The sequence below is a fragment of the Giesbergeria sinuosa genome (assembly GCF_042652905.1).
In the GTDB taxonomy this organism is placed as follows: Bacteria; Pseudomonadota; Gammaproteobacteria; order Burkholderiales; family Burkholderiaceae_C; genus Simplicispira; species Simplicispira sinuosa.
The window spans coordinates 1-98,368 of record NZ_JBHSHJ010000014.1 but is presented as its reverse complement, the minus strand read 5'-3'; the positions used below and the strand labels follow the sequence as shown (position 1 = coordinate 98,368).

The 98,368-nt window shown below is 59.0% G+C and carries 95 protein-coding genes and 2 pseudogenes; 67 read left to right on the top strand and 30 right to left on the bottom strand.

Translation table 11 applies throughout. The features are described 5' to 3' along the window. Window positions 1-205 (bottom strand): annotated as a pseudogene (locus ACFO6X_RS14500) (RNA-guided endonuclease InsQ/TnpB family protein); the annotation flags it as partial. Window positions 206-450: 245 nt separating this feature from the next. Between ACFO6X_RS14500 and ACFO6X_RS14495 the strand changes: the two are divergent. Continuing rightward, a complete protein-coding gene (locus tag ACFO6X_RS14495) occupies window positions 451-1,290 on the top strand; it encodes an SPFH domain-containing protein (RefSeq protein ID WP_382434381.1) in 840 nt (279 codons plus the stop codon). Window positions 1,291-1,321: 31 nt separating this feature from the next. Here ACFO6X_RS14495 and ACFO6X_RS14490 read toward each other — a convergent pair whose 3' ends face one another. Then, window positions 1,322-2,107 carry a GntR family transcriptional regulator gene (locus ACFO6X_RS14490; RefSeq protein ID WP_382434378.1) on the bottom strand — a complete coding sequence of 262 codons (786 nt, stop codon included), beginning with the start codon at window positions 2,105-2,107 and terminating at the stop codon, window positions 1,322-1,324. 17 nt (window positions 2,108-2,124) lie between these two features. Next, window positions 2,125-3,822 carry a sigma 54-interacting transcriptional regulator gene (locus ACFO6X_RS14485; RefSeq protein WP_382434376.1) on the bottom strand — a complete coding sequence of 566 codons (1,698 nt, stop codon included), beginning with the start codon at window positions 3,820-3,822 and terminating at the stop codon, window positions 2,125-2,127. Between the two features lie 296 nt (window positions 3,823-4,118). Here ACFO6X_RS14485 and ACFO6X_RS14480 point away from each other — a divergent pair, with 296 nt between their 5' ends. The 10 genes from ACFO6X_RS14480 to ACFO6X_RS14435 all read left to right on the top strand — a co-directional run bounded on the left by ACFO6X_RS14480 (window position 4,119) and on the right by ACFO6X_RS14435 (window position 12,064). Continuing rightward, on the top strand, window positions 4,119-4,355 hold the full coding sequence (locus ACFO6X_RS14480) for a phenol hydroxylase subunit (protein ID WP_382434374.1): 237 nt from the start codon (window positions 4,119-4,121) through the stop codon (window positions 4,353-4,355). A 14-nt stretch (window positions 4,356-4,369) separates the two neighbouring features. Continuing rightward, window positions 4,370-5,365, top strand: a complete 996-nt coding sequence (locus ACFO6X_RS14475) for a ferritin family protein (protein ID WP_382434372.1) — start codon at window positions 4,370-4,372, stop codon at window positions 5,363-5,365. An 11-nt stretch (window positions 5,366-5,376) separates the two neighbouring features. Next, entirely contained in the window at window positions 5,377-5,658 is a 282-nt protein-coding gene (locus ACFO6X_RS14470) for an MmoB/DmpM family protein (protein WP_382434370.1), read from the top strand. Between the two features lie 45 nt (window positions 5,659-5,703). Then, complete coding sequence (locus tag ACFO6X_RS14465; protein ID WP_382434368.1) at window positions 5,704-7,275, top strand: aromatic/alkene/methane monooxygenase hydroxylase/oxygenase subunit alpha; 1,572 nt, start codon at window positions 5,704-5,706, stop codon at window positions 7,273-7,275. Beyond that, entirely contained in the window at window positions 7,276-7,632 is a 357-nt protein-coding gene (locus ACFO6X_RS14460) for a phenol hydroxylase subunit P4 (protein WP_382434366.1), read from the top strand. 59 nt (window positions 7,633-7,691) lie between these two features. Further along, the gene (locus ACFO6X_RS14455; RefSeq protein WP_382434364.1) at window positions 7,692-8,756 is read left to right on the top strand and encodes an NADH:ubiquinone reductase (Na(+)-transporting) subunit F; all 1,065 of its coding nucleotides are present in this window, start codon (window positions 7,692-7,694) and stop codon (window positions 8,754-8,756) included. Between the two features lie 15 nt (window positions 8,757-8,771). Then, window positions 8,772-9,125, top strand: a complete 354-nt coding sequence (locus ACFO6X_RS14450; RefSeq protein WP_382434362.1) for a 2Fe-2S iron-sulfur cluster binding domain-containing protein — start codon at window positions 8,772-8,774, stop codon at window positions 9,123-9,125. A gap of 69 nt (window positions 9,126-9,194) precedes the next feature. Continuing rightward, window positions 9,195-10,139: a catechol 2,3-dioxygenase gene (locus tag ACFO6X_RS14445; RefSeq protein WP_382434359.1), complete on the top strand. Its 945-nt coding sequence runs from the start codon at window positions 9,195-9,197 to the stop codon at window positions 10,137-10,139. A 91-nt stretch (window positions 10,140-10,230) separates the two neighbouring features. After that, entirely contained in the window at window positions 10,231-11,121 is an 891-nt protein-coding gene (locus ACFO6X_RS14440) for a SphA family protein (protein ID WP_382434357.1), read from the top strand. A 91-nt stretch (window positions 11,122-11,212) separates the two neighbouring features. Continuing rightward, window positions 11,213-12,064, top strand: coding sequence for an HpcH/HpaI aldolase family protein (locus ACFO6X_RS14435; RefSeq protein WP_382434356.1), 852 nt, complete (start codon window positions 11,213-11,215; stop codon window positions 12,062-12,064). A 45-nt stretch (window positions 12,065-12,109) separates the two neighbouring features. Here the strand turns inward: ACFO6X_RS14435 and ACFO6X_RS14430 are convergent, their stop codons facing one another. Continuing rightward, complete coding sequence (locus ACFO6X_RS14430) at window positions 12,110-12,871, bottom strand: GntR family transcriptional regulator (RefSeq protein ID WP_382434354.1); 762 nt, start codon at window positions 12,869-12,871, stop codon at window positions 12,110-12,112. A gap of 285 nt (window positions 12,872-13,156) precedes the next feature. Between ACFO6X_RS14430 and ACFO6X_RS14425 the strand changes: the two genes are divergently transcribed. From ACFO6X_RS14425 to ACFO6X_RS14375, 11 genes are all read left to right on the top strand, one after another. Next, on the top strand, window positions 13,157-13,501 hold the full coding sequence (locus ACFO6X_RS14425; protein WP_382434352.1) for a 2Fe-2S iron-sulfur cluster binding domain-containing protein: 345 nt from the start codon (window positions 13,157-13,159) through the stop codon (window positions 13,499-13,501). Between the two features lie 18 nt (window positions 13,502-13,519). Then, complete coding sequence (locus ACFO6X_RS14420) at window positions 13,520-14,446, top strand: catechol 2,3-dioxygenase (RefSeq protein ID WP_382434350.1); 927 nt, start codon at window positions 13,520-13,522, stop codon at window positions 14,444-14,446. Window positions 14,447-14,456: 10 nt separating this feature from the next. After that, window positions 14,457-14,897, top strand: coding sequence for a GlcG/HbpS family heme-binding protein (locus ACFO6X_RS14415; protein ID WP_382434348.1), 441 nt, complete (start codon window positions 14,457-14,459; stop codon window positions 14,895-14,897). Window positions 14,898-14,924: 27 nt separating this feature from the next. Next, on the top strand, window positions 14,925-16,379 hold the full coding sequence (locus ACFO6X_RS14410; RefSeq protein WP_382434346.1) for a 2-hydroxymuconic semialdehyde dehydrogenase: 1,455 nt from the start codon (window positions 14,925-14,927) through the stop codon (window positions 16,377-16,379). Between the two features lie 11 nt (window positions 16,380-16,390). Then, entirely contained in the window at window positions 16,391-17,242 is an 852-nt protein-coding gene (locus ACFO6X_RS14405; protein WP_382434344.1) for an alpha/beta fold hydrolase, read from the top strand. 7 nt (window positions 17,243-17,249) lie between these two features. Next, window positions 17,250-18,032 carry a 2-oxopent-4-enoate hydratase gene (gene dmpE / locus ACFO6X_RS14400; protein WP_382434340.1) on the top strand — a complete coding sequence of 261 codons (783 nt, stop codon included), beginning with the start codon at window positions 17,250-17,252 and terminating at the stop codon, window positions 18,030-18,032. A gap of 19 nt (window positions 18,033-18,051) precedes the next feature. Continuing rightward, entirely contained in the window at window positions 18,052-18,963 is a 912-nt protein-coding gene (locus ACFO6X_RS14395) for an acetaldehyde dehydrogenase (acetylating) (RefSeq protein ID WP_382434338.1), read from the top strand. Between the two features lie 12 nt (window positions 18,964-18,975). Next, a complete protein-coding gene (gene dmpG, locus ACFO6X_RS14390) occupies window positions 18,976-20,016 on the top strand; it encodes a 4-hydroxy-2-oxovalerate aldolase (RefSeq protein WP_382434336.1) in 1,041 nt (346 codons plus the stop codon). A 9-nt stretch (window positions 20,017-20,025) separates the two neighbouring features. After that, window positions 20,026-20,814: a 2-oxo-3-hexenedioate decarboxylase gene (gene dmpH / locus ACFO6X_RS14385; protein WP_382434334.1), complete on the top strand. Its 789-nt coding sequence runs from the start codon at window positions 20,026-20,028 to the stop codon at window positions 20,812-20,814. A gap of 97 nt (window positions 20,815-20,911) precedes the next feature. Continuing rightward, complete coding sequence (locus ACFO6X_RS14380) at window positions 20,912-21,910, top strand: Bug family tripartite tricarboxylate transporter substrate binding protein (RefSeq protein ID WP_382434332.1); 999 nt, start codon at window positions 20,912-20,914, stop codon at window positions 21,908-21,910. 40 nt (window positions 21,911-21,950) lie between these two features. Then, on the top strand, window positions 21,951-22,142 hold the full coding sequence (locus ACFO6X_RS14375; protein WP_382434330.1) for a 2-hydroxymuconate tautomerase: 192 nt from the start codon (window positions 21,951-21,953) through the stop codon (window positions 22,140-22,142). Between the two features lie 30 nt (window positions 22,143-22,172). On the opposite strand, the gene ACFO6X_RS14370 is transcribed toward ACFO6X_RS14375, so the two are convergent. Together ACFO6X_RS14370 and ACFO6X_RS14365 are read right to left on the bottom strand one after the other, a co-directional pair. Then, window positions 22,173-24,119: a GspE/PulE family protein gene (locus ACFO6X_RS14370; RefSeq protein ID WP_382434329.1), complete on the bottom strand. Its 1,947-nt coding sequence runs from the start codon at window positions 24,117-24,119 to the stop codon at window positions 22,173-22,175. Window positions 24,120-24,208: 89 nt separating this feature from the next. Next, entirely contained in the window at window positions 24,209-24,481 is a 273-nt protein-coding gene (locus ACFO6X_RS14365) for a DUF2917 domain-containing protein (RefSeq protein WP_382434328.1), read from the bottom strand. A gap of 186 nt (window positions 24,482-24,667) precedes the next feature. Between ACFO6X_RS14365 and ACFO6X_RS14360 the strand changes: the two genes are divergently transcribed. Then, a complete protein-coding gene (locus ACFO6X_RS14360; protein ID WP_382434326.1) occupies window positions 24,668-26,137 on the top strand; it encodes an aminotransferase-like domain-containing protein in 1,470 nt (489 codons plus the stop codon). Window positions 26,138-26,182: 45 nt separating this feature from the next. Here ACFO6X_RS14360 and ACFO6X_RS14355 read toward each other — a convergent pair whose 3' ends face one another. The 5 genes from ACFO6X_RS14355 to ACFO6X_RS14335 form a co-directional block, all read right to left on the bottom strand. After that, window positions 26,183-27,088, bottom strand: a complete 906-nt coding sequence (locus ACFO6X_RS14355; RefSeq protein WP_382434324.1) for an AEC family transporter — start codon at window positions 27,086-27,088, stop codon at window positions 26,183-26,185. A 95-nt stretch (window positions 27,089-27,183) separates the two neighbouring features. After that, window positions 27,184-27,762: a peroxidase-related enzyme gene (locus tag ACFO6X_RS14350; protein WP_382434322.1), complete on the bottom strand. Its 579-nt coding sequence runs from the start codon at window positions 27,760-27,762 to the stop codon at window positions 27,184-27,186. Between the two features lie 47 nt (window positions 27,763-27,809). Next, on the bottom strand, window positions 27,810-28,793 hold the full coding sequence (gene acuI, locus ACFO6X_RS14345) for an acrylyl-CoA reductase (NADPH) (RefSeq protein WP_382434320.1): 984 nt from the start codon (window positions 28,791-28,793) through the stop codon (window positions 27,810-27,812). A 49-nt stretch (window positions 28,794-28,842) separates the two neighbouring features. After that, window positions 28,843-29,481 carry an acrylate utilization transcriptional regulator AcuR gene (gene acuR / locus ACFO6X_RS14340; protein ID WP_382434318.1) on the bottom strand — a complete coding sequence of 213 codons (639 nt, stop codon included), beginning with the start codon at window positions 29,479-29,481 and terminating at the stop codon, window positions 28,843-28,845. A 64-nt stretch (window positions 29,482-29,545) separates the two neighbouring features. After that, window positions 29,546-30,349 carry an exodeoxyribonuclease III gene (locus ACFO6X_RS14335; protein WP_382434315.1) on the bottom strand — a complete coding sequence of 268 codons (804 nt, stop codon included), beginning with the start codon at window positions 30,347-30,349 and terminating at the stop codon, window positions 29,546-29,548. On the opposite strand from ACFO6X_RS14335, the gene pyrE reads away from it, so the two are divergent. Together pyrE and ACFO6X_RS14325 are read left to right on the top strand one after the other, a co-directional pair. Continuing rightward, window positions 30,348-31,055: an orotate phosphoribosyltransferase gene (pyrE, locus tag ACFO6X_RS14330; RefSeq protein ID WP_382434312.1), complete on the top strand. Its 708-nt coding sequence runs from the start codon at window positions 30,348-30,350 to the stop codon at window positions 31,053-31,055. The two genes, ACFO6X_RS14335 and pyrE, sit on opposite strands and share 2 nt — an antisense overlap. Before the next feature lie 56 nt (window positions 31,056-31,111). After that, a complete protein-coding gene (locus ACFO6X_RS14325; RefSeq protein ID WP_382434387.1) occupies window positions 31,112-31,825 on the top strand; it encodes a DUF4124 domain-containing protein in 714 nt (237 codons plus the stop codon). Between the two features lie 30 nt (window positions 31,826-31,855). Here the strand turns inward: ACFO6X_RS14325 and gatB are convergent, their stop codons facing one another. The 3 genes from gatB to gatC are packed head-to-tail and all read right to left on the bottom strand — an operon-like array spanning window position 31,856 to window position 35,107. After that, entirely contained in the window at window positions 31,856-33,301 is a 1,446-nt protein-coding gene (gene gatB, locus ACFO6X_RS14320; RefSeq protein ID WP_382434310.1) for an Asp-tRNA(Asn)/Glu-tRNA(Gln) amidotransferase subunit GatB, read from the bottom strand. Window positions 33,302-33,303: 2 nt separating this feature from the next. Next, window positions 33,304-34,803, bottom strand: a complete 1,500-nt coding sequence (gatA, locus tag ACFO6X_RS14315; RefSeq protein WP_382434308.1) for an Asp-tRNA(Asn)/Glu-tRNA(Gln) amidotransferase subunit GatA — start codon at window positions 34,801-34,803, stop codon at window positions 33,304-33,306. 4 nt (window positions 34,804-34,807) lie between these two features. Then, window positions 34,808-35,107 (bottom strand): Asp-tRNA(Asn)/Glu-tRNA(Gln) amidotransferase subunit GatC, encoded by a 300-nt coding sequence (gatC, locus tag ACFO6X_RS14310; protein ID WP_382434306.1) that lies wholly within the window; start codon window positions 35,105-35,107, stop codon window positions 34,808-34,810. Window positions 35,108-35,325: 218 nt separating this feature from the next. Here gatC and ACFO6X_RS14305 point away from each other — a divergent pair, with 218 nt between their 5' ends. The 4 genes from ACFO6X_RS14305 to mrdA all read left to right on the top strand — a co-directional run bounded on the left by ACFO6X_RS14305 (window position 35,326) and on the right by mrdA (window position 39,900). Then, entirely contained in the window at window positions 35,326-36,369 is a 1,044-nt protein-coding gene (locus tag ACFO6X_RS14305) for a rod shape-determining protein (protein WP_382434304.1), read from the top strand. Window positions 36,370-36,487: 118 nt separating this feature from the next. Then, entirely contained in the window at window positions 36,488-37,405 is a 918-nt protein-coding gene (gene mreC, locus ACFO6X_RS14300; RefSeq protein ID WP_382434302.1) for a rod shape-determining protein MreC, read from the top strand. Beyond that, entirely contained in the window at window positions 37,402-37,920 is a 519-nt protein-coding gene (gene mreD / locus ACFO6X_RS14295) for a rod shape-determining protein MreD (RefSeq protein WP_382434300.1), read from the top strand. The genes mreC and mreD overlap by 4 nt, the downstream gene beginning before the upstream one ends. A gap of 36 nt (window positions 37,921-37,956) precedes the next feature. Next, window positions 37,957-39,900: a penicillin-binding protein 2 gene (gene mrdA, locus ACFO6X_RS14290; protein ID WP_382434298.1), complete on the top strand. Its 1,944-nt coding sequence runs from the start codon at window positions 37,957-37,959 to the stop codon at window positions 39,898-39,900. Between the two features lie 15 nt (window positions 39,901-39,915). Here the strand turns inward: mrdA and ACFO6X_RS14285 are convergent, their stop codons facing one another. After that, entirely contained in the window at window positions 39,916-40,674 is a 759-nt protein-coding gene (locus tag ACFO6X_RS14285) for a sulfite exporter TauE/SafE family protein (RefSeq protein WP_382434296.1), read from the bottom strand. A gap of 375 nt (window positions 40,675-41,049) precedes the next feature. On the opposite strand from ACFO6X_RS14285, the gene ACFO6X_RS14280 reads away from it, so the two are divergent. The 6 genes from ACFO6X_RS14280 to ACFO6X_RS14255 all read left to right on the top strand — a co-directional run bounded on the left by ACFO6X_RS14280 (window position 41,050) and on the right by ACFO6X_RS14255 (window position 46,425). Beyond that, complete coding sequence (locus tag ACFO6X_RS14280) at window positions 41,050-42,342, top strand: ammonium transporter (protein WP_382434385.1); 1,293 nt, start codon at window positions 41,050-41,052, stop codon at window positions 42,340-42,342. Between the two features lie 16 nt (window positions 42,343-42,358). Beyond that, a complete protein-coding gene (locus ACFO6X_RS14275; RefSeq protein ID WP_382434294.1) occupies window positions 42,359-42,691 on the top strand; it encodes a hypothetical protein in 333 nt (110 codons plus the stop codon). A 121-nt stretch (window positions 42,692-42,812) separates the two neighbouring features. Continuing rightward, window positions 42,813-43,940, top strand: a complete 1,128-nt coding sequence (locus ACFO6X_RS14270; protein WP_382434291.1) for an MlaE family ABC transporter permease — start codon at window positions 42,813-42,815, stop codon at window positions 43,938-43,940. 8 nt (window positions 43,941-43,948) lie between these two features. After that, a complete protein-coding gene (locus tag ACFO6X_RS14265; RefSeq protein WP_382434289.1) occupies window positions 43,949-44,746 on the top strand; it encodes an ABC transporter ATP-binding protein in 798 nt (265 codons plus the stop codon). Beyond that, complete coding sequence (locus ACFO6X_RS14260) at window positions 44,746-45,741, top strand: MlaD family protein (protein WP_382434287.1); 996 nt, start codon at window positions 44,746-44,748, stop codon at window positions 45,739-45,741. Before ACFO6X_RS14265 ends, ACFO6X_RS14260 begins: the two co-directional genes overlap by 1 nt. A 15-nt stretch (window positions 45,742-45,756) precedes the next feature. Continuing rightward, on the top strand, window positions 45,757-46,425 hold the full coding sequence (locus ACFO6X_RS14255; protein WP_382434285.1) for an ABC-type transport auxiliary lipoprotein family protein: 669 nt from the start codon (window positions 45,757-45,759) through the stop codon (window positions 46,423-46,425). Between the two features lie 3 nt (window positions 46,426-46,428). On the opposite strand, the gene ACFO6X_RS14250 is transcribed toward ACFO6X_RS14255, so the two are convergent. From ACFO6X_RS14250 to ACFO6X_RS14240, 3 genes are read right to left on the bottom strand one after another with little or no spacing between them, the layout of a single operon-like run. Beyond that, window positions 46,429-48,258, bottom strand: coding sequence for a diguanylate cyclase domain-containing protein (locus ACFO6X_RS14250; protein WP_382434282.1), 1,830 nt, complete (start codon window positions 48,256-48,258; stop codon window positions 46,429-46,431). Between the two features lie 23 nt (window positions 48,259-48,281). Next, the gene (locus tag ACFO6X_RS14245) at window positions 48,282-49,703 is read right to left on the bottom strand and encodes an aminopeptidase P N-terminal domain-containing protein (protein WP_382434280.1); all 1,422 of its coding nucleotides are present in this window, start codon (window positions 49,701-49,703) and stop codon (window positions 48,282-48,284) included. A gap of 44 nt (window positions 49,704-49,747) precedes the next feature. After that, window positions 49,748-50,527: a nucleotidyltransferase family protein gene (locus ACFO6X_RS14240; RefSeq protein WP_382434278.1), complete on the bottom strand. Its 780-nt coding sequence runs from the start codon at window positions 50,525-50,527 to the stop codon at window positions 49,748-49,750. Between the two features lie 69 nt (window positions 50,528-50,596). Here ACFO6X_RS14240 and tkt point away from each other — a divergent pair. From tkt to ACFO6X_RS14175, 13 genes and pseudogenes are all read left to right on the top strand, one after another. Further along, a pseudogene (tkt, locus tag ACFO6X_RS14235) lies at window positions 50,597-52,663 on the top strand (transketolase); the annotation flags it as partial. A gap of 38 nt (window positions 52,664-52,701) precedes the next feature. Further along, the gene (gene gap, locus ACFO6X_RS14230) at window positions 52,702-53,700 is read left to right on the top strand and encodes a type I glyceraldehyde-3-phosphate dehydrogenase (RefSeq protein ID WP_382434276.1); all 999 of its coding nucleotides are present in this window, start codon (window positions 52,702-52,704) and stop codon (window positions 53,698-53,700) included. Window positions 53,701-53,932: 232 nt separating this feature from the next. Further along, window positions 53,933-54,250: a DUF485 domain-containing protein gene (locus ACFO6X_RS14225; RefSeq protein ID WP_382434274.1), complete on the top strand. Its 318-nt coding sequence runs from the start codon at window positions 53,933-53,935 to the stop codon at window positions 54,248-54,250. Further along, a complete protein-coding gene (locus tag ACFO6X_RS14220; protein ID WP_382434272.1) occupies window positions 54,247-55,935 on the top strand; it encodes a cation acetate symporter in 1,689 nt (562 codons plus the stop codon). Before ACFO6X_RS14225 ends, ACFO6X_RS14220 begins: the two co-directional genes overlap by 4 nt. A gap of 235 nt (window positions 55,936-56,170) precedes the next feature. Continuing rightward, a complete protein-coding gene (locus ACFO6X_RS14215) occupies window positions 56,171-58,333 on the top strand; it encodes a TonB-dependent receptor (protein WP_382434270.1) in 2,163 nt (720 codons plus the stop codon). Between the two features lie 2 nt (window positions 58,334-58,335). Then, on the top strand, window positions 58,336-58,890 hold the full coding sequence (locus tag ACFO6X_RS14210; protein ID WP_382434268.1) for a hypothetical protein: 555 nt from the start codon (window positions 58,336-58,338) through the stop codon (window positions 58,888-58,890). Then, a complete protein-coding gene (locus tag ACFO6X_RS14205; RefSeq protein WP_382434264.1) occupies window positions 58,875-59,999 on the top strand; it encodes an ABC transporter substrate-binding protein in 1,125 nt (374 codons plus the stop codon). Before ACFO6X_RS14210 ends, ACFO6X_RS14205 begins: the two co-directional genes overlap by 16 nt. Then, the gene (locus ACFO6X_RS14200; protein WP_382434258.1) at window positions 59,996-61,036 is read left to right on the top strand and encodes a FecCD family ABC transporter permease; all 1,041 of its coding nucleotides are present in this window, start codon (window positions 59,996-59,998) and stop codon (window positions 61,034-61,036) included. The genes ACFO6X_RS14205 and ACFO6X_RS14200 overlap by 4 nt, the downstream gene beginning before the upstream one ends. After that, window positions 61,033-61,818, top strand: coding sequence for an ABC transporter ATP-binding protein (locus ACFO6X_RS14195; RefSeq protein WP_382434256.1), 786 nt, complete (start codon window positions 61,033-61,035; stop codon window positions 61,816-61,818). The genes ACFO6X_RS14200 and ACFO6X_RS14195 overlap by 4 nt, the downstream gene beginning before the upstream one ends. Window positions 61,819-61,827: 9 nt before the next feature. Beyond that, the gene (locus ACFO6X_RS14190) at window positions 61,828-62,439 is read left to right on the top strand and encodes a hypothetical protein (protein ID WP_382434254.1); all 612 of its coding nucleotides are present in this window, start codon (window positions 61,828-61,830) and stop codon (window positions 62,437-62,439) included. Further along, window positions 62,436-63,053 (top strand): hypothetical protein, encoded by a 618-nt coding sequence (locus ACFO6X_RS14185; protein WP_382434252.1) that lies wholly within the window; start codon window positions 62,436-62,438, stop codon window positions 63,051-63,053. The genes ACFO6X_RS14190 and ACFO6X_RS14185 overlap by 4 nt, the downstream gene beginning before the upstream one ends. Before the next feature lie 77 nt (window positions 63,054-63,130). Further along, on the top strand, window positions 63,131-63,850 hold the full coding sequence (locus ACFO6X_RS14180) for a hypothetical protein (RefSeq protein WP_382434250.1): 720 nt from the start codon (window positions 63,131-63,133) through the stop codon (window positions 63,848-63,850). Between the two features lie 152 nt (window positions 63,851-64,002). Continuing rightward, the gene (locus ACFO6X_RS14175) at window positions 64,003-65,802 is read left to right on the top strand and encodes a methyl-accepting chemotaxis protein (RefSeq protein WP_382434248.1); all 1,800 of its coding nucleotides are present in this window, start codon (window positions 64,003-64,005) and stop codon (window positions 65,800-65,802) included. Window positions 65,803-65,825: 23 nt separating this feature from the next. Here the strand turns inward: ACFO6X_RS14175 and ACFO6X_RS14170 are convergent, their stop codons facing one another. The 4 genes from ACFO6X_RS14170 to ACFO6X_RS14155 are packed head-to-tail and all read right to left on the bottom strand — an operon-like array spanning window position 65,826 to window position 68,799. After that, window positions 65,826-66,608, bottom strand: a complete 783-nt coding sequence (locus tag ACFO6X_RS14170; RefSeq protein ID WP_382434246.1) for a uracil-DNA glycosylase family protein — start codon at window positions 66,606-66,608, stop codon at window positions 65,826-65,828. Then, the gene (rimI, locus tag ACFO6X_RS14165) at window positions 66,605-67,084 is read right to left on the bottom strand and encodes a ribosomal protein S18-alanine N-acetyltransferase (protein ID WP_382434244.1); all 480 of its coding nucleotides are present in this window, start codon (window positions 67,082-67,084) and stop codon (window positions 66,605-66,607) included. Before rimI ends, ACFO6X_RS14170 begins: the two co-directional genes overlap by 4 nt. Continuing rightward, on the bottom strand, window positions 67,081-67,803 hold the full coding sequence (gene tsaB / locus ACFO6X_RS14160; RefSeq protein ID WP_382434242.1) for a tRNA (adenosine(37)-N6)-threonylcarbamoyltransferase complex dimerization subunit type 1 TsaB: 723 nt from the start codon (window positions 67,801-67,803) through the stop codon (window positions 67,081-67,083). Before tsaB ends, rimI begins: the two co-directional genes overlap by 4 nt. A 12-nt stretch (window positions 67,804-67,815) precedes the next feature. Further along, the gene (locus tag ACFO6X_RS14155; RefSeq protein ID WP_382434240.1) at window positions 67,816-68,799 is read right to left on the bottom strand and encodes a DMT family transporter; all 984 of its coding nucleotides are present in this window, start codon (window positions 68,797-68,799) and stop codon (window positions 67,816-67,818) included. Between the two features lie 85 nt (window positions 68,800-68,884). On the opposite strand from ACFO6X_RS14155, the gene dacB reads away from it, so the two are divergent. Beyond that, window positions 68,885-70,348 (top strand): D-alanyl-D-alanine carboxypeptidase/D-alanyl-D-alanine endopeptidase, encoded by a 1,464-nt coding sequence (gene dacB / locus ACFO6X_RS14150; protein WP_382434236.1) that lies wholly within the window; start codon window positions 68,885-68,887, stop codon window positions 70,346-70,348. Window positions 70,349-70,423: 75 nt separating this feature from the next. After that, window positions 70,424-71,587 carry an SGNH/GDSL hydrolase family protein gene (locus ACFO6X_RS14145; protein ID WP_382434229.1) on the top strand — a complete coding sequence of 388 codons (1,164 nt, stop codon included), beginning with the start codon at window positions 70,424-70,426 and terminating at the stop codon, window positions 71,585-71,587. Between the two features lie 16 nt (window positions 71,588-71,603). Here ACFO6X_RS14145 and ACFO6X_RS14140 read toward each other — a convergent pair whose 3' ends face one another. The 4 genes from ACFO6X_RS14140 to purE are packed head-to-tail and all read right to left on the bottom strand — an operon-like array spanning window position 71,604 to window position 75,259. Then, window positions 71,604-72,548, bottom strand: a complete 945-nt coding sequence (locus tag ACFO6X_RS14140) for an SGNH/GDSL hydrolase family protein (protein WP_382434219.1) — start codon at window positions 72,546-72,548, stop codon at window positions 71,604-71,606. A 49-nt stretch (window positions 72,549-72,597) separates the two neighbouring features. Further along, window positions 72,598-73,584 (bottom strand): L-threonylcarbamoyladenylate synthase, encoded by a 987-nt coding sequence (locus ACFO6X_RS14135; protein ID WP_382434214.1) that lies wholly within the window; start codon window positions 73,582-73,584, stop codon window positions 72,598-72,600. An 11-nt stretch (window positions 73,585-73,595) separates the two neighbouring features. Beyond that, window positions 73,596-74,765 (bottom strand): 5-(carboxyamino)imidazole ribonucleotide synthase, encoded by a 1,170-nt coding sequence (locus tag ACFO6X_RS14130; RefSeq protein WP_382434211.1) that lies wholly within the window; start codon window positions 74,763-74,765, stop codon window positions 73,596-73,598. Next, on the bottom strand, window positions 74,762-75,259 hold the full coding sequence (purE, locus tag ACFO6X_RS14125) for a 5-(carboxyamino)imidazole ribonucleotide mutase (protein ID WP_382434209.1): 498 nt from the start codon (window positions 75,257-75,259) through the stop codon (window positions 74,762-74,764). Before purE ends, ACFO6X_RS14130 begins: the two co-directional genes overlap by 4 nt. 95 nt (window positions 75,260-75,354) lie before the next feature. Between purE and ACFO6X_RS14120 the strand changes: the two genes are divergently transcribed. Beyond that, the gene (locus tag ACFO6X_RS14120; protein ID WP_382434207.1) at window positions 75,355-76,323 is read left to right on the top strand and encodes a tetratricopeptide repeat protein; all 969 of its coding nucleotides are present in this window, start codon (window positions 75,355-75,357) and stop codon (window positions 76,321-76,323) included. 8 nt (window positions 76,324-76,331) lie between these two features. On the opposite strand, the gene ACFO6X_RS14115 is transcribed toward ACFO6X_RS14120, so the two are convergent. Beyond that, complete coding sequence (locus tag ACFO6X_RS14115; protein WP_382434204.1) at window positions 76,332-76,994, bottom strand: DsbA family oxidoreductase; 663 nt, start codon at window positions 76,992-76,994, stop codon at window positions 76,332-76,334. Window positions 76,995-77,009: 15 nt separating this feature from the next. Then, window positions 77,010-77,930, bottom strand: coding sequence for a phosphoribosylaminoimidazolesuccinocarboxamide synthase (locus ACFO6X_RS14110; RefSeq protein ID WP_382434201.1), 921 nt, complete (start codon window positions 77,928-77,930; stop codon window positions 77,010-77,012). 312 nt (window positions 77,931-78,242) lie between these two features. On the opposite strand from ACFO6X_RS14110, the gene hpf reads away from it, so the two are divergent. From hpf to hprK, 3 genes are all read left to right on the top strand, one after another. Next, complete coding sequence (hpf, locus tag ACFO6X_RS14105) at window positions 78,243-78,575, top strand: ribosome hibernation-promoting factor, HPF/YfiA family (protein WP_382434199.1); 333 nt, start codon at window positions 78,243-78,245, stop codon at window positions 78,573-78,575. A gap of 127 nt (window positions 78,576-78,702) precedes the next feature. After that, window positions 78,703-79,170, top strand: a complete 468-nt coding sequence (locus ACFO6X_RS14100; protein ID WP_382434197.1) for a PTS sugar transporter subunit IIA — start codon at window positions 78,703-78,705, stop codon at window positions 79,168-79,170. Window positions 79,171-79,188: 18 nt separating this feature from the next. Beyond that, window positions 79,189-80,139 carry an HPr(Ser) kinase/phosphatase gene (gene hprK, locus ACFO6X_RS14095; RefSeq protein WP_382434194.1) on the top strand — a complete coding sequence of 317 codons (951 nt, stop codon included), beginning with the start codon at window positions 79,189-79,191 and terminating at the stop codon, window positions 80,137-80,139. Window positions 80,140-80,150: 11 nt separating this feature from the next. Here hprK and fur read toward each other — a convergent pair whose 3' ends face one another. Further along, entirely contained in the window at window positions 80,151-80,597 is a 447-nt protein-coding gene (gene fur, locus ACFO6X_RS14090) for a ferric iron uptake transcriptional regulator (RefSeq protein WP_382434192.1), read from the bottom strand. A 103-nt stretch (window positions 80,598-80,700) separates the two neighbouring features. Here fur and ACFO6X_RS14085 point away from each other — a divergent pair, with 103 nt between their 5' ends. The 7 genes from ACFO6X_RS14085 to holA all read left to right on the top strand — a co-directional run bounded on the left by ACFO6X_RS14085 (window position 80,701) and on the right by holA (window position 87,749). Then, entirely contained in the window at window positions 80,701-81,243 is a 543-nt protein-coding gene (locus tag ACFO6X_RS14085) for an outer membrane protein assembly factor BamE (RefSeq protein WP_382434383.1), read from the top strand. Window positions 81,244-81,325: 82 nt separating this feature from the next. Beyond that, window positions 81,326-82,156, top strand: a complete 831-nt coding sequence (gene dapB / locus ACFO6X_RS14080) for a 4-hydroxy-tetrahydrodipicolinate reductase (protein ID WP_382434190.1) — start codon at window positions 81,326-81,328, stop codon at window positions 82,154-82,156. Window positions 82,157-82,169: 13 nt separating this feature from the next. Further along, window positions 82,170-82,916 carry a MotA/TolQ/ExbB proton channel family protein gene (locus ACFO6X_RS14075; RefSeq protein ID WP_382434188.1) on the top strand — a complete coding sequence of 249 codons (747 nt, stop codon included), beginning with the start codon at window positions 82,170-82,172 and terminating at the stop codon, window positions 82,914-82,916. A gap of 23 nt (window positions 82,917-82,939) precedes the next feature. Continuing rightward, window positions 82,940-83,362 carry an ExbD/TolR family protein gene (locus ACFO6X_RS14070; RefSeq protein WP_382434186.1) on the top strand — a complete coding sequence of 141 codons (423 nt, stop codon included), beginning with the start codon at window positions 82,940-82,942 and terminating at the stop codon, window positions 83,360-83,362. Window positions 83,363-83,453: 91 nt separating this feature from the next. Then, window positions 83,454-86,138 carry a leucine--tRNA ligase gene (leuS, locus tag ACFO6X_RS14065; RefSeq protein ID WP_382434180.1) on the top strand — a complete coding sequence of 895 codons (2,685 nt, stop codon included), beginning with the start codon at window positions 83,454-83,456 and terminating at the stop codon, window positions 86,136-86,138. A 3-nt stretch (window positions 86,139-86,141) separates the two neighbouring features. Then, window positions 86,142-86,678 (top strand): LPS-assembly lipoprotein LptE, encoded by a 537-nt coding sequence (locus ACFO6X_RS14060; protein WP_382434177.1) that lies wholly within the window; start codon window positions 86,142-86,144, stop codon window positions 86,676-86,678. 15 nt (window positions 86,679-86,693) lie between these two features. Beyond that, window positions 86,694-87,749 carry a DNA polymerase III subunit delta gene (gene holA / locus ACFO6X_RS14055; RefSeq protein ID WP_382434174.1) on the top strand — a complete coding sequence of 352 codons (1,056 nt, stop codon included), beginning with the start codon at window positions 86,694-86,696 and terminating at the stop codon, window positions 87,747-87,749. 29 nt (window positions 87,750-87,778) lie between these two features. On the opposite strand, the gene bchE is transcribed toward holA, so the two are convergent. Next, window positions 87,779-89,320: a magnesium-protoporphyrin IX monomethyl ester anaerobic oxidative cyclase gene (gene bchE / locus ACFO6X_RS14050; protein ID WP_382434172.1), complete on the bottom strand. Its 1,542-nt coding sequence runs from the start codon at window positions 89,318-89,320 to the stop codon at window positions 87,779-87,781. Between the two features lie 327 nt (window positions 89,321-89,647). Between bchE and ACFO6X_RS14045 the strand changes: the two genes are divergently transcribed. The 6 genes from ACFO6X_RS14045 (at window position 89,648) to gshB (ending at window position 98,206) form a co-directional block, all read left to right on the top strand. Then, window positions 89,648-90,928 (top strand): glutamate-5-semialdehyde dehydrogenase, encoded by a 1,281-nt coding sequence (locus ACFO6X_RS14045; protein WP_382434163.1) that lies wholly within the window; start codon window positions 89,648-89,650, stop codon window positions 90,926-90,928. 16 nt (window positions 90,929-90,944) lie between these two features. Beyond that, the gene (gene trkA / locus ACFO6X_RS14040) at window positions 90,945-92,393 is read left to right on the top strand and encodes a Trk system potassium transporter TrkA (protein ID WP_382434161.1); all 1,449 of its coding nucleotides are present in this window, start codon (window positions 90,945-90,947) and stop codon (window positions 92,391-92,393) included. A gap of 24 nt (window positions 92,394-92,417) precedes the next feature. Further along, window positions 92,418-93,884, top strand: a complete 1,467-nt coding sequence (locus ACFO6X_RS14035; protein ID WP_382434158.1) for a TrkH family potassium uptake protein — start codon at window positions 92,418-92,420, stop codon at window positions 93,882-93,884. Between the two features lie 63 nt (window positions 93,885-93,947). Continuing rightward, a complete protein-coding gene (gene gshA / locus ACFO6X_RS14030) occupies window positions 93,948-95,243 on the top strand; it encodes a glutamate--cysteine ligase (protein ID WP_382434152.1) in 1,296 nt (431 codons plus the stop codon). Window positions 95,244-95,377: 134 nt separating this feature from the next. Further along, a complete protein-coding gene (locus tag ACFO6X_RS14025; protein ID WP_382434149.1) occupies window positions 95,378-97,246 on the top strand; it encodes a potassium transporter Kup in 1,869 nt (622 codons plus the stop codon). Between the two features lie 12 nt (window positions 97,247-97,258). Then, on the top strand, window positions 97,259-98,206 hold the full coding sequence (gshB, locus tag ACFO6X_RS14020) for a glutathione synthase (RefSeq protein WP_382434146.1): 948 nt from the start codon (window positions 97,259-97,261) through the stop codon (window positions 98,204-98,206). Window positions 98,207-98,368 lie beyond the last annotated feature (162 nt).

The window sequence follows — 98,368 nt, the reverse complement described above, 5'->3', positions numbered from 1 at the left end:
CGATGTGTATGCCATCGCACTGGCTGAAACCGTTGGTCAGCTTTTGCAGGTCGTAGCCCGAGAGCCATTGGTGGCGCTCGCGGATGGCGCGGTGGCTGGTTTCGTTGCAAAAATTCCAGACCTGATTGACCTCACGCGCCATCAACACCAGCACTTTGGCGTGCTTGTCTTTGATGCGCAGACGCAGGGTTTTGGTGCAGTCCATGACGTAGATTATGGATTGCTCTCAACCCCGGACTGAACTCCGGGGCTTCCCGCGCACCGGGTGATGAATGTTTTGCAGTGCGGACGTGTTTTTTCTCTAGGGTGAGGACACGGGGCGCGCTAAAGTCTCCAGACCCCAGCGCATAGTGAGCCCACCGGGGTGCGCAGCCACAAGCACCATGCTTGTGGCTGGTGCGCTAGGGGTTTTCTGCCTTGAGGCGGGTGAAAATTTGAAGGAGATCAAACATGCAGCCTACGCAAGCCATCAAATCCATGCGCAACAAAATCATCCCTATTTTGCTTCTGGTTCCTGTGGCGATCTTCGGGTTCAACAGTTTTACGCGCATTAAAACGGGCGAGGTGGGAGTCAGGGTTAATTTTTCTAGAGAGGTGCAACCCGGAGAATTGCTGCCGGGTAGTTGGAATCAAAATCTGATTGGTACGATTTTGACATTTCCGGTGCGTGATATTACGATTTCACTCGACAATAAAACCCCTCTCACGGCAGATAACAGTGCTTTGGCAGATTTTGATATGTCGGTGGTTTATGAGATTAACCCCGGTTCGGTGGCAGAGCTTTATTCAAAAAAAGCCAAATCATTTCACCAAATTAGCGATGGTGATTGGTTGCTGATGTATAACTATGTGGGTACGCTGGTAAATAATGCAGCCTACAAAGCCATACGCCAATACAAAGCGTTAGAAGTGGCTGACAATCGATCTAAGTTGGAACAAGAAATACGCCAGCATGTGGCAGAACAGTTGGCTTCTGAAAAGTTAGAAAACGCTATTCATATTACTGTGGTGCAGATTCGTAATGTGCAGCCCAATGCTGATATTTTGCGATCGGCCACGGAGTATGTACGGGCTCAAAACGAATTGCGTGTCAAAGAGACAGAAGTAGAAATTGCAAAGAAGGAGTCTGAGCGCATGGCTGCGTTGGCTGTGAATAGTGCGCAAAGCATTGCTTATATGCAGGCACAGGCCCAATTGAAAATTGCCGAGGGTATCGCCGCAGGCAAAGTCAACACCATTGTGGTGCCGATGGATTTCCGTGGCATGGTCAATGTGGGGGCTAAAAATTAAGGGGATTGAGGGGCTGGCCCCACGCAGTTGTTCATTCTGCCAGTGGCGGGTGTAGCGGTTCTGGCATAAGAGCCACTTCATCGTGCGCGTTGGGCAGCACCAATCGGCCATCGCGCAAGGCTTGCAGGAGCAGGTGGGGGGTGGTGCAAATATGCGCTTCCAGTGCCAGCGCCGCTCGGGCTTCCTGCCCAGCCAAGGCGAGCTCGTAGATTTCGCGGTGTTCGGCATGAACATCGCGCAGCAAGCCCGGCAGGCCCATCGCGTAGCGTCGGTAGCGTTCGCTGTGGCGTGAGAGCAGGCGCAATACCTTTTGCGTCCAGGCCGATGGGCGGCCATTGAGCAGTGCTTCATGAAAACGCACATTCAGTGCCTCCCAGTGGGGGCGCTGCTCGGCGCGAATGGGGTAATCAACGGCACTCAGGGCGGCATAGCTGCTGTGCAAGGCTTGCCGCCAAGCCTCACCACCATAGCGCATGGACTGGCGCAAGCCCTCGGTTTCAATCAACACGCGCAGGCGTGTCAGTTCTTCCAAGTCTTCCATCGCAATGGGGGTGACGCGAAACCCGCGTTGCCCTTCGGCAGTGACCAAGGCATCGCTGACCAAGCGGGTGACGGCTTCGCGCAGCGTGCCTGCGCCCACGCCATACTGCTGGCGCAGGTGTTCGATGCGCAGTTTGCTGCCGGGGGGCAGTTGGCCCTCGATGATGGCTTGGCGCAGTCGGTTGTAGGTTTGCTCGGTCAGGGTGCGCGAAGGGTCGCTGCCATCGTCGGGCAGTTCGTGGGAGATATCGGGAAGGAAAAATGCACGTTTGGCCATCAGCACATCCAGAAGTATCAGGACGGGGCGCGTTCGTTCAGGCGCGACAGCCGGTAGCTCAGTTGGGGCCGTGTCAGGCCCAAGGTGCGTGCAGCGGCAGACAGGTTGCCCCCGGCGCGGGCCACGGCCTCGCGGATCAGGGTGTCTTCTAGCACTTCTAAAGACAGGCCGCTGTGCAGCAGGGTATCGTAAAGTTGGGCCGATTGGGCCGCTGGTGCTGCCACAGTGCGCTCCAAAGCGCCGCGTGCATTCACGGTGGCCCCGGCTTGCACGGTAATGTGTGGAAACAGCACGTCGGCATCTACGCTTTCGTCTGAGGGCGTGAGAATCACGCCGCGCTCGATCAGGTTTTCGAGCTCGCGTACATTGCCCGGCCAGCGGTGGGCGCGCATAGCCAGTAGCGCCCGGTCGGTAAAACCGGCCAAGCGTTTGCCGTGGCGCACCGCGTATTTTTGCAGCAGGTACAGGGCAATGAGTTCGATGTCGTCGCCCCGTTCACGCAACGATGGGATGCGAATCGGATAGACATTGAGCCGGTAGAGCAAGTCGCGCCGAAAGCGGCCTTCTTCTACCGCTTTTTCCAAATCCACATTGGTCGCGGCCACCACGCGCACATCCACGCGCCGGGCCTCATGGCCGCCCAGGCGTTCTATCTCGCCGGTTTGTAACACGCGCAGCAGTTTGGCTTGCACAGGCAGGGGCATTTCGCCCAGTTCGTCCAGCAGCAGCGTGCCGCCGTGGGCACGTTCAAAGCGGCCAATGCGCAAGGCCGAAGCGCCGGTGTAAGCGCCTTTTTCTGCACCAAACAGTTCGCTCTCTATCAGTTCGGCGGGCAAGGCGGCGCAGTTGACAGCCACAAACGGTTTATCGGCCCGTGCCCCCATCGCGTGCAACGCGCGCGCAAAGCGTTCTTTGCCCACGCCCGTCTCGCCCGTGAGCAGCACCGTCACATCGGTGGCGGCGGCTTTGCGCAGCAGGGCCACGGTTTGCTCAAAAGCGCGCGAACGCCCAATGATGCGCCCCAAGTCGTCGGCGGGTTGCTCTAGTTGTGTGCGCAGGTTGTGGACTTGGGATTGCAATTCGTCCAGTTGCAACAGCACTGAGTCGGGGTTGTAATCGCGCGCCATCACTTCGGCATCGGGCCACTCTTCGGCAAAACGGCCTTCGATGCGGCAATGCGGGTGGCCGCAGGCGGCGCATTGCACCTCTTTGAACAGCACCGAACGCTTAAAAAACGCGCTGGTATAGCCCGAAGCGTAGCCGAGCAGCATCCAACAGGTGGGTTCTTCTTGTGGGCCGAAGTCGCGCAATTGGGCCTCGACCTCCCAACTGTGTTCCCAACGGAATTGACCCAGAAAATGCCCACCGGCCTCGTCGATTTCAAAGGTTTCGGTGGTGACTTGCACCGCCCCTTCCAGCATGTGCAGTTGCAGGCCCACGGCAAACATCTCAAACACACTGGCACCGGTGCGCACTTGATGGGCCAACAGGGCATCGCGCTCGCCCGAGGCGTAACCAGCCCGCAACAGTAGGCGACGGGTTTGCGCTGGCCCCAAGGTGTTGATCAATTCGCGCCGTAGGGCGTGCAGCGCAGCGGCATGCACCAGCACCATGCGTTGGCCCGACAGCCAAATGCGGCCATCCCCCGCCGAAAAATGCACCAACCGACGCAGGTCGGCATCCGAGGGAAGAGCAAGGTTTTGGGGGGCGGGCATGGACAAACTATCGATAAATTGGCAACGAAGCAGAACCGGGTAAACCCTGAAAGAAATGCCAATTCATCAAATAAGCAACCGGAATAAGCTTATTTTCACCAAATCATCATACTGCAGCGCAACATTTTTCATGTGGTGAATAGGGGGCTCGCACCGCCCCCCAACCGTGCCAGAAAACTATCGATTTTTCTAAGGACAAACCCTCGTTTTATCGAGATTTTTTGGTTTTTGGCATGGCGTGGCATGGCTTCTGCAATAGCAAGAGCAGACAGCCCAACACCCCAAGGAGTCCGTACATGACCACCCCCGAGCCAGCCACCTCCGATGCCATCGCTTGCGATGTCTCGCGCCGGTTTGTGCGTGTGCTGCAAACCCGTAGCAACGGTTTGGTGGAGTTTGAGTTTTCTATCGGTTGGCCCGAATTGGCGGTTGAGCTGATGCTGCCCCGGCCGGCCTTTGAGGCTTTTTGCCGTGCCAACCAAGTGCATCGCTTGGACGATGGCGCGGCCACCCCGGTTTCCACCCCTGTTTGAGGAGACAAAGCAAGATGAACATCGACCTGCAAGCGCGAGAGATCAAGCCGCTGCGTAACACCTTTGCCCGCGTGGCCGCCTACACCGGCGACAACAAGCCAGCCTCGCGCTACCAAGAGGCGACGCTGGGGGTGCAACCCACGGCCAACTTCCACTACCGTCCTACGTGGGAGCCAGAGTTTGAGTTGTTTGACAAAGGCCGCACTGCGGTGCAAATGGCTGATTGGGATGCCCTGCGCGACCCGCGCCAGTATTACTACGCCAACTGGACGATGGCCCGCGCACGCCAGCAAGAGGCGATGGAATCGAACTACCAGTTTGTCGAATCGCGCAACCTGATCGCCAAAACGAGCGATGCCCTGCGGGCCAAAACGGTAGAAGTGCTGATGCCCCTGCGCCATGTGGCTTGGGGGGCCAACATGAACAACTGCACCATCTGCTCGCGGGGTTATGGCACGGCCTTTACTGCTCCGGCCATGTTCCAAGCCATGGATCAGTTGGGTGTGGCCCAGTACCTGACCCGCTTGGGGTTGGCGCTGGGCGAGCCCGGTGCGCTAGAGGCAGGCAAAAACGCCTGGCTGCAAGACCCACGCTGGCAAGTGCTGCGCCGCTTGGTCGAAGACACCTTGGTAATTAACGACCCGTTTGAGCTGTTTGTGGCACAAAACTTGGCCCTCGATGGCATGGTGTTCCCGCTGATTTACAGCCATTTTGTCGATGACCACTTGGCCGTGCAAGGTGGCACCGCCGTGGCCATGCTCACTGCCTTTATGCCCGAGTGGCATGCCGAAGCCAACCGTTGGGTGGATGCCGTGGTCAAGGTGGCTGCCGCCGAAAACGCCGACAACCAATCGCTGATCAGTGGCTGGTTCCAACGCTACGCCGACCAAGCCCAAGCCGCACTGGCCCCGGTGGCCGAGATGGCCTTGGGTGCTGCCGGGGCCGAGGCCTTGTTGGCTGTGCGCGAAACCCTCAATGCCCGTGCCCGCAAGGCTGGTCTGACTCTGTAAGAAAGTTTGCGATGACCGAAACCGTTTCTAAAGTCTTTATTGCCTTCCAAGACAACGAAGAGTCGCGCCCGATTGTCGATGCCATCTTGGCCGACAACCCCGAAGCCACCGCCGTGCATTCGCCCGGCTTGGTCAAGATCGATGCTCCCGGCCGCTTGGTGGTGCGCCGCGAGACCATTGAAGAGCAAACTGGCCAGCGTTTTGACCTGCAACAGATTCACGTCAATCTGGTGACGCTGTCGGGCCACATCAACGAAGACGACGATGAGCTGTCGCTGAGCTGGCTGCGCTAAAGCAGCTGCCATCCCCCTATTGCCGCACCCCCAGGAGACAACACCGTGGACGCACCCGTTACCAAAAAGAAACTCGGCCTGAAAGAACGCTATATCGCCATGACGCGCGATTTGGCTTGGGACACCAGCTACCAGCCGATGGACAAAGTGTTCCCCTTCGACAAGTACGAAGGCATCAAAATCCATGATTGGGACAAGTGGGAAGACCCCTTCCGCCTGACCATGGATGCCTACTGGAAGTACCAAGGCGAAAAAGAGAAAAAGCTCTATGCCGTGATTGAGGCTTTTGCCCAAAACAACGGCCAGTTGAGCATCTCGGATGCCCGCTATGTGAACGCGCTCAAGCTGTTCATTCAAGGCGTGGTGCCGCTGGAGTATTACGCGCACCGGGGCTTTGCCCATGTGGGCCGCCACTTTACCGGCGCAGGGGCCCGGGTGGCCTCGCAAATGCAGGCGGTGGACGAGCTGCGCCACTTCCAAACCGAAACCCATGCCCTGTCGCACTACAACAAGTACTTCAACGGCATGCACAAGTCGAACCACTGGTTTGACCGCGTCTGGTACCTGTCAGTGCCCAAGTCGTTCTTTGAAGATGCCCTGAGCGGCGGCCCGTTCGAGTTCCTCACCGCTGTGAGCTTCTCGTTTGAGTATGTGCTGACCAACCTGCTGTTTGTGCCCTTCATGAGCGGTGCAGCGCACAACGGCGATATGTCCACCGTGACTTTTGGTTTCTCGGCCCAGTCGGACGAATCGCGCCACATGACCTTGGGCATTGAGTGCATCAAGTTCATGCTGGAGCAAGACCCCGACAACGTGCCGATTGTGCAGCGTTGGATTGATAAATGGTTCTGGCGCGGCTACCGCGTGCTGACGCTGGTGGCGATGATGCAAGACTACATGCTGCCCAAGCGCGTGATGAGCTGGAAAGAAGCCTGGGAGATGTACGCCGAGCAAAACGGCGGCGCACTGTTCCGCGACTTGGCCCGCTATGGCATCCGTCCACCCAAGGGTTGGGAACAAGCCTGCGAAGGCAAAGACCATATCAGCCACCAAGCGTGGAACACCTTCTACAACTACTGCGCTGCCGCACCCTTCCACACTTGGATTCCCAAGGAAGAGGAAATGCAGTGGCTGTCGGAGAAGTACCCCGACACCTTCGACAAATACTACCGTCCCCGTCTGGAGCACCTGCGCGAGCAGCAAGAGCAAGGCAACCGCTTCTACAACAAGACGCTGCCCATGCTGTGTACCACTTGCCAAATCCCGATGGTGTTTACCGAGCCGGGCGACCCGACCAAGATTTGCTACCGCGAGACCGAGTACCAAGGCGACAAGTACCACTTCTGTAGCGATGGCTGTAAGGATGTGTTTGAGCACGAGCCAGAAAAGTACATCCAGTCGTGGCTGCCAGTACACCAAATCTACCAAGGCAACTGCTTCCCTGAAGGCACCGACCCGACTGCCGAAGGCTTTGACCCGCTGATGGCCGTGTTGCAGTGGTACCAACTGAATGTGGGCCGGGATAACTTCGATTTTGAAGGGTCGGAAGACCAGAAGAACTTTGCAGCGTGGCGCGGTGAAGAACTGCCCGGTGCAGCAGACCAAGGAGCCAAATAAATGAGCGTCGTTGCGGTTAAACCCTACAACTTTCCAGCCAAGGACGTGCGCGAGAACTTTCCTGCGCCCCTGCTCTATATCGGTTGGGAAGACCACCTGTTGATTTGTGCCCCCGTGGCCCTGCCCCTGCCGCCCGAGACCCCGTTTGGTGCGCTGGCCCAAGCGGTGCTGCCCGGTGTTTATGGCTACCACCCTGACTTTGCCAAGATCGACTGGACGCAAGTGCAGTGGTTCAAGTCGGGCCAGCCTTGGACACCCGACCCGGCCAAGTCCTTGCAAGAGAACGGACTGAAACACAAAGACGTGATTCGTTTCCGTACCCCCGGTCTGACCGGTATTGCAGGCACTTGCAGCTGACCTTTGACCCCTGAATGGCTGCCGGGCGCGTTGCTGCGCCCGGCAGCGGAGATACTGTTATGAGCTACCAACTCACCATCGAACCCTTGGGCACCACCATTGAGGTGGAAGAAGGCCAAACCTTGCTCGATGCCGCCCTGCGCCAAGGCATCTACATTCCCCATGCCTGTGGGCATGGCCTGTGTGGCACCTGCAAGGTGCAAGTGACCGATGGCGAGGTAGACCACGGTGCAGCCAACCCCTTTGCACTGATGGAGATGGAGCGCGATGATGGCAAAACGTTGGCCTGTTGCGCCACTTTGCAGTCCGATGCCACCATCGAGGCCGATATTGAAGATGAACCCGATGCCCAAGTGATTCCGGTGCGCGACTTTACCGCCACTGTGGCCCGGATTGAGCAGCTCACCCCCACCATCAAGGCACTGCATTTGCGCCTGAACCAGCCGATTCGCTTTCAGGCCGGGCAGTATGTGCAGGTGCAAATTCCGGGTGTGGAAGGCGGACGCGCCTTCTCGATTGCCAACGCCCCTGATGCGAATGGCCAAAGCAGCGAGATTGAACTCAATGTGCGCTTGGTGCCCGGCGGTGCGGGTACGACGTGGTTGCATCAATCGCTGCACGAAGGCGACAAGGTGCAAATCACCGGCCCCTATGGTCGCTTCTTTGTGCGCCAGTCGGCCCAATTGCCGATGGTGTTTATGGCTGGTGGCTCTGGCTTGTCCAGCCCGCGCTCCATGATTTTGGAATTGCTGGCCCAAGGCTGCACCCAACCCATCACGCTGGTGTATGGACAACGCTCGTTAGAAGAACTCTATTACGACGCAGAGTTTCGGGCGCTGGCGGCACAACACCCCCACTTTACCTATGTGCCCGTGCTGTCGGAAGTGCCCGAAGGCACAGAATGGCCCGGCGCACGCGGCTACGTACACGATGCCGCCAAAGCGCATTTCAATGGCAACTTCTCTGGGCTCAAAGCCTACCTGTGTGGCCCGCCGCCCATGATTGAAGCCTGCATTGGCACGCTGATGCAAGGGCGCTTGTTTGAGCGCGACATTTATACCGAGAAGTTCCTCTCGGCGGCGGATGCGCAAAAAACGCGCAGTCCGCTGTTTCGCAGCATCTAAACAGGCGATGTATCCATGACTGCGCCAGCTTCCCCCTTGCGTATCACGGTCGCGCAAACCGAAGACAGCTTTGACTGTTTTCCACACGAGAACCTGCTCACGGGCATGTTGCGCCTAGGGCGCAAGGGTATTCCGGTGGGTTGTGTCAATGGCGGCTGTGGTGTCTGCAAAGTCCGCATTCTGGAGGGGGCGGTGCGGCCACTGGGGCCGATCAGCCGCGCCCATGTCAGCCAAGCCGAAGAGGCCCAAGGCTACACCTTGGCCTGCCGTGTGGCCCCCCTAGAGCCGGTGCGCCTAGAAGTGACACCGCTACTGCGCAAGCCCTTTTTGCGCCGCGCACTGGGTGCGCCTGCGGCAGCAGCAGCCTGAGTGCCACCGTCTTGATTTCCCCACGATAGATAAGCAACGATTTCATCACTAACCACAAGGAGACATGCAATGGGTGTTCTACGAATTGGGCATATCAGTATTCGCGTCATGGACGTGGATGCCGCCGTCAAGCATTACGAAGAAGTGTTGGGCCTGAAAACCATGATGAAGGACAACGCGGGCAACGTCTATTTGAAGTGCTGGGACGAGTGGGACAAATACTCCCTGATCCTGACCCCGAGCGACCGCGCCGGTATCAACCATGTGGCCTTCAAAGTGCAAGACGATGCCGATCTGGACGCGTTGAAAACCCGCATTGAGGCTTGGGGCACTAAAACCCAATGGCTGGAAGAAGGTGCGTTGCCTTCTACCGGGCGCATGTTGCAGTTCAACCTGCCCAGCGGCCACGAGATGCGCCTGTATGCCATGAAAGAATACGTCGGCACGGATGTGGGTACGCTCAACCCCGACCCGTGGCCCGATGGCATCCGCGGTGCTGGCGCACACTGGCTAGACCACTGCCTGCTGATGTGTGAGATGAACCCCGAAGCGGGCATCAACAAGGTAGAAGAAAACACCCGTTTCATGAAGGAGTGCTTGGACTTCTTCCTGACCGAGCAAATTCTGGTCGGCCCCGAAGGCAATATGCAGGCAGCCACTTGGATGGCGCGCACCAGCACGCCGCACGACATCGCCTTTGTGGGTGGCCCGGTCAATGGCCTGCACCACATCGCCTTCTTCTTGGATTCTTGGCACGATGTGCTCAAGGCGGCGGATGTGATGGCGAAGAAGAAAGTGAAAATTGACGTGGCCCCAACCCGCCACGGCATTACACGCGGCGAGACCATCTACTTCTTTGACCCCAGCGGCAACCGCAACGAAACCTTTGCCGGTTTGGGCTACTTGGCCCAGCCCGACCGCCCCGTGACAACGTGGAGCGAAGACCGCCTTGGGAGCGGGATTTTTTACCACACGGGCGAGTTGGTGGCTTCGTTCACCGACGTCTACACCTGAGCTCTACCGTTCCCCTGCACTTGCCTTGGTGGGGGACGTTTCCTGCGATGCGGGTCGTCCCCCGCATGACTGCTCCAAAGAAAGACAAAGAATGAAGAAGAATGCAATTGCCAGCGCCGCGCTGGTGCTGTTGGCTGGTTTATCGTCTTTGGCCGCACAGGCTGAAGGCCACTATGTGCCTGGCGTGGAAGGCACCCAAGCAGCCAGCGTGCCGCCCCCCGGTTTTTATTATTTGGGCTATCTGGTCAACTACAACATCAATAGCTTTCGCGCTCCTGGCAGCAGCGACAACCTGCCGGGCCACAACGGTGGCACCGTCACGGCGCTGGCCAACCGCTTTGTCTGGATGACCGGCCATAAAGTGCTGGGGGCCGACTATGGCGTAGAAGCCATCGTGCCACTGATGCGCACCTCCCTGACCATCAACGCCGCTGGCATCTCCGACAGCCGTTCGGGTGTGGGTGATATTTATGTGGGGCCGTTGGTGTTGGGCTGGCATGGTGCGCAATGGGATGCCGTGGCCGCTGCTGGGGTTTGGATGGATTCGGCCAGCACAACCTTCCCAGCCTCTCCGGGCAAAGGCTTCAAGAGCACCATGCTCACAGGTGGCCTGACCTACTATTTTGATGCTGCCAAGACGATTTCTGGTGCTGCACTGATGCGTTTTGAGCGCAATGGCAAGAACGATGCGGGCTTCCGCAACGGCAATCAGGTGACGGTGGAGTGGGCACTGGCCAAGGCTTTTGGCCCCATGCAAGCCGGTCTGGTGGGCTATAGCCAGTGGCAAACCAGCAATGACAGTGGCGTGGGGGCCAGCCTGAATAAGTCTTCGCGCCATGCCTTGGGGGGAGAACTGGTATACCCCGTGGCACCGGGGCTGGCGCTCAAAGGGGCCGTGTACAAAGAGTTGAGTGCTGAAGCAGGCAGCACTCCTTTGCCCAAGGGTTCTTTGGTACGTCTGAGCTTGGTCAAGGCGTTCTGAGGCCCATCGGGCGGCGGAATGTGTTCACAGAGTGCACATTCCGCCACTTGGTGTTGGTGTGTGTGTGTGCTTCGTGGATGATGGGCGTGATATGAGCTTACCCGACCTGACTTCTCCCCTTCCCCGCAATGCTTTCAAGCATGCCATTGCGGCAGGTCAGCAGCAGATTGGTCTTTGGCTGGCTACGGCAGACGGTTATTTGGCTGAAATGCTGGCGGGTACCGGCTTTGATTGGCTGCTGATCGATGGCGAACATGCTCCCAATGACCTGCGGGCCGTGCTGGCGCAGTTGCAGGCTATTGCCAGTGCCGCTAGCACGTTACCGGTGGGGGTGGCTTTGCCACACCCGGTGGTGCGTTTGCCCTCGGGCGATCCGGTATTGGTCAAGCAATTCATGGAGTTGGGTGCGCAAACCTTGCTCGTACCAATGGTCGATACGCCCGAGCAAGCCCTGACGCTGGCCCGTGCTATGCGTTACCCGCCCAGCGGTACAAGGGGCATGGGCAGTGGTTTGGCCCGCTCCTCGCGCTGGAACCGTTACCGCGATTACATCCACGAGGCCAACGACCAAGCCTGCTTGCTGGTGCAGGTAGAAACCGTAGAGGGCTTGGGCCATATCGATGCCATTGCGGCCACGCCGGGTGTGGATGGTGTGTTTATCGGCCCGGTGGATTTGTCTACCTCTATGGGTTATCCCGGCCAAGTAGACCACCCCGAAGTGGTGGCCGCCATTGCACATGGTATTGCCCGTGTTCGGCATGCAGGCAAGGCCGCTGGCATTTTGTCCACCCAAGAAGACCAGGCCCAACATTGGCTCGATGCGGGGGCGCTGTTTGTGGCAGTGGGGGTTGATATCAATTTGTTGGCGCTGGCCGCACAGTCTTTGGCAGCGCGTTTTCGGCAGGGCATGGCGGCACCGCGGCCCTCCAGCGGCGGTTACTGAGCCGCGATGGAGTGGGGTGCTGTTCGGACGCTGCTGCCGTGGTGCTCATTCGGGTGCCATGTGGGCATGGTGGCCCGCATCGGTGCCGCTGGGCAGGGTGATTTGGCCGCTGCGCAGTGCCTGAGCCAACAAGTCGGGCGTGGCTCTGATATGGGCTTCCAGCGCCAAGGCGGCACGGGCTTCGTGCCCGGCCATCGCCGACTCAAAAATAGCCGTGTGCTCGCTGTGCACATCGCGCGCAGCACCGGGCAGGCCCATCGTATAGCGGCGGTAGCGTTCGCTGTGGCGCGACAGCAAGCGCAACACCTTTTGCGTCCACGGCGATTGCTGGCCCGACAGCAGTGCCTCATGAAAACGCATGTTCAGGGCTTCCCACTGGGGCCGGTGTTCACGCCGAATGGGCTGCTCCAGGGCCGACATGGCTTCATAACTGTGGCGCAGCGCCTCGCGCCATGCAGCACCACCGTGGCGAATCGATTGGCGCAGCGCCTCCAGCTCAATGTGCAGGCGCAGCCGGGTAATGTCTTCCAGCTCCTCCAGCGTGATGGGCGTGACGCGAAAGCCTCGCTGGCCCTCGGCCGTGACCAGCGCATCGCTCACCAGTCGGGTAATGGCTTCGCGCAGCGTGCCCGCACCCACGCCGTAATGCAGCTTCAGGTGCTCGACGCGCAATTTGTCGCCGGGCAGGTGCCGCCCTTCAATGATGTCATTGCGCAACTGGGCATAGGCACGCTCGATCAAGGTGCGCGACGCACCGGCATCGCTATCGGTAGCGACAGGGCTATCCATCTCTAAGGATGATTTCATGATAATTCTCGATATTTTTGCTGTGAACATACCCCAAAAGAAAGAAAGTCATACCTTGCAAGATGGTACAGACAAGCAAAGCCTCTCTCATTGATGATTTTTAGGGGTATTTCTGGGTTGGTGCAGGGTCATATTATGAAAAATGGCATGAAATTCTTGCTGTTGCCATACTAGGTGTTTTCCCTTAAATCTCGAGATTTTTTCTCCATCCACGCCAGAATCTGGCATATTTCAGGCCTTACCGCTGCATCTTGCATCAAAACCTGTACCCGAAAGCCTGCGCTCATGGCCAGTTACACCATCACCATCGAAGAAACCGGGCAAAGCTACCGCTGCTCCGACGAGTTGTCGTTGCTGGTCGGCATGGAAGCCTTGGGTAAGAAGGGGATTCCGGTGGGCTGCCGCAATGGGGGCTGTGGGGTCTGCAAGGTGCAAATCGTTCAGGGGCAGTATGTGTCGCGTGTCATGAGCCGTGACCATGTGAGCGCCGAAGACGAAGCGCAGGGCCGGGTGTTGTCGTGCCGGGTGCGCCCGGCCAGTGACATCACCTTGCGCGTGCTTGGAACCATGAAAAAGAACGTCTGCCGTCTGGTTGGGGCCGCAGACGCCTCTGTTGTTCCCTCAACCTGAAAAATCTGGAGAAACCCCATGGCAATCACTGGTGTTTTGCGCCCTGGTCACGCTGTTTTGCGTGTGTTGGACTTGGACGAATCGGTTCACTTTTATACCGAAGTGTTGGGTCTGAAAGAAACGGGCCGCGACAAATCGGGCCGTGTCTATTTCAAGTGCTGGGACGAGCGCGACCACAACAGCTTTGTCATTCGTAAGGCCGACCGTGCCGGTATGGACTGCTTTGGCTTCAAGGTGCAAAACGCCGCCGTGCTCAACACCTTGGAAGGCCGTCTGCGTGAGTATGGTGTCGTGACCGAGCGTGTGCTTGCCGGTGAAATGCTGGAAACGGGCGAGCGCGTGCGCTTCCACCTGCCCACCGGCCACCTGATTGAACTGTATGCCGAGAAAACCTCGGTGGGCAATGGCTTGGGCGATATGAACCCCGAAGCCTGGCTGCCCGACCAAAAAGGTATTTCGCCCATCCGCATGGACCACGCCCTGATTTACGGTGGCGATATCGATGGCAACCGCAAGCTGTTTGAAGAGGTGCTGGACTTCACCTTGGTCGAGCGCGTCAAACTCGAAGACGGCGTGACCGATTTGGCCACTTGGCTGACCTGCTCCAACAAGGCGCACGACATTGCCATGGTGCGCCACTCTGAAGACAACAAACTGCACCATGTTTCCTTCTTGCTGGAAACATGGGAGCAAGTGCTGCGCGCCGCTGACATCATGTCGATGAACCGGGTCTCGATTGACATTGGCCCGACCCGCCACGGCATTACCCGCGGCACCACGATTTACTTCTTTGACCCCTCGGGCAACCGCTTGGAAACCTTCAGCGGTGGCTACCAGTGGTATCCCGACCACACCCCCATCACTTGGACATGGGACCAAGTGGGTCGTGGCATTTTCTACCATGACCGCAAACTGAACGAAGCCTTCTTGAGCGTATTGACCTGAGATGAGCAGCATGGCACCCGAACTTGTTGTCAGCGTGGTGCAGCACAACCTGTCTTGGCAAGCAGCGCACGCTGCTGCCGGGGCAGCCGCCGAGGCGGCTGCCGAAATGGGGGTGCTGGTCAACATCGCGGTAGTCGATTGCAGCGGCTTGCCCGCTGCTTTTGTGCGTCTGCCCGGCGCACCTTTGCACTCCATTGATATTGCCAAAGACAAGGCTTACACCGCCGTGGGTTTTGGTCTGCCCACCAGCCGCTGGCATAAGGCGCTGGAGTCGCACTCCGAGGCGGTGCGCCAAGGCATCCCACTGCGTCCGCGCTTTGTGGGTTTTGGCGGCGGTTTGCCCATTGTCATCAACGGCCACCGGGTCGGTGGCATTGGTGTCTCGGGCGGCAGTGAGGAAGAAGACGAAATGATTGCCCGGGCCGGTTTGCGCGCGCTGGGCTTGGCGTAATTGGCCATCAAGACAAAAGGATTTTCTATGAAACAGGTACTGAACTTCATCAATGGCCAGCACGAGGCCAGCGACAAAACTTTTCCTAAGCACTCGCCGTTGAACAACACGGTGATTGCCGATGTGCATGAAGCCAGCCGCACCCAAGTGGACGCTGCGGTGGCTGCTGCCCGTGCTGCTTTGGATGGCCCTTGGGGCAAGATGAGCGTGGCCGAGCGTGTTGAGCGCCTGTACGCTGTGGCCGATGGCATCAACAAGCGGTTTGACGAGTTTTTGGCCGCTGAGTGCGCCGACACCGGCAAGCCCCGCAGCTTGGCCAGCCATATCGACATCCCCCGTGGTGCGGCCAACTTCAAGGTCTTTGCCGATGTGGTGAAGAATGTGGCCACCGAATTTTTCGAGACCGCCACCCCCGATGGCAAGAGCGCCATCAACTACGGCTACCGCACCCCGGTGGGCGTGGTGGGCGTGATTTGCCCTTGGAACCTGCCGTTGCTGCTCATGACTTGGAAGGTCGGCCCGGCGCTGGCTTGTGGCAACACCGTGGTGGTCAAGCCCTCGGAAGAAACCCCCCAAACCGCCGCCCTGCTGGGCGAGGTGATGAACGAAGCGGGTATTCCTCCCGGTGTCTATAACGTGGTGCATGGCTTTGGCCCCGATTCGGCGGGTGAGTTTGTCACCACCCACCCCGGCGTGGATGCCATCACCTTCACTGGTGAAACCCGCACCGGCGAAATCATCATGAAGGCCGCGGCCAAGGGTTCGCGCCCCGTGAGCTTGGAAATGGGTGGCAAGAACGCCGCCATCATTTTTGAAGATGCCGACTTTGACGCTGCTATCGAAGGCACGCTGCGTTCGGCTTTTGTCAACAGCGGCCAAGTGTGCTTGGGCACCGAGCGTGTCTATGTGCAGCGCCCGATTTTTGACAAATTCGTGGCCGAGCTGAAAAAGCAAGTTGAAGGCTGGAAGATTGGTCTGCCCGAAGAGGCCGATACCAAACTCGGCCCCGTCATCAGCAAAGAACACCAAGCCAAGGTGCTGTCGTACTACAAGCTGGCGGTAGAAGAAGGCGCAACCGTGGTCACTGGCGGTGGCGTGCCCAATATGGGCGCTGGCTTTTCGGATGGCGCTTGGGTGCAACCCACCATCTGGACGGGCCTGCCCGAAACCGCCCGCGTGATCAAAGAAGAAATCTTTGGCCCCTGCTGCCACATTGCCCCCTTCGACACCGAAGAGGAAGTGCTGGCCAAAGCCAACGACAACGTCTATGGCTTGGCCACGGCCATCTGGACACGCGATGTCTCGCGCGCCCACCGCGTGGCGCAAAAGATGAAGGTCGGCCTGTCGTGGGTCAATAGCTGGTTCCTGCGCGACCTGCGTACCCCCTTTGGTGGTGCCAAGCAATCCGGCATTGGCCGTGAAGGCGGTGTGCATTCGCTGGAGTTCTACACCGAACTCAAGAACGTCTGTATCAAACTCTAAGGAGCAAGGCCATGAGCAACCCGGAAATTGCCGGTTCTGTCATGGCCGCTGGCATCCGCACCAATGTGCACGATGTTGGCAGCGGCCATCCCGTTTTACTCATCCACGGCTCTGGCCCCGGCGTTTCCGCCTGGGCCAATTGGCGTTTGGTGATGCCCGAATTGGCGCAGCAAGCCCGCGTGATCGCCCCCGACATGGTGGGCTTTGGTTTTACCGAGCGCCCTGAAGGCCAGCCCTACAACATGGATGCCTGGGTTGCGCAGGCGGTGGGGGTATTGGATGCGCTGGGCATAGCAAAAACCGACTTGGTGGGCAACTCCTTTGGTGGTGCGCTGGCGCTGGCCTTGACCATTCGCCACCCCGAGCGCGTGCGCCGTTTGGTGCTCATGGGCAGCGTGGGTGTGCCCTTCCCCATCACCAAGGGGCTGGACGATGTCTGGGGCTATACCCCCTCGTTTGAGAACATGCGCCGCATCATGGACGTGTTTGCCTACGACCGCAATTTGGTCAATGACGAGCTGGCCCGCCTGCGCTATGAGGCCAGCATCCGCCCCGGCTTTCAAGAATCGTTCTCGGCCATGTTCCCGGCCCCGCGCCAGCGTTGGGTCGATGCCATGTGCAGCGCCGAGGCCGACATCCGCGCCTTGCCGCACCAAGTGCTGATTGTGCATGGCCGCGATGACCAAGTGATTCCGCTGTCCACTTCGCTGACGCTGTCGCAGTGGATTCCCCGCTCGCAACTGCATGTTTTTGGCCAGTGCGGCCACTGGACACAAATCGAGCATTCGGCTCGTTTTGCCCGTCTGGTGCGCGACTTCTTGGCCGAGGCCAGCCCTGCCGAGCCCACCCCCCTGAACCCCTGAGGACTGTATGACCCCTGAACTGATCCAAGAGTTGGGCGATGAGCTGTTCGAGGCGCTCCAAGGCCGCAAGACCTTGGCACCGCTCACCAGCCGCCACCCTGAGATCACCATTGCCGATGCCTATGCCGTGCAACAACGCATGACAGCCCGTCGCCTGAGTGCAGGCGAGCGCGTGATTGGCAAAAAAATTGGTGTCACCAGCAAAGCCGTGATGAACATGTTGGGCGTGTACCAGCCCGATTTTGGCTGGCTGACCGACGGCATGGTCTACAACGAAGGCGAAGCCATTCCGGCCGACACCCTGATCCAGCCCAAAGCCGAAGGCGAAATCGCTTTCATGCTGAAAAAGACCCTCAAAGGCCCCGGTATCACCGCGGCCGATGTGCTGGCCGCCACCGATGGCGTGATGGCCTGCTTTGAGATTGTCGACTCGCGCATCCAAGACTGGAAGATCAAGATCCAAGACACCGTGGCCGACAACGCCTCCTGCGGTGTGTTTGTGCTGGGCGACCGTTTGGTCGATCCGCGCGATGTCGATTTGGCCACCTGCGGCATGGTGCTGGAAAAGAACGGCGAAATCGTCGCCACCGGCGCGGGCGCAGCCGCCTTGGGCCACCCGGCCAACGCCGTGGCTTGGTTGGCCAATACCTTGGGCCAGCACGGCATTGCGCTGGAAGCCGGCGAGGTGGTGTTGTCGGGTTCGCTGGGCATCATGGTGCCCGTGACGGCTGGCGACAACCTGCGTGTGACCATTGGCGGCATCGGCGGTTGCTCGGTGCGCTTTGTCTGATTTTTTGGAAAGAACTGCAATGGCAAAAATCAAATGTGCCCTGATTGGGCCTGGCAACATTGGTACGGATTTGCTGGCCAAGCTGCAACGCAGCCCGGTGCTGGAGCCGGTCTGGATGGTTGGTATTGATCCTGAATCCGATGGCCTCAAGCGCGCCAAAGAAATGGGCCTCAAAACCACCGCCGAAGGCGTGGATGGCCTGATTCCCCACATGAAGGCCGACGGCATCCAAATCGTGTTCGATGCCACCAGCGCTTACGTCCATGCGGAAAACAGCCGCAAAGTGAACGAGCAAGGCGCGCTGATGATCGACTTGACTCCTGCCGCCATCGGCCCCTACTGCGTGCCCCCGGTCAACCTGAAAGACCACGTCGGCAAGGGCGAGATGAACGTCAACATGGTCACCTGCGGCGGCCAAGCCACCATCCCGATGGTGGCTGCTGTGTCGCGCGTGCAGCCCGTGGCCTATGGCGAAATCGTGGCCACCGTGTCCAGCCGTTCTGTCGGCCCCGGCACACGCAAAAATATCGATGAATTCACCCGCACCACCGCTGGCGCAGTGGAAAAGGTCGGTGGCGCTAAAAAAGGCAAGGCCATCATCATCATCAACCCCGCCGAGCCACCGCTGATCATGCGCGACACCGTGCATTGCCTGACCGAAGGCGAGCCGGATCAAGCCGCCATCACCCAATCCATCCACGACATGATCAAGGAAGTGCAAAAGTACGTTCCTGGCTACCGTCTGGTCAATGGCCCCGTGTTTGATGGCAACCGCGTCTCGGTCTTCTTGGAAGTGGAAGGCTTGGGCGACTACCTGCCCAAATACGCTGGCAACCTCGACATCATGACCGCTGCGGCTGCCCGCACCGCCGAGATGTTTGCCGAAGAAATGATTGCAGGCCGCCTGACCCTCAACCCCGTGGCCGCCTAAGGAGATACCAAGATGAGCAGTTCCCTCAAAGGCAAAAAAGTCCGTCTGCACGACATGACCCTGCGCGACGGCATGCACCCCAAGCGCCACCTGATGTCGCTGGAGCAAATGAAGTCCATCGCCACCGGCTTGGACGAGGCTGGCATTCCGCTGATTGAAGTTACCCACGGCGACGGCTTGGGCGGCTCTTCCGTCAACTACGGCTTCCCGGCCCACACCGACGAAGAATACCTGGGCACCGTGATTCCATTGATGAAGCAGGCCAAGGTCTCGGCGCTCTTGCTGCCCGGCATTGGCACGGTCGATCACCTGAAAATGGCGCATGAGTTGGGCGTGAGCACCATCCGTGTGGCAACCCACTGCACCGAGGCCGATGTGTCGGAACAGCACATCACCTTGGCGCGCAAGATGGGCATGGACACCGTGGGCTTCTTGATGATGGCACACATGAACAGCGCCGAAGGGCTGGTCAAGCAAGCCAAGCTGATGGAGAGCTATGGCGCTAACTGCATCTACGTCACCGACTCGGCTGGTCACCTGCTGCCCGACGGCGTGAAAGAGCGCCTGAGCGCCGTGCGTGCCGCCCTGAACCCCGAAACTGAATTGGGCTTCCACGGCCACCACAATTTGGCCATGGGCGTGGCCAACAGCTTGGCCGCGATTGAAGTGGGGGCTACCCGCATCGATGCCGCTGCCGCAGGTTTGGGTGCTGGCGCTGGCAACACCCCGATGGAAGTGCTGGTGGCGGTGTGCGACCTGATGGGCATTGAAACCGGTGTGGACGTGTTCAAGATCCAAGACGTGGCCGAAGACTTGGTGTTCCCGATCATGGACTTCCCAATTCGCATCGACCGCGATGCCCTGACGCTGGGCTACGCTGGTGTGTACGGCTCGTTCTTGCTGTTTGCCAAGCGTGCCAGTGCCAAGTACGGCATCTCGGCGCGTGAAATTCTGGTCGAAATGGGCCGCCGTGGCATGGTCGGTGGTCAAGAAGACATGATCGAAGACACCGCCCTGACCTTGGCCAAGGCCCGTGGCTTGAAAGTTTCCTAAGGAATTGACATGGCATTGAACGCCTCTACCCTAGACCAACTGGCCCAGCACTTGGAAAACTGCCAGTTGCAGGCCCAAGATACCCTGAAAATCACCGAAGCCCATCCCGATATGGATTGGGACGATGCCTACGCCATCCAAGACCGCATCTTGGCCAGCAAGCTCTCCAAAGGCGCACGCATCGTGGGCTACAAGGCCGGTTTGACCTCGCACGCCAAAATGAAGCAAATGGGCGTGACCGACCCGGTGTTTGGCTTCTTGGTGGATGAATATGTCGTGCCCGAAGGCGGCGAAGTCAAGGTAAGCGAGCTGATCCACCCCAAGGTGGAGCCAGAAATCTGCTTCATTACCCGCACCGAACTCAAAGGCCCAGGCTGCCATATCGGCGCGGTGCTGGCGGCCAGCGATGTGGTGTTGCCCGGCATTGAAGTGATTGACAGCCGTTACCGCGATTTCAAGTTCGACTTGAAGAGCGTGATTGCCGACAACACCTCGGCCTCGCGCTTTATCGTGGGTGGCCGCATTGCCCCAGCCCGTGATGTCGATTTGCGTACGCTGGGCGTGGTGCTGGAAAAGAATGGCGAACCCGTGGCTTTGGGCGCTGGTGCCGCCGTGCTGGGCCACCCCGCTGCGGCTGTGGCCATGCTGGTGAACCACTTGGGCCGCCGTGGCCAGTCTTTGCCTGCCGGTAGCTTGATTTTGTCGGGCGGCATTACCGAAGCCGTGCCGGTGCAGGCCGGTGACAACGTCACGTTGCGCATTCAAGACCTGGGCAGCGTCTCGGTGCGTTTCGTCTAAGCACAGCGCGATTCCAGCGGCTACACCACAGCCGCACTGCGGGGCTGCGCACTGCGTTGGCCCCGTTTTTTCATGACCTTTGGGAGGAGACAAACCCATGCATTCTGAATTTCAAGTGCGCCGCCGTGCGGCCCTGCGCTGGACAGCTGCCGCCGCAGCAGCTGCCGTGGCACCTGCTTGGGCACAGGCCAGCGATTGGCCCAACAAACCCATCAAATTGATCGTGCCTTTTCCTCCCGGTGGCCCGGCAGATGTGATGGGGCGTTTGGTCGCACAGGTGCTGGGCACCGCCCTGAAGGCCACCGTTGTGGTAGAGAACAAGGCCGGTGCTGGGGGCAATTTGGGCACCGAGCAAATGGCCAAGGCAGCCCCAGACGGCTATACCTTGGGCCTGTCGGCTATTAGCAGTTTGGCCATTGCCCCTACTTTGCAACCCAAGTTGGGCTATAGCGTAGAACGCGACTTGCTGCCGATCTCTTTGGTGGGTGTGGCACGTGGGGCATTGGTGGCACATCCGTCAGCACCGTTCAATGACCTCAAAGGTTTGATTGCCTATGCCAAGGCCAATCCCGGCAAGCTGGCTTATGGCAGCTCGGGTGTCGGCACCTCCAACCATTTGCAGGGTGAATACCTGGCGATGCGTGCGGGCATTGAGTTGTTGCATATCCCCTACAAAGGTACAGCACCGCTGGCACAAGACTTGTTGGGCGGAGCGATCCCGATGGCCTTTGAAAGCTCTTTGGTCACAGCAGGCCCGAATGTGCAAACCGGAAAGCTCAAGGCGATTGCCATCACGGCCCATGGCCGTGCGCCTTTGCTGCCCCAAGTGCCCACTATGGAAGAGCAAGGGGTCACTCCGTTTGATATGCCCACTTGGTTTGGCGTGGTGGCACCGGCCGGTTTGCCCCGTGCCATAGCCACGCAGCTAGAGCGGGTGTTGGGCGAGGGGCTGAAAACCCCAGCCATACAAGAGCGTTTTGCAGCCATTGGGGCCGACCCCCGCCCCGGCACCTCGGCGGCTTTTGCCAGCTATATCCGCGAGGAGACCCAACGCTATGCCAAGATCATTCAGCAAGCCAAAGTCACGCTCGATTGATCTTCTGTGAATTTTTAACCCCCCATTTGGAGATAGAACTATGCCCTTTGCCCAGATTTACATGCTTGAAGGCCGCACCGAAGAACAAAAGCGCGCCGTGATCGAAAAAGTAACCCAAGCCCTGAACGAGGCTGTGGGCGCACCCAAAGAAAACATCCGTGTTTGGATTCAGGACGTGCCCAAAGAAAACTGGGGCATTGCTGGCGTGAGTGCCAAAGACCTGGGCCGCTGAACACTGCTGCCTCTGCCGCCACCAGCCGTTTTATTGGTTGGTGGCCGCCAGCACTTCGGTCATGCTGGTCAGGCCCTGCAGCACTTTTTCAATACCGTCTTGGCGCAGGGTGCGCATGCCCGCGTGTAAAGCGGCTTGGCGGATTTCAATCGCTGGGGCACGATGGCGGATATGTTCGCGGATCGTGTCGTCGCTGACCATCAGCTCATGGATTCCCAACCGCCCCCGATAACCATGGTGGTCGCATTGGCTGCAACCTTGCGCACGCCATAGTCGAATCTCGCCTCGCGTTGACGAACCATACTCCTGGTGCCAGCGTTCAATCAGGCGGCTGCGTGCTTCGGGTGTGTTTTGCAATGGTGAGCCGCTGTGTAAGTATTGCGATGCCAGGCGCTCGAGCGGTTCTGGGCTTAGTACCAAGGGGGTTGCGCATTCAGCGCACAGGCGCCTTACAAGGCGTTGCGCCAAAATGCCCAACAGCGAGTCAGAAAAGTTAAACGGGTCTAGGCCAATTTCCAGCAGGCGGTTAATGCTCTCTGGGGCAGAATTGGTGTGTAAGGTGGACAGCACCAAATGCCCGGTCAAAGAGGCCTCTACCGCAATGCGTGCGGTTTCTTCATCGCGCATTTCCCCAATCATGATGACATCGGGGTCGGCCCGTAAAAAGGTACGCATGGCGGCAGCAAATGTCCAGCCAATGCGTGGATTGATTTGCACTTGGCGCAACCCCGACTGGCTGATTTCAATCGGATCTTCGGCGGTCCAAATCTTCCGGCCTTCGGTGTTGATGTCTCGGATCACCGAATGCAGCGTGGTGGTCTTGCCACAGCCGGTAGGCCCACAGACCAAGAGCAGGCCATAGGTCTTTTTCACTATTTCGCGCAGCACCGTCAGATGCTGTTTGTTCAGCCCAATTTGCTCCAGTGGCAAGGGCTTGGCACTGGCAAGCAAACGCAGCACCACATCCTCTAGGCCGTGGGAGGTAGGCACTGTCACCACGCGCAACTCCAGTGCAGAACCACCGAAGCGGGCAAAATCAATTTTGCCGTCTTGGGGTTTGCGGTGTTCCGAAATGTCCATGTTGGCCATGATCTTGATGCGTGCCACCAGCGCATAACGAAACCGCGCAGGCAGTTCCAAGTAGCTCATCAGTTGGCCGTCTACACGCAGCCGAATGCGCACGTTTTGGGGGGCAGGTTCGGTCTCAATATGGATGTCAGAGGCGCGGTGGGCAATGGCTTCTTCAATCACCGTATTAATCAACCGCACCAAGGTGTTGTCCGATTCACTGACAACATCGGTCTCTACCGTGTCTGCCTCGGCTGATGCACTGGACAGGTTACTGACCAACTCGCGCGAACTGGCCCGTGGGGCGTTGGCTGGGGAGCGGGCCTCACCAGCCGTGGTGGTCAAAGCCGCCTTGGGTGTGGCGGTAGGGTAGGTGCGGTAGGCGTTGGCAATCGCTGGCAGCAGGGTGCCAGGGGCTGCCTGCAAGGCAATGGGGCGGCGTTGGGTTAAAAAGCGCAACTCATCCAGCAAAGCGCGCTCGGACGGGTCAGACACCAGCACCACCAAGGCATCTTCGCGTGCCAACAGCGGCAGCACCGATTCCCGTTCAGCCACATTGCGCGGCACCAAGGCCAGAGCCACCGGATCGGGCTGGAGGTGGCTAGGGTCTACCAAGTGTTTGCCCAACCAAGAGGCAATCACTTCTTGTAGCTGTGCGGCACTGACATGGCCGCATTCGACCAAAATTTGACCGATAGGGCGTTCGTGCCCCTGTTCCCGTTCGGTTTGCTGTAGCTTGAGGCTTTCCGCCAAGGTGTTGGTATCCAACACCTTGGCGTGGATCAGGGCTTCGCCCAGATGCCGTGCCTGCCCTAAGGTGGGATGGGGATTGGTTGCCAAGGCCCACAATTCATCCGCATGGCATGGCGTGAAATAGGGTGCGGCCGCAGCATCAGGGGTCAGAGGCATGATCGGAAAAGGAAAAATCCCAGCAGGCAGCGAAGTGCAACCTCCTTCCCTGAATATATAGTAGCCGCAGTACAGATAGCTACAGACAATCAACGGGTGGCAAGCACCCACGGCGCGGGGTAGCGCCACAGAGTGGGCCGCTGCGGCGGCTCTAGCCGATAGCGGGCGCAGCAGCCCGGTTCTGCTTCCAGCACGACACGACCAGACTTTAAAGGCAGAGATTGCCCCGCCTTGAGCACATGGTCTTGGGCATCGTGGGTTTGCGTTAGCCACAGCGTGCCTTGCTCTACAACCAAGACGGTGTTGCGGGTGGCAGCGAAGGCTTGGATGGCGCCAGACGAGAGGATGGTGGTGGTGTGCATTGCAAAAACTCCTGATAAGTGTTCTGCACTGTCCGCTGTCTGGTGTTGCAACAACAGATACAGCCGCCAAGAATCCGGAGCCACCCAATAGGGATGGCAGGGCCATCTGTGTGGTCACGAACAGCCAGCATCTGTACTGGTTTGTTTGTGCCGAGCAGTATTTGTATCAAGCACAATCATGGGGCCATGGCGTCAGCACCAGAACTCACCCCCTCTTCCACATCACCGTTGTATGCGCAAATTGCGCAGCGCATGGCTTTGTTGATTGATCACCGCGCCTTCAAGCCAGGGCAGCGATTGCCCTCGGTGCGGGACTTGGCCGCCACCAATGGTGTCTCTATTTCCACGGCTGTGCAGGCACTGCGGTGGTTGGAAGAGCGCAACTTGGTCGAGGCACGGCCCAAATCGGGCTACTTTGTGGCCCAGTCCGGGCGTGCGTTGGCCCTGCCTGCTACCAGTCGTCCACCCCGGCGCAGCATGGTGGTGGAGCGGCAAAGCCGGGCCGAAGTGCTGATGGCTTTGGCCGAAACCAGCCATGTCGTCAGCTTTGGTGGTGCCTGCCCCAAAGACCCGCTGTTTTTTGATGAAACACGGGTGCGCACGGCCCTCAATCGGGCCACAAGGGCACACCGATTTTCTTTGGTGGAGTACAGCGATTCCCCAGGTTCTCAGGCGTTGCGGACGGCGGCAGTGCAGCGTGCCTTGCATCTGGGCTGCCAGTTAGAGGCCGACAACATCGTGGTGACGGCCAGTTGTATCCATGCGGTGGGGTTGTGTTTGCGTGCGGTCAGCAAGCCGGGCGACATCGTGGCGTTGGAGTCACCCACCCACTTTGGTTTTTTGGATCTGTTGGAGTCCTTGAACCTGCGGGTGCTGGAGATTCCCACCCATCCCAAAGAAGGCATCTCCTTGGCAGCGTTGCAACTGGCGCTGGATACCCAGCCCGTTAAGGCCGTGCTGACAGTGCCCACGCTGTCCAATCCTTTGGGGGCGGTGATGCGTCACCAAAACAAAAAAGCCTTGGTCAAAATGCTGGCCGACCGGCAGATTCCGCTGATCGAAGATGTGGTGTTCAATGACCTGATGGCCTCCGATGAGCGGCGCAAAGCGGCCAAGGCTTTTGATGTCGATGGTGGCGTGATGGTCTGTGGCTCTTTTTCCAAAACGGTGGCACCGGGCATCCGCTTGGGCTGGGTGGAGGCAGGCCGTTGGCACGATACTGTCAGGCGCCTCAAACGCACCCAAGGCGTGCCCACCAATGCCGTCTTAGAAAACGCGCTGGCCGATTTGGTCACCCAGGTCGGTTATGAATCCCGCCTGCGACGCCTGAGCCAATACATGAAGGAACGCTTGTCTGAGGCCCGGGATTTGATCGCCCAGAGTTTTCCGAAAGGCACACGGGTCAGTGCGCCCCCATCAGGCTACACCCTGTGGCTGGAGTTGCCAGAGCAGTTTGATGCCATGCAACTGTTTCGCCAATGCCAACGGGAAGACATCATCTTTGGCCCAGGTGGCTTGTTTTCTGCCACCGACCGTTTTGACCATTGTTTGCGCCTGAGCTTTGCCGGGCCGTGGACTCACGTGGAAAAGCGGGCGTTGGTGCGGATGGGGGAGTTGGCCCGGCAACAAATGGGCGTGGTGGTGGCCCCAGGGTAGTGGCGTGCATCAGAAGACGTAGCCCTGCGCCGATGGCATCACCCGTTAAACCACCAGCGCCAGCACTAGCAGCAAACTCAACGCAGAAAACAGGGTTTGGAACGTAATGATGCTGGCCATCAAATCACTGTTGCCCCCCATTTGTTGGCTGAGCACATAGGCGGTGGGGGCGGTGGGCAGGGCAAAGAACAGCACCAAAATAGTGGTTTCGATGCTGGGCAGTTGCATAAGCCGTGCAACGATGAACGTGATGAGGGGGGCCATCAGCAGCCTGGCCGAACTGTTGAGCACCAGTGTGGTGAGCTGGCCCCGTATGTGATGGAGCTGGAGGGCGGAGCCCACACTCAAGAGCCCCAACGGCAAGCTGGTGTTGGCCAGCAGCGTTAAAAAACGGTCCGTGCCCCATTGCAACTCTGCACCTGAGAGATTGAAAAAAATGCCCGCTAAGCAAGAAAGAATCAGGGGGTTTTTGGCAATCGGGGCAAGCAGTGCTCGGACGCTGGTGTGTTGTCCTGCGGAAAAGGCCAACACCGAGATGAAATTGACGATAGGCACCAAGATGGCAATCATCAAAAGGGCCATTGATAGGCCTTCTCGGTGGTACAGGCTGCCAATGACGGCAATGCCCAAATAGGTGTTAAATCGCAAAACTCCTTGCAACAAAACCCCAAAGTGCGATGCGGGCCACTTTCTAACGTAGCGTAGCACCACCAAGCCTAGCCCCAAAACCGATAACACCAGAATGATTGCCACCAACAAACGTGGCAGGGCAGGGTTGTTCAACGGTGCAGTGCTAAGACTGCTAAAGAGCAGGGCCGGAAAGAGAATGAAATAATTCAGCCGTTCTGCCCCGTACCAAAACCCGTCGCTCGGAAAGTTCAGGCGCTTCATTCCATAGCCAGCCAAAATCAAAACAAAGATCGGCCAGATGGATGCCAAGATGTGGTGCATCGAAAGAGAGAGGGTGGTTGGGTTTTGAACACTGGCCGGATGGGGCAAAACCGGCCAGTCGGACTGGGCTGTGGATCAGTCAGGGTGTGAGCGGCTCAACGGCCCAAGGCATAAAACTCGGCATTGGGGCGCATGCTGGTGACGTTGGCCAAGCGGTTGGACATGCCAAAAAAGGCAGAAATACCGGCAATGTCCCACATATCCTCTTCGGTAAAGCCGTGGGTCTTGAGGGCGTCAAAGTCTGCCTCACCCACCAAGTGGGCGGTTTGCGACACCTTCATGGCAAAATCAATCATCGCTTTTTGGCGCTCGGTGATGTCTGCCTTGCGGTAGTTGGTCGCTACTTGGTCGGCAATCAGCGGGTTTTTGGCCCGAATGCGAAGAATAGCGCCATGGGCCACCACACAGTATTGGCATTGGTTCACGCTGCTGGTGGCAACCACAATCATTTCCCGCTCGGCCTTGGTCAGGTTGCCAGGCTTTTCCATCAAGGCGTCGTGGTAGGCAAAGAAGGCCCGAAACTCATCGGGGCGATAAGCCAGCGTGAGAAATACATTGGGCACGAAGCCGGACTTTTCTTGCACCGCCACAATGCGTTGCCGAATGTCTTCGGGCATGTCGTGCAGTTCAGGCACTGGGAAGCGGCTGATGGGGGCTGGATGGGATGCGCTCAAGAGGTTCTCCTACGAGGGTGAAAAAATGTGGATGAGGGGGTGGTGGTTTATTGATGAACATCCACCACAATGCGGCCCCGGATTTGGCCGTTCAACAAGTGCTGGGCCAGAGGAATGGCCTCGTCCAGCCCCACGGTGGTGCTGATGTGGCCGAGCTTGTCAAAATCCAGGTCGGTGCTGAGGCGTTGCCAAGCCAACAGCCGATCGGCACGGGGGCACATCACACTGTCTATGCCCACCAACGTGACCCCACGCAGGATGAACGGGGCCACCGTGGCCGGAAAATCCATACCAGCGGCCAAGCCACAGGCTGTGACGACACCCCGGTATTGGGTGGTAGCACAAATATTGGCTAACACATGGCTGCCCACCACATCCACGGCCCCGGCCCAACGTTCTTTGCCCAAGGGCTTGCCGGGAGTGGCAAATTGCGCCCGTTCGAGCACTTCTGTGGCCCCAAGTTGTTGGAGGTAGGGTGCGTCTTGGGGGCGTCCCGTCACGGCCACCACTGAATAGCCAAGCTGGGCCAGCAGCGCCACAGCCACACTGCCCACGCCGCCCGCAGCACCAGTGACCACAATGTCGCCGTCTTGGGGTTGAACGCCATGACGCTCCAGCGCCAAGACGCACAACATGGCGGTATAGCCTGCGGTACCAATGGCCATGGCTTGTTGGGGCGAGAATTGACGCGGCAATGGAATCAGCCAATCGCCATTGAGGCGGGCTTTTTGGGCCAGTCCGCCCCAATGGCCTTCTCCCACCCCCCAGCCATTGAGCAGCACCTGGTCTCCCACTTGGTGTGCAGGGTGGGTGCTGGCCTCTACCGTGCCAACCAAATCAATGCCAGGCACCATCGGAAACTTCCGTACCACTGGCCCTTTGCCAGTGATAGCCAAGGCGTCTTTGTAGTTGAGTGTAGAGTGGCTCACACGCACCGTCACATTGCCTTCGGGCAGTTGGGCCTCGTCTATTGCCTTGACGGTGGCACGGTAGCCTGCATCGTCTTTCTCCACCAAAATTCCCTCGAACATACGGCTCTCCTTTGAATTTAGACCGATCGTCTAATTTAATGCAAAAAAATCAACCCGGTGGCAAACTGGCAAAGAAAAATTCTGCAAATACGTCCAGTGGCGCAGCCGTTTGCTCCAACTTGGCCCGCAGCACGGCGCCCTCCCAACCAATCCAGAAAAAGGCCGCCCATTGTGGCGCACTGGCACCAAGGGCCAACTCACCCATCTGTTGGGCCTCTACCAAACAGGCGCAGAAACGGGCTTGCCAATCTTCCAACGTGCCCTTGAGTTGGGCCCGAAAACTTTCAGGCAACGATCCCATCTCCTGCCCCAGATTGCCGATCAGGCAGCCTCGGCGGTATTGGTGGCGGGCCATTCCTGCCTTGGCATCTTCGACAAAGGAGCGCAAACGAGCCAAGGGCGTCAGCGATAGATTGCGCAGGTGGCGATCGAGTTTGTGGGCAAAGAACGCACCATAACGCTCAATCAGCCGGAGACCGAAGGCCTCTTTGCTCTCAAAGTAGTGGTAGAACGACCCTTTGGGCACACCAACACGGCCCAAAATTTCCTCTATGCCGGTGGCAGAAAAACCCTTCTCGGTCAGGACTTGCAGGCCCGCACGCAACAGCAATTCTCGCGTGTCGGTTAGGTCGTCACGCTGCTTGGGTGGTCTGCCACGACGGCGAGGTGGGGCGAGTGGGGCTTCCATCGCTCGATTTTAGACTGATTGTCTAAGAATAAAAGAAGGCCGCATAAAAAACCACGCACCCTTGTTAGAGGCTCCAGTCATAGTCGATGGTCAGCGGCGCATGGTCACTAAAACGCTGCTCTTTGTAGATGCTGGCGCTGTGTGCCTGTGCTGCTAGTGCAGGCGAGGCCAATTGGTAATCAATGCGCCAACCCACATTGTTGGCCCAAGCCTGTCCTCGATTGCTCCACCAGGTGTAGGCCTCGCCGGTGGTGTCTGGATGCAAGCGACGGTACACATCCACCAGCCCCTCTTGTGACAAGAGTTGGGTCATCCACGCACGTTCTTCGGGCAAAAATCCGCTGTTTTTCAGGTTGCCTTTCCAGTTTTTCAGATCGATGGCTTGGTGGGCAATGTTGATGTCACCGCACAAAATGAACTCGCGTTCGGCCTGCAATTGCATCAGGTGCGGGTGAAAGCTGGCCAGAAAACGGAATTTGGCTTGTTGGCGCTCCTCGCCGCTGGAGCCACTGGGAAAATACACGCTCAGAATAGACAGCTTGCGCGTGGGTGTGTCAAAGCGCAGTTCAATGCAGCGGCCTTCGGCGTCAAACTCTGGGTCGCCGTAGCCCGTGCGCACTTCGCTGGGTTCGTGTCGGGTGTAGATGCCCACGCCAGAGTAGCCTTTTTTCTCGGCATAGTGAAAATAGCCCTGTAATCCGGCCAGAACATCAAGCTCGCCCTGCACATCAGCAGCTTGTGCCTTGAGTTCCTGCACACAAATACAATCAGCGCGTAGTGAAGCCATCCAGGCTTGCAGACCCTTACGGTTGGCCGAACGCAGGCCATTCAGATTGAGGCTGGTTAACTTGAACAAGGAATTTCCCATGGTGGTTGGTAGCGCCCAGGCGCAAGACAAAGGCCTGCTGGCCCAAGATTTTGTGGGCTTTGCAGTGGAGTCGGGCGTTTTACGCTTTGGCGAGTTCAAGACCAAGGCTGGACGCCTAAGCCCGTACTTCTTTAATGCCGGGTTGTTTGACGATGGCGCCAAAATGGGCCGTCTGGCTGAATTTTATGCAAAGGCCATTTTGGCCAGCGGTATCGAGTTCGACATGGTGTTTGGCCCCGCCTACAAGGGCATTCCACTGGCTGCTACTGTGGCGGTAGAGTTAGCCCGCCAAGGCCGTAACGTGCCTTTTGCTTACAACCGCAAAGAAGCCAAAGACCACGGCGAGGGAGGCACTTTGGTGGGAGCACCCTTGCGCGGCAGGGTGTTGATTGTGGATGATGTGATGTCGGCAGGCACGGCGGTGCGTGAGTCCATCGCCCTGATCCAATCCGCTGGCGCCATTCCCTATGCGGTGGCCATTGCCTTGGATCGCCAAGAAAAAGCCACAGAGAATGGGCATGATGTAGATCACAGTGCAGTGCAGTATGTGCGCGATCAGCTCGGTTTGCAGGTCTGTGCCATTGCCCAGTTGGCCGACTTGCTGCAATATCTGCAAGCTGCTGGTGGCTCCGAGTTGGGCAGCCATCATGAGCGGGTGCTGGCTTACCGTCAGCGTTATGGCGTCAACGAAGGAGCGTCCGATTGAATTTGCGCACACACTTGCCCAGAGGTACCCCTGTGTTGCGTGTAGCACTATGGGCGATGTTGGCAAGTGGCTGCGTCCAATGGGCATGGGCGCAAGCGCCTGCGCCCACGGCTGCTGGTATTTATACCTGTGTGGATGCCCAGGGGCGGCGTCTCACAGCCGACCGGCCCATTCCCCAATGTGTAGATCGTGAGCAGCGTGAATTAAGCCCCCAAGGCACTGTGCGCCGGGTGATTGGCCCCACCTTGACTGAGCACGAGCGGACAGCATTGGAGGCCCAGCGGCGCAAAGAGCAGGAAGAGCGTGCCCAACAGGCTGAGGAGCGCCGCAGAGAGCGCGCCCTGTTGGCCCGCTATCCTAACCAACTGGCCCACGATGCCGAGCGAGCCGAGGCCATTGTGCAGATTGATTTGGTCAGTGGTGCCGCCGTCAAGCGCATTGAGGAGTTGCAAGAGCAGCGCAAGACCTTGGATCTGGAAATGGAGTTCTATCGCAAAGATCCAGCCAAGGCACCGATGTCACTGCGCCGTATGTTGGCAGAGAACGAAGCCAACGTGCTGGAGCAGCAACGTTTTATTGCTAACCAAGACCGAGAAAAGCGCCGTGTTCACCAACGCTTTGATCTGGAGTTGGCCCAGTTGCGCCAACTATGGGCCACCCAACGCGCGCCGTTGGTGCCCCTGCCTACCCAAGCAGGCGTGTTGCCACTGGTGCCCACGGTGCCCGCAGGCACTTACATGACGCCCCGCCCCCCAGCGGGCGCACCGTAGTAGCCTTGGCGCACAGGCCAAGGCTTGGGGTTAGGCCAGTTTGGCCTTGAGCAAATCGTTTACCTGCTGCGGATTGGCCTTGCCTTTGCTGGCCTTCATCACTTGACCAACCAAGGCATTAAAGGCTTTGTCTTTGCCAGCACGGTATTGCTCCACATTGGCGGCATTGGCAGCAATCACCTCATCAATGATTTTTTCTAATGCGCCAGAGTCATTCATTTGCTTGAGACCTTTGGCCTCAATCACCGCATCCACCTCGGTGGCTTCACCGTTCCACAGAGCATCGAACACTTGTTTGGCGGCATTGTTGCTGATGGTGCCGTCGCTGATGCGGCCAATCAGTGCAGCCAATTGGGCGCTGCTGACCTTGGTTGCATCGATACCAATTTCTTCCAGATTCAGGCGGCGCGAGAGCTCGCCCATCACCCAGTTGGAAACCAGCTTGGGCTGGCCACAGGCTTGGGCCGCAGCTTCAAAGTAGGCCGCCATGCCTTGGCTTTGCGTCAGCGTGGTGGCGTCGTACTCGGGCAGGCCATAGTCAGCCACAAAGCGGGCTGCCATCACGCGGGGCAGTTCGGCCATGTCGGCACGCACTTGTTCTACCCATTCCGGGGCCACCACCAGCGGTGGCAGATCGGGGTCGGGGAAGTAGCGGTAATCGGCCGCATCTTCTTTGGTGCGCATGGCACGGGTTTCGCCCGTGTCGGGGTTGAACAGCACCGTGGCTTGCTGGATGGCGTGACCGTCTTCAATCTGTTCAATTTGCCAGCGGATTTCGTAATCGATGGCCTGCTGCATGAACTTGAACGAGTTCAGGTTCTTGATCTCGCGGCGCGTGCCAAGGGGCTGGCCCGGTTTGCGCACCGAGACATTGGCATCACAGCGGAACGAGCCCTCTTGCATGTTGCCATCGCAAATGCCAATCCAGGTGACGATTTTGTGCAGCTCTTTGGCGTAGGCCACGGCTTCTTCGGTGCTGCGGATGTCGGGTTCGGTCACGATTTCCAGCAGCGGCGTACCGGCGCGGTTGAGGTCAATGCCCGACTGGCCGATAAAGTCTTCGTGTAGTGATTTGCCCGCATCTTCTTCCAAGTGGGCGCGCACCAGCCGTACGGTTTTTTTCTCGTCGCCCAAGAAGAACGACACTTCGCCCCCTTGCACCACCGGAATCTCAAACTGGCTGATTTGGTAGCCCTTGGGCAGATCCGGGTAGAAATAGTTTTTGCGCGCAAAAATGCTGCGTGGCGCAATCGTGGAGCCTAGCGCCAAGCCCAGCTGGATGGCGCATTCCACGGCCTTGCGGTTCATCACCGGCAGTGTGCCGGGCAAGGCCAAATCGACGGCGCAGGCTTGGGTGTTGGCTTCAGCGCCAAAGGCGGTGCTGGCGCGGCTGAAAATCTTGCTCTGGGTGGCAAGTTGGGCATGGGTCTCGAAGCCGATCACGACTTCGTAGCCTTGGATGAGTTTGGCAGTCACGGTCAGAAACCCTCGGGCTGGCGCAGATGGAAATCAGTGGCTTGTTGCAGGCGGTGCGCCGCATTGAGCAGGCGTGCCTCTTGGAAGTAGTTGCCAATCAGTTGCAGGCCCACCGGCATACCCTGTGCGCCAAAACCAGCTGGCACGCTCATGCCGGGCAGCCCAGCCAGTGAGGCAGGCAGGGTAAAGATGTCGGCCAGATAGTCGGCCAACGGGTCGCTGCTGTGTTCGCCCAGCTTCCAGGCCACGCTAGGGGCCACCGGCCCGGCAATCAGATCGCACTGTTGGAAGGCTTGCTGAAAGTCGTCCGCAATCATGCGGCGGATTTTTTGCGCTTGCAGGTAGTAGGCATCGTAATAGCCGTGGCTGAGCACATAAGCCCCGGTCATGATGCGGCGCTTGACCTCATCGCCAAAGCCTTCGGCGCGGGTCTTTTTGTACATATCTTCCAAGTCGGTGAAGTTTTGTGCGCGGTGGCCAAACTTCACCCCATCAAAGCGGCTCAGATTCGAGCTGGCCTCTGCCGGGGCAATGATGTAATAAACCGGAATGGATAACTCAGTGCGCGGCAGGCTGATAGGCACCAGTTTGGCCCCGAGTTTTTCATATTCTTGCAGCGCGGCATCCACAGCCGCACGCACATCAGCGGCCAAGCCTTCGCCAAAGAATTCTTTGGGAATGCCAATGCGCAGGCCTTCGAGGCTGTCATTCAGGCGGGCGCTAAAGTCTTCGGCTGGCACATCCAAGCTGGTGGAGTCGCGGTCGGGGTCAGGGCCGCACATGGCCGAGAGCAGCAGGGCGCAGTCTTCGGCGCTGCGCGCCATCGGGCCGGCTTGGTCTAAGCTGGAGGCATAGGCAATCATGCCGTAGCGGCTGGCGCGACCATAGGTGGGTTTGATGCCAGTAATGCCACAGAACGAAGCCGGTTGGCGAATCGAGCCACCGGTATCCGTGCCGGTCACGGCCGGGGCCAGCCGTGCGGCCACGGCCACGGCACTACCGCCGGAGGAGCCACCGGGCACGCGCGTGGTGTCCCAAGGGTTGCGTACTGGAGCCGGGGCATCAAAGCCTACCGGGGCCACGGCAGAGTTCTCGTTGGCCGAACCCATCGCAAACTCATCGCAGTTGAGCTTACCCAGCGTCACAGCCCCAGCTTGGGCCAAACGGCTCACCACCGTGGCATCAAAAGGCGATTGGTAGCCCACCAGCATTTTGGAGCCAGCGGTGGTAGGAAAGTCCCGCGTGACAAAGATATCTTTGTGCGCGATGGGCACGCCCTCCAAGGGGCCAGCCGTGCCAACGGCCAAACGGGCATCGGCAGCGCGGGCTTGGGCCAGTGTGGCTTCTTCATTCAGCGCCACATAGGCACCCAAATGCTGATGTGCGCGTGCACGGGCCAGAAAATGTTGTGCCACTTCTGTGGCACTGACGCGCTGCTGGCGCAGTTCGGCAGCCAGTGCCGTGACACTCAGGTCGTGCAAGGGAGTATGGGAGAGGGACATGGGCTTACTCAATCACTTTGGGCACCAAGAACAGGCCGTTTTCTACTGCGGGGGCGCTGCGCTGGTTGGCTTGGCGCTGGTTGCTCTCAGACACTACATCGGCCCGCAGGCGCAGGGCGATGTCTTGCACCACGGCCACCGGGTGGGCCAGCGGCTCAATGCCAGTGGTGTCCACAGAACGCATTTGCTCGACAATGTCAAAAAAGCCGTTGAGCCGGGTGAGCATGCGCTCGCTCTCTTGCGGGCTGAGTTCCAGCCGGGCCAGATGGGCGATGCGGCCGATGTCTTGGGGGGTCAGTGCCATAGCGAAGACGTGATCAGAAACCGGATGTAAAGCTGTGCTTGCTACCGTGTGGGTAACAGGGTATTCACAGGGGATGCGGTATTATCCCGCCTTTGCCGCAATACCCTGCCCATCACCGGTCATTGTGCGAAAAAGAGCCACTTTAGACCCCATATACACCCCGTAAACACCCGGCGACTGCAAGCCGAAGCGCATGCCGTGCCCGAGAGGATTTTTGAATGTTCGGAGCTTTCCGTCGGTATTTCTCCACCGACTTGGCCATTGATCTTGGCACTGCCAACACCCTGATTTTTGCCCGCGACAAGGGCATCGTGCTCGATGAGCCTTCTGTCGTTGCTATTCGCCACGAAGGTGGCCCCCACGGCAAGAAGGTCATTCAGGCCGTTGGCCGTGAGGCCAAGGCCATGCTGGGCAAGGTGCCCGGCAACATTGAAGCCATCCGCCCGATGAAAGACGGCGTGATTGCCGACTTCGTGATCACCGAGCAGATGATCAAGCAGTTCATCAAGATGGTGCATCCGCGCACGCTGCTCACGCCCAGCCCGCGCATCATCATCTGTGTGCCCTGTGGTTCTACCCAAGTGGAGCGCCGTGCCATTAAGGATGCTGCCGAGGCTGCTGGAGCCACAGCGGTCTATCTGATTGAAGAGCCGATGGCCGCTGGCATTGGTGCTGGTCTGCCGGTGTCTGAGGCTTCAGGCTCGATGGTGGCGGATATTGGTGGCGGCACCACCGAAGTGGGCGTAATCAGCTTGGGCGGCATGGTCTACAAGGGCAGCGTGCGCGTCGGTGGTGATAAGTTTGACGAAGCCATCATCAGTTACATCCGGCGCAACTACGGCATGTTGATTGGTGAGCCTACGGCAGAATCCATCAAAAAAACCATCGGTTCTGCCTTCCCCGGCTCCGAAGTCAAAGAGATGGAAGTGCGTGGGCGCAATCTGTCCGAAGGTGTGCCGCGCAGCTTCACCATCTCTAGCAACGAGGTACTCGAAGCCTTGACTGAGCCCCTCAACCAGATTGTTTCTGCCGTCAAAAATGCGCTGGAGCAAACCCCGCCAGAGCTGGGTGCCGACATAGCCGAGCGCGGCATGATGCTCACGGGCGGTGGTGCGTTGCTGCGCGATTTGGATCGCCTGCTGGCCGAAGAGACGGGTCTACCGGTGCTGGTGGCCGAAGATCCGCTGACTTGTGTGGTGCGCGGCTGTGGCATTGCGCTGGAGCGCATGGGCCGCACCGGCAGCATTTTCACCAGCGAGTGAAAGCCCGGTCTGCGTTGCGGGCCAAGCCCTTTGCAGTAGCATGATGGCCATTGTCCTGGCCTCTTTGGTGCATGTGTTTGCCCGCAACGGCAGGCCCGGCACCTGAACGGATGTCCCCATGCCCCTTGGCACCCTGGATCGCCGCGCGCCCTCCTTGATGCGGCAGGGCCCATCGGCCTTTTCGCAGATTATTCTCTATAGCGCCTTGGCACTGTTTCTGATGGTGGCTGATGCGCGCTGGCGCATTACCGATCCTCTGCGCCAATCGGTAGCGGTGGTGCTCTACCCCATTCAATGGTTGCTGTTGCAGCCCAAAGATTGGGCCAGCCGTGGAGAAGGGTATTTTGAGACCCTAGAGCAAGCACAAGCGGCTGCGGATGCAGCACGGCAGGAGCTGGTGCGTTTGTCGGTGCGTGCCAATCAGGCGCAAGAACTCCTAGAGGAAAATGAGCGCCTGCGCAAGTTGCTCGACTTACAAGAGCGTCTAGACCTTCCGGCCCATGCGGCCCAGATTCTTTACGACACTACCGACCCCTATACCCGCCGTGTGGTGGTCAATCGGGGCCAGATGCAGGGTGTGGTGCAGGGCTCGCCGGTGGTCGATGCCGCAGGTGTTTTGGGGCAGGTCACCCGTGTCTATCCTTTTTTGAGCGAAGTGACCCTGTTGGTCGATCGTGAACAGGCTATTCCGGTGCTCAATACCCGCACTGGTGCCCGTGGCGTTGCCTATGGCGACCCAGTAGCCAGCCATGGTGGTGGGTTGGAGTTGCGTTTTGTAGCGGCCAATGCCGATGTGCAAGAGGGCGATCTGCTTTCAACCAGTGGTATGGACGGTGTTTACCCAGCAGGGCTGCCGGTGGCTAAGGTGGTGCGCGTAGAGCGCCGAGCCGATTCGGCCTTTGCCCGCATCTACTGCAAACCCCAGGCCCAGGTAGAGGGGGCGCGCCATGTCATGTTGATCACGCCAGTCGATGATGTGCCGCCCCGTCCGCAGCCCGAACCAGCGGCTGCCCCCAAATTGGGAGCCCACCGATGATCATGCCGCGTGGGCAGCCATTGCTGCTGCCAGCCAATCCCGTATTCATGACCGTCAGTTTGCTGGTGGGCTTGGTGTTAAACATGCTGCCATTGGGGCAAGTGCTCTGGGTGCCAGATGTGCTGCTGATTTTGTTGGCCTTTTGGGGCATCCACCAACCCGACCGCATTGGCATGGGGGTGGCCTTCATGCTGGGGTTGTGCATGGATGTCCAGCAGTCTTCCCTGTTGGGCCAACATGCCTTGGCGTATGCCGCGTTGATGTTTGGCACCAGTCTGGGGCATCGGCGTTTGTTGTGGTTCAAGCCTTGGGTGCAGGCACCACAAATGTTGGGTTTATTTGCCGGAGTGCATGCGCTGCAACTGCTGATTCGTCTGCTCTCTGGTGGTGGTTTTCCGGGGGTAGAGGTGGCAATCGCTCCTTTGCTAGAGGCGCTGCTGTGGCCTCTGGCCAGTTGGGTGCTACAGGCGCCACAGCGCCGCCCCCCCGACAGGGATGCGAACCGCCCTTTATGACCCGGGTTGTCTGTCTGTGTACCAAGGCGGGTCGTCATGACTGAATTGCGCAATGCCCAGATGGATACTGCGCGTTTCCGTGCGCGGGTGGTGGTGGTGGGGCTGACGGTATTGTTGGCCTTTGCCTTGGTGGTTGCCCGTCTGGTGTTTTTGCAGGTGGTGCGCCATGCGGATCTGGCCGAGCAGGCCGAAAGCAATCGCACCGCGGTGCTGCCAGTGGTGCCCAATCGGGGTTTGATTCTGGATCGCAATGGCGTGGTGTTGGCTACCAACTATGCCGCCTATACCCTGGAAATCACCCCATCCAAGGCAGGTAATTTGGACAAGACCATTGAGGCGCTGTCTGAAGTGGTGGAAATCCATCCGCGCGATAAGCGCCGCTTTAAGCGGCTGCGCGAGGAGTCACGCAGTTTTGACTCTTTGCCTATCCGCACCCGATTGACCGATGAGGAGGTGGCCCGTTTTGTGGCCCAACGTTACCGTTTTCCGGGCGTGGATGTGAAGGCGCGGTTGTTTCGCAACTACCCGTTGGGGGATGTGGCCAGCCACGCCATTGGCTACATTGGCCGTATCAACCAAAAAGAAAAAGAACGCATTGAAGAGTCTGAGGAACAGTCTAATTACCGGGGCACCGAATACATTGGTAAGTTGGGCATAGAACAGAGTTTTGAGCCCCAACTGCATGGGGTGACGGGCGTGGATCAAATGGAGACTTCTGCTGGGGGGCGGGCAGTGCGCCGACTCAACAGCTTTCCGGCCACACCGGGCCACACCGTGGCGCTGACACTGGACATCAAGTTGCAGATGATGATCGAAGAGTTGTTTGGCGAACGCCGTGGTGCCTTGGTGGCGATAGATCCGCGCAATGGTGAGGTGCTGGCCTTGGTAAGCAAGCCGACCTTCGACCCCAATCTGTTTGTAGAGGGGATTGACCAAGAAAACTGGACGGCATTGAATGAATCGATTGACCGGCCCTTGCTCAACCGCGCCCTGCGTGGCACCTATCCACCGGGGTCTACCTACAAGCCCTTTATGGGCTTGGCGGCCCTAGAGACGGGCAAGCGCACACCGGGCACCATTGTTCATGACGGTGGTTCTTGGACTTTTGGGGGGCACACCTTCCGTAGCCACGGCGACCACGGGTTAGGGGCCGTAGATCTGCACCGCAGCATTGTGCAGTCCAGTAACGTCTACTACTACCAATTGGCCAATGACATGGGGGTCGATGCCATGCACGACTTCATGAAGCCCTTGGGTTTTGGGCAGCTCACTGGCATTGATTTGAATGGCGAGTTGCGCGGGGTGCTGCCCAGCCAAGAGTGGAAGCGCAAAACCTACCGCCGCCCCGAGCATAAAAAATGGTATGCCGGTGAGACCATCTCCTTAGGTATTGGGCAGGGGTATAACAATTTCACCATGCTGCAACTGGCCCACGCTACAGCCACACTGGCCAATGGGGGCACCCAGCACCGACCGCATCTGGGCATGGCCACCATTGATGCAGTAACCCGTGAGCGTCGCCCACTGCCGCAGCCGCCCTCGGTGCCATTGGGCTACAAGCCTGCCCATATCGATGTGATCCGACGGGCTATGGTGGGCGTTACGCAGGGTGGCACCTCTACCAAGGTCTTTGCTGGAGCCCGTTATTTGTCGGCAGGCAAAACGGGCACAGCACAGGCCGTGACGATTGGTCAGAAAGACAAATACAACGCGGCCCGTTTGCAGGAGCGCCAGCGTGACCATGCCCTCTATATTGCTTTTGCGCCTGCCGACAACCCTCAGATTGCCTTGGCCGTGATTGTGGAGAATGCTGGCTTTGGTGGTGCCCAGGCAGCGCCCATTGCCCGCCGGGTGTTCGATTACTGGCTGCTGGGCGAATACCCCAGTGAGCAAGATATTGCTGCTGTGCGCAAAGGGCAAGCAATGGCACCACTGGGTGAGCCTCGTTCTGTGGCGGACATCAGCCTGCCCGAGCGTTGAGCCGCCAAGCCCACCTTAGCGTATGAAGGCGTCGTAGCCTGTCTTGAGGATGAGGGCGCTGACCACGGCCATGAAAATGCCGCGCACAAACCCTGCACCGTGGCGCAAAGCCATCCAAGTGCCTAGCAGGCTGCCCAGCACATTGGCCACGGCCAGTGGCACGGCCAGATGCCACCAGACATGGCCTTTGACTGAGAACAGGATCAACGCGGCCACATTGGTCGCCACGTTGAGCACCTTGGCCGAGACCGAGGCATTCAAAAAGTCATAACCCAGCACACGCACAAACAAAAAAACAAAGAAGCTGCCAGTGCCTGGCCCAAAAAAGCCATCGTAGAAGCCTATGCCCGCACCAATCAGACTGGCAGCCCAGCATTCACGCTGGGCTGCTAGCCGAGGTGCATGGTGGCGGCCCAAATCTTTCTTCATCAGGGTGTATGCCAGCACAGCCAGCAAGATCAGTGGCAGCAACTTGCGCAGAAAATCGGGCGATAGCACCGTGACCGCCCAAGCACCAGCAAAGGCACCGACAAATCCGGCCAATGAGGCTGGCAGCAGGGCTGACCAGCGCACCTGTACCCGTCGGCTGTATTGCCAGCTGGCAATCGCCGTCCCCCAGACAGCCGCCGCCTTGTTGGTGCCCATCAGCGTGGCTGGTGCAGTGGTGGCAAAGGTGGCAAACAGGGCAGGCAGCAACACCAAGCCGCCACCCCCCACGATGGCATCTACAAACCCAGCCAGTAACGAGGCCAGCGTAACAACAAACCATTCCATGCCCAGATTGTCCCACCAGGACAAAAAAAAGGCGCTGACATGGAGTCAGCGCCTCGGAAGGGGGGTGCATCTCATAACGGATGCTTGAAAAATATGGTTGTGGCTTTGTGGTTTGTCTCCTCAGCCCCTCGTTGGGCGCATTGCAATGCGCCGTCGAGTGCCGTTAATGTAGCCGCCCGCACCGCTGCGGTGCATTGGGGGTTTCCCTGCCCCTGTTCTGGGGCGCAAGAGCGCCCATTTTCTTGGATACCCCCCTGCTTGGGCCTGGCATGGCTTGTGCAGTACCCACGGTACTACTACATCCACACAGGGAGAACGATGGTCATGCAAACAAGACGATACAAGGCCGGGTCGATCATGCTGTGGGCGCTGGGGATGCTGCTGGCCTGGGAGCCTGCCAGCGCACAAATGGCCTCTGCCCCAGTCCGCCCGATGTTGGTGGTGCAAGATACTTTGCACGATGCCGATACGGTTTGGGTACTGGTTTCGACGGCACTGGTGTTGTTGATGGCTTTGCCTGGGATTGCCTTGTTCTATGCGGGCATGGTGCGGCGCAAAAATGTGCTGAACACAATGGCCAGTGTGCTGGGCATTGCTTGTTTGGTGAGCCTGCTCTGGTTTGCGGTGGGCTATTCTTGGGCCTTTACACCCGGTTCCCCTTGGCTGGGGGGTGATGCACGCTTATGGTTTGCTGGTCTGGATTACCAGATGGGGACGGGCCAAGTGGCCGTCAGTCATGTGGCCCCCCATATTCCAGAGTCGGTATATGCGATGTTCCAACTCGCCTTTGCCATCATCACCGCCACACTGGTGGTGGGCGCCTTGGTAGAGCGCATGCGGTTTTCTGCCCTGTTGCTGTTCATGTCGTTGTGGACGTTGTTGGTCTATGCACCAATTGCCCATTGGGTTTGGGAGCCAGGAGGCTGGTTGGCCCGTATGGGGGCACTGGACTTTGCGGGGGGTGCGGTGGTGCATATCAACGCCGGTGTGGCCGGGCTGGTGTGTGCGTGGTTTCTGGGGCCGCGCAAGGGTTATGGCCGCGAAGCTTTCGAGCCCTACAACTTGGGCTTGACGATGGTGGGGGCCAGCCTGCTGTGGGTGGGTTGGTTTGGCTTTAATGCAGGCTCGGCGCTGTCGGCGGGGGGGCGTGCCGGTTTGGCGCTGGCAGTCACCCACATTGCAGCAGCCGCTGGTGCTGTGGCCTGGATGTTGGGCGAGGCTGTGGTGCGCGGCCGCGGCTCGCTGTTGGGCCTGTGTTCTGGGCTGGTGGCAGGGTTGGTCGCCATTACCCCCGCAGCGGGGTTTGTGACTCCCGCAGCAGCATTGCTGATTGGCGGTGTAGCAGGGTTGGCTTGCTACTGGGGTGCCACCGGGCTCAAGCGCCTGCTGCGCACAGACGATTCTTTGGACGTGTTTGGCGTGCACGGCATTGGCGGCATTGTGGGTGCCTTGCTGACTGGGGTGTTGGCCGACAAATCGATTGGGGGCGTTGAGGGCAGTTTGCTCACACAAATGCTCAGCGTATTGGCGGTGATGGCTTACAGCTTGGTGGCCACTGCGCTGTTGCTGTGGCTGACCCGTTTGGTGGTGGTGGATTTGCGCGTGGATGCACAGGATGAATGGACTGGGTTGGACATTTCCTTGCACCGCGAGCGTCTGGGTAGCTAGCAAAGGAGTTCCACTGATGAGCGATACCGATGTGATGGCGATTGCCGCCCATATGCATGTGTTGTTGCGGCGTAAAACGGGCCGGGTGACCGATACCGAATGGATGGCCTGCAACTTGGAATATGCCCAAGCAATCGTCCGTTTTGCCCGTGAGCGGGCACAGACGGATCACCTGCCCGAGCTGGCTGATTGGGCGCAGCGGTTGGAGCAAGCTATGCTCCCGACCACGCACACTCCTGTGCAGAGCCAGCCATTGCTGCATCCCAGTGCGCTTTTGCTGCACCGGTCAGATGCCGAACCTGTAGTGCCTGCACCCATGGCCCCCCGTTATGTAGGGGGTATTCGTTAGCGCGGGCAAGCCAGCAGGCCCACGAAGGCAGAGGTGACGGTGGCAATGGTCGTGGCAGTGGCGCTACCATCTACCCTGTCTATTTTCTGGTTTCTTGGTTGCCTGCCCTTTTTGCCTGCCTATGTCTGACGCTCCGCCCCGCCTGCTATGCACCGACAGCCCCGAAGGGCCGTGGGTGCAGTTGTTTGGCCGTTGGGGGGCCGCAGCCTTGGGCGAGCGAGCGCAATGGCGGGCTTTGTTGGCCCAATGGGCATCATTGCCAACCACCCCCGGTTTGGGTTGGGATTTGCGGGGGCTAGAGTGGCTCGATCATGTGGGCGCGCAATGGCTCTGGCACCAGTGGGGCCATGTTTGGCCGCAGCGATTGATGGTGCATGAGCACCATCGCAGCCTGTTGGAGCGGGCGGCACACTACAGCACCCCACCACCGCCAGTGCCACCGTGGCGCTTGGCAGACCAAATTGATCGGTTGGGCGTGTTGGTGTTGCATGGCCTTGACCATGCCCGGCATTTGCTGCAACTGGTGGGGCAGTTGTTGCTCGACAGTCTGTACCTGTTGCGCAAGCCCTACCGCACGCCGTGGCGTGATGTGTCGGGCCATTTGTACCGTATGGGCGCAATGGCTTTGCCCATCACGGCGTTGGTGGGTTTTTTGATTGGTGTGGTGCTGGCGTATTTGATGAGCCTGCAACTGCGTCAGTTTGGTGCAGAGGCGTTCATCGTCAATATTTTGGGTATTTCCTTGATTCGGGAGCTGGGGCCAATGCTGGCGGCCATCTTGGTGGCTGGGCGTTCGGGTTCGGCCATCACAGCGCAGATTGGCGTGATGCGCGTGACGGAAGAATTGGATGCCATGCGCGTGATGGGCATCCCACATGGTTTGCGGCTGGTCTGGCCCCGGGCCTTGGCCTTGGGCATTGCCATGCCGCTGATTGCGGTTTGGACGACACTGGCAGCACTGGCCGGTGGTATGTTGGCGGCTGATTTGGCCTTGGGTATTTCGCCTGGTTATTTTTACCAAGCACTGCCAACAGCGGTGGGGCTGGGCAATCTGTGGTTGGCACTGTCTAAATCGGTTGTTTTTGGTGTCTTGATTGCCCTGATTGGTTGCCATTGGGGGTTGCGTGTCAAGCCCAATACACAAAGCTTGGGAGAGGGCACTACGGCCTCGGTGGTGACGGCCATCACGATGGTCATCATGGTGGATGCGCTGTTTGCCGTGCTGTTCAAAACGGTAGGCTTTGCCTGATGTCGATCATGTCTATCCCCGCCCCTGCACCAGTGGTGCGCATCGACCGCCTCTGGAGCGTTTTTGGTAAGGGCGAGGCCGCCTTCAGCGTGCACCAAGATCTGGATTTGACGGTACAACCCGGTGAGATGCTGGCACTGGTGGGGGGCTCTGGTACAGGCAAGACGGTGTTGCTGCGCCAGATACTGGGGCTGGCCCAAGCGGCCCGTGGCACCGTGACGGTGCTGGGGCGCCCAGCCCGAGAGATGGGTGGCACTGGGGCCGCCAGTCGCGTGGGAATGCTGTTCCAGCATGGGGCATTGTTTTCGGCCTTTAATGTGTTGGAGAACATTGCTTTTGCCCTGAACGAACAAGGCACGCTGCCTGCGGCTGTGGTGCGAGATGCCGCGATGGTCAAGCTGCAAATGGTGGGACTGAAGCCGGAACATGCCACCCGGATGCCTGCAGATTTGTCGGGGGGCATGATCAAGCGTGTGGCATTGGCGCGCGCTCTCATCATGGACCCGCCCTTGCTGCTGCTCGATGAGCCGACCGCTGGGCTAGATCCGCATGGCTCGGACGAGTTTTGCGCCTTGGTGCGCGAGTTGCAGGCACTGCTGGGTATCACCATGGTGATGGTGACGCACGATCTCGATACCCTGTTTGCCTTAGCCTCGCGTGTGGCAGTGTTGGCCGATAAGAAAGTCATCGTGACTGGCACACCAACCGAGGTGGCCCGGTTTGATCATCCGTTTGTGGAACAATTTTTCCGGGGCGAACGGGGCCGCCGTGCCATGGCACCACCCCTGGCCCCGCAGGAGGTCTGATGGAAAACAAAGCCCATGCCCTGGCTGCCGGGCTGTTTGTGCTGATTGTCTCGGCCCTGGTGGCGGGCTTGGGCCTGTGGCTCACACGCGATACAGGCAATTACCATGCGTACGAGCTTTCCAGCCGCGAGGGCGTGAGCGGCTTGCAGCCCCAAGCGGCAGTGCGCTACAAAGGTGTGGCCGTGGGTAAAGTGACCCACATTGGCTTTGATTCGCAAATCAATGGCAATGTGCTGATTCGCATCGCTGTGCATGAAAACACCCCGCTGACACCCAGCACCTTTGCTGTTTTGGGTTACCAAGGTGTGACGGGGCTGGCCTATGTGTTGCTGGATGATGCTGGAGAGGCGCAGACCCCACTGGCCGCTGGCCCCAGCGGCCTGCCACGGTTGCCGCTGCGTACCTCGCCTTTTAGCCAGTTGGCCGATCAGGGGCAAGCCATCTTGGGACGGGTGGATGAAGCTGTGCAGCGTATCAACCAACTGCTGGGCGATGAAAACCAGCAACGCATTGGCACCGCATTGACGCAGATCGGTCAAGCTGCTGGCAGTGTGGGCGCACTGGGGCGGCGGCTCGATGCCACAGTCAGTCAGCGGCTAGACCCCGCCTTGCAGGTTTTGCCGCCGTTGGCACAGGAGACCAGCCGCACTTTGCAATCGTTGCAGAGTGCCAGTACCGAGGTGGCCGCAGTCGCCCGTGCCTGGGGACGCACTGCAGGGCAGCTCAATGCGCAGGGGGGGGCTTTGGAGCAGGTAACGGTGGGCGCTCAGGCGTTAGGCCATGCCGTTGACCGTTTTAATCACAGCACACTGGCCCATATTGAAGGCGTCAGCGACGATGCCGCCCATGCTGCCCGCCAATTGGGCCGTGTGGCCGCCAGCCTGAATGACAACCCGCAAGCCTTGCTGTATGGCTCGGGCCCGGCAGTGCCCGGCCCCGGCGAGCCGGGTTTTGTGGTACCCGTCACCTCTGTGACCTCTGTGACCCAACCTTGAGAAAGAATGCAGACCATGTACCAGAACATTGCTGTCTGGAGCAACCGTTGGCTTGGGGCGTTGGGTTGTGGGTGCTTGTTTTTGCTCGGAGGCTGTGTGGCGGTGCCCCAGTCGCCCGCGCGCCCGGCGCTGTACGATTTTGGCCCGGGCCTGCTGGCATCGCCGTCCGTTGATCGGCGCATGCCCCTGTCACCCGTAGTATTGGCTGATGTGCAGGGAGCGAGCCATGCCGATGCCAGCACTGCGGTGTTGTACCGTTTGGCTTATGCCGATGTGCGCCAATTGCGGCCCTATCAATTGGCCCGCTGGAGCCAGCCACCCGCCCAATTGGTAGAGCAGGAGTTGCGTGCCGCATTGGGCCAGCGCCGGGCTGTGTTGCGGGCTACCGATGCCCGGGCTGCAGCCCCTGGTGCCACAGGGGTTCGACCGGCCGTGTTGCGGGTGCAATTGGAAGAGTTCAGCCAAGTTTTTACCAGTGTGAGCGACAGCGTGGGTGTGATTCGTTTGCGTGCCACGGCAGTGGTGCCCGGTGCCACAGGAGATCAGCTGCTTGGACAACGTTTGTTTACTGTGCAGCAGCCGGCTGTGAGTGCGGATGCTGTGGGAGGCACCCGCGCACTGGCCGATGCTGCCGCACAGGCAGCGCAAGAGATTGCCCAGTGGCTGCAAGAGGTGCAACGCTAACGCTCAGGCCAGAGCATCTGCGTTGGTGTAGAAGCGGATGGTGCTGCGACCCGCCGCCTTGGCGGCATACATGGCCGCATCGGCTTGATCGAGCAAACTTTCGATCGGTTCGGGGGGGGTGGTGAACAGCCGTATGCCAATGCTGGCACTGCAATGGTGTTCTACAGTGCGTGCGGTGTCACTGTGGTCTGTCTGGAGCCGGTAGGGCTGCCTTAGGCTGGTCAGAATCTTTTCGGCCACGGCTTGGGCTTGTGGCTGTGCTGTGGTGGCCTCTGTGCTGAAGTCATTGAGCAAAATCACAAACTCATCACCGCCAAACCGCGAAACCGTGTCACAGGCCCGCACAGATTGCCGCAGCCGCTGTGCGACTTCGATCAGCAGCAGATCGCCCACATGGTGTCCGTAGGCATCGTTCAGAGGCTTGAAATTGTCCAAATCCATGAACAACAGGGCGCTGTGGTGGCCATAACGCTGGTTTTGCGCCGCAGCCAGTTGTACGCATTCCAGCAGCAGGCGTCGGTTAGGCAGGTGGGTCAGGCTGTCATGGAAGGCCAGTTGGCGGATTTCTTCCAGTAGTTTTTCTTGCTGTTGGCGGTGCAGTTGTTCCTGCCGGGCATTTTTTTGGGCCACTGCCAGATCGGCCAAAGCTTGGGTTTGGCGCTGGGTCAGTCGTTGTGAGCGCACTTGTAAAAAGATCACCATGATCAGGCCTGTCACCAGACCGTGGATTTGCAGCGAATGCAGGGCCAGCAGCACACTGGACAACACCCCCAACACCATGAGGGCGGTAATGACGATGGACAGGCACAAGACGCCGTGAAACGACACCAACCCCCACTGGGGAATGGCAGGGGCTGGATGGTTGACACGGGGCCGTGCCAGTAATGAAACCACCAGATTCCACAACACGATCAGTAGCGTACAAACTATGTTGAGGCGCAGCGCAGTGGAGATGTGGCCGCTCAGGATCAGTAGGGCCGCCACTGGTAGCACGGCCATCAAGCCCAGCAATACCCGCAAAGTCCAGCGCGGGGGCTGATATTCGCGAAACAGGCTGTAGTCAAAATAGGCGGAGGTGGCTGTGAACACCACCAATAGCAGTGCAACCAGTGTGGGGGCGGCGTCTCCCAGTGGCTCGCGCACGTAGCCTAGCAGCGATAGAGACCAAAGCAAGGCCACGGCCTGTTTGCAGGCAAAAACGCCAATCACCCGTTCGCGTAGGCTGAACCAGTGCAACAAGGCCCACAGCAGCGACACGAGCAACCCTGACAGGTACAGCCCATAAATGGTTTCCTGCTGTCGGTCTCTGTCCAGTGCCTCTTCCAGATTGAGCACCTCGATCATCTTGGTGCGGGTGCCTGGAGATTGCAACCGCAGATAGATGTCTCTGGGGATATCCCCCCTGGGCAGGAGGTAGTTCAGGTTCAAGGTGCGGTCGTTGAAAGGCACGGGGGCCGTGTTGGGCTGGGTAGCGGTTGGAGCCTGCGGATCAAACAGTTGTATTTGGTCTAAGTAGGTGAGGCGAAGACGCAGCACCAAGCGATCGGTGAGGGTAGAGGGTGGGTTGGCGTGAGGATCAATGCGTAGCCGTATCCAGATGGCTGAGGTGCCATAGCCCCGGCTGAGCAATCCTTCGTAGGGCGTGAAGGGATGGGTCAGTGCCTCGTCCAGACTCCATTGGCCCGAGGGGTCTTCCAGCCAAGCCCGTTCGGTGATGTAGTCACCAGCGTGGGCCAGCACCGGCCACAGCAAAGCCCACACCAGTAGCCACCGCAGTAGTTGCCTCGCCCCTGATAGAGGCGGGCCTGACAGGTACATCAGGTGGGTAGCCATGACGGGGTGTTTGCTGCAACAGGTTAGCAGCGGGTCGTTTGCACGCGCATCAGTGCTTCGATCTCGTTGGCAGCTACCGGCACGCCACGGGTGATGAGTTCGCAGCCAGTCTCGGTCACGATGGCGTCGTCTTCAATGCGGATGCCAATGCCGTGGAACTGCTCGGGCACGCCGGGGGCGGGACGTACATACAGACCTGGCTCGATGGTCAGCACCATGCCGGGGCGCAAAATGCGGCTGGGGCGTTCTTGCACGGTTTGGCCGGTGAGGGGGTCTTGGCGCTCGGTGATCTGGTGGCTTTCGCTGGGCTCGATATAGCTGCCGCAATCATGCACATCCATGCCCAGCCAGTGGCCGGTGCGGTGCATATAGAACGGGAAGTAAGCGCGCTTTTCAATCACGTCTTGCACGTTACCCACTTGGTTGGCATTGAGCAGGCCCAAATCGAGCAGCCCTTGGGCCAGCACGGCCACGGTAGCGTTGTGCGGGTCATTAAAACGGGCGCCAGCGCGTGTCGCGGCTACCGCTGCTTCTTGGCTGGCCAGCACCAAATCGTAAAGTGCCCGCTGTGGCCCGCTAAAGCGGCCATTGGCCGGAAAGGTGCGGGTGATGTCGCTGGCGTAGCCGTCGAGCTCGCAGCCGGCGTCAATCAACACCAGATCACCATCGTGGATGCGGGCGGTGTCGGCCCGGTAATGCAGCACGCAGGCATTGGCACCGCCCGCCACGATGGAGCTGTAGGCCGGGTATTGCGAACCATGTTGGCGAAATTCGTGCAGCAGTTCGGCGTCGAGGTGGTATTCGCGCAGTTCTTGACCCGCGCGCAACATGGTGGCGCTGCGCTGCATGGCGCGGATATGGGCTTGGGCGCTGATTTGTGCAGCGCGGCGCATCACCGCTTGCTCGTGGCCGTCTTTGATGAGGCGCATTTCGTCCAGCAAGGCACACAGGTCGCGCTGCCCATCGGGGCACAGCGCACCTTGGCGGGCGCGGCCCCGCACGCTGCCCAGCCATCCAGCCACCCGGCCCTCCAGTCCCGCATGGATGGCAAAGGGGTACCAAACAGTGGCGCGGTTTTCCAACAGGCGAGGCAGGCGCTGGTCTAGCTCCAACACGGAAAACGCTGCGTCTACCCCTAAGGCGGCAGGGGCCGCTTCGGGGCCAAGGCGGTAGCCATCCCAAATTTCACGTTCTAGGTCTTTGGGTTGGCAAAACAGCGTGGTGTGGCCGCTGGCATGGATCACCAGCCAAGCCTGGGGTTCGGTAAAGCCGCACAGGTAGTGAAAGTAGCTGTCAAAGCGAAACAAAAATTCGCTGTCGCGGTTGCGTGAATGCTCGGGCGCAGTGGGGATGATGGCAATGCCATCGGTGCCCAGTTGGGCGGCCAATGCGGCACGGCGTTGGGTATACAAGGAGGAGGGGGCGTGGCTCAGAGGTGCATCCATGGGCAGATTCTCCTCCAGATGGAGGTTGGCCGTCTCTGGGTGCTTTAGCAGGATGTGGCCTTGGCATTGAGCTGTGCCAGCCGCTCGGGCGTGCCCACATCTGTCCAGGCACCGTGGTAGAGCGAAGCACCTACGCGTCCAGCATCCATTGCTCTGCGCAACAGCGGCGCCAGTGGGGCCGCCACACCGTGCGGATTGCCTGCCGGAATATCGCACCACGGCAGTGCAAACAGCTGAGCCCGCAGCAGGGCGATGGTGCTGTAGGTGTAGCGCGGTGTGGGGTTGTTGTCGGCCAGATGGAGCGCCCGCCCTTGAGCAGAGAGGCCAAAGTCGCCCCGTGGGTGGTGGGCTGGATTGGGTACTAGCCACAGGTGCGCTAGATCGTCGCTGGTGGCAAAGGCCTGCACTGCTTCGGGGGCAAAGCGAAAATCTGGTGCAAACACATCGCCCGCCACCAGCCAAAAGATGTTGCCCAGTTGTGGCAGGGCACGGGCAATGCCGCCAGCGGTTTCCAGTGCCGCACCAAAGTCCTGCTGCTCGCATGAGTAGGCCAGCGACAGCGGTGCTGCATCCCCTGCGGCCTGAAACACCTGACCAAAGTGGTTGCTGATGTGCTCACCCAGCCACGCTGTGTTGATCACTGCCCGTGGCACACCGGCCTGTGCCAACGCCTGCAAATGCCAGTGCAGCAGTGGCTGGCCTTGCACTGCCAGCAGCGGTTTGGGGGTGTGATCGGTCAGGGGGCGCATGCGTTCGCCTCGGCCTGCGGCCAAGATGAGGGCTGGGATGGAGGGGGGGGCGGTGGTAGAGGACAAATTGGACATGGCTTGCACTGTAGCGGCCTAGAAAGGCAGCAACAGTAAAATCCGCAGCTTTCCACCGATCCCTCCCTCCGGACCTGCCCCATGGCCAACTCTCAACAAATGGCGAATGCAATCCGCGCACTCGCAATGGATGCCGTTCAACAAGCCAACTCCGGTCACCCCGGCGCCCCAATGGGCATGGCCGACATGGCCGTGGCATTGTGGGGCCGCCACCTGCAGCACAACCCCGCCAACCCCCAATGGGCCAACCGCGACCGCTTTGTGCTGTCCAACGGCCACGGCTCCATGCTGCTGTATGCGCTGTTGCACCTGACAGGCTACGACCTGCCAATGCAAGAGCTGAAGAACTTCCGCCAGCTCCACAGCAAAACCGCGGGTCACCCCGAAGTGGGCGTGACCCCCGGCGTAGAAACCACTACCGGCCCCTTGGGCCAAGGCATTACCAATGCCGTGGGCTTTGCGTTGGCAGAAAAGCTGCTGGCCAAAGAATTCAACCGCGCAGCAGGCAAGGTCAAGCACACCATCGTTGACCACCACACCTATGTGTTTTTGGGCGATGGCTGCCTGATGGAAGGCATCAGCCACGAAGCCGTAGCCTTGGCTGGCGCTTGGAAGCTGAACAAGCTGATTGCCTTGTACGACGACAACGGCATCAGCATTGACGGCCAAGTGGCCCCTTGGTTTATTGACAACACCCCGCAACGCTTTACCGCCTGCGGTTGGAACGTGATTGGCCCCATCGACGGCCATGATGCCGATGCCGTGGATGCGGCCATTGCCCAAGCCAAGCAAAGCACCGACAAGCCCACGCTCATCGTCTGCAAAACCCATATCGGCAAGGGCAGCCCCAACCGCGCCAACACGGCCAAAGCCCACGGCGAGCCACTGGGTGCCGAAGAAATCGCCCTGACACGCAAAGAGCTGGGTTGGGAACACGCACCGTTTGTGATTCCCAAGGAGGTGGCTGCCGATTGGAATGCCACCAAGGCGGGCGCTAAGCGAGAGGCCGACTGGAACAAGCGTTTTGCCGCTTACAGCAAAGCCTTCCCAGAGCTGGCCGCAGAATTTACCCGCCGCATGAATGGCGACCTGCCCCCCAGCTTTGCCCAAGTGGCTGTGGATACCGTAGTCCACGCCCACCGCAATGGCGAGACGGTGGCCAGCCGCAAGGCCAGCCAACTGGCACTGGAAGCCTTTACCGCCGCCCTGCCCGAACTGCTGGGCGGTAGCGCCGACCTGACCGGCTCCAACTTGACCAACACCAAGAGCACCCCCAACCTGCGCTTTGATGCCGCCGGTGACGTGGTGCAGACCGAAGTCAACGGCCAGTTGGTCGGTGGCCGCCACATCAACTACGGTGTGCGCGAGTTTGGTATGGCTGCCATCATGAATGGCGTGGCCCTGCACGGTGGCTTTATCCCCTACGGTGGCACCTTCCTGACCTTCTCCGACTACAGCCGCAACGCCATCCGCATGGCCGCGCTGATGAAGCTGCGCGTGGTGCATGTGTTTACCCACGACTCCATCGGGCTGGGCGAAGACGGCCCCACGCACCAATCCATCGAACATGCTGCCAGCTTGCGCTTGATTCCGGGCTTGGATGTGTGGCGCCCCGCCGACACCGCAGAAACCGCCGTGGCTTGGAGCGTGGCACTCACCAACCGCAACAAGCCTACGGCGCTGCTGCTCAGCCGCCAAAACCTGCCCTATGCACCCAAGCGTGATTTGGGCGACATCAGCCGGGGTGCTTATGTGCTGTCCGAACCCCGCGATGTGGGCCTGAAGGAAAAAGCCCAGGCCGTGATTGTGGCCACCGGCTCGGAAGTGCAGTTGGCCCTGAAAGCCCAACGTCTGTTGGCCGAGAAAAAGATTGCTGTGCGCGTGGTCTCTATGCCCAGCACCACCACCTTTGACCAGCAAGACATCAAGTACAAAAAGGCGATGCTGCCCGCTGGCCTGCCACGCATTGCGGTAGAAATGGGCGTGACCGACTTCTGGTGGAAGTACGGCTGCGCCGCCGTGATTGGCATCGACAGCTACGGCGAGTCGGCCCCGGCCCCCGTGCTGTTTGAGCATTTTGGCTTTACCGCCGAAAACGTGGCCGCCACGGTGCAGGCCGCTCTCAAGCGCAAATAATTTTTTCGATTTTGGCAAGTAACTCTGGAGAAACCCCTATGACCATCAAGATTGGCATCAACGGCTTTGGCCGCATTGGCCGCAACGTGCTGCGCTCGGCCCTGCAAAACTTCAGCGACATCGAAGTCGTGGGTATCAACGACCTGCTGGAGCCTGACTATCTGGCCTACATGCTGCAATACGACAGCGTGCATGGTCGCTTTGATGGGCAAGTGTCGGTCGAAGGCTCCAACCTGATCGTCAACGGCAAGAAAATTCGCCTGACGCAAGAGCGCGACCCCGCCAACCTGAAGTGGAACGAAGTCGGCGCTGATGTGGTGATCGAATCCACTGGCCTGTTCTTGGACAAAGCCACCGCGCAAAAGCACCTCGACGCTGGCGCGAAGAAGGTGATTTTGTCGGCCCCGTCCAAAGACGACACCCCGATGTTTGTGTTTGGTGTCAACCACGACACCTACAAGGGCGAGGCCATCATCTCCAACGCGTCTTGCACTACCAACTGCTTGGCTCCCGTGGCCAAGGTGCTGCACGACAAGTGGGGCATCAAGCGCGGTCTGATGACCACCGTACACGCTGCCACGGCTACGCAAAAAACCGTGGATGGCCCCAGCAACAAAGACTGGCGCGGTGGCCGTGGCATTCTGGAAAACATCATCCCCTCCAGCACTGGCGCTGCCAAGGCGGTGGGCGTGGTGATTCCATCGCTGAACAAGAAGCTGACCGGCATGTCGTTCCGCGTGCCCACCTCGGATGTGTCCGTGGTCGATTTGACCGTAGAGCTGGAAAACGCTGCTTCTTACGAAGAAATCAAGGCCGAGATGAAGGCACAGTCCGAAGGCGCGCTCAAGGGCGTGCTGGGTTACACCGAAGACAAGGTGGTGGCCACCGACTTCCGTGGCGACACCCGCACTTCCATCTTTGATGCCGACGCTGGCATCGCGCTGGACGGTACCTTCGTCAAGATCGTGAGCTGGTACGACAACGAGTGGGGCTATTCGAACAAGTGCCTGGAAATGGTGCGCGTGGTTTCTAAGTAATCTACCCGCCGTCTGCAAAAAACGCGCCTTCGGGCGCGTTTTTTATGGTGGTGGCATTTTCGGCCCGTTACTCGATCAAAAAACGGTGCTCCATCCCATGCTATATCCCCCCCCATCACCCCCCCCCATATACAGGAGAAACTCTGGCAGTACTGTAAGGATTAAACAGGATTGACTTCCTAGAATGCCGCCGGTTAATGCCATGCGCATTCATGATGATGAAGGGAGACCCATGTCCAATCCACTGTACGAAAACATCAAGCGCGACCCGCGCTATGCCGAGCTGGTGCGCCAGCGTGGGCGCTTTGCCACCATGTTGGCATTGTTGGTGATTGCCGTTTTTTTCAGCTTTGTGTTGTTGGTGGCCTTTGTGCCCAGTGCCATTGCTGTTCGCCTTTTTGAAGGCAGCAACCTGACGGTGGGCGTGGTGCTGGGGTTTTTCCAGTTCGTGTTTTTCTGTGTGCTGACGTGGGTGTATGTGCGCCGTGCCAATGGCGAATTTGACAGCCTGAATGAACAAATCGTCCAAGACGCACTGAAAAAGCCATGAACCATACTCCCGCTCTGTTTTCTTCTGTAGGCCGTCCTCTGGCCGCACTGTTACTGCTCTTGCCCACGCTGGCTTTGGCTGGCCCCGATTTGGGCGCAGCCGAAAAGCAGCCGCTGAACCTGCACGCCATTGGCATGTTCTTTGTTTTTGTGCTGATGACGCTGGGCATTACCTACTGGGCGGCTGGCCGCTCCAAGTCGGCCTCTGACTTCTATACCGCTGGTGGTGGCATCAGCGGCAAACAAAACGGCTTGGCAATTGCGGGAGACTTTATGTCTGCCGCAACCTTGCTGGGCCTGACGGCCATGATTTGCGGCCAAGGGGTGGATGGCTACATCTACATGGTGGCCTTTTTTGTGGGCTGGCCCATCATCTTGTTCTTGATGGCCGAGCGCCTGCGCAACTTGGGCAAGTTCACTTTTGCCGACATTACCGCCTACCGTCTCAACCAAGGCCAAGTGCGCACCATGGCCGCCATCAGCTCGTTGGTGGTGGTGTGCTTCTATTTGGTAGCGCAAATGGTGGGGGCAGGCCAACTTATTAAGTTGCTGTTTGGCCTGGAATACAACGTGGCACTGGTGATTGTGGGCGTGCTGATGATGGTCTATGTGATCTTCGGCGGTATGGTGGCTACCACTTGGGTGCAGATTATCAAGGCCTGTATGTTGCTGACTGGTGGCACGGCCATCATGTTGCTGGCCTTTAGCCAATTTGGTTTTAGTTTTGAGACCCTCACCACCCGTGCGATGGAAGTGCATAAGCTGGGCACCAAGCTCATGACCCCCGGCAGCTTGTTGGCTGACCCCATCACCGCCATTTCGATGGGCTTGGGCCTGATGTTTGGTATTGCCGGGCTGCCACATATTTTGATGCGCTTTTTTACCGTGACCAATGCCAAAGAGGCACGCAAATCGGTGTTCTACGCCTCGGGCATCATTGCCTTCTTCTTTAACGTGATTGCCTTGATGGGCCTGTGTTCCATCGTGCTGGTGGGCACCGACCCACAATTCTTTGAAGGCGGCGTGGTAGGCGGCAAGCTGATTGGTGGCGGCAACATGGTGGCGCTGCACTTGGCTAAAGCAGCGGGTGGCAATTTGCTGCTGGGCTTTTTGTCGGCGGTGGCCTTTGCCACGATTTTGGCGGTGGTGGCCGGTTTGGCGCTGGCTGGTGCTTCGGCCATCTCGCACGACCTGTACGCCCGCGTCATCATGAAGGGCAATGTGTCGGAAGAAAAGGAAATCCGGGTTTCCAAAATCGCCACCTTGGGTTTGGGTGTGGTGGCGGTGCTGTTGGGCGTGGCGTTTGAGAAGATGAACGTAGCCTTTATGGTGGCGCTGGCCTTTGGTGTGGCTTCTTGTGCCAACTTCCCGGTGTTGCTGATGTCGATGTACTGGCGTGGCCTGACCACCCGTGGCGCACTGGTGGGCGGCTATACCGGCCTGATCAGTTCGGTGCTGTTTGTGTTCTTCTCCAAATCGGTGTGGGTCGATGTGCTGGGCCATGCTTCGCCCATCTTCCCGTACACCCAGCCCGCCCTGTTTGCTATGCCGTTGGCGTTCTTGGGTATTTATGTGTTCTCTAAGTTGGACAACAGCGCACAGGCCCAAGCCGAGCGCGCTGCTTTTGATGACCAATATGTACGTGCCCAAACGGGAGTAGGTGCAGCCAGCGCGGCAGCGCACTGATCGATTCCAAGGCCAACGCCGTCTCTGCACGGCATTGCTCCACCCCCATTGGGGGCCATGCCAGTCGGCCAACAGTCGACTGGCATTTTTTATGTCTTGGAGCTCAAAGAGGCAATTATTTGAGAATAGTTCTTATTACTGTAAAATAAAACATCTGTCCGCATAGTCAGCCATGCCAGTCCGTCAGGGCCGGTTGCCAGCCAGCGTGAACCCCTGTCTGTCTGGAGATTGCTGTATGCCGGTTCGTTTATTGGCTCCCTTGCGTGTGGGGCATGGTCGTTTGGTTTCACCTCCCTGGCTGGCCCTGGTGGGCATGGGGCTGTACCTGGTGGGCAGTCCGCAGGCACTGGGCCAGCAGGGGGCGAGTGATTCGGCGGTGCCAGAGTTGGGGGCCGTGACGGTGACGGCCACCAATTTTCGTGAAACCCGACTCGATGATGAGAGCAAGCCGGTCTCGGTGGTAGATCAGGCGACTTTGGCTACCAAAGCACCCGTCAGCGTTGTGGAGGCGATGCAAGAAGTGCCCGGCCTGAGCTTTTCGCGCGCAGGGGGGCTGGGTGGGCAAGTGGTGATGCGGGGCTTCAACAGCAATGACCTGAAATCACCGTTAGCGATAGATGGCGAGCGTTTTAGGGGCCGCAATACGCTGGAATACAACCTGATTGATCCTGGGTTGATCGAGCAGGTGGAAGTCATCCGCGGGCCAGCCGCCGCCATTTATGGCTCGGAGGCTATGGCGGGCATGGTCAACATCGTCACCCGCAAAGCCAAGCCCGATTTCAGTGATACCTTTTCTCTGCGGCTTCATGGGCTCAATCTGGCCTATGAGAGCATCAACAACTTGCGCGCCACCCGGCTGGACGTGACCGGTGGTGGCAAAGGCTTTGACCTGCGGCTGGCGGGCAGTGTGCGCAAGGCTGGCGACTACGACACCCCTTTGGGCACAGCGACCCACAGCCGTTTTGATGACCAGCAAATTTCGGGTGTGTTGGGCTACAGTTTGAACGCCCAAGACCGGCTGGAACTCAAGTTCAAGGCCGCCGAAGTGGAGTCGCACCGGGCCGGTGGCTTGGGTGGGGCGCCGGGCATGGAGGCACCCTTGGCACAGCGGGTGTACTTGCGCGAAGACCCCATCCGTGAGCGTTATGTGGGCTTGGCTTATGCGGGCCAGCCAAAGATATCGGGTATTGGCAAGCTCAATGCCAGCTTGTATGTGCGCGATCTTTACACCGATGTCGTCACGACCCGCTATCCCAACGCCACCTCTATGGCCGAAACACACCGCTATGTGGTGGGGCCACAGGAGGTGGGCGGCAAGCTGATGGTGGTGTCTGACATCGTGCCCCAATCTGTTTTGACTGCGGGGCTGGACTTTTTCGTGCAGGATTGGGATGGTGCCGAAACGCAAGTCAAAGGCACTGGCACCGTAGCCAGCACGGCTCGGCGCGACAGCACCACCAAAGGCCTAGGGGCTTTTGCCCTGCTGGAGCATGAATTGAGCGAGCGTTGGCTGCTCTCGGGCAATGTGCGCCATGACCGCTATCACACCCAAACCGCTGCCAACATCATCACCATTCCGGCATTGACCAGTGAGATTCTGGCCCACCGCGATGCCCGCGATCGCAAGACCACCTATGCCCTAGGCACCGTCTTTAAACCTTCAGGCTGGTTGAATTTTGCTGCCAACTTTGGCACCAGCTACCGGGTGCCCACCTCGGGCGAGAAGTTTTCTTATGGCACCTATGGCAAAGGGTATTTGCTGCCCAATCCCTCTCTGGAGCCCGAAGAGGGCAAGACGGTGGACATCAGTGCCCGTTTGCGCTTGCCCCACTTGAGCGCCAACCTGACGCTTTACAAAAGCCACTACACCAACCTGATTGCCCAGCAGGAGCTGCTGTACTTGGATTTGGTGTCCTCCCGCCGGATCAACATTGGCAAGGCCGAGGTGCAGGGGCTGGAGTTTGACCTCAAGCAGATGCTGCGCAAGGACTGGACGCTCAAGCTGGCCGCCGCCTACACCGAGGGCACCAACCAAACGGCTCACAAGCCGTTGTCATACATCGCACCTTTGGTGGGCACAGTGGGGCTGGCCTACCAGAGTGGCCCTTGGCAGTGGGAGGGTGATTTGCGCTTGTCCAAGCGCAAGACGCGCATTGACACCAGCCTAGAGCGCGCCAGCGCGGGCTATGGCGTGTTCAACCTGTATGCCGGATTAGACCTGCACCGACTCAATCCGTCTTATCCCAAGGCCACCTTGCGTATAGGTATCGAGAACCTGTTCGATAAGGCCTATGCCGACGCCACTACCCGCGAGGCCATTGCGGCACCTGTCTCGTACACCAACCCGCTGCTAGAGCCGGGGCGCAATTTGAAGATTTCTCTCACTACCCAATTTTGACCATGCCACAGTCCACTGTTTTTGACCAAGCTTTTGTCCTTTTTGAGAACGGGCAATCCACCTGCATCCGCTATGACGCGGTGCGTACCTTCCATATGGATGGCAACTTTGCCATGTTGGCTGTTGCTTTTGTGGGGCTGCAAGGTGCCTTGCAACGGTTGGCGGTAGCCACCCACGGGCACATGTCGCGCCATGCGGTGCAGGTGGTCACGGGTCATCCGGGCACGGGCGTACGTGATGCCTTTGAATACATCACCCGTGCCGTGACCCGTTCGGCCTATGTGTTGGACAAGGCACAGCCCTATGCACGGCTCAATCCCCATGCCGATTTTTCTTATTCGTGGATTGTGGTGGCAGGTCCATGTAGCGTGTTGTGCCAAGTGCGTGACGGTGTATTGCCCGAGCGGTTCTACGAGTTGTTTGGTTTGGCACGCAGTGGTGGGCTCGACGAGCACACCCGCCAAGAGTTTGATGCCCTCAAGTGCGATATCGAGGCCCGCGTGCTGGCGCTGGCACCGGAAGATGTGCTCGATTTCATGGAATGTCCAGCACCATGAAGCGCGGTGGGCTGATGGCGCGCTGCGCGCTGGTGTGCAAGGTATGGGGCTGTGTGGCAGCGGTGCAGATGGCCGGAGCGGTGCAGGCGCAAACCATGTCTATGACCGACCAAAATGGCCGCTCGGTGTCCGTGCCCGTGCCAGTTCAGCGCATTGCCAGTTTGGTGATTCCTGGCGCCTCGATGGTGATGACGCTTGACCGCTCAACTGAGCGGCTGGTGGGCATTAACCCCGCAGCGCGGGAAGACATGCAGCAGGGCATGTTGGGGCGGTTCTTTCCGGCGGCTCCGCGCATCGCAGCCAATATGGCCACAGAAGGCTTTGCCCCCAACATTGAGGCATTGATGAATGCCCGCCCTGATGTGGTGTTGCAATGGGGTGACCGGGGCGAGTCGATTGTGCGGCCTATGGAGCAGATGGGTCTGAATGTGCTCACCCTCAAATACGGCCAGACCGACTATGTGACCCAGTGGTTTCGGCTGATTGGGCAGGCGACCGGGCGCCAAGAGCGTGGCAACCGACTGGCGGCATGGATTGAGCAAGAACAGCAAAGCTTGCGCATGCAGGTGGCAGCAATTGCGCCGTCACAGCGCCCGAGGGCACTGTTTTTGTACCGTTACCACGGTGGTGTGCAGGTGGGGGGTATGGGCACCAACATGGACCACGATATCCGCTTGGCTGGGGGCATCAATGTGGCCGGTGCCGTCAAGGGCAATGCTGCGGTGACCAAAGAGCAGATCGTGGCTTGGAACCCAGAGGTGATTTTGCTGGCTAACTTGGACAGCCATTTGGTGCCAGATGATTTGTACCACGACCCTATCTTGTCAGTCACCACGGCGGTGCAGGCCCGGCGTCTGTACAAAATGCCACGCGGTGGCTTCCGTTGGGACCCGCCCAGCCAAGAAACCCCCTTGGCTTGGCGTTGGTTGGCTGGCCTATTGCATCCAGAACGGTTTGCCTTGCAGGGTTTTCGGGAGCGGGTGCGCAACACCTACCAAGACCTGTATGCCGCCACGGTGTCTGAGGCCGATCTGGATCGGGTGTTGCAAATGCCACTGAACCAATCCAGCCGGGGCTATCAGGTGTTGCGTGCCGGGGGCAAACCATGAGTTGGGGCACAACAGGGGTGCGTGGGCTGCTGTCGATCCGGGTGGGTTATGGTGTGTTGGCGGTGTTGTTGCCCGTGACGTTGGTGCTGGCGCTGGGTGTGGGGCGTTACGACATTCCGCTCAGCCACACGTTGGGCATTGTGTTGCCACCGTGGTTGGGGCTAGAGCCGTGGTGGACGCCAATGGAGCAGCGGTTGGTGTTGTGGGGCCGGGTGCCCCGTGTGTTGCTGGCGGCCATTTTGGGGGCCGGGTTGGCAGTGTCGGGAGCAGCCTTGCAGGGGCTGTTTCGCAATCCGTTGGCCGACCCGCAGTTGGTGGGCGTTTCTGCTGGGGCAGCCTGTGGTGGTGTGCTCGCCATTTTGTTGGATGGCAGTGGCACTGTGCTGGTGTTGCTGTCTCTGCTGGGGGGCATGGCGGCCCTGTATTTTGTGCGCTGGCTGGCACACAGCGGTGGTGGCGAGAGTATCTTGACCCTGATTCTGTCTGGGGTGGTGGTCAGTGCGGTGTTTGGGGCGTTGGTGTCTTTGGCTAAGTTTGTGGCCGACCCGCAAAACCAGTTGCCCACCATTGTCTTTTGGTTGCTGGGCAGTTTGGCGGCTGCCGATTATCCGCGTCTGTGGCTAGGGGCTGGTGCTACTGGCCTGGGGTTGGTGGCGTTGTGGCTGGTTCGTTTCCAGCTCCATGTGATGTCATTGGGCGAGGATGATGCGCGCGCTATGGGCCTGCCGGTAGAGCGGGTGCGCACGCTGGCCCTGCTGGCGGTGGCGCTCATCACCGCAGCCTCGGTGGCAGTGTGTGGCGTGATTGGTTGGGTGGGGTTGGTGGTGCCCCATCTGGTGCGGTTGCTGTTTGGCAACCACTTTGCTGCTTTTATGCCGCTGACGGCGCTACTGGGAGCCGTGTATTTGGTGGTGGTGGACACCTTGGCGCGCAGCGTGACCGATGCCGAGATTCCCTTGGGCGCTCTGACGGCCTTGGTGGGGGCGCCGGTTTTTGCCTACCTGTTGCGCCAGATGCGCCGTCCGGGGGAGGCATGATGCTGCAAGTGTGCGATGTGGGCATCTGCTATGCCACTTGGGTGTTGCGCCATCTGGATTTTTCTTTGCAGGCTGGGCAGGTGTTGGCGGTGCTTGGCCCCAATGGCCGAGGCAAGTCCAGCCTATTGCGGGTGATGGCCGGTTTGGCGCGCCCCCAAGAAGGCCGGGTGCAGTGTGATGCCAGCGTAGCCTATGTGCCGCAATTTATTCACCCCGGTTTTGAGATGACGGCGCTGGATTTGGTGCTGACTGGGCGCGCACGCCATATTGGCTGGAAAGGTGCGCCCAGCGCCCACGACCGCGCTGTGGCCCATGACTGCCTGCGCCGCTTGGATGCCGACCGTTTTGCCGAGAGGGACATTCACCACCTCTCTGGGGGTGAGCGCCAATTGGTACTGATGGCCCGCGCTCTGGCCTCGGGCTGCCAGGTCATGTTGTTGGATGAGCCTGCTTCGGCGCTGGATTTTCACAACCAAGCCGTCATTCTGGAGGTGATGCGCGACTTGGCCCACCGCGAAGGCATGACCGTGGTTTTTACCACCCATGTGCCCCAGCATGCACTTGAGATTGCTGACCAGTCGCTGCTGTTGCTGGATGCGCAGGCGTTTTTGTTTGGTGCCACCCTCGACACCGTGACCACTGAGGCACTGAGTCGCCTGTATCGCTTGCCTATCCAACGCATGGCATTGGAAGTGGATGGGCGGGCCGTGCAGACCGCCATTCCGCTGTACCACGCTATTGGTCGGGCGATGGTGTCTTTACCAACCCCTTCTTTACCTTGAGGCACTGTGATGCATCCACCCTTGCTTTTTATTGAAGGCGTGGCCCCACTGGGGCAGGCTTTTTTCCATCTGCCGCTTTGGCGTGAATATGGGCGTGCCATCCGTGTCTACGATTTGGATGCGCAATGTCTGGAGGGCGTGCAGGCCGTGTTGGTGGCAGGCCATGTGGATCAGCGGGCCTTGCAGGCTCGCCAGAGTTTGTTAGACCATTATTTGCAACAGGGCGGCTCTATGGTCATCAACGGGCATGTGGCCTACCCTTTTCTGCCAATGCTGCGCCCTTTTGTGCCATTGGCCGAGCGCAATATGGCAGGTTTGCAGGTGCAACGGTTGATGGAGCACCCGGTATTTAGGGGGGTAGACACCTATGACCTGACCTACCGCCGGGGTGTGGCCGGTTTTTATGGTCGGGGGCACAACCCGTTGCCACCGGGGGCCAAGGCCATTCATGGCATTGGCCCGCAGGCGCTGCCACTGGACTGGGAGCTGCCACTGGCGGGCGCAGGCCGCCTGTTGGTGCATGGCGGCAATGACTTGTGGATGTATGCCGCCGACAACACCAGTGCCCGGCGTATTGCCCCCCAATTGCTGGAATGGCTGCTGGAAGGAGTGACCGTATGAGCCACCAACGCATTGCTGCCGTGGATGGCGGCACGTACTACCATCAGGCCACCTTGCACGATCCGGCGCTGCGGTCTTATTTTGACCGACTGATTTATGCCCAGGATTTGCCCACCGCCGCATTGGACGATGTGGACATCCTTTATGTCAGTGCCCGTCAAGACCCCGAACTGATGGTGGCCGCCGCCCCAACCATTCGGCGTTTTCTGGACAGCGGCAAGACCGTTGTGGCCTTGGGAGAGAGCCAATCGGAACGCTGGTTGCCAGGGGTGCAGTGGTTTGCGCGAGAGGTCAACTTTTGGTGGTGGCTGACGCCGGGGGCTGATTCGCGCTTGCGCATGGTGCAGCCTGAACACCCGATGTGGCAGCACATCAGCCTGCCCGATGCCACTTGGCACCAGCATGGTTTTTTCGTACTGCCCGAGGGCTGCCGCAGCCTGATCGATCATGCCGATGGTGGCAGCATCTTCTATGAAGACCATGTGACCACTCCAGGCCGGATGATCTTGACCACGTTAGACCCTTGTTATCACCACGGCAGCTATTTCATGCCTGCCACCACCCGGTTTTTGCAGGGCTTTTTGCCTTGGCTGCATGCGGGGGCTGGTGCTTGAGCGCCAGTGCTTGACGCCCTGAGGCAATGGCGGCAAGCTGGCAGCTTTTCCACCCCTGTTTGCAGGAGCTGTTCGCCATGCGCTTTCCTCTTTTTGTTCGTCAGACCATCGCTGCGGCTGGGTTGTGTGCATTGGCAGTGCCTGCACTGGCCCAGGTGGTAGTGACAGATCCGCCACCTGAGCACCACTTTGGTCAGATTCCGGTAGGTGCCACCTATGCGGCCCAGTATTTCTCGGTTTTTAACCAAGGAAGCAGTCCCGTCACCTTGGGGCAGGTGCGTGTAGATGGCCAGATGGCGGTCTGTGCTGCCTTGGGCTGCCCTACAGTGGCTCCAGAAGACTTTACGGTGCAGGGGGCCGACGGCTGTAGTGGTCAAACTTTGCAACCGGGGTTGGGATGTTCCACCTTGGTGGGTTTTGTCCCCACAGCCCCTGGCGCACGCGTGGCCCGTTTGGTGTTTGCCGTGCAGGATGGGGCCGAGGTGGAGCGTCTGGTGGCGGGCACTGGGGTTTCACAGCCATTGGAGTGTGTGCTGGATTGGGCCGAGCGCAGTTATCCTGCGCTGTTCTCTCAGCCTACCCCGACCCAAGTGGTCAGCCCCTATGTGGCCCGCTGTTACCAAGGGGGCGCCTTGTGTGTGGGCGCCGATGTAGCGGTGCCCACGGTGGCACCGGCCAGCATTTATTACCTCTTTCAGGGCCAGATGGGGCGGTTGGGGGCTTTGAGCGATTTTGCGACTGTAGCTACCCAGGCCCCACCCTCCACGCTGCGTTGCGACCAGTCTAGTCAGCACTAGGCCCATCCCACCACCACGGCTGCTGTTGGCCTAGCCAGTAGCAGCAGTTTTCCATACAAAATTGTATGGAAATACACTCTGTCTGGTGCGTACTTTGATCTTTGCCCTCGGCCCAGTTGGCCGCCTGGGTGTGGCTTTATCCGTCTTTACCTATGTTTTCTTCTCTTCGAACACGCATGGTGGCCCTGTGCGTGGGTATTGTTGCGTTGGCCATGATCATTGTGGCTACGACCAACTTCATGATCGGTCGCAGCAGCAGTTTAGAAATGCTCCACAGCCAAGCCTCTGCTTTGGCTAAGGCCCATAGTGCAGCATTGGGCCAATGGGTACACGCTAAGCAGCGTGTGGTGGCATCGCTCAAAGACCATGTGACGGCAGAAAACCCGGTGCCTATGTTGCAGACGGCGGTCAAGGCAGCACAGTTTGACCAAGCGTACATGGGCTTTCCAGACAAACATTATGTGTTTTCGGAAAACCGCAAACGTGCTGCCGACTACGACCCTACCCAGCGGGCTTGGTACAAGGGGGCGGTGCAGGCCGCAGGGCCATCCATCACCCAACCCTTTATTGGTGCCAGTTCGGGCAAACTGATCATCACGTTTTCTGATCTGGTGGGCACTTCGGCACAGGTGCAGGCCGTGACGGCGGGTGATGTGATGCTCGATAGCGTGATTGCCGCCATTGCTGCCATCAAGCCCACGCCCCACAGCTTTGCCTTTTTGGTCAGTGGCAATGGCACCATCATTGCCCATCCCGACCACGCACTGACGCTCAAGCCCATCACGGCCATCCATCCGGCCTTGTCGTTGCAGGTGCTCAAGGATGCCAGCACCACGCAAGAGCGCATGATGGATTTTGGCGGTCGCGAAGGCATGGTGTATTCCGATGTGGTGCCCGGTTCCGATTGGCGCTTGGCGATTGTGATGGACCATGCCGAAGTGACCACGGGGTTAGACACCATGTTTCAGGCCTCGGTGGGCTCCACCTTGCTGATGGCCTTGGTCGCAGCGGTACTGCTTTATGTGGCGATCAGTCGGGCGTTGGCACGGTTGCAGGATTTGCGCCAAGCCATTACTACAGCAGGTGAAGGCGACTTTACTTGCCGTGTGGTGGCTTCTGGTACTGACGAGCTGAGTCAGATTGCACAGGCCTACAACCGTTTTGCCGATCACACGATGGATGTGCTGCACCACATGCGCGACACCAGCCGATCGGTAGAGATGGCTACGGCAGAAATTGCTTCAGGTAACCGGGATTTGTCTGAGCGCACCGAGCAGCAGGCCCATGCCCTGCGTGCCACGGTGGCCTCCGTAGAGAAGCTCACGGGCACTGTGCGCGCCAATGCCGACAACGCAGTGCAAGCCAACCGGCAGGCGCAGTCTGCCTCGCAGGTGGCGCGCAAGGGTGGCGAGGTGGTGTCTGGCGTGGTCACGATGATGGAGGAGATCAACCAATCCTCGCGCAAGATTGCCGATATCAATGGGGTGATTGATTCGATTGCGTTTCAGACCAATATCTTGGCTCTCAATGCGGCGGTGGAGGCCGCCCGTGCCGGGGAGCAGGGGCGTGGCTTTGCGGTGGTGGCTTCAGAGGTGCGCACTTTGGCCCAGCGTTCAGCTGCCGCTGCCCACGAGATCAGCGCCCTGATCAATATGTCGGTAGAGAAGGTACACAGCGGCAGCACCTTGGTGCAGCAGGCGGGGGCCACGATGCAAGAGATTGTCTCTAGCGTGCAGGAGGTGACGGGCATTATTGCTGAGATCAGTCAAGCCAGCGGTGAGCAAATTGGCGACATTGAGCAAATCAGCCAAGCCATCATCCAGATGGAAGACAACACCCAGCAAAACACGGCATTGGTAGAAGAGGCGGCCGCCGCCGCTGCCAGCTTGCAAGACCAAGCCACCAATTTGGCACAGATGGCCAGTGCGTTTGTGCTTGACAAGGCCGCCTGACGGGCACCGTTTGCCGCACTTCTCTAGGGGCGTTGTTCTGGCCGAGTGGGATGGGTGCGAACCATGTGACGTGCATGGCACAGGTCGGCCCAAGCGGCGGCTTTGTATTTGCCCAAACGCAGCAAATAGGGCGCATCGTAAGTGACGATGGCTGGGTGGCCTGCCACGCTGTGGGGTTGGGCCCGCAGTTGTCCTAGTGGTTCGGTGCGCCCTAGGGCCGCACGGGCTGCCAGCCGTCCCATGAGCAACACCATGACGGGCCGTATCTGGGCCAGTGCTTCATGCAGCAGAGCATCTGGGTGGGTGGGGCTGTCTGCTGGTGTGTTGGCAGCCAGCTCTACACCACAGAAAAATACCTGAGGGTGCCGGTGCAGTTGCAAGGCACGCAGCATGTGGTGCAGCAGCGTACCGGCATCACCGGCCAGTGGATCGGCATTTGCACGCCCCTCGGCCACAATCAGCCAAGCATCATGTCCCAGATCGGCAGGTGCGGGGGTGTTTGCGGCTGGGGTGGGGTACAGCAGCCGGGGGGGGTGCAGTACCAGTGTGGTGGTGGTGTTGGCGCTTTCAGCGGGCGTGTTGGTTGCTGGGGCGGTGGGCTGGTAGGCCGCCTTGGATGGTGGCGGTGTGGGGGTGGGATGCAGTATGGGCGCTGGCTGTGGCACGGCATTTGCCGTGGGTGGCGTCAACGCATCGGGGTGTGCAACGGCTGCCACTGTGTGTGGCAGTGGAGCGGCAGGCCACCAGACAGGCACACCCATTTCTTGCAGCATGGCGCGCTGGCGGCTATCCAAATGCAGGCTCATAGCAGCACACTCATGACGATGGCGTCTTCCCGGCTCCCATCGGCACCGGGGTAGTAACGCTTGCGCTCGCCCACGCGCCGAAAGCCATATTGTTCATAGACATGGCGCGCGCGCAGGTTGCTCACCCGCACTTCCAGCCACAACCATTGGGCATTTTGGCTGCGGGCCCACAGCGCCAGCGCATCCAGCAGTATGCGCGCCCAGCCTTGGCCCTGAAACTCGGGCGCTACAGTCAAATTGAGCAGATGGGCCTCATCAACCCCCGGCATGGCGACAAAATAGCCCAGCAGTTGAGTTCCGCCTTTGAGCAGTTGAATCTGGTAGCCGCTGGCCAGTGCATCGGTAAAGTTGCCCCGCGTCCACGGATGGGAGTAGGCACGTTGCTCCACGGCCATCAGGGTGTCCAGGTCATTGATACCCAAAGGCAGTAAGCAGACTTCGGGGGCACAGGTGGGGGGAAGGGGTTGCGCACTCATGGCTGTGTGCTGGTGTGGTGTGCGGCTTGTGGGGCGGCCCGTTCGGCCTCGCGTTCCGCAGTGGTTTTGGCTACCTTGTCACGCACATAGCGGGGCAGTGCTTGGCTGGCAGGCACGCCAGCACCGGCGGCCAGTAGGGCAGGGGCCAGACGCAGCAAGGCCGTTGCCGTGGGCCAAGCCACGGCATGGGCTGCTTGTGGTGCCAGACGTGGGCCATAGGCCGCCTGTGCGTTACCTGCCACGGTCCAGCCTGGGGGCACGGGCACTGCCTCGGGGGCACACAACCCAAAATCCTGCGGCATTTGCCAAGTGGCGTCTTGCCATTGGTAGTGGCCGTGGTAGACCTCGTTCATGCGGGCATCCAGCGTAGCCACAATCTGGGTGCAGCCATATTGCTGGCGTGCTTCTTCGGCCACAGCCATCAGGGTGTCCACGGGCAACACTGGCAGGCCGCGTCCCCCTCCAGCACCCAAGGCCAGCCCTTGGGCAATGGCACAGGCAGTGCGCAGGCCGGTGAACGAGCCGGGGCCACGTCCAAACACGATGGCATCGAGTTGTTCTAAGGTCAAGCCCGCTTCTTGGAGCAGGTGCTGGATGGCCGGAATCAGTGTGGCCGAGGACTGTGCCGCGCCGGGGCCACTGTGCTGCCACAGGGCTGGGCCATGCGCCACAGCAATGGAGAGGGTATCGGTGCTGGTGTCAAAGGCAAGCAGGTTCATGGGGCGACATTGTCATGCACGCTCTTGGCTGGTGGCTACAGGGGCTGCACGCACCCCCAGCACGCCAAAAAAGATGCCTGCCGTCACCAGCAGCAGCCCGGCCACCAGATTCCAGTGCATGGGCTCATCCAACACCACCACGGCCCCGATAGCCGACAGGCCCGGCACCAGCGCCGTGATCATGGTGGAGCGCACGGGGCCAAAATGTTGCACCATGTGTGTGAAGGTGATGCCCGAGATAGCCACCGAGCCTACCCCTTGGAACAGCATCTGAAAGGCGATTTCGCTCCAAGGCGCTTGCGCCAGTTGGCTGCCCAGCAGGCCCAAGCCCACCAGCAGTGCGTAGGCTGGCACATAAGTCACCAGCGCAAAGGCAGTAATGGCAATCGTGGCTTGTACGGCATCCACCCCGTGGCGTCTGGCCAGCACGCTATAGCAGGCCCAGCAGAACGAGGCGGCCATGAACAGCACATCGCCCCGCCAGATAGAGCCTCCTTGCAATGAGGCCAGCAAGCTGCTGCCACCCACCAGCAAGTCTCCTACCACGATCAGGGCCAACCCCGTGGCCCGCAGTGGCGTGATGTGTTCACGCAGTAAAAAAGCGGCCAGCAGCGTAGTCCACAGTGGCAAGCTGCCCGGCATCAGCACCGAGGCATGGGTGGCTGGGGCATAAAAGAAGCCCGAATAGGCCAGCAGGCAATAAATCACACCCCCAAAAATGCCCAATTGCATGGTCAGGTGCAGTGGCAGTGGCGAAAACCCCCACAGGCTCGATGGCACGGCAGCGCCACGAGCTGGGCTGGCACTGCGGCGTCGCACCAACCACCAGCCCCAAGGCAGCAGCACCATGCTGGCACCCAACACGCGCAGCCAAGCAATGTCTAATGGTGCCAGGCTGCGCTGCGCCGACGCGCGGGCAATCAGGATAAAGGCCGTCCAAATCGTTACGGTGACGAAAGCGGCCAGCAGGCCCACAGAGCGGGGAGAAAAACGCATCGCGGGATTATCAGCGGCAGGCTGTACCCGTGGTGGTGCAGGGGGATGAGGGGGTGCTGGCCCGATTGGGCATAGACTGGTAGCCATGCTGTGTTGTGCTTTTTGGTGTAGCGGTGCTGGTCGCCGGTTAGGTGTGGCCTTGATGGGGGCATGGGCGTTGACGGGCGTACAGGCGGCCCCGGCCACGCAGGCGCAGTGGCCTGCCCCTGTGCAGGCTGCGCTCGAGCGTGCCCAGTTGCCACGCGATGCGGTGTCTGTATGGGTGGCAGATGCCGCTGGAGGGGCACCGCGTTTGGCCCACCGTGCCCAAGTGCCCATGAATCCGGCTTCGGTCATGAAGCTGGTGACCACCTATGCTGGCCTAGAACTGCTTGGGCCAGCCTATGTGTGGCAGACCCCGGTGTATATCGATGGCCCGGTGCGCTCTGGTACTTTGCACGGTAATGTGTATGTGCGGGGGCAGGGCGACCCCAAAATGGTCATGGAGCGCCTGTGGCTGCTGCTGCGGCGCTTGCAGGGGCAAGGCATACGCCATATTGCAGGCGATATCGTGCTGGATCAATCGGCCTTTGTCTTGCCCACCCACGACCCCGCCGCATTCGATGGCGAGCCGCTGCGGCCTTACAACGCAGCGCCCGATGCACTGTTGCTCAACTTTAAGGCGGTGGTGTTGAATTTGGGGCCAGACCAGGCTGCTGGGGTGGCCAGAGTGCAAATGGACCCGCCCTTGGCAGGGGTGCAAGTGCCCGCCACAGTGCCGTTGGCCCCTGCGGGCACCGCCTGTGGCGATTGGCGTGCCAACTTGCGTGCCGATTGGAGCGATGCCCACCGTGTGGTGCTGCGCGGAGCCTACCCAGCGGCTTGTGGTGAGCGCAGTTGGGCCGTGGCTTATGCCGATCCGGCACGCTATGCCCAGCGGGCGGTAGAAGGCATGTGGCATGAATTGGGCGGCCAGCTCACTGGCACAGTGCGTTATGGCACAGTGCCGCGCCATTTGGAGCCTGCTTGGGTCGCTACATCCCCCCCTTTGGCCGAGGTGGTGCGTGATATCAACAAATACAGCAACAATGTGATGGCACAGCAGCTGTGGCTCACTTTGGGCTGGCAGCAGCATGGTGTTGGCACGCCAGAAAATGCGCGCGAGGCTGTGCGTCAGTGGTGGCGTGCTCGCTGGGGCGATGCCGATTTTCCGGCGATGGACAACGGCGCTGGCCTGAGCCGCCAAAACCGCATCACAGCCCAATCCTTGGCGCGTATGTTGCAGGCCGCTTGGGCCTCGCCGGTGATGCCCGAGCTGCTGGCGTCCTTGCCGGTCACTGGGGTAGATGGCACCCTGCGCCGTAGCCGTGCCAGTGCCCGCGCCCACCTGAAAACTGGCAGTTTGCGTGATGTGGCGGCCATTGCCGGTTATGTCCATGCTGCCGATGGGCGCCGTTACGTGCTGGTAGCAGTGGTCAACCACGCCCAAGCGGCAGCGGCCCGTCCGGTGTTTGATGCGCTGGTGGAATGGACGGCCCAAGCCCAGCGCCCAGACGCTGGTAGCCCTTGAGCACGCCACTACAGTACCATTTTTCCCGATGGGGTACCGTTGTGTGGGTGCCCTGTCCATTCAGGAGTCTTTTTCATGACACGACAGTTTTCTTTGGCCCGTTGGGCCGTTCCGGTGCTGACGGCTGCGGTGTTGGCGGCCTGTGGCGGTAGCGACGACGGTGCGGTGCGTTGGAGCGGCATGGTCAGTTTTGGTGACAGTCTGAGCGATGTCGGCTCATACCGTGTGGGCACCGTAGCGGCTTTGGGTGGAGGCAAATACACCATCAACGGAGCCTCGGGGCTGAACTGGACTGAGCATCTGGCCCAGCGCCTGTCTGTGGCCGTCCCCTGTGCTGCACAGACGGGGCTGTTGCCTAATATCCCTGGCTTGGTAGGGGCTGCCGTGACCAGCGTGCCTGGCTGCTACAACTATGCCCAAGGCAGTGCCCGTGTGAGCAGCCCCTTGGGGCCACATAGCGTGGCGTTGCAAGCGGCACCGTTTTATGCCAGTACGTTGGGCGTGACAGCCGTGCCGGTGCAAACCCAGATTGCCAACCATCTGTCGCGCACAGGCGGTGCTTTTGCGGGTACCGAGTTGGTCACAGTGATGGCTGGCGCCAACGATTTGTTTATGCACCTCAAGGCGGTGGCCGCAGCCCCCCAAGGGGGGCAGGCCGCAGTGGGAGCCGCTTTGGCTGCAGGTTGGGATGGGGCAGCCCAGACGGCAGTGCTCGCCGGTGGTAATGCTGCGGTCAGTGCCGCTGCTGCTGCCGCCGTGCAGGGCATGACCCAGGCCGGTGCCACCTTGGCAACGCTGGTGCGAGAGCAGATGCTGGCTAAGGGGGCGCAATATGTGCTGGTAGCCAATGTGCCCGATGTGGCTACCACCCCGCTGGCCTTGGCTTATGACGCCGCCACCCGCCAACTTATCACCACTATGGTGATGGCCTTTAATGCCCAATTGCAGGCGGGCCTGACAGGCACTGCGGTGGTGCAAGCCGATCTTTTTGCCCAGAGCCGGGCGCAGGTGGCCGACCCGCGCCGTTTTGGTTTGACCAACATCACCGATCCAGCCTGCAGCACCAATCCCACCCTCAATCCGCTGAACGGAACGGCGCTGGTCTGTACGGGCTACAGCACCGTGGCCACCAACACGGACGGCTACCTCTATGCCGACGATGTTCATCCATCGCCACGGGGTTACCGCCTGATGTCGGATTACATCATCGAGCGTTTAGAAGTAGCCGGTTGGCTGTGATGCGGCAGTTGGCAGACTACCAACGGGCGCGCAGCTTGTCGTAGGCATACAGGCCCAACTGGCGGTGGGCCGAGGGCGTGAGGTAGACCGCATCGGCAAACACATAGCGGTCGACTTCGGCATTGGCTACCAGAGTGGCCTCGGTACACAGGCTGGAGTTGATCTGGCCGGTGCCGATGCCAATGCCGTTGCCTGCATCCACGGAAGTGCAAACCGGTGTGGTGGCATTGTTGAACGAGAACGATGCTGGGCTGGAGGTGTAGAGGTTCACGTAGTAGGCCACGTCCACATACAACACATGCTGGCTTAGATCGTTCAATGCCACCAACAGACCTTGATTGAAATGGCTACTGGCTTGGCTGAGTAGGTCTTTTTGATCGATGGTCGTGGCCCAAGGGGTGCGGCCTAGGTCATAAGTGCCCGATACGGCCACATGGTTGGCACCAGCGGCGACCAAACGGCGCACCTGTGCTGCCAGGGTTTCGCCATGCTGGCGGGCTTGGGCTACAAACTGTTCGGCACTCAGGGTTCCGGCCCGTACGGCAGCCATGTCGACAATCAGGTCGCTGATGCCTCCATTGACCAACACAATATCGTTGGCCCCTAGGTTTTGGGCAGCCAAAAAGGTGTCGATCTGTTCCGTCAGGGTGCGCGTGCTGGTCTGACCTGCGGCGTCTGGGTGTTGTGTCAGGCGCGCATTGCCTTGGGCCAAATTGACCAAGCCACTGGGTGCGTGGCCTGCCTTCTGGTAGTAATCGAGCAATTGCAGCGTCCAGTTGTTGAGGCTGCCGTTGTTGACGGTGTAGCGGTGTTCACCCAATGCACTGTAGCCATCGCCAAAGGCGATCAGCCGTTCGGGGGCCAGTGCCGACTCGATATTGCTGGAGCCGCATGCGCTCAGCAGTGCAGTTGCCGCGCAGGCGACGGCCAGGGTGGTGCGGCGCATCCAGTTTGCTGCCATGGTGTGTTCTTTCCAGTGTAGATAGGGGCTGAGTGTAGCGATGCCGGACTCAGGCGGCAGCGCGTTGCAAACGGTCACGCACCCCTTCCCAGTCCGGGGTGTTGGGTGGCGTCTCGATCCAGATCAGGCGCGCGCCAGCATCATCCAGGCTGCGCAGGGTGGCAAACAATTGTTGGGCCGCAGCTTCGGGATGGTGGGGCATTTGGCGCAGCAGCACCCTGCTGGAGGCATTGCGCATGGGGGTGCGCGCATATACCGCCAGATGGGCTGCATCAGCACCCAGCACGTCCAACCCCGCTTGCAAGGCTGGGGCATCCATCAGCCGCACCTTGGCATGGGGGGCGTAATGGCTCACCAGCGTGCCAGAGGCGCGCGGCGTGTGTTCGGGCAAATCTTCTTTGGACAGTGGCTGCACACCACAGGCAGCGGCGATTTGCGCACGGGTGATGGCGCCAGGGCGCAGCAACACGGGCACGCCCCGTGTGCAATCGACAATGGTGGACTCAATGCCCACGGTGCAGGCACCACCATCGAGCACCAACAGTGCGGTGCCCAGTTCTTCTTGCACATGCTGTGCCGTGGTGGGGCTGACACGGCCAAAACGGTTGGCGCTCGGGGCTGCCAGCCCCCACACACCCTGCGCTGCACAAGCGTGCAGCACCGCTTGGGCTACTGGGTGCGCAGGGCAACGCAAGCCCACACTGTCTTGACCGCCAGTGGCAGCAGTTGCTGCACTGGGCAGGCGCGGCAAAATCAAGGTGAGGGGGCCGGGCCAAAAGGCATCCACCAGTGCTTGTGCAAACGCGGGCACTTCGCGGGCAAAATGGCTTATCCCGATGGCATCGGCCACATGGACAATCAACGGGTGATCTGCCGGGCGGCCCTTGGCAACAAAGATTTGGGCCACCGCCGCATCGTTGCTGGCATCGGCAGCCAAGCCATAAACGGTTTCAGTGGGCAGGCCCAGCAGAGCGCCATTGCGCAGAGTTTGGGCTGCGGTGGTGATGGAAGCGGGCAGTGTGCCATCCAGAATCATGGTGCTGGCGCTCAGAACGGTGCAATACCCAGCAACGCCGCCGCTTGCAGGGCGGTAGCACGGGCAGCATCTGGCGTAGGGGCAGTGATGTTGAGGTGGCCCATTTTGCGCCCATGTTTGGCCACCGTTTTGCCATACAGGTGCAGGTGCGTGCCGGGCAAGGCCAGCACTGCATCCCACGCGGGCGTTTGTGCGGTGTCGCTGTGCGCAAACCATAAATCGCCCAGCAAATTGAGCATCACGGCGGCGCTGTGCTGGCGTGGTTGCACCAGCGGCAGGCCCGCCAAGGTGCGCACTTGCAACTCAAATTGCGAAACATCACAGGCGTTTTGGCTGTAGTGGCCGCTGTTGTGGGGGCGCGGTGCAATCTCGTTCACAACCAAACTGCCATCGTCGAGCACAAAAAACTCGACGCACAACACGCCCACGTAATCCAGCCCTTGGGCTACCGATTGGGCGGCAGCCACCGCCTGTGCGGCCAAAGCCGCAGGCACATTGCCTTCGTACACCTCGGTCACAGCCAAAATGCCATCGCGGTGCAGGTTGCGTTGCACCGGCAGATGCACCACCGTGCCATCGGCACCACGCGCCACAATCACCGAGCACTCCAGCGCCAGCGGTAGCATTTTTTCTAGCACGCAAGGCACCTGCTCTAGGTGGTGCCAAGCAGCCGCCAGTTGTGCGGCGGTTTGCACGCGCTGCTGGCCTTTGCCGTCATAACCCAAGCGGGCTGTTTTGAGAATGCCGGGCAGCAAGCCCACATCCACGGCTGCCAGCTGTTCTGCGGTCTCAATCACGGCATAGGGGGCGCAAGGCACACCACAGCCGACAAAATGGGCCTTTTCTTGGGCACGGTCTTGGGCCACTGCCACAGCACGGGCCGTGGGAGCAACAAAGCATTGCCCCGCCAGCGCCGCCAGCGAGACAGCGGGCACATTCTCAAATTCGGTGGTGATGGCGTCACTGACATCGGCCAGCCGCGCCAAGCCTTCGGGGTCTTGGTAGCCGGTTTGGATATGTTGGTGGCTGACCAAGCCTGCTGGGCTAGAGGGGTCTTCATCGAGCACCGCCGTAAAGTAACCCATGGCCTGTGCTGCATGCACAAACATGCGCCCCAACTGACCACCACCAAGCACCCCCAGCGTCGCGCCGGGCAAAAGAGGGGCAGATAGTTGCTTCATGCCGATACGGGCGGTAAGGCCATGTTGCGGGCGACTTCGGTTTGGGCCGCACGGAAGGCTTCCAGTTGGGTGCGCAACGCGGGGTTGTCGGTGGCTAACAGCGCCACAGCAAACAGTGCCGCATTGGCGGCACCTGCTGTGCCAATGGCAAACGTGGCTACCGGGATGCCCTTGGGCATTTGCACAATGCTGTGCAATGAATCCACCCCTTGTAGATGTTTGCTGGCCACTGGCACGCCCAACACTGGCACTGTGGTTTTGGCGGCCAGCATGCCTGGCAGGTGGGCAGCGCCTCCGGCCCCGGCAATGATGGCCTTCAGGCCCCGGCCTGCGGCAGCTTCGGCATAGGCAAACATATCGTCGGGCATACGGTGGGCTGAAACCACACGCGCCTCATGGGCGATGCCGAATTGCTGGAGAATCTCCACTGCGTGCTGCATGGTCTCCCAGTCGCTGCTGGAGCCCATGACCACACCGATTTGTATGGGTGTCATAGTGTGTGGAGCGGTGCGCCATACTGGCCGCTGCCGCAGAATGTGAACCCGAGATTTTACTTTTTGCCGCCCCTGTCTGGGGAGGCCCGAGCCCTATGATCGACATCACCCTAGAAAATTTTGAAGCTGAAGTTCTCCAGGCTTCCATGCAGGCGCCCGTTCTGCTCGATATCTGGGCGACCTGGTGTGGCCCATGCAAGCAACTGGGCCCCGTGCTGGAGCAGCTAGAAACCGACTATGCCGGGCGCTTTGTGTTGGCCAAATTGGATGCTGACAAGGTGCCGCAGATTGCTGGGCAACTGTCGCAGATGTTTGGGGTGCGCAGCATTCCGTTCTGTGTCTTGTTTTACGAGGGCCAGCCTGTCGATGGCTTTGTGGGTGCCTTGCCTGCTGCGGAAGTGCGTGAATTCCTAGATCGCCACCTGTCCAACGCCAAGCCGGTGCAAGCCGAAGCGGTTGCTCCACAAACTCCTGCACCCGAGCAACCAGAGGGTGCCCAAGCAGCCCAAGACCGTTTGGCAGATGCCTTGGCAGCCGATCCCGGCAATAACGATTTGCGTTTCGATTACGTCAAAGGGCTGATCGGTTCTGGTCAACTCAACGAGGCTGCGGCTGCTTTGGCCCCTGCAATGGCACAAATTCCGGTAGAGCTGCGCTTTGAGGCACTGAACCAATGGCTCAATGCACTGGAGTTTGTCGCCAACGATCCACGGGGCCGTTGGTCGATGGCACAGTTTGATGAGCTGTTGACCGATAACCGGCGTGACTTTGCCACCCGCTTTGCCAAGAGCCGCCTGCTCATTGCCCAAGGCGAATGGCCGTTGGCTATGGATGAATTGCTCGAAATCATCCAACGCGACAAAAAATGGGATGACGAAGCGCCACGCAAAACCTATGTTGCCCTGTTGGAGTTGCTCACGCCCCCGCGCCCCAAGCCAAGCACCGATGCGTCAGGCAAGTCGGCAACCGGCATTGCGCTTGCGGGCAAGGCGGCCTTGCAAGAAGACCCTCAAGCCATGTTGGTGTCTACTTATCGTCGCAGACTCAGCATGGCGCTGAACTGAGCGTAGATTTAAAGGGTGCAGGCCACAGCGTGGGGTGTGGTCTCGATGGCCGTTTGACGGATGGCGGCCAGCAACGTGGCTGGAGGTTGTGCCCCCGACAATGCTTGGGCACGGTTGAACACAAAAAAGGGCACGCCGGGCACCTCCACCTGCTCTGGCAGTCCTTGGTTGTTGGCAATCCAGTCTTGCAACGCCCGTGTGTCCAGACTGAATTCGGTGGCAATGCTCAGTAGCGTGGGCCACTGGCCGATGTGCTCACCACGCTGGAAAAACGCAGAGAAAAGCCGCTCCATCAGTGCGTCCAGCTGGGCTGGGGCCAGATGTTGGGCGGCATAGGCCAGCAGTTGATGGCCTGGCGCAGTGTTGGGAATGCGGGTGATGCGCTCGAAGTGAATCTCCACACCGGCACGGGCTGCGGCCTCGCGCACTTGCGCTTGGCGCGTGTGTACCATGGCCGCGCTGCCCAAGCGGCGCAGGTAGAACGCAGGGTAGTCCCACCCCTCATCGGGCACCCCAGCAACCAATTGCACGGCATGCCATTGCACAGTCACTTGCAGGTCTGGTTCTTCAGCTTGCGCCTGTGCCAGAGCTTGGCGCAGGTGCTGTTTGCCGATCAAACACCACGGGCAGATGAGGTCAGAGTAGACATCGATATGCACTTGCCGGGGCATGGTGTGGCTCCTGCCTCAGGCCGTCAGTCGGGCCAGAGCTTCGCGGTATTTGGCCGCCGTTTTTTCAATCACGTCTTGGGGCAGACGGGGGGCTGGGGCTGTTTTGTTCCACGCTTGGCCATCTACTTGGGCCTGTTCCAGCCAATCGCGTACAAACTGCTTATCGTAGCTGGGTGGGTTTTGGCCTGCGGCCAGCGCAGCCTCATAGCCTTCCACAGGCCAGTAGCGGGAGCTGTCAGGCGTCAGCACCTCGTCCATCAGTACCAAGGTGCCATCGGAGGTCAGGCCAAATTCAAATTTGGTGTCGGCAATGATCATGCCTTTTTGCAGCGCCATCTCCGCAGCCTCTTGGTACAAACGGATGGCCGTGTCGCGGATTTGTGCCGCCAGCTTCTCTCCCACCATCTCTACCGTGCGTTCGTAGGTGATGTTTTCGTCATGGTCACCCATCTCGGCCTTGGCGGCAGGGGTGTAAATAGGCTGGGGCAGCTTGGCGGCATTGCTCAAGCCTGCTGGCAGTGGCACGCCACATACCGATTGTGATTCTTGGTATTCCTTCCAGCCACTGCCTGCCAGATAGCCGCGCACCACCGCCTCAATCAGCACGGGTTGCAGGCGCTGCACCAGCATGGAGCGGCCTTGCACTTGGGGCACTTCTTCGGGCGTGACAACAGACTCGGGGGCTTGGCCGGTCAGGTGGTTGGGGCAGATGTGGCCCAGTTTGTCAAACCAAAACAGTGCCATCTGCGTCAGCAGTTCACCCTTGCCAGGAATGGGCTCGCCCATGATGACGTCAAAGGCGGACAGACGGTCAGAGGCCACCATCAAGATGCGGTCATCGCCCACGGCGTAGTTGTCACGCACTTTGCCGCGTGCCAGCAAGGGCAACGAGGTCAATGCGGAGGTGTGCAGGGCAGAGGGGCTGGACTGGGTCATGGTGTCGGGGAGATGAAAAACAGGAAGTGCCTAGGATGGCGCGAGGCAGCCCGACGCAAGGCTGCTGGCTGCAAGAGCGATTTTAGGCCGCAGCAGCCCAAGGGTACGGTCACTGGGTTTTGCAGGAGAACCCAACATTGTCCGTGGTTTTGGAGGCAGTGGCGACAAGGGGTTTTCACCCCCTGATTCAGTGCGGTGTATGCGTTGCTTTTCTGTGGGCACGGGCGCATAGTCGGTCTACGTTGGAAGATTTTCACGGGCTGCATCCACAGTGTTTGGGCGGCCTTTCCCACAGCGAACGCAGGAGACAGTATGAATTTGACGATCAGCGGTCACCATCTGGACGTGACACCTTCGTTGCGGACTTATGTCAAGTCCAAGCTGGAGAGAATCACGCGCCATTTCGATCAGGTGGTGGGTGTCAAGGTGCTCTTGTCCGTGGAAAAACAAAAGGAGAAAGAAAAGCGCCAGCGGGCCGAGTGCAATATCCACGTCAAAGGCAATGATTTGTTTGCCGAGTCGTCACACGAAGACCTGTACGCTGCGGTAGATGATCTGGTCAACAAGCTCGATCGCCAAGTGGTGCGGCACAAAAACCGCCTGCAAGACCACCATTCTGATGCGCGGCGCCGCCCAGGCGCATGATGCTGGTGGGGCAGTCTCTGGCGGGGTTGCTTCCCCGCCCTTTCTTGGTCGCCCTAGAGTGGTTTTCGTGTGCTGCAGGACAAGTTGTAAATGCTTGTGTAAGCGGGTGCATAATCTGCGCCAAACCATGAACCGACTTTCCTCCATCCTGCCTGCCGCGCAAGTTCTTGTGGGCGTTGACGCCACCAGCAAAAAGCGCGCCTTTGAAGAAGCTGGGCTGTTGTTTGAAAGCCTGCACGGCCTCTCGCGTGCGCTGATCACCGACAGTCTGTTTGCCCGCGAGCGTCTGGGCTCTACTGGCCTGGGCCACGGTGTTGCCATTCCACATGGTCGTATCAAGGGACTCAAGTCCCCGATGGCGGCGGTGTTTCAGTTGGCACACCCTATTGGCTTTGATGCCCCCGATGAGCAGCCTGTGGGTTTGCTCATTTTCCTGTTGGTGCCCGAGGCAGCCACACAAAAGCACCTCGAAATCCTGTCGGAGATTGCCGAACTGCTCAGCGATGGCAGTTTGCGTGAGACCATCAAGTCCTGCACCGATGCGGTGGAGTTGCACGGTCTGATTGCACGCTGGCAATCCACCCAAGCCGCCTGACAAGTTCGGAGCTGTACCGTGAAACACAACGTGGTCAGCGCCGATGCCCTGTTTGAGGAGTTTCGCACGCTCCTCAAGTGGGAGTGGGTGGCTGGGCTGGGTGCCTCCGAGCGGCGCTTTGATGAGTTGGCCGTGCGTTCGGCCCGATCTGGCGCCGATTTGGTGGGCTATCTCAACTACATACACCCCTATCGTGTGCAGATCTTGGGCGAGCGTGAAATTGCTTACCTGACCAACGCGACCACCGAAGACTGCAAGCGCCGTATTGCCCGCATCGTCACCTTGGAGCCGCCGGTGCTGATCTTGGCCGACGGCCAAGGCCCACCAGAGGGGCTGCTGCAAATGTGCGAGCGGGCGCAGATTCCGATGTTTGCCACCCACGAGTCGTCAGCCTTTGTGATTGACGTGTTGCGGGCCTATCTGTCCAAGCACTTTGCCGACCGCACCACGGTGCATGGCGTGTTTATGGATATTTTGGGGCTGGGGGTGCTGATCACTGGGGAGTCTGGCCTGGGCAAGAGCGAGTTGGCGCTGGAGTTGATCTCGCGCGGCAACGGCTTGGTGGCCGACGATGCTGTCGATCTTTACCGCATCAACCAAACCACCATCGAGGGGCGTTGCCCCGAACTACTGCAAAACCTACTGGAAGTGCGCGGCATTGGTCTGCTGGATATACGGGCCATTTTTGGCGAGACGGCAGTGCGCTGCAAGATGCGTCTGCGCCTGATCGTCCATTTGGTGCGCAAAGAGACTATGGAGCGCGACTACGAGCGCATGCCCTATGAGCCTTTGACGCAAGACGTGTTGGGCGTCCCCATTCTCAAGGTCATCATCCAGGTGGTGGCAGGGCGCAACATTGCGGTGCTGGTCGAGGCCGCAGTGCGCAACACCATTCTCAACCTGCGGGGCATCGACACTTACCAAGAATTTGTCGAACGCCACCGCCGGGCCATGGATCAAGGCCTTTAGCCTCTAGCGTCTCAACACTGGTCGCAGCGGTCGCACACAGCCCGCTGGGTTACGCACTGTGCGCATTCACCATACAGGGCCATGGCGTGGTCGTGTACCAGCCAGCCCTTGCTTTTGGCAATGGCCTGTTGGCGTTTTTCGATTTCGGCATCGTAAAACTCTTCCACCTTGCCACAATGGGTGCAAACAAAGTGATCGTGGTGCTGGCCCTGATCGAGTTCATAAACCGCCTTGCCGCTCTCAAAGTTGCTGCGCATCAGCAGACCAGCTTGTTCAAATTGCGTCAGCACCCGGTAGACCGTGGCCAGGCCTACATCGGAGCGTTCTTCCAGCAGCACCCGAAACACATCTTCGGCTGTCATGTGGCGTTGGGTACCCTTCTGAAAAATTTCCAAAATTTTCAGGCGGGGCAGGGTGGCTTTGAGTCCGGTACTCTTGAGTTCGTCGATATTTGTCATGACAAGGGCATGGGTGAAAAATTTTTCGGCTGCCAGGGGTGCCAGAAGCCTGTGGGCCAGCCGCTACAATGAATTGATCGATCATAGTCCTATGCTTTTGTCCATGCCCGTCCAAGTCCATTGCAGTGCCCGTCTGGGGCTTATCCTGTTGTGGGGCGCCAGTTTGGCCGCCTGCGGCAGTCTTGACGGAACCGGAGAGCGTCTGGCCAGCGTGGTCACGCCATACCGGGTTGATGTAGTGCAGGGCAATTTTGTCTCGCGCGAGCAGGTAGAGGCGTTGCAGCCCGGTATGGGCCGCCAGCAGGTGCGCGATATTTTGGGTACACCCCTGGTCACTAGCCTCTTTCATGCCGACCGTTGGGAGTATGTGTTTACCCTGCGTCGCCCTGGTGTAGAAGCACAAACCCGCAAACTCACAGTGTTTTTCAAGGAAGACACCCTATTGCGCTTTGAAGGGGACGAAATGCCCTCTGAGAGCGAATTTGTCGCTACCTTGGGCAACCGCAAAAAAGCCCCAGAGGTGCCGGTGCTGGAGGCCACGCCAGAACAGCTGGCCCGTTATCCTGCCCGCCCCAAGGCCGATACGGCAGTGCCAGCGGCCCCTGCCCGCACCAGCTATCCTCCGCTGGAGACACCCGAGCGTTGAAGCCATCGTTTTTTGGGTGCCATCGTGCTGTTGTTGCGGTGCTGGTGCCTGCTGTAGTTTTCTCCCGTAATTCAGGAATGGCATGACCACCTCCCTTTCCCCCCGTTCTGCCACCTTTCGCGTGGCTGTTGCCGGCGCCAGTGGCCGCATGGGCCGCATGTTGATCGAAGCTATCAGTGCCAGTGACGACTGCGTACTCACGGGCGCCCTCGACATTGCCGCTAGCCCCAGCGTTGGCTCCGATGCCACAGCCTTTTTAGGCCATGCCAGCGGTGTGCCCATCACTGCCGATATCTGTGCTGGGCTGCAAAATGCCGATGCACTGATCGACTTTACCCGCCCTGATGGCACACTGGCCCATTTGCGTATGTGCGCCGAGCTGGGTGTCAAAGCCGTGGTGGGCACCACAGGATTTACAGAAGAGCAAAAGGCCGAAATCGCTGCCCTGTCCCAGCGCACGGCCATCATGTTGGCACCCAATATGAGTGTGGGTGTTAATGTCACACTGAAATTGCTCGAAATGGCGGCCAAGGCACTGGCTACCGGATACGACATCGAGATCATTGAGGCCCACCACCGCCACAAGGTGGATGCCCCCTCCGGCACGGCCCTCAAGATGGGCGAAGTGGTTGCCAAGGCCATAGGCCGAGATTTGAAAGACTGTGCCGTTTATGCCCGCGAAGGCGTGACTGGCGAGCGCGATCCCTCCAGCATTGGTTTTGCCACCATTCGCGGTGGTGACATCGTGGGCGATCACACGGTGCTGTTTGCGGGTACTGGCGAACGCATCGAAATCACACACAAGTCCTCCAGCCGCACCACCTATGCCCAGGGCAGTTTGCGTGCGGTACGATTTTTGCAAGACCAGAAGGTTGGCCTGTTCGACATGTTCGACGTGCTGGGCCTGAACTGAGCACTCTTTGTTCATGGATGCGCTGCACTGGTTGCGTCAAGGCGACTTTGTTACTCAAGGCACGGCAGCCCTGTTGCTGTTGATGTCGGTGGCAAGTTGGGTGGTCATTGTCTGGAAAAGTTGGCTGATGCACCGCGCCCGTACCGATGTAGCGCGTGGCGTGGCCGCCTTTTGGTTGGCCCCCACTTGGCCGGTGGCCCGCCAACAAATTGCCACCCTAGACCGTGAAGGCTTGGTGTTGCCCTTGGTGGAGGCTGCCGATGCGTTGGCGCAACCCCCCGATGGCAGCATTACTTTGGCCCAAGCAGGTAGCGCCAGCCAACAGCTCACACGCGTGTTGCGCAATGCCCTGCACTTGGTGTTGGGCAAACTGCAATGGGGGCAAGTGCTGTTGGCCACCATTGGTTCCACCGCACCGTTTGTTGGTTTGTTAGGCACGGTCTGGGGTATTTACCATGCACTCACGGCCATTGCCAGTGCTGGACAAATCAGCATCGACAAAGTGGCTGGGCCAGTGGGCGAGGCGTTGGTCATGACCGCCGCAGGACTGGCCGTGGCCATTCCTGCAGTATTGGCCTACAACATCTTTGGCCGTCTGTTGGGGCGTATCGAGGCCGATTTGGAAGGCTTTGCCCGCGATTTGCGCGAACTGGTGGTGGATGCCTCTCCTGTCATTCCCGCCAAACCGTTGGCTAAACCAGCGTGGATACCGAAGTCGGCACCGTCGCCTGTTCCTCCTCCTGCACCTGACTCTGCCTGAGCTTACCCAAGGAGCGAACCATCATGGCCTTTGGCCGTCTCGAACGCCATAGCGCGCCTCAGCCGATCAGTGAAATCAACATGACGCCATTGATCGATGTCATGTTGGTGCTGGTGGTCATTTTCATTCTCACAGCCCCCTTATTGGCTCACAGCATCCGGCTGGAGTTGCCTCGCACGGAGGGTGCTGTGCCGGGCACAGCGCCTCAGTCCGTGATGGTGGTGCTGAACAAAGCCGGTCTGGTGTTTGTGGATGACCAACCCTTGGCCGCAGCAGCCTTGGCAGAGAAACTGCGCGCGGTGGCCGCCACGCAGCCCGATACCGAGGTGCAATTGCGCGCCGACGCCTCGGTGCCCTATGGCCGTGTGGTAGAGGTGATGGGCCAGGCCCATCAAGCCGGGCTCCGGCGCATCGGCTTTGTGGCCGAGCCTGCTGCACAGCCCTGAAATCGTAGGCGCTGCTATGCCAGCGCCTAAAATCCCTGCCAGCGCAGCGCCCAGCCGCTGCATCCGACCGCTTTTCCCGATTTTCCTCTCCATGCAAGACAAATACCAACACACCGAGGTTGAAAGCGCCGCGCAGGCCCATTGGGCTGCCCACGATGCTTATCGTGTTACGGAAGACCAGAGCAAGAAGAAGTTCTACGCTTGCTCTATGTTGCCCTACCCTAGCGGCAAACTGCACATGGGGCATGTGCGCAACTACACCATCAACGATATGCTGACGCGCCAGTTGCGCATGAGCGGCTACAACGTTTTGATGCCGATGGGTTGGGATGCTTTTGGCCTACCTGCTGAAAATGCCGCGCTGAAAAACGGTGTGCCACCAGCACAATGGACGTACGACAACATCGCCTACATGAAAAAGCAAATGCAGGCGATGGGCTTGGCCATCGATTGGAGCCGCGAGGTGGCTACCTGCGACCCCGACTATTACCAATGGAACCAGTGGCTGTTCCTGAAAATGCTGGAAAAAGGCATTGCCTACCGCAAAACCCAGGTGGTCAACTGGGATCCAGTGGATCAAACCGTGCTAGCCAATGAGCAGGTGATTGATGGCCGGGGCTGGCGCACTGGCGCTTTGGTAGAAAAGCGCGAAATTCCGGGCTACTACCTCAAAATTACCGACTACGCCCCAGAATTGCTGGACTTTGTGACGGGCGACAAACTACCCGGTTGGCCCGAGCGCGTCAAGCTGATGCAAGAAAACTGGATTGGCAAGTCTGAAGGGGTGCGCTTTGCCTTTCCGCACGACATTCTGGGTGAAGATGGCACGTTGATTGGCGATGGCAAACTCTATGTGTTTACCACCCGTGCCGACACCATTATGGGTGTCACGTTCTGTGCAGTGGCCCCTGAGCATCCGCTGGCCCTACATGCCGCACGTACCAACCACCATCTGGCCGAATTCATAGAGGAATGCAAAAAGGGTGGCACCACAGAGGCCGAACTGGCTACCCAAGAAAAGAAGGGCATGTCCACCGGACTGTTTGTCAACCACCCCATCACCGGAGAGCCGGTGGAGGTCTGGGTTGGCAACTACGTGCTGATGGGTTATGGCGATGGCGCAGTAATGGGTGTGCCAGCCCACGATGAGCGAGACTTTGCCTTCGCCCTGAAATACGGGCTGGAAATTTTGCAAGTGGTGCAGGTCGATGGCGAAGCCGATTTCGATTTCGAACGCTGGCAAGACTGGTATGCCGACAAGCAACGTGGTGTGACGGTCAACTCCGACAATTTCAGTGGATTGACCTACAAAGAGGCTGTGACTGCCGTAGCCCATGCACTCGAAAAACTGGGCTTGGGCGAGAAAAAAACCACTTGGCGTTTGCGCGACTGGGGCATCAGCCGTCAGCGTTACTGGGGTACCCCCATTCCCATCATCCACTGCCCAGAGCATGGCGCGGTGCCGGTGCCCGAAAAAGACCTGCCCGTGGTGCTACCGCAAGATTGCATCCCCGATGGTTCGGGCAACCCGCTGCACAAGCACGAAGGCTTCCATGCGGGTGTGACTTGCCCGGTCTGCGGCCAAGCTGCACGGCGTGAAACCGACACCATGGATACCTTTGTCGATAGCTCGTGGTATTTCATGCGCTATTGCGATTCCCAAAACAGCGAAAAAATGGTCGCTGAAGGTGCGGATTACTGGATGCCCATGGATCAGTACATCGGTGGCATTGAGCACGCCATCTTGCACCTGTTGTACGCCCGCTTTTGGACGAAGGTCATGCGTGATCTGGGCTTGGTCAAGGTCGATGAGCCGTTCACTAAGCTGCTCACCCAGGGGATGGTGCTCAACCATATCTATAGCCGTCGCACAGACAAGGGGGCCAAGGAGTATTTCTGGCCGCACGATGTGGAGCATGTGCTCGATGATGCGGGCAAAATCATGGGTGCCAAGCTGAAAAACGCTGTGGGTGATTTACCAGTGGGTACGCCGATTGACTACGAGGGCGTGGGCACCATGTCCAAGTCCAAGAACAATGGCATTGACCCACAAGAGTTGATCGAAAAATACGGTGCCGATACTGCACGCCTGTACACCATGTTCACCGCTCCACCTGAGGCTACGCTGGAGTGGAACGATGCCGCCGTGGAGGGGAGCTACCGCTTCTTGCGCCGGGTCTGGAACTTTGGCGTCAAACTCTCAACGCTAGATGCCGTGGCCGCCAACGCCAGTGTGGCCGGTGCTGCCAGCCTGAAAGACGTGGCCTTTGGCAAAGAAGCCAAGGCACTGCGCCTAGAGGTTCACAGCGTGCTCAAGCAGGTGGATTACGACTACCAGCGTATGCAGTACAACACCGTGGTCTCGGGCACTATGAAAATGCTCAACGCCTTGGAAGATTTCAAGGCGCTGGACTGCCCCGGTGCCCATGTTGCACTGATTGAAGGCTTTGGTATTTTGCTGCGCTGCCTCTATCCGGCTACGCCGCACATCAGCCATGCGCTCTGGACGCAATTGGGTTATGCCGCCCACTTGGGCGATTTGCTCGATGCCGCTTGGCCCCAGGTGGATGCACAGGCACTGGTGCAAGACGAGATTGAGCTGATGCTGCAAGTCAATGGCAAGCTGCGCGGCTCTATCTTTGTGCCTGCACAGGCCGACAAGGCACAGATTGAAGCCGTGGCACTGGCCCACGAGGCCTTTCTCAAGCAGGCCAATGGTGCTGCTGCCAAGAAGGTGATTGTGGTGCCAGGCCGTTTGGTTAACGTGGTGGTTTGAGGCATGGCACATCCTGCTCCTGCTGCTGAAGGCCGCTGGTCTCGGCGGGCTTGGCTGGCTCTGCTGCCCGCTTCGCTGGCGCTGTCGGCCTGTGGTTTTCGGCTGCGGGGTGTGCCGCAGTTTGCCTTTCAGTCCCTCTATATCGCGGCACCCACTACATCGCCATTGGCGCGCGAGTTGCAACGCACCTTGGATGGGTCAACCACCGCCTTGCAGGTGTGGCGCGAACCCGCCCGGTTGCCGCAAGCGCAGGTGGTGTTTGAGCTGCTGCAAGAACAGAACGAACGCAGCGTGGTGGGCCTGAACGCTTCGGGACAGGTGCGCGAGTTGCAATTGCGCTTGCGTATCAAGTTTCGCTTGCGCACGCAAAAGGGTGAGGAACTGCTGGAGCCGACCGAGTTGCTGCAAACCCGCGACATCAGCTACAGCGAAACTATTGCCTTGGCTAAAGAGGCCGAAGAGGCACTGCTGCAACGCAATATGCAGACCGATTTGGTGCAGCAACTGCTGCGCCGCTTGGCCGCAGTGCGTTTGCCGTAGTGCCCCCACTGTCTCATGCACATTGCCTTGACCCAACTGGCGGCCCATCTGCACAAAGGGCTGCGTCCGCTTTACACCTTGCATGGCGATGAGCCATTGCTCCAACAAGAAGCGGCCGACACTGTCCGGGCGGCAGCGCGGGCTCAGGGCTATACCGAGCGCAGCACCTTCACTGTAGCCGGTGCCCATTTCGATTGGAGTGCTGTGTTGGCCGCCGGTGGCAGTTTGAGCCTGTTTGCCGACAAGCAAATCATCGAAATCCGCATCCCCTCAGGCAAGCCAGGCAAAGAGGGCAGTGCCGCGCTGCAACAGTTGGCCGAGGCTGCTGTGGGCAACGAGGGTGCATTGACACTGGTTTTGTTGCCGCGTTTAGACAAAGCCACCAAAACGGGCGCTTGGTTTGCGGCACTAGAGAGCCACGGCGTTACGGTACAGATCGACCCAGTAGAGCGGGCTGCCTTGCCACAATGGATTGCCCAGCGGCTGGCAGCCCAAAGCCAGCAGGTGGTGGACGGAGAAGAGGGCCAACGCACCTTGGCCTTTTTTGCCGACAGGGTGGAGGGCAATTTGCTGGCAGCGCACCAAGAAATCCAGAAACTGGCCCTGCTTTATCCCCCAGGACAACTGCACTGGGAACAGGTGGAGGCAGCCGTGCTCAACGTGGCCCGCTACGATGTGTTCAAGCTGTCAGAAGCCGTGTTGTCTGGCCAATTGCTGCGTGTGCAGCGCATGTTAGACGGCCTTGAGGCCGAGGGTGAAGCTGCTGTGCTGGTGCATTGGGCGCTGGCCGAAGACATCCGCACCCTCAAGCGCGTCAAGGATGCTGTTACCGCAGGCCGCCCTTTGCCAATGGCATTGCGTGAACAACGTGTTTGGGGGGCTAAGGAGCGCCTGTTTGAGCGCATTGTGCCCCGCACCACCGATGCGGCGCTGGCCCGGTTGCTGCAATCAGCACACAAGGTCGATGGCATCGTCAAGGGCTTGTCGGTGCCCGATTGGCCGCAACAGCCGTGGCAGGCCTTGCAGCGCCTGGCCTTACAGTTGGGCAAGCTGGCGTTGGCAGCGCGTTGAAACGGGGCGAGGCTTTTTACCAAGGCCCATCAATGGTCGCTGGCATTCATGATGGGAATCGTGCCTGCCGTGCGTTGGCCCTTTGATGCCATCGAGTATTCGCGTTTTGTGAATGCAGTCCCCATCAGCGCAGAGAGCGCAGGGCCATTTTTCTCTATGCGCGTTTTGAACAAAAACTCAAAAAGCTCGTGGAACCAGACTTTACGGCCTATCTGGGTGTACCAACGCATGGCATGTCTGTAACGGGCCTCTGGATGAAAGAGCATTCTGTAAAGCACACGCGGCCTGGCTTGCATCAACACTTCAATGGTTTTGAACCACATAAAAACCCGCCACACGGGCACGTTCTCTGCTTCCAAGACTTGGTGTTTGTAATCCCATTTGGTGGTGTCTTTTTGTACTACCCGCCGATGCTCAACAGACTCATAAAACGGAGTCCACCGGTGTGGTGTGGCATAAAGTAGTTGTACCTGATCCGGGTCGTAAGAAAGCAGATGTCTGTAGGAGTGCCAATAATCAATATCACGCTCTTCATGAAAGCCCAGTACGTAAGTCGCCATCGAGATAATGCCGTGTTTACGCAATAATTGGATCGCCTCTCTGTCTTCGGACATGCTGGCCCCTTTGCGAATGTGGGCAAGGGTTGTCTCGTTGTATGTCTCAATACCCAAAAGAAATCGAACAACGCCAGCCTGTTTGTACAGGTGAAGAATATCCTTGTCTCTGACAATATCCCCTGCCCTGGTAGAGCCTACCAACAGCAAGGGAACATCTTCAGCAATCAAGGCTTCCAAAAAAGTTTTCCATGCCTTTCTGGAGCCAGTAGGGAGTTCATCTGCAAAATTGATCAACTCTACCCCTTCTTCCCGATACAGCCGTCCCAGCTCTTGGGCAAACTTTTGCGGGTCTCGATGGCGCCATTTGCTCCAGAAGCCCCGTTGCCCACAATAGCTGCAAAGATACGGACAGCCCCTTGAGAATTGCACGACCACTGCGCGCTTTCCTCCCCAGTAGGAGTAGTCCTTGTGGTCAATCAGTTCCCATCCAACACGAAATTGATCCAGCTGGTCTATCACCTTTGCGGGCGGTGTTGCTTGGGTGCGGCCGTTCTCACGAAAAACGATGCCAGCCACTTCAGATAAAGTTTGCCCCACCTCCAGCGCCCGTACCAGTTCTCGTGTGGTTTTCTCCCCTTCGCCTCTGACAATGATATCGATGGCTGGTGCTTCCAGCATGATTTCATCCCAGTGGTATGTAGGATGCACCCCACCATAAATAATAATCAATTGTGGCTGGTATTCTTTTATTTTTTGACAAATTTTCAAAACGGTGGAGTGAACGGAGCCAGACCCTGAGTGACCCAACATCAATACATCAGGGGCGTTGGTGAGTATGGTAGACACCATTTCTTCTATGGTCAATAATTCCCTATCTGCATCTACCAAACAAACCGTGTGACCATCATCGATTAAAGGGCCACCCACCGAGAGCAATCCTAAAGGTGGCAGATGCTCTCCAGGAATACGACTTCCTATCGCAGTATGGGGTGGATTCAATAATATGATTTTCATGTGCAATACACGGGCAGAGAGGGCTCACTAACAAGCCCACGGGGAGTAGAAGGCGTCTTCTATTGGAATGCCAGATTAACATCGATGCCCATCCAAAAACCACCTACATCCGAAACAGTCGTCACAAAAGTGCGTGAGGCACACCACCCTCGTGCAAAACAAGATCGCATCGAAAAGCCGAAGACCCTAAGCGACGGGAATAGCAAGGTGGGCCAGTTTGCCCGTTGCAGCATTTGCGCCACATCGGGTGCTTGCTGGCCCTGCCTGCTGTGTGTTTCCTCTGAGTTTCGGTTGCCTACAGCGGCGCTTCTGCCAGAATCTGTTTCCATGAACGCCCTTGATGTCACCGAAATCATGCAGACCCTCGGTTTGCAAGCCAAAACCGCTTCTGCCCTGATGGCCAAGGCTCCGGCAGCAGCCAAGAACAAGGCTTTGTTGGTCTTGGCCCGTCTGCTGCGTGAGCAAACGGATGCCTTGCAGACCGATAACAGCCGTGATCTGGAGCGCGCCCGCGCCGCAGGGCTGGCCGAGCCTATGGTAGATCGCCTCAAGCTCACCCCCAAGGTGTTAGAAACCTGCGCCCAAGGTTGTGAGCAATTGGCCGCTATGCCCGACGTGATTGGCGAAGTCCTGGGCATGAAGCAGCAGCCCAGCGGTATCCGTGTGGGTCAAATGCGGGTGCCTATTGGTGTTTTTGGCATGATTTACGAGAGCCGCCCCAACGTCACGATCGAGGCCGCCAGCCTCAGCATCAAAAGTGGCAATGCCTGCATTTTGCGCGGCGGCTCCGAGGCGATCGACTCCAACAAAGCCTTGGCCCGTTTGGTGGTGCAGGCGCTGCAAGAGGCAGGCCTGCCCGAACATGCCGTGCAACTGGTGCCCACCACCGACCGCGAGGCCGTAGGCCAACTCATCGCCATGCCACAGTTTGTCGATGTCATCATCCCACGCGGGGGCAAAGGCTTGATTGAGCGCATCAGCCGTGATGCCAAGGTGCCCGTCATCAAGCACTTGGATGGCAATTGCCACACCTATGTGGACGACAGTGCCGATTTAGTCATGGCCCTGCGCGTGGTCGATAACGCCAAAACGCAAAAATACAGCCCTTGCAATGCCACCGAGAGTCTGCTGGTCGCCCGCAGCATCGCGGCCCAGTTTCTGCCACAAATTGGAGCAGTGTTTGCCGCCAAGGGGGTAGAGATGCGCTGCTGCCCCGAAGCTTTGGCCCTGTTGCAGGGGGTCGCGGGTGCTACTTTGGTGCCTGCCACCGAGCAAGATTGGAGCGAAGAATATTTGGCACCCATCATCAGCATCAAGCTGGTGTCTGGGGTTGATGAGGCCATCGCCCACATCAACCAGTATTCCAGCCAGCACACCGAGGCCATCCTGACCACCAACCACATCCATGCCCAGCGTTTTCTGCGCGAAGTCGATTCCAGCAGTGTCATGGTCAATGCCAGCACCCGTTTTGCCGATGGCTTTGAATACGGTTTGGGCGCCGAAATCGGTATCAGCACCGACAAATTCCATGCCCGTGGCCCAGTAGGGATTGAGGGGCTGACTTCGCTCAAGTACATCGTGCTGGGCGAAGGCGAGGTGCGCAGCTGAACAAGCGATTGCGGTTGTGAAAATCATCATCTTGGGCGCGGGGCGCGTCGGTCAAAGCGTGGCCGATAGTTTGGTCTCTGAGCGCAATGACATCACCGTCATTGATACCAATGCCCAGCGTCTGCGCGAGTTGGAGGCCCGGTTTGACCTGCGCGGCGTTGTGGGCAGTGGTATCAATCCCAGCGTATTGGCAGAGGCCGGTGCCCAAGACACCGACTTGTTGATTGCTTGTGCCACCCAAGACGAAACCAATTTGGTCGCTTGCAAGGTGGCGCAACTGTTGTTCAATGTTCCCGCGCGTATTGCGCGGGTGCGCTCCTCCGGTTTTGACCCCGGCGGCATTTTGGCCGGGCCAGAGGGTTTTGCCGTCAATGTCATCTGTCCGGAAGCATCGCTGACCCGCTACATTGCCAAGTTGATTGAATACCCTGAGGCCATGCAGGTGCGCGAGTTTGCCGGGGGGCGGGCCTGTCTGGTCTCTACCCGTGCCATGCTAGGGGCACCTATGGTAGGGCAGACCATTGCGCAGGTGCGCGTAGCCACCCCCGATGTGGCTATGCGTTTGGTGGCTATTTACCGGCGCTTTCCTGAGGAGCCAGACCGCTTTGTTCCCTGTGGTGGCAACACCCGGATTGAGCCAGGCGATGAGGTGTTTGTGCTGGCAGCGCGTGAGCACATTTCCTTTGTCTTGGCCGCTTTGCACCGGCGTCCACACCAGCCAGCACGCCCAGTGCGCCGTGTCATGGTGGCTGGGGGCGGTGATGTGGGTCTGCGTCTGGCACAGGAATTGGGGAGTCAGCCTGGGCGGTTTCATGTCAAGTTGGTGGAGGGCCATCCTGAACGTTGTATTGCCCTGGCATCTACCTTGCCTGGCGATGTGTTGGTTTTGCAGGGCGATGCCACCGATGAAGACTTGCTCGAGGCCGAAAACATTGAGGAGGTCGATTTCTTTTTGGCCCTGACCGACGATGATGAGAACAACATCATGTCCAGCCTGCTGGCTAAGCGGTTGGGCGCACGTCGCGTACTGTCGTTGATTACCCGTCGCAGCTACGCTGACCTGATGCACGGCACCGAAATCGATATTGCCTTGTCCCCTGCCCAAGCCATGCTGGGGGAGCTACTGGCCCATGTGCGCCAAGGCGATGTGCAGGCGGTGCATAGCCTGCGCCGGGGCGTGGCCGAGGCACTAGAAATTGTGGCCCGTGGTGACCGCAAAAGCTCCAGAGTCGTGGGGCGCAAGGTCAGTGACCTGTCTTTGCCAGAAAACGTCCATATGGGCCTGATTGTGCGTGGTTTACACGGGCCAGAAGATGCACCACAACCCGCTGGATTGCCCCAAGTGGTGATTCCGCACAGCCATACTGTCATCGAAAGCAATGACCATGTGGTGTTTTTCTTGCCCAATAAACGGTTGGTGCGAGACGTGGAAAAACTTTTTCGTGTCAGTGCCACCTTTTTCTGATGGCATTGGCCACGGTCTGCTGCCATGACAGATGTGCTTGCCGTTCTGCGTGTGTTGGGCATGTTGCTGATGCTCTTTGCCTTGGCTATGGGGGTGCCACTGGCCGTGTCATGGTGGATGCAGGATGGCATCTGGCCGGTGTACCCGGTCTCCATGGCCTTTACCTTGTTGGTAGGGGGCACCCTGGTCGTAGCTTTGCGTCGTTACCAACGTGAATTGCAACCCCGCCACGGCGTCATGCTGGTCACGATGGTTTGGGTGTTGTTGCCTCTGTTTGCTACCTTGCCACTGCTGTTGGCCTATGACCAAATAGGCCGTTCTCTGAGTTTCACCCACGCTTATTTTGAGACGGTGTCTGGGCTGACTACCAGCGGTTCCACAGTCCTTCCCAGCCTCGACACCTTGCCAGTGTCTGTGAATGTTTGGCGCACCTTTCTGCAATGGCTGGGGGGCATGGGCATTCTGATTTTGGCCGTAGCCGTGTTACCTATGCTTGGGGTAGGCGGTGCGCAACTGTTCAAGGCCGAGGCGGCTGGCCCGATCAAAGACACCAAGCTTACCCCGCGCATGACGGAAACAGCCAAAGGGCTCTGGGGTGTTTACGCCTTGTTTTCGTTGGCTTGTGTTGTCGCCTATTGGTTGGTAGGCATGTCGCCTGTCGATGCGCTCATGCATATGTTTGCCACGGTCAGCTTAGGTGGCATGTCTTCCCACGATGCCAGTTTGGGTTATTTTCAATCGATGTGGCTGGAGTTGGTGGCACTGGTTTTTATGCTGTTGGCCAGCTGCAACTTCGCTCTGTATTTTGTTGCCCTGCGTAAAGGGCACTGGCGTGGCTTTTGGCGCGATCCAGAAATGCAAGCCACCTTGGTGGCACTGTTGGGTGGCGGTGTGCTGGTAGCGCTGTTGCTGTGGGCCAAAAATGTGTACGGCCCCTTAGATGCCTTGCGCCACGGTGTTTTTCATGTGGTTTCGGTGGCTACCACCACGGGCTTTGCCACGGTGGACTATCTGCACTGGCCCGTACTGGCCCCTGTTTTCATGCTCATGCTCTCCGGTGTAGCCACCAGTGCCGGCTCTACAGGGGGAGGCATCAAGATGGTGCGTATGCTCATTTTGGTAAAGCAGGCCCGGCGTGAAATGACCCGCTTAGTGCATCCCCATGCAGTGCAGCCGGTGCGTTTGGGGGGGGCGGTTGTTGAAAGTGGCGCCATTTTCTCCATCATGGCTTTCATGTTGGTTTATGGTGGCACTGTCATCGTCTTGAGCATGGTGCTATTGCTCACGGATCTCGACCCGATCACCGCCATCAGTGCGGCCATCGCCAGCGTCAACTGTGTAGGCCCTGGCATGGGGGGAGTTGGCCCTTCAGGCAACTACACCACCCTGACAGATTTTCAGCTCTGGGTTTGTACTTTGGGCATGTTGCTCGGGCGGTTGGAGATTCTCAGTTTTATGGCTTTGCTGACCCCCGCTTTCTGGCGTCGATAAGTCTGTCAGAAACCGCCGGTCAACTCCCTACAATGGTGCGCAACTGTCTTTCAAGGGCAACCTATGGTTCCGCACCTCATCACCGCCCTCACCGGGCCTATCAACGAACTCGAACAGCGCATTATTGATTCAATGCCTGCTACCGAGCGATGGTTTCGCCTGGAGTGGATGGAGCACACTCCACCTTTCTATACCTCGGTTGATATCCGCAACGCCGGATTCAAATTGGCGCCTGTAGATACCAATCTGTTTCCGGGGGGGTGGAATCACCTCACCCCCGAAATGCTCCCGCTGGCTGTGCAGGCTGCTATGGCAGCCATCGAGAAAATCTGTCCCGAAGCGCGCAACCTGCTCATCGTGCCTGAGAACCACACGCGCAACAGCTTTTATCTGAGCAATTTGGCACAGCTCCAGCGCATCTTCAATATGGCTGGGTTGCATGTTCGCATTGGCTCCATCAGTCCTGACGTCAAGAAACCCTTGGTGATGGACTTGCCCAATGGCGAGTCGATTACGCTGGAGCCATTGTTGCGTGAGCGCGGTCGTATTGGGTTAAAAAACTTCGATCCCTGCACCATCTTGCTCAACAATGACCTGTCGGCAGGCGTGCCCGGTATTTTGGAAGACCTGCATGCACAATATTTGCTGCCACCCCTGCATGCAGGTTGGAGTGTGCGTCGCAAGAGCAAGCACTTTCGCAGCTATGAAGAGGTCACCAAACGCTTTGGCAAGGTGCTTGGCATTGATCCTTGGCTGATCAACCCCTTGTTTGGCAAGTGCAGTGATGTGGATCTCACCAGCAGCACTGGCTTGGAGCAATTACAAACCCAGGTCGATACATTGCTGGGCAAAATTCGACGCAAGTACAAAGAGTACGGCATCAACGAAAAGCCCTTCGTTGTTGTCAAGGCAGACAACGGCACCCACGGTATGGGTGTGATGACGGTGCGCGACGCCAAAGAGCTGGCAGCACTGCAACCCCAGACACTGGCATCGATGGCGGTCAGCAAGGATGGGCAAACGGTTCATGATGCACTGATCCAAGAAGGTGTGCTCACCCAAGAGCGAGTCCATGAAGCTGTAGCGGAGCCAGTGGTCTATATGGTCGATCGCTACGTGGTCGGTGGTTTCTATCGCATCCATGCCGATCGTGGCAGCGATGAAAACCTCAATGCACCCGGCGCTGGTTTTGTCCCCTTGGCCTTTCACCACAGCACGCAACTACCCCAGCCCGGTGCGCGTCCTGGGGCCAGCGCCCCCAACCGCTTCTACATGTACGGTGTGGTCGCACGTTTGGCCATGCTGGCAGCCAGTTACGAACTCGAAGCCACTGATCCCAACGCTGAAGTCTACGATTAAGCCACTGGGGCCGTGGCGCCTTGGCAACAGGCGGGCGTTTTCTGCTGGCAAGTCACAACAGCCAGCGCACAATCCCAGTCTCCCGTTCAAGGGTGGCCTATGCCCGACAGGGTGCAACGCTCGGACTATTTCCTGTGCAAAACTCCAAATCTTCCCTTGGTGCGCTGATGCTGGGTGCTGTTGGTGTCGTCTATGGCGACATCGGTACCAGTGTCCTGTATTCAGTCAAAGAGGTCTTTGGCTCCGGTCATGTCCCCTTCACCCCCGACAACGTGCATGGCATCTTGTCCATCTTCTTCTGGACACTGACCGTCATCGTTTCATTGAAGTATGTTGCTCTGGTCTTGAGGGCCGACAACCACGGTGAAGGGGGGCTGGTGGCCATGTTGGCGCTGGCCTCCCAAACCGTCAAAGACCAGCCCCGCTTGCGCCATGTACTCTTGCTGGTGGGCATCTTTGGTACCTGCCTTTTCTATGGCGACGGCGTGATCACCCCAGCCATTACGGTGCTGGGTGCGATGGAGGGATTAGAAGTCATCTCTCCCACCTTCAAAAAAGCCGTGGTTCCTCTGACCTTGGTCATCCTGCTACTGCTGTTCATGGTGCAAAAGCGCGGCAGTGCCAGCATTGGGCGCTTCTTTGGCCCCATCATGGTGGCATGGTTCATTGTGATTGCGGCGTTGGGTATCCTTCACATCGTTGGTAATCCAGGTATTTTGTGGGCCATCAGTCCGCACTACGCAATAGGATTCATGTGGGCGCAGCCAGGCACCACATTCATTATTCTGGGGGCCGTAGTGTTGTGCGTCACTGGGGGCGAGGCCTTGTATGCCGACATGGGCCATTTTGGCCGACGTCCTATCCGTATGACTTGGTTCACCATCGTCATGCCAGCACTCACCCTCAATTACTTTGGACAGGGTGCGCTGCTTCTCAAAGAGCCTGAGGCCGTAAAAAACCCCTTCTTCATGATGGCCCCTGAATGGGCCTTGCTGCCCTTGGTGCTGCTGGCCACCATGGCTGCGGTGATTGCCTCACAAGCCTTGATTTCTGGTGCCTTCAGCGTCACCAAACAGGTCATTCAGCTGGGTTACCTGCCCCGTCTGCGCGTACTGCACACCAGTGTCCAAGAGGCCGGTCAAATTTACCTGCCCTTTGTCAATTGGGGGTTGTTTGTCCTCATCGTGTTGGCTGTAGGCATGTTCAAGTCCTCCAGTGCTTTGGCATCCGCCTATGGCATTGCCGTCACCACCGATATGCTCATCACCACCGTGTTGACTTTCTTTGTCATTCGCAACGCTTGGCATTTGCCCTTGTGGTTGTGTGTGGGAGCCACGGCTTTCTTCTTCGGTGTGGACTTTGCTTTCTGGGCTTCCAATCTGCTCAAACTATTTGATGGCGGCTGGTTCCCGCTGGTCATTGCTGGGGCCATTTTCATCGTCATGCAGACATGGAAAGAAGGTCGCCGCCTCTTGCACGAGGCCATGCAAAGTGATGCCATTGCGCTGTCAGATTTTCTGGCCGCAGTGTTTGTCAATCCTCCTGTGCGCGTGGCTGGCACAGCAGTTTTCCTGACTGCCGACCCCAATACCGTACCGAATGCCTTGCTGCACAACCTCAAGCACAACAAGGTGCTGCATGCGCAAAACCTGTTTGTTACTGTGCGCCATCACGAAGTGCCTTGGGTGGCCAATGAAGAGCGCGTGGAAATGTCCACCTTGGGCAACGACTGCTGGCAGGTTGTGATTCATTACGGCTTTATGGACAACCCCAATGTGCCACTCGCACTGGAACAGTTGGGCGCCTTGGGCTGCACCCTTGAGCCGATGGCGACCAGCTACTTCTTGTCGCGTGACACCGTCATCCCTACCTCTGGGGGGGGCATGGTGGCGTGGCGTGAAAAACTGTTTGCACAGATGCACCACAATGCCAGTGGTGCCGCCGACTTCTTGCATCTACCCAGCAATGCTGTGGTGGAATTGGGCTCCAAGATTGCTATTTGAGTACGCCATCCCATGAACATCCTGTTTGTTGCCGACCCGCTGGAGTCCTTTGTAACCTACAAAGACACCACCTTTGCCATCATGCGCGAGGCACAGCGCCGTGGTCATCAGATCGCGGCATGCCAGCCCCGACAGGTGCGTTGGTTGCGTGGCTCGCCAGTGCAGGCCCAAGTGCGTGACATCACGCTCACAGGCAGTTTGCAAGATTGGTTCCATGTGCAACAGGAACGCACGGTTGCTTTGGCCGATTTTGACGTGGTGCTAATGCGCAAGGATCCTCCCTTCGACAGCGAGTATTTCTATACCACGCATCTGTTAGAACAGGCTGAGCGTGACGGTGCCCGTGTATTCAACAAGCCCCAAGCCCTGCGCAACCATCCAGAAAAGCTGGCCATCTTGGAGTTTCCGCAATTGATCGGCCCAACGCTGGTCACACGCAACGCTGATGATGTGCGTCAGTTCCACACTGAACACCAAGACATCATCCTCAAGCCTTTGGATGGCATGGGTGGCATGGGCATCTTCCGTGTTGGGCCAGATGGTATGAATCTAGGCAGCATTATCGAAACCCTCAACCAAGAGGGTGCACAAACCCTGATGGTGCAAAAGTTTCTGCCCGCCATCGCACAAGGGGACAAGCGGGTACTGGTCATTGGCGGCAAGCCCGTGCCTTTCTGTTTGGCACGTATCCCCCAAGGAGGCGAAGTGCGTGGCAACTTAGCTGCTGGTGGCAAAGGAGTAGCCCAGCCACTGTCTGCCCGTGATTGGGAAATTGCCAATACCTTGGCACCTATTCTCTACAGCCGAGGACTATTGTTAGCTGGCATCGATGTCATTGGTGATTGCGTTACAGAGATCAACGTCACCAGCCCTACCTGTTTTCAAGAAATCCAACAGCAAACAGGCTGTGATGTGCCGGGGCTGTTTGTGGACGCACTAGAACAAGCTCTATCTCTTTAGCCGACCAAGACATGCTCCCTCGTTCTGAGGCTAAATTGGTGCTACAATGCGCCCCTTGCTGCCGATAAGGACCAGTTGTTCACACAACCAACCCATCAGCAACAACTTGAACTCCCCACGGTTTAAGCAGTAGTCGCAAAGATTTCTCAAGTTTTCTTGCCA

What these genes read in the sequence shown, in the direction of transcription:
- ACFO6X_RS14190 (WP_382434254.1), top strand. Translation starts at nt 61,828, where the DNA reads ATGCATCCACCCTTGCTTTTTATTGAAGGCGTGGCCCCACTGGGGCAG.
- dmpE (WP_382434340.1), top strand. Translation starts at nt 17,250, where the DNA reads ATGACCCCTGAACTGATCCAAGAGTTGGGCGATGAGCTGTTCGAGGCG.
- ACFO6X_RS14265 (WP_382434289.1), top strand. Translation starts at nt 43,949, where the DNA reads ATGTCTATCCCCGCCCCTGCACCAGTGGTGCGCATCGACCGCCTCTGG.
- bchE (WP_382434172.1), bottom strand. Translation starts at nt 89,320, where the DNA reads ATGAAAATCATATTATTGAATCCACCCCATACTGCGATAGGAAGTCGT.
- ACFO6X_RS14135 (WP_382434214.1), bottom strand. Translation starts at nt 73,584, where the DNA reads ATGATTCTGGATGGCACACTGCCCGCTTCCATCACCACCGCAGCCCAA.
- ACFO6X_RS14130 (WP_382434211.1), bottom strand. Translation starts at nt 74,765, where the DNA reads ATGAAGCAACTATCTGCCCCTCTTTTGCCCGGCGCGACGCTGGGGGTG.
- ACFO6X_RS14415 (WP_382434348.1), top strand. Translation starts at nt 14,457, where the DNA reads ATGGCACCCGAACTTGTTGTCAGCGTGGTGCAGCACAACCTGTCTTGG.
- gshB (WP_382434146.1), top strand. Translation starts at nt 97,259, where the DNA reads ATGAACATCCTGTTTGTTGCCGACCCGCTGGAGTCCTTTGTAACCTAC.
- ACFO6X_RS14180 (WP_382434250.1), top strand. Translation starts at nt 63,131, where the DNA reads ATGCGCTTTCCTCTTTTTGTTCGTCAGACCATCGCTGCGGCTGGGTTG.
- ACFO6X_RS14355 (WP_382434324.1), bottom strand. Translation starts at nt 27,088, where the DNA reads ATGCACCACATCTTGGCATCCATCTGGCCGATCTTTGTTTTGATTTTG.
- ACFO6X_RS14365 (WP_382434328.1), bottom strand. Translation starts at nt 24,481, where the DNA reads ATGCACACCACCACCATCCTCTCGTCTGGCGCCATCCAAGCCTTCGCT.
- acuR (WP_382434318.1), bottom strand. Translation starts at nt 29,481, where the DNA reads ATGGAAGCCCCACTCGCCCCACCTCGCCGTCGTGGCAGACCACCCAAG.
- pyrE (WP_382434312.1), top strand. Translation starts at nt 30,348, where the DNA reads ATGGTGGTTGGTAGCGCCCAGGCGCAAGACAAAGGCCTGCTGGCCCAA.
- ACFO6X_RS14375 (WP_382434330.1), top strand. Translation starts at nt 21,951, where the DNA reads ATGCCCTTTGCCCAGATTTACATGCTTGAAGGCCGCACCGAAGAACAA.
- dmpH (WP_382434334.1), top strand. Translation starts at nt 20,026, where the DNA reads ATGGCATTGAACGCCTCTACCCTAGACCAACTGGCCCAGCACTTGGAA.
- ACFO6X_RS14360 (WP_382434326.1), top strand. Translation starts at nt 24,668, where the DNA reads ATGGCGTCAGCACCAGAACTCACCCCCTCTTCCACATCACCGTTGTAT.
- ACFO6X_RS14110 (WP_382434201.1), bottom strand. Translation starts at nt 77,930, where the DNA reads ATGACCCAGTCCAGCCCCTCTGCCCTGCACACCTCCGCATTGACCTCG.
- mrdA (WP_382434298.1), top strand. Translation starts at nt 37,957, where the DNA reads ATGACTGAATTGCGCAATGCCCAGATGGATACTGCGCGTTTCCGTGCG.
- ACFO6X_RS14325 (WP_382434387.1), top strand. Translation starts at nt 31,112, where the DNA reads ATGTTGGCAAGTGGCTGCGTCCAATGGGCATGGGCGCAAGCGCCTGCG.
- tsaB (WP_382434242.1), bottom strand. Translation starts at nt 67,803, where the DNA reads ATGAACCTGCTTGCCTTTGACACCAGCACCGATACCCTCTCCATTGCT.
- fur (WP_382434192.1), bottom strand. Translation starts at nt 80,597, where the DNA reads ATGACAAATATCGACGAACTCAAGAGTACCGGACTCAAAGCCACCCTG.
- ACFO6X_RS14225 (WP_382434274.1), top strand. Translation starts at nt 53,933, where the DNA reads ATGTCCAATCCACTGTACGAAAACATCAAGCGCGACCCGCGCTATGCC.
- ACFO6X_RS14200 (WP_382434258.1), top strand. Translation starts at nt 59,996, where the DNA reads ATGAGTTGGGGCACAACAGGGGTGCGTGGGCTGCTGTCGATCCGGGTG.
- ACFO6X_RS14115 (WP_382434204.1), bottom strand. Translation starts at nt 76,994, where the DNA reads ATGCCCCGGCAAGTGCATATCGATGTCTACTCTGACCTCATCTGCCCG.
- ACFO6X_RS14450 (WP_382434362.1), top strand. Translation starts at nt 8,772, where the DNA reads ATGACTGCGCCAGCTTCCCCCTTGCGTATCACGGTCGCGCAAACCGAA.
- ACFO6X_RS14100 (WP_382434197.1), top strand. Translation starts at nt 78,703, where the DNA reads ATGAACCGACTTTCCTCCATCCTGCCTGCCGCGCAAGTTCTTGTGGGC.
- ACFO6X_RS14060 (WP_382434177.1), top strand. Translation starts at nt 86,142, where the DNA reads ATGGCACATCCTGCTCCTGCTGCTGAAGGCCGCTGGTCTCGGCGGGCT.
- rimI (WP_382434244.1), bottom strand. Translation starts at nt 67,084, where the DNA reads ATGAGTGCGCAACCCCTTCCCCCCACCTGTGCCCCCGAAGTCTGCTTA.
- dmpG (WP_382434336.1), top strand. Translation starts at nt 18,976, where the DNA reads ATGAGCAGTTCCCTCAAAGGCAAAAAAGTCCGTCTGCACGACATGACC.
- dapB (WP_382434190.1), top strand. Translation starts at nt 81,326, where the DNA reads ATGACCACCTCCCTTTCCCCCCGTTCTGCCACCTTTCGCGTGGCTGTT.
- ACFO6X_RS14215 (WP_382434270.1), top strand. Translation starts at nt 56,171, where the DNA reads ATGCCGGTTCGTTTATTGGCTCCCTTGCGTGTGGGGCATGGTCGTTTG.
- ACFO6X_RS14045 (WP_382434163.1), top strand. Translation starts at nt 89,648, where the DNA reads ATGAACGCCCTTGATGTCACCGAAATCATGCAGACCCTCGGTTTGCAA.
- ACFO6X_RS14430 (WP_382434354.1), bottom strand. Translation starts at nt 12,871, where the DNA reads ATGAAATCATCCTTAGAGATGGATAGCCCTGTCGCTACCGATAGCGAT.
- ACFO6X_RS14250 (WP_382434282.1), bottom strand. Translation starts at nt 48,258, where the DNA reads ATGGCTACCCACCTGATGTACCTGTCAGGCCCGCCTCTATCAGGGGCG.
- ACFO6X_RS14140 (WP_382434219.1), bottom strand. Translation starts at nt 72,548, where the DNA reads ATGGCAGCAAACTGGATGCGCCGCACCACCCTGGCCGTCGCCTGCGCG.
- ACFO6X_RS14460 (WP_382434366.1), top strand. Translation starts at nt 7,276, where the DNA reads ATGAGCGTCGTTGCGGTTAAACCCTACAACTTTCCAGCCAAGGACGTG.
- ACFO6X_RS14210 (WP_382434268.1), top strand. Translation starts at nt 58,336, where the DNA reads ATGCCACAGTCCACTGTTTTTGACCAAGCTTTTGTCCTTTTTGAGAAC.
- ACFO6X_RS14490 (WP_382434378.1), bottom strand. Translation starts at nt 2,107, where the DNA reads ATGGCCAAACGTGCATTTTTCCTTCCCGATATCTCCCACGAACTGCCC.
- ACFO6X_RS14380 (WP_382434332.1), top strand. Translation starts at nt 20,912, where the DNA reads ATGCATTCTGAATTTCAAGTGCGCCGCCGTGCGGCCCTGCGCTGGACA.
- ACFO6X_RS14425 (WP_382434352.1), top strand. Translation starts at nt 13,157, where the DNA reads ATGGCCAGTTACACCATCACCATCGAAGAAACCGGGCAAAGCTACCGC.
- ACFO6X_RS14470 (WP_382434370.1), top strand. Translation starts at nt 5,377, where the DNA reads ATGACCGAAACCGTTTCTAAAGTCTTTATTGCCTTCCAAGACAACGAA.
- ACFO6X_RS14185 (WP_382434252.1), top strand. Translation starts at nt 62,436, where the DNA reads ATGAGCCACCAACGCATTGCTGCCGTGGATGGCGGCACGTACTACCAT.
- ACFO6X_RS14145 (WP_382434229.1), top strand. Translation starts at nt 70,424, where the DNA reads ATGACACGACAGTTTTCTTTGGCCCGTTGGGCCGTTCCGGTGCTGACG.
- holA (WP_382434174.1), top strand. Translation starts at nt 86,694, where the DNA reads ATGCACATTGCCTTGACCCAACTGGCGGCCCATCTGCACAAAGGGCTG.
- purE (WP_382434209.1), bottom strand. Translation starts at nt 75,259, where the DNA reads ATGACACCCATACAAATCGGTGTGGTCATGGGCTCCAGCAGCGACTGG.
- ACFO6X_RS14155 (WP_382434240.1), bottom strand. Translation starts at nt 68,799, where the DNA reads ATGCGTTTTTCTCCCCGCTCTGTGGGCCTGCTGGCCGCTTTCGTCACC.
- ACFO6X_RS14220 (WP_382434272.1), top strand. Translation starts at nt 54,247, where the DNA reads ATGAACCATACTCCCGCTCTGTTTTCTTCTGTAGGCCGTCCTCTGGCC.
- ACFO6X_RS14245 (WP_382434280.1), bottom strand. Translation starts at nt 49,703, where the DNA reads ATGGATGCACCTCTGAGCCACGCCCCCTCCTCCTTGTATACCCAACGC.
- mreC (WP_382434302.1), top strand. Translation starts at nt 36,488, where the DNA reads ATGCCCCTTGGCACCCTGGATCGCCGCGCGCCCTCCTTGATGCGGCAG.
- ACFO6X_RS14405 (WP_382434344.1), top strand. Translation starts at nt 16,391, where the DNA reads ATGAGCAACCCGGAAATTGCCGGTTCTGTCATGGCCGCTGGCATCCGC.
- gap (WP_382434276.1), top strand. Translation starts at nt 52,702, where the DNA reads ATGACCATCAAGATTGGCATCAACGGCTTTGGCCGCATTGGCCGCAAC.
- ACFO6X_RS14070 (WP_382434186.1), top strand. Translation starts at nt 82,940, where the DNA reads ATGGCCTTTGGCCGTCTCGAACGCCATAGCGCGCCTCAGCCGATCAGT.
- ACFO6X_RS14195 (WP_382434256.1), top strand. Translation starts at nt 61,033, where the DNA reads ATGATGCTGCAAGTGTGCGATGTGGGCATCTGCTATGCCACTTGGGTG.
- ACFO6X_RS14335 (WP_382434315.1), bottom strand. Translation starts at nt 30,349, where the DNA reads ATGGGAAATTCCTTGTTCAAGTTAACCAGCCTCAATCTGAATGGCCTG.
- ACFO6X_RS14285 (WP_382434296.1), bottom strand. Translation starts at nt 40,674, where the DNA reads ATGGAATGGTTTGTTGTTACGCTGGCCTCGTTACTGGCTGGGTTTGTA.
- ACFO6X_RS14035 (WP_382434158.1), top strand. Translation starts at nt 92,418, where the DNA reads ATGACAGATGTGCTTGCCGTTCTGCGTGTGTTGGGCATGTTGCTGATG.
- ACFO6X_RS14075 (WP_382434188.1), top strand. Translation starts at nt 82,170, where the DNA reads ATGGATGCGCTGCACTGGTTGCGTCAAGGCGACTTTGTTACTCAAGGC.
- mreD (WP_382434300.1), top strand. Translation starts at nt 37,402, where the DNA reads ATGATCATGCCGCGTGGGCAGCCATTGCTGCTGCCAGCCAATCCCGTA.
- ACFO6X_RS14495 (WP_382434381.1), top strand. Translation starts at nt 451, where the DNA reads ATGCAGCCTACGCAAGCCATCAAATCCATGCGCAACAAAATCATCCCT.
- ACFO6X_RS14440 (WP_382434357.1), top strand. Translation starts at nt 10,231, where the DNA reads ATGAAGAAGAATGCAATTGCCAGCGCCGCGCTGGTGCTGTTGGCTGGT.
- ACFO6X_RS14120 (WP_382434207.1), top strand. Translation starts at nt 75,355, where the DNA reads ATGATCGACATCACCCTAGAAAATTTTGAAGCTGAAGTTCTCCAGGCT.
- ACFO6X_RS14480 (WP_382434374.1), top strand. Translation starts at nt 4,119, where the DNA reads ATGACCACCCCCGAGCCAGCCACCTCCGATGCCATCGCTTGCGATGTC.
- ACFO6X_RS14305 (WP_382434304.1), top strand. Translation starts at nt 35,326, where the DNA reads ATGTTCGGAGCTTTCCGTCGGTATTTCTCCACCGACTTGGCCATTGAT.
- ACFO6X_RS14280 (WP_382434385.1), top strand. Translation starts at nt 41,050, where the DNA reads ATGCTGCTGGCCTGGGAGCCTGCCAGCGCACAAATGGCCTCTGCCCCA.
- ACFO6X_RS14275 (WP_382434294.1), top strand. Translation starts at nt 42,359, where the DNA reads ATGAGCGATACCGATGTGATGGCGATTGCCGCCCATATGCATGTGTTG.
- ACFO6X_RS14175 (WP_382434248.1), top strand. Translation starts at nt 64,003, where the DNA reads ATGTTTTCTTCTCTTCGAACACGCATGGTGGCCCTGTGCGTGGGTATT.
- ACFO6X_RS14370 (WP_382434329.1), bottom strand. Translation starts at nt 24,119, where the DNA reads ATGCCTCTGACCCCTGATGCTGCGGCCGCACCCTATTTCACGCCATGC.
- ACFO6X_RS14475 (WP_382434372.1), top strand. Translation starts at nt 4,370, where the DNA reads ATGAACATCGACCTGCAAGCGCGAGAGATCAAGCCGCTGCGTAACACC.
- ACFO6X_RS14435 (WP_382434356.1), top strand. Translation starts at nt 11,213, where the DNA reads ATGAGCTTACCCGACCTGACTTCTCCCCTTCCCCGCAATGCTTTCAAG.
- ACFO6X_RS14240 (WP_382434278.1), bottom strand. Translation starts at nt 50,527, where the DNA reads ATGTCCAATTTGTCCTCTACCACCGCCCCCCCCTCCATCCCAGCCCTC.
- ACFO6X_RS14410 (WP_382434346.1), top strand. Translation starts at nt 14,925, where the DNA reads ATGAAACAGGTACTGAACTTCATCAATGGCCAGCACGAGGCCAGCGAC.
- ACFO6X_RS14170 (WP_382434246.1), bottom strand. Translation starts at nt 66,608, where the DNA reads ATGAGCCTGCATTTGGATAGCCGCCAGCGCGCCATGCTGCAAGAAATG.
- ACFO6X_RS14485 (WP_382434376.1), bottom strand. Translation starts at nt 3,822, where the DNA reads ATGCCCGCCCCCCAAAACCTTGCTCTTCCCTCGGATGCCGACCTGCGT.
- acuI (WP_382434320.1), bottom strand. Translation starts at nt 28,793, where the DNA reads ATGTTCGAGGGAATTTTGGTGGAGAAAGACGATGCAGGCTACCGTGCC.
- ACFO6X_RS14445 (WP_382434359.1), top strand. Translation starts at nt 9,195, where the DNA reads ATGGGTGTTCTACGAATTGGGCATATCAGTATTCGCGTCATGGACGTG.
- ACFO6X_RS14205 (WP_382434264.1), top strand. Translation starts at nt 58,875, where the DNA reads ATGTCCAGCACCATGAAGCGCGGTGGGCTGATGGCGCGCTGCGCGCTG.
- dacB (WP_382434236.1), top strand. Translation starts at nt 68,885, where the DNA reads ATGCTGTGTTGTGCTTTTTGGTGTAGCGGTGCTGGTCGCCGGTTAGGT.
- ACFO6X_RS14270 (WP_382434291.1), top strand. Translation starts at nt 42,813, where the DNA reads ATGTCTGACGCTCCGCCCCGCCTGCTATGCACCGACAGCCCCGAAGGG.
- ACFO6X_RS14420 (WP_382434350.1), top strand. Translation starts at nt 13,520, where the DNA reads ATGGCAATCACTGGTGTTTTGCGCCCTGGTCACGCTGTTTTGCGTGTG.
- gatA (WP_382434308.1), bottom strand. Translation starts at nt 34,803, where the DNA reads ATGTCCCTCTCCCATACTCCCTTGCACGACCTGAGTGTCACGGCACTG.
- ACFO6X_RS14085 (WP_382434383.1), top strand. Translation starts at nt 80,701, where the DNA reads ATGCCCGTCCAAGTCCATTGCAGTGCCCGTCTGGGGCTTATCCTGTTG.
- leuS (WP_382434180.1), top strand. Translation starts at nt 83,454, where the DNA reads ATGCAAGACAAATACCAACACACCGAGGTTGAAAGCGCCGCGCAGGCC.
- ACFO6X_RS14255 (WP_382434285.1), top strand. Translation starts at nt 45,757, where the DNA reads ATGTACCAGAACATTGCTGTCTGGAGCAACCGTTGGCTTGGGGCGTTG.
- ACFO6X_RS14455 (WP_382434364.1), top strand. Translation starts at nt 7,692, where the DNA reads ATGAGCTACCAACTCACCATCGAACCCTTGGGCACCACCATTGAGGTG.
- ACFO6X_RS14260 (WP_382434287.1), top strand. Translation starts at nt 44,746, where the DNA reads ATGGAAAACAAAGCCCATGCCCTGGCTGCCGGGCTGTTTGTGCTGATT.
- gshA (WP_382434152.1), top strand. Translation starts at nt 93,948, where the DNA reads ATGGTTCCGCACCTCATCACCGCCCTCACCGGGCCTATCAACGAACTC.
- gatC (WP_382434306.1), bottom strand. Translation starts at nt 35,107, where the DNA reads ATGGCACTGACCCCCCAAGACATCGGCCGCATCGCCCATCTGGCCCGG.
- hpf (WP_382434199.1), top strand. Translation starts at nt 78,243, where the DNA reads ATGAATTTGACGATCAGCGGTCACCATCTGGACGTGACACCTTCGTTG.
- ACFO6X_RS14395 (WP_382434338.1), top strand. Translation starts at nt 18,052, where the DNA reads ATGGCAAAAATCAAATGTGCCCTGATTGGGCCTGGCAACATTGGTACG.